This window comes from Pseudoselenomonas ruminantium, from assembly GCF_900142515.1.
Lineage (GTDB): Bacteria > Bacillota > Negativicutes > Selenomonadales > Selenomonadaceae > Selenomonas_A > Selenomonas_A ruminantium_D.
In genome coordinates, this window is record NZ_FRBC01000010.1 from 1 (window position 1) to 95,243 (window position 95,243).

Sequence of the window (95,243 nt, forward strand, 5' to 3'; positions counted from 1 at the left end):
TTTGGTTGTTCGTGGAATATGAGGAGTGGCCTGTTCTCTTTGACTTGAAGCGTGGCTTGCCAAAATGCTTCCTATTGTTCCAGAAATTGTTGTATGCCTTGTTCAGGTTCATCTGGGCATTGGCAAGAGCAAGGCTGTCAACCTCTTTCAGCCATGGGAATTCTTCCTTGTACTGTGCAGGGGTATTGTTCAGCTTCTTGCCAGTTTCCTTGTAATGGTCAAGGCGGTCTCCAAGCATTTTGTTATAGATGAATCTGGCACAGCCGAAGGTCTTGGCAAACATAATCTTCTGTTCAGTTGTTGGGTAGAGCCTGTATCGGTATGCCTTATTCACTATAATCACCTGCCTTGATTTTCTATGTATTTACGAATCGTCTCTATTGGAGCGCCACCTGTCGTCAGCAAACAATAGCTTCTTGACCAAAACATTTCCTTCCACAAATTACGCCTGACCTCTGGAAAATCTTTTTTGATTAGCCTAGAACTGGCACTCTTGTAAGCGTTGATGAATTTTGACATCTCTGTATTAGGATGAGCACGAAACATGATATGCACATGGTCTTGGTCATGGTTCCATTCTTCTAATGTGATGTTATAAGAAGAACCTATACGAACAAATATATCTTTTGCATATTGGCTCACCTGGTCGGAAAACACCTTACGGCGGTACTTTACTACTAGAACAAGATGATAATACAGCAAGAACACTGAATGGTTATTATTGTCTAATTCCATAGTATAATCAGCCCTTTCACTTCTACGACTGATTGTACCACAAAACTATCTACGGAGCAATCGTCTGGCTCAATTACTTACGTAAATTCGCCAGCCCCGCCTTCATCCCCCACCTAAGAGGTGGAGGCCTTCTGGCGTACTAGTTCTTCTACGCACATATCCAAAAACCTGCAAAAAAATAGCACCTTCGCACGAAGATGCTATCTGTCTTAACCCCCATTCCAACCTCAAATCAGGAGACAGGAGAATATACGACGAATATCGAATATATTTAAGGATATTTCATTTCAAGGAGGAATTTACTATGTTCAAAAAAATTGCCCTGGCAGTCCTTGCTGCTTTTTCGCTGACAATAGCTACCCCTGCAATGGCTACGGATTATCTTGGTAACCCCAAGTCCATGAAATTCCATTTCAGCACCTGCCGCACCATCAAACACCCGGAAAATTTTGTTCATTTCAACTCCCGCAGTGAAGCCGTTAATGCGGGCTATGCGGCCTGCAAGGTCTGTCATCCTTGATATTTGTTTTTTCCGTGCTCTATCCTCTTATGAAATCTTCTTCAGTTCTTCCTCCACCCACAGTTTATTATGATGTTCAGCTTCCTTCACCCGAATGGTCCCGTCACCGAACATGCTCTTGAATGCGGCCCAGTTATATATGCCCAAGGGGATATGTCCGCAAAATACGCACAGGGTCAGGAACAGCCCCACAATCAGGTGGGCCTTGTCTGCATAATAGGCAATCGCTTTTGGCACCAGCGGCAGGGCAAAGTACAAGATTGCCCCGCTGGCAATGATGATCAGCGTGCCAAAGAACACCAGTATGCCCATCATCTTCTGACCGGAATTCATCTTGCCCATAGGAGGCACATCAATCTCCTTGTTCAGCAGCATTTTCTGCGGGTAGCCGCCGCCCTTGGCCAACCAGATGATATCATCATTTTTCCAGGAGAAAAAAGCATCCCGCCAAAAGGCTGCCACCCGGTCTGAAGCCAGCAGGAAGAACAGCGTGCTGCCAATCATGAGAATCCAGGCACCTACGATATGTATCTGCATCGCCAGATGCATGCCCTCTGGCCCTAAAGGACGCAAAAAGAGGATTACGCCGGTGATTGCCGCCGGAATGAATCCCAGCACCAAACACCAATGGAACAGTCTGGAGGGCAGGGCATGTCTCAGGGCGACAGCATCTTCTGCAAACTTGCTCATCTTCTTCACCTCACTCACAATACCGTACGGTCATAATATCTCGTATGGAACAATTCTTCTGCCAGATGGCCCATGGGTTTGCCTGCCCACGTTTCATACATCTTCATCAAGCTCTTGTTGTTGTGGCTCTGGCGCACGGCCTGTTTCTCATCATCCTTATAAAGTCCTGCTGTGCGCATCCTTATGTATTTGTTCCGGTCTGCCACCAAGTCAGTTACGGCGAAAGCTCCAGTCCAGAGCATTGCGGCGGCGATACCCAGCATGCCGATAAACTCCCGCCGGGTAACCGTTATCGCCTTTTCCACATAATCGTACTTCATTGTGCTCCTCCTTTAATTCCATGGCATGATGGCCTTGAATCCGCTCGTCCATGAGGTGCCCATGGGGTTGATGGGCTGGCCGCCGCCATTGACGCAGCCGCCGGGGCAGTTCATGACCTCGATGAAATGGTAGGGGGATTTCCCCGCTTCAATCTCCTGGATAAGTGGTTCCACATTCTTCGTGCCGTGCACCACAGCCACCTTCAATTCGATTTCCCGACCGTCCTTGAGCTTTAAGGGAACCGCTGCGGATTTAACCGCCTCCAGACCTCTCACAGGCATGAAGTTCAGCTCCTGCAGCTCTTCCCCCGTGAGCACGAAATAGGCCGTGCGCAGGGCCGCTTCCATAACGCCGCCGGTGTTGCCGAAAATCGTGCCGGCACCGCTGTACTCAGCCAGCGGATTGTCGCTTTCCGTAATGGGCTCAACCTTTTTCAGGTCAATGTTGAGATCCTTCAGCAGCCGGGCCAGATCCCGGGTGGTAAGCACCACATCCGTATCCTGATAGGTTGCCGTGTGCCCCCGCTTCTTCCAGTAATCAGCCGCCGATGTGAATTCGGGGCGGGAAGCCTCGTATTTCTTGGCCGTACAGGGATAAACACCCACACAGTAGATATTCTCCGGCTCCGTATGCCAGACTTCCGTAGCTCCGTAAATCTTAGCCACGGGGCCAGCCATGCCCTGCGGGGATTTGGCCGAGGATAGGTGCTTGGTCAGCTTTGGATGGTAAAGTTCCATATAGCGCACCCATGCCGGACAGCAGGAAGTGAATTGGGGCAATGGCCCCAGTTCATGCTCGGACGGCTCACCCAGAACATACTTCTTGATTTTCTCCACCAGCTCGGTGCCCTCTTCCATAATGGTATTATCCGCCGCAAAGTTCACGTCCATGATCTTGAAGCCCGCCTGCTTGAGGGCGCCGTACATTTCCTCCGTCAGCAGCTTGCCCGGCTCAATGCCGAACTCCTCTCCCAAAGCCACCCGGACGGCAGGGGCGACGGTAGCCACCACCGTGGTCTCCTTGTCTGCCAGCTTCTTTTTGACAGCCGGCACCGCATCGGCCATGTCCTCGATAGCCCCAAAGGGACAATTCACCAGGCACTGGCCGCATTGCAGGCACTTTTCCCCATCAATCTCATGGGTTGCACCGTAAGCCCCGTTAATGGCATCCGTGGGGCAAAAGGATTTGCAGGAATCACACCCCTTGCAAATCTCTGGGTTGATCTTGATGATTCCCTGCAGCTCGTCTGCTCGATAAGTGCTCATATCATCTCTCCTCCTAAAATATAATACATCCCGCTATAAAATCTCCGCCTGATAGGCGGTAATTTCCCCATTCATCGTCAGACAAAATATTGTCAAACTAATCATACTATATTTATTTTTCACACACAACCCCCTAGGGGGATATGATTTTAGAATTTTCTCATTTATTATTTCATAATCAAAAGTTATCAGAAATATTATTTATTATTTCATAATTTTCTTTTATAAAAAGCAGGATACACCGAAAAAATGGAGAATCCTATTACATGTCGAAAGAGGAACACTCCTTCAACAAATCTTATACGCAGGCAAGGAGTGATGTATTTCTTTTTAGGAGGGATCATTATGGCAAACCAAAACGAAACAGAGACAACAAAGCCGCTCAGCGGCGGCGAATTGGCAGGCATGGCCCTGCTGGGAACCCTGGCCTTTCTCTTCACACCATTGGCCAGCCTGCTGAACAGGCACAAAAAAATCAGCATACTGACCATGGCATCTGTCGTGATTATGGCAAGCGTGTTTGGATGCACCTCCGTATTCATGCAGCTGCTGGTAGGCGCAACGATTCTGGCTGCAATAATGTGGGCCGTAGTAATCAGCTTTGCAGCCCTTTACGAACACGAGGATAAAGTCCATCACCATATATTTGCCCATGCCCACAAGTAAAAGCAAATAAACACGCAAGCGCCGTGCATCGTATGTATCGCGAATCATACGAATGCACGGCGCTTATATATTTGCATCAGACAAACGGGAAGTCCTATACATTCCACTAAATCAGTTGAGCCTTCTGAAATAGTTGCTGGAATGCATCGATTTGACTATATTATAAAGACAATCAAAGATACGCACAAGCTCCCCTGGGGGATAAAATTTATTTTCCATACATCTCAACAAAATTTAATTTAAATTTAATTGTACAATAATCTAGTTTTAATTTCATCAACCAAAGCCATGATAGATGTTTATTTTATAAATCAATTTCTAATAATTTGCTCATAATTTATTCAATGATTATAATGGTAAATGGAATAGTTCATCAATATCTTTGGGGAGGAATTTTCATGGAAACAGTAAACACAGCACAGCAACCGATACAGGTAGTCGTGGCAAAGTCGGAAAAAAGCATCGGCCTCGCCGTGGTCTTGACCGCTATCTTTGGACCGCTGGGGCTCTTTTATTCGTCCATTATTGGCGGTTTTGTGATGTTGGCCGTGTCCTTTGTAGTGGGCTTGATCACTTTAGGTTTTGGCCTTATCGTGACCTGGCCAACCTGCATCTTCTGGGCGTATATGGCTACCAAACGCTATAATGCAAAACTCGCCGCAGACTCCGTGGCCATGTAAATATTCTCAAGGACAGCCTGCGCATTAAGGAAAATCGTCCAGCAGTCAAAATGACCTGTCAAATATTGACAGGTCATTTTTTATGAAGGGAAAGATTCTGAGAATGTTTAATCTTAATTTAATCTTTCGTCATTATAATGATAGTGAGTCGTTATATAATATAAACCGTGATTCTATCAACAAAGAGGAACAGAAATGCAGGAAATAAAGAGGTTGGGGCGACTGGCTTTGAAATTGGTGGCCATAGTCCTTCTTGTGCTATTTATAAAAGAAATCGTGCTCTATCATACATATTTGGATCTCTCTCAAAGCTATCGGCAGGTAGACAATTATGAAGGCATTGTATTCAAGAATAACTACACAAAAACTGCTTATAAACGCTGCTTTTGGGGTATAAAAAAAACAGCGGATGCAATCGCTGATTTTGACCGACACGGAGATGGCGGTTATAATGGTGAAACCTATAAAAAATTAACCGCGGTCATCGACGATACCGGTCATTTAGGCACCTGGGCCTCCTCCCCTGATGGGACAAAAATAGTTTACAGCGAAGGCCATGTTATTGACGAATTGGAACCTACTTACATAAGATATGTTGACTTCAAAGTTTTAGATCTGCAAAGTAACTCCATAACGGTGATATTCACTGCCCCGGCCAAAGAAGCCTCTTTAGGATTGGAATGGCAGTAAAAAACAGCGACAGGTTCACATTGCAACCTGCCGCTACTTTTAAGTTAGCGTAAAGAAACAAGCTGTCATCTGCTTATTGACACATGTGTTATACTGAGTCGGTTCGGAATGCACCGTCACTTTCACATACGCGTACCAAGTCAATACAAAGAAGCTCATTCTATTTCAACTGTGCTGCCTGGTCACGGCGGAATTTTTCTGCTTTTCCATACGACCGTTTGGCTACTTCGTCCTTGGTGAACACATCCTCCATCTCCATCACTTCTTGGATTGCCGCTTTGCTGGCAGTATTTCTGCCAGTTCCTCATCGGGATGTACTAGGGACAGCAAACCAGAGAGAGTACGTGTATTTAATAAAACCAATCAAAATCTGGTGGCTGTAAACGTGGCTGTAAAACATCCCTCATAATACAACAAAAAAGCCCCATGAAAACCTCATGGAGCCTTTAATTTCAAGTGGTGCCGGCGATCGGACTTGAACCGATACGTTGTTGCCAACGGCAGATTTTGAGTCTGCTGCGTCTGCCAATTCCGCCACGCCGGCGTTAACAACTTATTCGTTGCTGACAAGAAATATATTATCAGATATGTATATACTTGTCAAACATTTTTTTATAAAATATCCTATTTTATATTTTCATCCTTGATCTGAGACCCCCACTATACAAAAACAGTTGAGCCCTTAGAATCCAATCAAGCATGGAACTCTAAAAAGGACATCAACTGTTTTGGATAGTATCCCACCTTTAACCATTATCATCTGCCAGAAAATCCAACAAAATCTCACGGTATTAAAACGGGGATCGTTTCGCGATTTTCTACCTTACCAAATTTCCTTCATCCAGCCACGATAATTTTCTTCCAGGAATTTGATCAGTACATCAAACATGCCATAGATCTCATCCCCCAACTGCGCGAAATTCTCTTCTTCTGTACCAGGTGTCAGCAGGCATACATCGAGAATCAAGGCACCTGACTGGTCAAAATAAAGTTTGAAGGGTTTGAACTTCATATTCTGTTCACTGATCAGACGCAGCACAGCCAGCTCGTTTTCTTCCGTGCGGGCTTGTGGGGAAATCTGCACTCGAATCATGGAGAACACGCTATCATCTAAAAGTACCAGCGTGGGCAATTGCTGACCTTCCACCACCACATGTGAACGATACACTACCGTATGTTGCGCATCATCGGCAATCTCCTCCACCTGAAATGCTTCGATTTTTTTCTCTTCCAGATATTTGCTGAAAACTTCGGCTTTGATATTCATAAAAAAACAGCTCCTTTGTTCTTGGATATATATCTATGATATATATTATTCCACAAAGAAACTGTTTTTCCTCTATACGAATTTACTTTACTAGTCTACTTTTACCTGCAGCCAGAGTTTTGTATAAAGCTTATCCAAAGCTTCGCCTAAATAGCTGTAGGATTCCTGGCCCTTATAGACCTCTTCCGGCGGGAAGGCAACCTCGACGTACTCGCCCAGATCTTCTTCTACCTCATCCCGCACCGTAGTATTCGGCGTGGAATAGCCCAGTTCCTCGAAGTTGGCCGCGGCAATATCGGTACGGCACATGAAGTCGATGAACTTATGCGCATTTTCCACGTGACGGGCATTCTTCGGAATCACCCAGCTGTCGATCCAGACATTCGTGCCTTCTTTCGGCGCAGGCTGGAAGCGAAGATTCGGATTGGACTTCATGAGCTTGATGGCTTCGCCGGAGAATATAACGCCCAGAGCCGCCTCACCGGAGCTCAGCTTGTCGCGGATATCATCCACGCCATAGGCCTGAACCAGAGGTTTCTGTTGAATCAGCAGATCGCGGGCTGCCTGCAGCTCCGCCTCATTGGTGGTATTCATGGAATAGCCCAGCATCCGCAGAGGGATCATGATGGCATCCCGGGCCGAATCCTGCATCAGGATATTATCCTTGTATTTCTCGTCCCAAAGGATTTTCCAACTATCCACAGGCTCCTGCACCATCTTCGTATTATACATGATGCCCACAGTGCCCCAGCAATAAGGAACACTGTATTTGCCTTCACGGTCAAACATCTTGGACTGTTCAAAGAAATCCTGACCGATATTCTTCCGCGCATTGGGCAGCTGGCTGAAATCCAACGGCTGCAACAGATCATTATGAATCAGCTTATTGATCATATAATCGGAAGGACAGAGCACATCATAGGCCTCAGCCCCTTCGGCAATGCGGGGATACATGCTTTCATTGGTGTCGTATTCATCGAGCACCACCTTGATTCCTGTTTCATCCTCAAACTGCTTGATGGCATCTTCACTGAGATAATCGCCCCAGCTATAGACATAGAGCACATCAGCGCCCTCGTCCTCCTCTTCGGCAAACATATCGCAGCCGGTCATCACGAAAGTCGACAATACCAGCAGTGTCAGCAACAGGGAACGCAGGTATTTATGTAAAAACTTCATGCTTCCTGCCCTCTTTTCTCCGCCTGCCGATAACGGTTGATCACCTTGTAGTTCAGCATCAGCAAGGCTGTAAACGCCAGCACACCACAGAAGAACAGGGTGGACAAGGCATACATTTCCGGATGCACGCCCAGTTTCAGCTCCGCATAGATTTCCGTGGTCAACGTCTCAATGCCTGCACCCTTTGTAAAGTAGGTCACGATGAAATCATCGGCACTCATGGCAAAGGACAGCAGGAACGCCGCGATGATGCCCGGCATCAGCTCCGGCAGGATGACCTTGCGGAATGCCTGAACAGGTGTCGCACCCAAATCCCGGGCTGCTTCATACCAGACATTGTCCATGGCCAGTACCTGCGGCAGGATGCAGAGCATCGCATAAGGCAGGCTGATGACGATATGGGCCAGCAGGATGGTATCATAACCAAGTTTCAGACCCAATCCCAAAAAGAGCAGCATCAGCGAAATGCCGGTAACGATATCGGCATTAAGCAGGGGGACATTGGCCAGCCCCCGCAGGAGCATCCGGCTCTGCCGCCCCATCTGCCGCATGCCCAGAGCTGTAATCAGCGCCAGGTTTGTCGCCAGCAAGGCCGAAGTCACGCCAATGGTTAGCGTGTTGGAAAAGGCATTGAGGATATCTTCGCTCTCCAGCAGCTTTTCATACCATTCCCAGGTAAAGCCCGTCCACTGCCCGCGATAGCGGCTGGCATTGAAAGATTGGGCAATCAGCACCACGATGGGTGCATAGAGGAACGCTACGATGATGCCGAGATAGGTGTTCTTGATTTTCTGCATTATGGCCTTGCTCCCTTCTTCGCCTGCTCGCCATTATCGTTAAAGGCTTCCAGCAGGATATTCAGGATGATGAAGACCATCAGCACCATGGACAGCGCACTGCCCAGCTGCCAGTCATAGGCCGCCGTAAATTCCTGTTCAATGATATTGCCGACCAGCAGTACCTTGTTGCCGCCCAGCAGGGCACTGATGACAAATGTCGTCAATGCCGGAATGAATACCATGGTGGAACCGCTGACAATGCCCGGCATAGACAGAGGCAGCAGCACCCGCCGCAAGGTCTGGTAATGATTGGCGCCCAGGTCCCGGGCTGCCTCGATGATGCTGGCGTCAATGCGGTTGATGGCCACATAGAGAGGCAGTACCATATAGGGCAGGAAATTATACACCATGCCGATGATGATGGCCAATGGCGTATTGATGATATGTACTTCCGGCAGTCCTATCGCCTGCAGGAACATATTGACGATACCATGCTTTTCCAGGATTGTCTGCCAGGCCATGGTAGTCAGCAGGGAGTTCATCCACAAGGGCAACAGGAACAGCACAAAGACCAGCAGACCCCGGCTTTTCTTGCGTTCCCGCAAAATCAGACACAAGGGATAGGCCAGCACCAGGCAGATAAACGTGCTGATCAAGGCCAACTCCACAGAAAGGCCCAGTGCCTTCAGGTATTCCCATTGCAGTACCGTCTGCAAATGCTCCAGGGTAAAACCGCCCGCCTCGGCCTTCAGCCCATTCCAGAGGACGAAGAACAGCGGCAGGACGATAAACAAGATGGACCACAGGCCAAAGGGCAGCGCCAGGAAGCGTTGGGTAGACAGACGCTCATTCATCGCTCACGGCCTCCTCGTCTTCCGACTCAGGTTTCGCCATGATCTGGATGTTGGATGCCGCCAATCTTATGCCGACCTCCTTGCCCTGCTCATGCCCCGTGATGGTCTGCACCAGCCATTCAAAGCCGCCGGCTTCGATGGTGATATCATAGACCGTGCCCTTGAAGATTACCTGCTTGATGCGTCCCGTGAACTGGCCTTCTGCCGGCGCACAGATCTGGATATCCTCCGGACGGATCTGCACGTCTACTGGTACATTCTCGCCAAAGCCCGTGTTGATGCAGGGGATGTCCTTGCCCAAAAGGTGCACGAGCTTGTCCCGCACCATGATGCCGTCAATGATATTGCTGTCACCGATAAAGTCGGCTACGAAGGCATTCTCCGGCTCATTATACACGTTCTCTGGCGTGCCAATCTGCTGAATCCAGCCCTGATTCATGACCACCACCGTGTCCGACATGGACAGGGCTTCTTCCTGATCATGGGTAACAAATACAAAGGTAATGCCCAGTTCTCGCTTGATCTTCACCAGTTCCCGCTGCATATTCTGCCGCAGCTTCAAGTCTAAAGCCGATAACGGCTCATCCAGGAGCAGTACCTTCGGCTCATTGACAATCGCCCGGGCAATAGCAATACGCTGCTGCTGGCCACCAGACATCTGGGTAACCCGGGCATGCTCATAGCCATCCAGATTCACCAGTTTCAGGGCATATTTTATCTTATCGCGAATGTAACTTGCACTCTTTCCCTTGAGTTTCAAACCAAAGGCGATATTTTCCGCCACGTCCATATGGGAGAACAGTGAATACTTCTGAAACACCGTATTGACCTGCCGCTTTTCCGGCTGAAGGTTGGTTATATCCTGACCGTCAAACCAGATCTTGCCACTGTCCGGTGTCTCAAAGCCGCCAATCAGGCGCAAGATTGTGGTCTTACCACAGCCCGACGGCCCCAAAAGGGTTACAAATTCATTCTCGTGAATCGTTAAATCCAGGTCTTCCAAGATTTTCCGACCATCATAGCTTTTGTTGACGCGTTCAAGACGCAAAAGTTCTTTTTCCATTCATCGTCCCTTTTCTTATTCTGTATTTGCGCAACAGGGCGCAGAAGCTGCTGGCATCCACCTCTTGTCCTGCCAACAGCTTGCGATAACCATCATAGCATATTTAATAAGAAAAATCTATAAAAAAAGCCCCCCTGACGGGGGCAACTCCTGCTAATATACCACTATCCCAATCGCATGATCCGTCAAACACGCATCACGCTTGATCAATCCCACTGAATCCCTGTTGGCGAAGATACTAATGCTATGCCATCTGCATTATTCTTTCCGCCGCCAGCAGCACCACTATCTTTTCCCATATAGTCCTTATATTTATAGGCACTATAATTTCCCCTCAAGGTAATCGAATCCCCTACAATCGTCCCGATGAATGTGCTTCTATCCGCATTCACAAGGATTCCGTTCTCTGTAAGGCTATACGGCGCATAGATCACACCCTTGAACGTGTGCCCGCCCAGCGCTAAATTGATATATGACCGATGATTATTGTCACCAGCAACGCAGATGATCAACGGACGGCCTGTATCCGCATTCAGATTTATATTGATCGTGCTTACACCCGCTTCTATGTATATGTATATGGGCTTGTCACTGTCCCCCAGGCTTTTGTCCACGTTAAGATTCCAACTGGGAATCCTGCCATCCGCATTGGATACGCGAACGATATCCTGATGGAACAAGGAATTGCTGGTACTTGCATTCTGATCCGTCGGCTTATTGGATGTCTCTTTCGTTTTTTGATCCATATAGTCGTAGAATGCCTTGAAATCATAATTATAATACTCTGCCTTGCTCCAATATCCGTCTTTCAACGTGCCATCGCTGGCAAACCCGGCTTTCTGGGATTCATCATCCTTCATCAGATCCCCGATATCATGGCTGAGATTATACTCCTGTCCCTTACTGGTAAAAAAACGATCCAGCTCACCATGCATGCTGTAGATAAGGGACTTATAACGATAACTAGGATTGTTTACGCCATCCCCTTTCGTATAGGCAATCCTGCCATCATATATGGTTCGGATGAGATCCTTCGCATCATGATCACGCCTATCTTTGGCCAATTTTTCCGGATGTTCTATTGCATTGACCGCATCAAACCGCTCTTTGAAAATAAACATATTATTGAATGCGCCGCCATTGCCTTCCCCATTTATTGCCGCCACACCAGTCACAGTTACGGCAAAAGTCCCATCACCATAAAAATGACGCAAAAAATATAAAGGTACTTTTTTTACCAGTTTCACCCGGTAATAAGTAAAATTCTCTTTTTTCCTGGCCTTAAATGTTTTTTCTGCCAGTTGTTCCAGCGGATCGAGATTATGGTATTCTCCCTGTATGTATTGTGCCGCCATCTTGTCCGCATTTGGATGTGCCCCTTCTGTTTCGTTCTTTTCCGCATATTTATGCGCTCCGGCTACGGCCGCTGCATCTGCAGCATTCTGCAGGCGGCTGTATTGAACATAGATATTCCCTATATCTACAGCTAACCCCACCCCCGTAATGATCAGGGGCAGCAGCAAGGCTGTGAATAATAAGATGGCGCCTTGCTGGCGCCATCTTATCGACATGTGGTTCCTGTATTTTGACATGACACGTCCTCCTGCCTGATTACATATTTTTCATCAAGAACAATATGGTGGGCACTAATGTTACGACAAACAGGGCGGGGAAAATGAAAATAACCAGCGGAAAGACTATTTTTACCGGCGCCCGCAAGGCCTTGGCTTTTACATATTGCCGGCGGCGCTCCCGAATATTATCGGCCTGATTCTTCAAGGTCTTGCTCATACTCGTTCCTAAGCGTTCAGCTTGAATGATGGACGTCATGAACAGGGCCACATCCTGCACCTCACAACGGCTTGCCAGATTTTTCATGGCCGTACGGCGCACCATGCCCATGCGGATATCCTCCTGCAGCCGCTTGCATTCACTGACCAGGGCGCCCCGCATGCGGGCCGTAATCTTGCTTAACGCCGCATCAAAGGAAAGGCCTGCCTGCACACTGACACACAATAAATCCAAAATTTCCGGCAGCTGCCGGGAAATTTCCTCCTGTCTTTTCTGTATCATGATATTCAGGCACACCACCGGCATCATCCCGCCCAAAAGGCCGCCCAGCAGAATGAACATCACCTTTTGAATCCAAAGATGATTGCTATCCCCCACCAGCAGGAACATAACGCCACACATGGACAAAACACCCAGCAAACAGATCAGCATAAATTGTGGTGCCGTACATTCATCGGCTTTTCCCGCCAGAACCAGACGCTTTTCCAGCAGCCCTCTCAGCTGCTCAGGCGCTAACCGGCTCATGGATTCCGCAATATGTGTGCCTGCCGGCTTCACCACACGCTCCATAAAGGGAATCTCATGCCGCTTTCGCTGTGCTTCTCTGTCCGGGGAAATATTTTCCGGTGAAAGATCCTGTTCCAACGCCAAAATCCGCTGCCGCACCGTGGTATGGGCCAGAACCGTCTTGCGAACAATAGCAAAAAGAAGCAAAAAAACCGTAAACGAAACCGCTACAGAGAATAATAAGATCAACATCAGAACATGCCCCTTCTATCATCCGGCTGGATTGCAAAAAAATCATCCGGCAATTCTACATCATTAACTTCAAATCTTTCCATGAAGCTTGGCTTCAGCCCAGTAGACAAGAAACGTCCGACAGGTTTTCCATTTTCATCATACCCCTGTTGCTGATAGCGGAAAATATCCTGCATGGTAATGGTATTTCCCTCCATATGCTGAATCTCTGTCACATGTGTGATTTTGCGGCTGCCATCCCGCATACGGGATTGTTGGATAACCAGATCAATAGCCGATGAGATCTGTTCTCTTATCGCTCGTACCGGCAATTCCAGCCCCGACATCAGCACCATGGTCTCCAAGCGGGACAGCGCATCCCGGGGACTGTTGGCATGTGCCGTGGTCAGTGAGCCATCATGCCCAGTATTCATGGCCTGCAGCATGTCCAAGGCCTCACCGGAGCGCACCTCACCCACGATGATCCGGTCTGGTCTCATACGCAGTGCATTGCGCACTAAATCACGGATAGAGATCTGCCCTTCCCCTTCGATATTCGCCGGTCTGGCCTCCAAGGTCACCACATGCTCCTGTTGCAGGCGCAATTCCGCCGCATCTTCAATCGTCACAATGCGTTCTTCTTCCGGAATAAAGGAAGAAATCACATTCAGTGTCGTTGTTTTACCAGAACCTGTGCCGCCGGATACAAGAATATTAATTCTGGCCTCGACACAAGCCCGTAAAAACTTCGCCATCTTTTCATCCAAAGTGCCATAGTCAATAAGGTTATCCACCGTCAATGGCTTTCTGGAAAATTTGCGGATCGTTATCGCCGGGCCAACCAGAGACAGCGGCGGAATGATGATATTCACGCGGCTGCCATCCTCCAGGCGGGCATCCACCAAGGGTGAGGATTCATCAATCCGGCGTCCCAAGGGCGTCAGGATGCGCTCTGCAATATTCATGATATGGGCATTATCATGAAACTGCACATCTGTACGTTCCAACTTTCCCCTGCGCTCTATGAATACTTTTTTCGGACCATTGACCATGATTTCCGTAATGCTGTCATCCTGCAGCAACGGCTCAATGGGGCCTAACCCCAGCATCTCATCCCGGATGTCGGCAATCAGCCGCGTTTTTTCCCCACGGGGAACAGCCAGCGTCTCCGAATCCAGGATACGCTGGCAATAGCGGGTAATGATTTCCTCTACTTTGTGCGGGTCCTGGTGGAGGCTCGACAGCATAGCCTGCTCAGCAGGCGCTATTTCATCAATAATGCGTTGATGAAGCCGATGTTTTACTTCCTGATAGGATTCCTCCGCTAAATCCTGTGTCTCCTCCTGGGCAGTAAATATCTTTACCTGCCGGTTTTGCCCGTTCTTACGCCCCAGACGTGTCAGCAAAGACATTCAATTCCCTCCCGCATTTGGCTTATATTCACTATACACTGTATAGGTTACCGTCATCTTCAATCCCTTATCATCAGCAAAACCAGCTAATTTTGCCAAGGATAAACCAGTTTCATCATTTAACCTTGCCTGCAAGGTGACCACTACATTCGGTTTTTTATACTCAATCCAGAAATCCTCTTGTTTCTGTGCATCCCATGTAAATATCGCAGCCGGCAGCTTGACATCCTTATATTGCTGCCGAATCTCTTTATAGTTATCTGTATATTGTTTTTCTTCCTTTACGATAGACGCCTCCCGCGCACTGCTGCGCGCCAGGCTGCTAAGGCTTAGATAATCAGCCATGATCATACCGGCATAGAAGATAAAGAAAAACATGAGGAAAAACAAAGGCAGAGTAATTGCAAACTCAACCATGGATTGTCCTCGCTGTAAGTTCTGCATACCCTGCCTCCATCAGTTTAACTCTTAGAGATCGTCATAGTATCTATACCATTTTTAACTTTTGAAAAAGCAGCAGTAATGGCATCGATCAAACCTGATTTAGCATTCGTGGTTACCGCAGCAACCACCACCACTACAAATGCCAGCAATACCGCATACTCCGTAAGGCCCTGTCCCTTTTCCCCAAGATAACGTGCCCGCAGATACTCCATGATTTCCAACATAATGAAATCCTCCTATAAATGATTTATTTATGAAATCTCCCAGAGAGATTTGCACACAATATTAAAATTTTATATCCACAATCTTCCGTATGAGTATATAGCCCACGATTTCCATAAACACCGCTGCAGCTATACAAATTTTACCAAGCGGCTCCTCAAACAAAGGCTGCAAATAGTCAGGACTAAGGATAGACATCAGCACCCCCACTACGAAAGGCAGGCATGCCAGTACGCCTCCGGATAACCGTCCCTGTGCCGTGATAGACAAAATCTCACGCTTCATCTTTATGCGTTCCTGAATGGTTTCACCAATGGTGTCCAGGATCTGTGCCAGATTCCCGCCCACCTGCCTTTGTATGACCACAGCAGTGATCACCAGTTCGAAATCAGGACTGTTGATTCTTTTTTGCATATTATCCAATGCCGTTTCCAGATCAATCCCGACATTCACCTCATTGACCACCTTCTGCACTTCCCGGCCGATAGGCGCATCCATCTCTCTGGCAATCAATTCAAATGCCTGCATAAAGCTAAAACCTGCCCGCAGGGCATTGGCGACCATAGTAAGCATATCACCCAATTGATTGGTAAAGGCTTTTTGCCGTCTTTTGATGCAGAGATCCAGGAACAACAGCCCCAGCAGCACACCGCCGGGCAATGCCAGCAGCGCCCACAGCGGCTCCAGGGTCACAGCCAGGGTAACGGCTGCACAAAGGCCGCCTAAGATGAGCAGCATGACCTCGTATTCCGAGCCCAGCAAGGGCCAGTCTGCCTGCTGCATCTTGAAATCCATGCGATTTCCACTGTGCTGTATTTTTTGCAGCCCAGCGGCCGCCCACTGAATAAAACTGCGGAAGCGGTCCCTGGCTGCCGCCTTTGCCTTCTGACCCCGCAGTTCCTGCTGACGCAGGCGCATGGCGGCACCAGAATAATATTCCATCCGGTTGACCAGCTCGGTATGCTGCCGCATCCTGATGCGGATAAGCACCAGCAGCAAGGCAAAAACCAACAACGTCACCATCAGGGCAATCACGATCCTCATACCCCAGCCCACCTTATCCTATGTTTCCGGCCAATAATATTGTCCGCCAAGCGATCAACCTGTCGGGACAAAGGACTGTCCGGACGGATATCCGTAGCCATCTTGCCCTTGTCGGCAGCATCCGAAACAATGGCATAATCATTGGGTATGATTTCCGTAACCGGATAGCCCAGCTTCTGCGAAAGTTCCAGCCTCGCCTGCGCATCACACGGTTCCACCCGGGTGAAGATAACCTTCGCACGATTCTCCATATCTTCCCAATCCCGAAAGATATGGAGTGCTCTCTTCATATGGTCAATTTCATATGCCCCATTGATCATGCTCACCAAAAAAGTGGTATTGGAAGCCTCGGCTGCGGCAATAGAAGTGGGATTGAACCCGGCCGGTACATCAATCAGAATATAGCGGAACAAACCGCGGCTCATCGCGATGAGATTTTCCAATTTGTCAATGGCTACCTTATCGATCATATTGGGCGTCCGCGTACCACAGAGCACACTGACATTGGGCGCCACTGGCATATAATAGGAGCTCAGGGATGCCGGCGACAAGAAACGGATGTCACGTACCGCCTCCACGATTGTGGTCTGTGCCGCCAGATTGAAGAACACCGCCATATCACCGAACTGCAGGTCCGCATCAATGATTCCTACCGGCTCACCTGATTTGCGGGCTAAAGACATGGCCAGATTCGCAATCAGGGTTGTCTTGCCGCTTTTGCCCTTCGGACTGAAAAACACCAGTATTTCAGCACTACCATCACTGCCCAGCCGAGAAAAAGCATCCACCGATTCCTGCAGTTCCACGCCAGAAAACGGCTTGATGATATAACCTTTAGCCCCGGCCTTGATACTGCCGCTGGCACTCTCTGCCTGCCACTTGTCCCCCATACAGAGGATCGATGCAGCCGGATAGACCTTCTTAAAGGCATCGACCAGCCCCATGCCGCCAGGCTGCTCAATATCCAGCAGGATAAGATTCGGATTGAATACCGCCCCCTGCCCCAGAGCATCACTGACATTCTGAAACTTAGCTGCCAGGGTAAAATTCGGGGTATCATCCACCACCTGGCAAAGCCGTTCCAACATCGAACGGTCCGACTCGGCCAACAAAACCCGATACTCCATGATCAGCCTCCTCTCAACCAAAAATCCGGGTCAGCCAGGATTCTGCCGCGCTCACATCCATATTTGCCGGCTCATCATAGACACGATTCGTATAACGAGCGACCAAATCCCGCAGTGCATCTCCCAGTTCCGTATGCCCGGAACGCAGGACCAGGGGCACCCCCTCCTTGATGGAGCGGCTGGCCGCCTGAAAGTCATTCGGCAAAATATGGTAGAACGGCTCTCCCAGCAATTTTTCCACATCATCAATACTGATGCGGGTCTTCGCATTGCTGCGATTCAGGATCAAGCGAATCTTGTTCTTGTCATAGTCCAATTTTTTCAGCGTATCCGCCCCGATTTTCATATTCTTGATTGTGGGAATGAAGTCTACAATCCCCAGAAAGCTGACAATCGTGGATAGATTCAGCAACGCAAGATTCAGTCTGCTGAACGTTGATGTGGTATCCACCAGCACATAGTCAAAAACATTCTGCAGCCGACGCACCATTTCCACGGCTTTATCCGCCTCGATATTATAGGCTTCTTCCAATCTCTCTGGTGCAGCCAGCACATAAAACACCACATTCTGATATTCGTAAGGCGTCAGATATTCCTCTGCCCGTACGGTGCTACCCTGCCGGTTCATCGCCTGCTGCAAATCATAAACGGTACGCTGCGGAAGGAGCTGAAGATAATTGCTCACATCTCCAAATTGCAGGTCAAAGTCCAGCAAGCAGACTTTCTTCCCCTGCCGCGCCAGTTCCGAAGCCATGTTCGTACTGATCAACGTCTTGCCCACAGCCGAAGCCGTACTGAAAAAAGTAATGACCACACCATGTATTTCCTGTGTAAATTCACCCATTTACCTAGATCTCCTCAATAGCTCTGACTGCTGTCTACAGGAATGATCTTATCGAGTGGACTGCTTTCCTCCGCCTGCACAGCAGGCGCATCTTTGCGCTGTTTCTTACTCTGCTTTTCCGGAATCGCTCCATTGAGATCGACGGATCTCATATCCCTGTACTCCCGGCGGCTGTCCTGGAATGCCTCTTCCATCTTCGGTGACATCTTCACCTCATCATGCTCATTGACCACCCGCGGTGTAATGAGAATCATGATCTCTGACTTCTGGCGGCTGGTATTATGATATTTGAACAATTCCCCCAAAACCGGAATGTCTCCCAGCACTGGCAGTTTCGAAAGCGTTTTGGTGTCTTCCGAATTCAAAAGGCCGCCGATTGCCATGGTCATCCCAGTAGGAATTGTCACCACAGTCTGTGCCGAACGCGTAGACAACCCCGGCATCCTGTAGCCATTCGCCGTGACGCTGTTTGTCCAGTCAAGACGGCTGACCTCAGCATTGAGGTTCGCTACGATATTCCCCTGCCGGTCTACAGTCGGATTGACGATATTCAGTGAAATACCATAAGGCTTGTATTCCACCGTGATATTATTCCCCAAACCGGATACCGACGGATACGGTATCTGTCCCCCCACGAGGATACCGGCTGACTTGCCACTCATCGTGGTGATATTGGGGCGCGATACGACCCTGGCCTTTCCTTGTTCCACCAGCAGCCTCAGCTGGGCATTGACCTTGGAAAAATGTGTAAAAAGCCAATTGCGGTTGTACCAATGGCTCCCGGCATCACGCTGTACGCCAAAGCTTTCCCCGCCATAAAACAAACCAGAATCGCCTAAGGTCACCCCGGTTCCCGTGGTATTGTTCTGAACTTCCGATGCATAGGTAACACCTAATTTCTTAGCCGCATCAGAATTGATCTCGATAACGAGAGCTTCCATATTTATTTGGTCAGGATTCTCCATATCCAAAAGATTAATAACCCGCGCACTGCTATCTACCTGCTCCTCTGTAACCACTTCCGTTTTTACTGCTCCCGAACCGCTGTTGCCTCCTAATTTCAAAAGGCTCTGTTTGCTCTTCGTGGGGTCCTCCCCCACATAAAGACAGGCAATCTTGAAGGCCAGATCCTTTTCGTACTGATTCCTGACCGTTCCGCGCAAGAGCACTCTGTCTTCGATCACTTGCACCGTTACATGCGGCAAATTGATGGCCATCTTTATTTTCGCAGCCAGAGATACGTTCTTCCGATCATTCGTATCATCATTGACATTAACGGTAAAGTCCTGCCGCATGCCATCAGCAGTCCAAACATTCACGGTGGTCGCTCCCTGGCCCAGGGCCACGATATTCAAAGCATGCGTGCCCAAATCCTGTATATCGGCAATCTTAGGGTTTCCCACCACAGCTTTTGTTATCGGGCTGTGTGTTCCCAAATAATAAGACTGATTAACCCCCAGCCATAGAGGCTGAGCAGCATAAGCAGGTGCAGGCGCTATAACCGCCGCCACTGCTGTCAATCCCAACACAATTTTTGTACCCCAATACACGTTATCTCTCCCCATTTTTCTGGACGCCACGAATAATCTCAAAATGCCCTCCCTGAGCCGCAGGCTGTGCCGCCTGCTTAGGAGGTCCTGCCGACGCAGGGGCCACAGCAGGCGCTGCAGCAGGTGCAGCGGCGGGAGAAGGTGCCGAAGCGCGAGGCTGGGGCGCAGCCGTGGACTGACGTTCGGCAGGAATCATGTAATCTGTATCAATAGAAAAAACATCTGCAGGTGCTACAGGACGCAACACCAGATAAATCGTCCCCTTTTGCGATGCCGTAGCCAACTTCAAGGCCTCGTCCAAGGGCAATGCCAAGGTTGCCGTGGCCATGGCATCACTGCTGCCCTTGATGGCACCATTCTCTTCACTTCTGTCATTACCTTCTGACTTATTGTTATCAGCCGCCTGGCTGCCTGTCTTGTTGATGGCCAGAAGCTGCACATTCTGCAGGAGGACTTCTCCCTTGAAGCCTGTCTCCCGGCTGCCTGAAACCAGCATTACGTCCACGAAATCACCTGGTTTAGCAAACCCCGATACACCGGTAATATCCGTAATGGCCACCGATACAGCCCGGCAATTTGGTGGAATTGTTCCCGTAAAACCTGCCATGCGCACATCTGCGTAGACTTTCTTCGTGGTCAGAAGGTCTCCCTTCTGAATGGCTACACTGGTGGGGCTGCCAGTAATTTCACTAACTTCGTGCACAGCTTCCGCCGGCACCACATCTGCCGGCATATCCACGACATTCAGCATGCTTTCTTTGATAACAGTACGCTCGGGAATGTCCTGTTTGGCTACTACCACCCTCACCATTTCCACCTGTTTGCTATCCTTTGCTGCCGTCTCCACGCTGGACAGCGAAAAATAGACCAACATCCCCAACAGACAACTGACCCCTGCGGCCAGCGACACCCACTGCTTGTAAGTGAGCTTAGATTCCAGCATCCACTTTTTCACGATCTGACCATCCCTATTTTGAATTGGTTTTTCTTATATTGCCAACTTACTTTAGTCTTAATTCCTCGATATTTTTAATCGTTTTCTTAATTTATTTTAATCTTCCTCTAATAAACACATAACACTATATCATATGTCCCCCCTGGCTAGTCAACCCCTTTTATCACAATTTGTAACAAAATTACATAAAAATACTACAATTTCCAGAAGAAGCCTCCCCTTCACAAAGGACTGCAGTCCCTATCATTGCAAATTCCTTGTATAACCAGTAAAATGATAGCGAGGTGATTGCAATATGATCATGATGAAAATAATTGTGGCTGTTATAGCCGCAGCCGCCGGTTCCTGGCTTGGCTCAAGATGGATTTCCTGCTTATACCTGCAAAGGCAGGAAATACTCAGTTTCCCCCACAAGATCCAGGACCAAAACCAATGCCGGCTGTATTTCCTGCCAGCATGTTTAGGCATCCCTTTTGCTTTTTACTTATTGTCAGCCAGCATAGAAATTCCCACGGCTTTCTTTCCCCTGTTCTATATCTATTTTCTTGTACTCTTCACCGTCACCGATTGGGAACAGCAGGTTATTTTCGACAACATGCTCATCCCATTTGCCCTTATGGGCATCGTTGCCGCCCTGAGCAGCGATGCCAGTCTCCTCAATCATCTGCTGGCTGCCTTGGGTGGTGGCTTTCTCTTCCTCTTCCTGGCCATCCTGACAAAAGGTGGAATCGGCGGCGGTGACATCAAACTCATCGCTGCTTTGGGGCTATGGCTCGGAACCAGCAGCCTGCTGATGGTAATTGCCACCGGCATCATCATGGGCGGTATCGCCGCTTTGTGCATGCTGCTATCCGGACACAAAAAAAGGACCGACACTTTTGCGTACGGTCCCTACTTTGCTATTGCAGCATTGTTGCTGCTGTTTCACTAAACAGATTGCTTATTTCTTGGTAATATCCTTGCCAAACCACTTTTCAGAAATCTTGGCCATGGTGCCATCAGCCTTCATTTCGTTGAGCACCTTCTGCACATCATCGCGCAGCTGCTGATTGTCCTTCGCAAAGCCAATACCAAAGGTGCTGACTTCACCTATTGCAACATCCACTGCTTCCAGGCTATCCGGATGCTTGCTCATATAATAGCGACCCACGATCTCATCGCCCACTACGGCGTCAATACGGCCATTTTCCAAGTCCATGAAGGCAGATACGAAATCCGAATACTTCTTGACTTCTTTTACCTTTTCCTTAAAGAAAGCACTGCCATCTATATATTCCTCTGCAGAGCTGGCACTCTGGGTACCAATGACTTTTCCTGCCATGGAAGCCTCGTCCTTGATATCCTTGGTGCCTTTTTTCACGAAAATAATCTGGCGGTTATCCATATACGGGTCGGAGAAAAGCATGTTTTCCTTGCGCTTTTCCGTGATATCCAAACCATTCCAAAGAATATCGACACGGCCGCTCTTGAGTTCTGCTTCCTTACTTGACCAGTCAATCGCCTTGAATTCAACTTCCCGTCCCAGCCGCTTGCTGGCTTCTTTGGCCAGATCGATATCGAAACCTACAATATTATTGCTTTCATCTTTAAAGCCCATCGGCGGGAAATTATCATCCAGACCTACCACGATCTTCTTTCCATTATCGCCCTTGCTGGTATCGCTGCCACAACCTGCCGCTACTACCGTTGTCATAATGGCCGCCAATCCCAACGCTAAAAGTTTCTTCCATTTCATAGTATCGAGCTCCTCTCTGTCCTTTATTACATTAAAGGATTAATACAATTTCAATTATAATGTAAAGTTGTAAAGGCTGTCAAGTAGATTTTCACTTGCCAAATACAAAATAATTAAAGGTATTTAACCAAAAAGCGCGAAATATATAAATAATAAATATATAAAATCGAACTACATCCCACGCAAGGAGGGGGTTATTTTGCGAGCTGTTTCGGTTGAAGATTTGAAACCAGGCATGATACTCGCCCGCACCATCGTCAATCCTGACATGGTCGTTGTTTTATCGGAAGATACACTTTTAACGAAAGCTCATATCACGCGGCTGACGTTTTTGAATATCCCCGTTGTCTATATCAAGGACGAGTATGAACTGAGCAAGAACTATCAAGCTGTATCCACCATTTTCAATCGCGGCAATGCCTTTGTCAAAGAATACGACAGCGTAGTACAGGAAGCCAAGCGTATTTTCACGGAGACCAGCAAGTCCGGCAATGTGCCCTTGAACGAAACCAAGGATATGGTAAAGGAAACCATCGCCCCGCTGGCCCGCAGCAGTGGTGCGATCGACTATCTTTACGAATTGAATCACAAAGCCAGCGATGTATACAACCACTCGCTGCGCGTATCCATCTTGGCTGGCGTCATCGCTAAATGGATGCATTTCAAGCGGGAAAAGACACGGGACATCATCCTGGCAGGATTCCTGCACGATATCGGCAAATGCAAATTTCCCCAGCGGCTCCTGGATAAAAACATCAATAACCTGCAAGGGGAAGATTACGAGGCGTACATCAAACATACTGTCGATGGGCAGCATATCCTGAACAACATTGACGGGCTGTCCGATGGCATAAAGATGGCCGCATTGCAGCATCATGAACGCACGGATGGAACCGGCTTTCCCTTTGGCAGTCGGGGCTCAGACATTCATGAATACGCCCGCATCATCATGATTGCCGATATTTACGATAACATCACCACGGAACGGGAAGGTTATATCAAGCAAACTCCGTTTGCCGCTATCGCCATTCTCACGGAAAATATGTTTGTTTCCCTGGATCCGGAAGTATGTGTCCCCGTATTGACGCATATCAAAGATGCCTTCCTGGGATCACGCATCACACTCAATAATGGTGAAAAGGGCATTATCGCTGCCTATCCTAATGACTATGCCGCACATCCTGTCGTAAGCCTGCAAAGCGGCGAGATCGTCAACCTCAACCATCATCCGGAACTGATGATCACAGAATACAATCCTAAATAGGCAAAGGAGCTGCGCAGGCAGCTCCTTTGCTTTGCCCCATTTGCCCTCTGTTCCATTCTGTAATATACTAAATACAGATTCAATACGGGGGTGATATTATGAGTGACTATGAAAAGAAAGGCTATCTCGTCAGCGATTTTCGCGTGTTCCGCTTGAAAGATGCCGCTTTGAAGCCCATTCCTTTTCATTATCACGATTTCCATAAGATAATCATGTTTCTGGGAGGCGCCGTAGATTATGTCATTGAGGGCAAAACCTATCATCTGGCCCCCCGTGATATCGTCTTTGTCACAGCCGGAGAAATCCATCGTCCAGTGTTCACAGATGAACTGAGCGATTATGAACGCATTGTCATCTATGTTGCACCAGAATTCCTGCAACGCTGGCAAAACCAGGATAACGAACACACCGACCTGGCTCAATGTTTCACCTACGCCCGCGAACATAGCAGTGTCATGCATCAGCCACCCGGCACCAGCCATGACCTCCTCTTTCATATGGACAAATTAGAAAAAACAGCCCACGGGCAGGGTTTTGCCAATGGGCTGTTTACGGAAATCATGTTCATTGAATTCATGATTCTCCTGAATCGTTCGCTCTACGAGCATGAACTCTCCGGTCTCAATAATGCCATTTACGACCCCAAGATCCAAGAAACCCTCAGTTATATCAACGCCCATCTGGCGGAAGAACTCTCTATCGATGAATTGGCGGCCCGAGCCTATATCAGCAAATTCTACCTGATGCGTAAGTTCAAAGCTGACACAGGCTATGGTATCCATCAGTATATACGCAGCAAACGGCTGTTACTGGCCCGCGATCTCTTAAAGACCGATATGCCTATCACCAGCATCTGTGAAGAAGTGGGGTTCGCAGATTACTCTACCTTTTCGCGAGCCTTCAAAGAGATGTTCAAATGTGCACCGCGGGATTACCGGAAACAATGATGACAAAACAAACGCCCGGCTGGACTATTGCCGTTCCTGATCTCTGACGCTCATCAAGCATATCAGAACGGAAAAGCAATATCCAGCCGGGCGTTTTATCTCAACGAACTGAGAAAACCAGCTTATTTATTGTCTGCAACGACCTTGCGTGCCACGTCAACTACATGGTCAACCGTAAAGCCGAATTTCTCGAACAGGATGCCAGCCGGTGCAGAAGCGCCGAATCCCTTCATGGAAACCGTAGCACCATCGAGGCCCACATACTTGCCCCAGCCAAAGTCGCTGAGCGCTTCTACTGCCACGCGGGCGCGGACTTTCTTCGGCAGAACACTTTCTTTGTAATCAGCACTCTGCTGCTCGAAAAGATCCATGCAAGGCATGGAAACAACGCGTACATCTACGCCTTCGCCAGCCAGCTTGGCCTGAGCTTCTACAGCCAGCGATACTTCGGAACCTGTAGCAATCAGGATACCATCCATGTTGGCAGCGTCCTTAGCTTCAGATACCACATAAGCACCCTTGAGTGCTTCCTTGGAGGAACCAGCCAGCTGCGGCAGGTTCTGACGCGTAAGCACCAGAGCCGTCGGCGTCCTTTCGCTGGTCACAGCCAGATACCAGCCAGCTGCCGTTTCCGTAGCATCAGCCGGACGGAAAACATTGACATTCGGCGTGGAACGCAGCATAGCCAGCTGTTCAATCGGCTCATGCGTCGGACCATCTTCACCGACACCGATGCTGTCATGCGTCAGAACATAGGTCACAGGCAGTCCCATCAGAGCTGCCAGACGAACCATCGGCTTCGTGTAATCGCTGAACACGAAGAACGTAGCAACATAATTACGCAGGCCGCCATGCAGGGTAATACCGTTAGCCATAGCTGCCATAGCCAGTTCGCGCACGCCGAAGTGCAGGTTGCGGCCGGCATAGTTATCCTTGGAGAAGTCGCCTGCATCCTTCATGTCCGTCTTATTGGACGGAGCCAGGTCAGCACTGCCGCCAAAGAGGTTCGGCAGGATGTCTTTCAGGCGATTGATCATCGTACCGGACAGAGCACGGGTTGCCTGTGCTTTATCTTCATAAGCCCAGAACTCTTCATTTTCCAGCAGAGCCTTAGCATCTACAGGAGCATGGAACTTATCCCACTTCGCCTTCATCTCCGGGAATTTCGCACAGTAATCTGCGAAGAGCTTATTCCAGGCAGCTTCTGCCTCAGCACCCTTTGCTGCCTTCTCCTGATAATGGTCGTACACATTCTGCGGAATGTTGAAGGTCTTTTCCGGTTCCGGCCAGCCCAGGTTTTCCTTGAGCGCCTTGACGTTATCCACACCCAACGGTTCCCCATGTGCACTGGCTTTGCCCTGTTTTGCAGGACAGCCATAACCAATCTGGGTCTTGACCGTAATAAAGGACGGATGCTCCTTGTCTGCTTTAGCTGCTTCGATAGCCTTGGCAATGGCCTCAAGATCATTGCCGTCTTCCACTGTCAGCGTCTGGAAGCCAAAAGCCTGCATACGTTTTTCTACATTTTCCGTAAAGGCAATATCCGTGCTGCCTTCGATAGAAATCTTGTTGGAATCATACAGGATGATGAGTTTGGAGAGACCGAGCGTACCAGCCAGGGAGAAGGCTTCGGAGGAAATGCCCTCCATCATGCAGCCGTCGCCGCCCAGAGCGAAAGTATAGTGGTCAACCACATCATAACCAGGCTTGTTGAACTCAGCAGCCAGATGTGCTTCAGCCATAGCCATACCTACGGCCATACCCATGCCAGCACCCAGCGGGCCCGTAGTTGCTTCAACGCCTACAGTATGACCATATTCGGGATGTCCCGGAGTCAGAGAACCATCCTGACGGAAGTTCTTCATATCATCCAGAGTCAGACCATAGCCAAAGAAATGGAGCAAGGAATAGAGCAGGGTAGATCCATGACCACCAGAAAGGATGAAGCGATCGCGGTTCGCCCACTTCGGATCCTTCGGATTGTGATTCATATGGTTAGCCCACAGTTCATAAGCCATTGCGGCACTGCCCAGCGGCAGGCCCGGATGACCGGAATTTGCCTTCTGGACAGCATCAGCAGCCAGAACGCGGATTGCGTTTACACAAGTCGTATCCATGTTACTCAATGTGTATCTCTCCTTACCTGTTACAAAGATTATTTATCACAAATATCATTCTACAAAAATTAACGGAAAATGTACAGTACCTTTGACCATTTTCCATTAATTTCTTTTATGATGTTTTAATAAACGATTATATATAATTACGTTTTCAAACAACGAAACTCAGAAGTTCCGCAAATCCGGGCGCAATTCCTGTGCCTTGCCCATATATACATGCTGGATCTCTGCCTGTTTCAGATCCGTATCAACCAGCAACAACACGCGGATGCAGCGCTCCATAGACTCATCTACTTCCGGGACAACAGAGTCAAATAAGGGAACCTTATCGAATCCCTCCATCTGCCGTGCACCAGTAGCCGGGAAACCAGCGGTCAGATCCTTGGTCGAACTGAAGATGCAGGCGCCAATGTCCTCCGGCTTCACCTTGTTGCGCCGCAAGATCTGGGATAGTAGCATTTTCGCCGCCTGCCAGATCTCTTCCTTCTTATTCTCCCCTACGACAATTGCTCCACGAATACCTCTCATTTGTCATTCCTCCTCATGCTCCCTTGGGCCATTCCCATTTATGGTTCTTTATGGATTTCCCAAATAATTCTCAAGCTAAGTATAAAAGCAATCAAATATCCCAAAAAACCTAACAGCGGTATCTCCATGATCTTGGGAGTCATCTGCGTCGTACAGATCGTGCTGGATCCCAAAAGCAAGGCCGCCACCAGCAGGGCCAGGATCACCTTGTTGATCATACGGTCAATATGGCGCAACGGTTCTTCCGACCCCGTTACATCCAGATTCACCTTTGTCTGGCCACTCATGGTCATCTTGAGGATATCCGAAATCTGTTCTGGCAATTGGGCTGACTTTTTCAGGAGCATCAAGCCCTCCTGCTTGGCCTTTTCCAATTCATCCTTCCAGTCAAAATTCTTTTTATAATCCACAGCAAGGCTGCGGGCAAAAATCTCAACAAAGCTGACCTTGGGACAGCACAGCCGCATGACTCCCTCTACGGTCAGTACGCCCCGGGCAAACATAGATAATCCCTGTGGACAGGTGATGTGGTGCACCCGCATGAGATTCATGATCTGCCTGGTCAGTACCCCCATCTGCAGCTCACTGAAGTCCAGGCTGCTGTATTGAGCCAGCATAGCATCAATATCCTGATAGAGTGCCGTATGATTGATTTTTCCCTTGACAATCCCCAGGGACAACACAGCCGACTTCATTTCAAAGGTATCATGATGGGCCAGCGAATATACCGCCTTGCGGATCGCTGCCCGGTCACGCGTGGAAAGACGTCCCATCATTCCCAAATCCAGCCACACAATGCGGCCATTGCGAATCCAGATATTACCAGGATGCGGATCGGCATGGAAAAAACCATCCTCGATGATCTGCCGCACATAGTTTTCACCCAGACGGCGCCCTAATGTATTGATATCATAGCCGCGTTCCCTAAGCTTTGCAAAATCATCAATACAAATGCCATCCACAAATTCCATCACCAGAATATGCTGCATCGAAAGATTACGATAGACTTTAGGACAGGTAACATAATCCACGTCCCGATTCAGATGCGTGAACTCTTCGATATGATCGGCTTCCATCAGGAAATCCATTTCCTGTTTGGCAATGGTCCACATCTCGTCCAAAACCATATTGAAATCAATGACATCCTGTGAACGGCTGACCACCTTCAACAAGGTCGCTGCCCGTTTCAGGAGCACGATATCCTTGCTCATGATCTCATAGATTCCCGGCCGCTGTACCTTGACCACCACTTTTTCACCAGTGGTAAGGACAGCCCGGTGAACCTGCGCAATACTGGCTGAACCGATTGCCTCTTCATCGATATAGGAAAAGACCTGATTCCAGCGCCGATTATATTCCTTCTCAATCACAGCCAAAATCGTCTTGAACGGCATGGGCTTTGCCTCAGACTGCAGCTTCATCAGTTCATCGCAGTATTCTGGTGGCAAAAAGTCGGGGCGCATACTCATGACTTGCCCCAATTTGACAAAAGTAGGGCCTAAGTCTTCCAGGATCTGCCGCAATTTTATCGGCGTTACGCCTCTGACCACATCCCGATTGCGGAGCACTGCCACCATTTCCTTCAAACGGTTGGCAGTACCGACATCTTCATTTTTTACTTTAAAGAACTGTCCCAGCATCGCACTGGCTCCTTTGGTTGTACGTCTTTTACTTGTTTTTGCCGTATTTCTCTGCCAACTGCTGTTTTACGGTTTCATTGGCCAGGAAGTCATCATAAGTAGTGACACGGTCAACCACGCCGTCCGGCGTAATATCAATGATACGGTTGGCAATGGTCTGCACGAACTCATGGTCATGGGAAACGAACAGAGCTGTCCCACCGAAGGAAATCAGGCCGTTATTGAGAGCTGTGATAGATTCCAGGTCCAGATGGTTGGTCGGCTCATCCATCAACAGGACGTTGGCACCAGAGAGCATCATCTTGGACAGCATGCAGCGCACGCGCTCACCACCGGACAGTACGGAAGCCTTCTTCAAGCTCTCCTCACCAGAGAACAGCATACGCCCCAGGAAACCGCGCACAAAGGTTTCATCCGGGTCCTTGGAATACTGGCGCAGCCAATCCACGAGGGACAGGGACACACCATCGAAATAAGCGGAGTTATCTGCCGGCAGGTAGCTCTGGGTCGTGGTCACCCCCCATTTGAAAGTACCTTCATCCGGCTCTTCCTCGCCCATGAGGATCTTGAAGAGCATGGTCTTGCCGATGCTGTTGGGGCCTACGAAAGCCACCTTGTCGCCGCGCTTCAACGTGAAGCTGACGTTCTTCAAGACCTGTTCGCCATCGACAGTCTTGGAGATGCCATCCACCTGCAACAGCTGGTCACCAGCCTCGCGGTCAGGCGTAAAGGCAATGTACGGATAACGGCGGGAAGACGGCTTGATGTCCTCCACCTTGATCTTATCGAGGAGTTTTTTGCGGCTCGTAGCCTGTTTGGACTTCGCCGCATTCGCTGCAAAGCGGGCAATGAAGTTCTGCAGTTCCTTAATCTTTTCCTCGGCCTTCTTGTTCTGCTCCTTCTGCAGCTGCAGGGCCAGCTGGCTGGACTGATACCAGAAGTCATAGTTGCCGGCGTAGAGCTGGATGGCACCGAAGTCCACATCGCAGATATAGGTGCAGACCTGATTGAGGAAGTGACGGTCATGGGATACGACAATAACCGTATTCTCGAAATTAGCCAGGAAGTCTTCGAGCCAATTGATGGATTCCACATCGAGATGGTTGGTCGGCTCGTCCAGCAGCAGGATATCGGGATTGCCGAACAGGGCCTGTGCCAGCAGGACACGCACCTTCTCTTTCGCCGTGAGGTCAGCCATCTTCATGGTATGCTCAGCTTCGGGAATGCCCAGGCCATTCAGCAGACGGGCAGCTTCAGATTCTGCGTCCCAGCCATTGAGTTCGGCAAATTCAGCTTCCAGTTCGGAAGCCTTCATACCATCTTCCTCCGAGAAATCCGGCTTGGCATAGAGAGCATCCTTCTCGTCCATGATTTCCACCAGACGCTTATGCCCCATGATAACCGTGCGCAACACCTCATAATCATCATAAGCATAGTGGTCCTGCTGCAGCACAGCCAGACGCTCACCCGGCGTAATCTCAATGTTACCGCCGGTCGGCTCGATCTCACCGGACAAAAGCTTCAAGAAAGTGGATTTACCAGCACCATTAGCGCCAATGATACCATAGCAATTCCCCGGCGTAAATTTCAGGTTCACATCCTTGTAAAGGACTCTCTTACCAAACTGCAAACTCACATTGTTAGTCGTAATCATAAATCAAACAAATCCTCCATCTATTTTATCGGGACAACATATCCCTAAACATACTCATAATGCTCTGACCGTAGGAATTCCCAGGCACAGCCCATCTGCCATTCAAATCTGCCCAGCTGGACAAAGTCTGCGTCCCATAGGTGCTGCGCACCAGTGCATAACGCGGATCGACAACAGGTTCCGATGGCTGGCGCGTAGATGCGTAGGCCAGCAGATGCTGGATCTGCGCCCTCACCCCCAGCTGTGCGGAGCTGAAATATGCCCCTTTCACATTCGCGCTGGTTGTCCCCAGACCACAATAATTATTCTGATCCGGCGTTACCGTGCCACCATAACGGAAAAATCCCGTCTCCTTCAAAGCCTGGGCAAAGGCCACATCCGGACGAATTCCCTCACGTGCGCCTTCCTCATAATAATAAGCCACCAGTTCCTTCGGTGATACGGAAATATTCGGATTGGGATTGACACTCAACAGATATCTTACGCATTGTTCCTGACTAGCCAGCGCTGTGCCAATAATCGAATCATCATAAACGGATACCGTCTGCGGCACCTTGAACATATTGGCAGTCTTGCGCTCTACCGGTGTCTGCAGAATGGCATCCACACGGTTTTCCAGGCTCTGTGCTCCCCGCTCCACGGTACGGGAGCTTCCCCCCATATTCAGAGAATGGTTTGTATCCACCTTTGTCTCCATCTCTGGTTTCGCTGCCAAATGGCGCGCTTCCCCACTGGGGGACATCACCATCGTCAGGCCGCCTATGAGCAAGCCCGCCATAACAATCCTCGCATAACGGTCAAAAAACACCAATCGTACACTCCTTAATTCTCAATTCAATGTTCCATAAATAAAATACAGCACAAAAATGCCACCCAGCAACCAAAACAGGCCAGCGATCTGCCTGACTCTGCCGATTGCGCTCATAAACAGCACATAACCGAAGATAGCCGCTCCCACAGTAGTGGCTAAATTCCCCGTCAAAGGCAGCAACAGGACCAGTATCATGACAGTCAGGAGTTCTGCCCGCTTGACCGCCTCATCCTCTGCCAAAGGACATTGTTGCAAAGCTGTCAACAAGAGGCTGACACCACAGCCCGTCAAAACCGGTACCAACAAAGCGGGAAAATCCGCCAGCGCCGCTATCACAGGCTCGAAAAACAAAGCTGACGCAAGAACTGCTGCCGCTATGACCGCAGCCCGCCGCTTATCTACTGCCTCGTCCTTGACCGCTGATACCGGTGAAACAACCAGGGGCGGAACTCCGCATAGCGCAGCAACACTCCCCATGGCAAACAGGAAGCTAACCCCTTTCCGGATTTTCGCCGCATCTTCCCAAGCGGCCCAAACCGCACCATGGATTGCACTCAGCATCACCAGCAAGCTCAGGACCGTCACCCAGAAAAAAACAGCATCACCAGCAACGGGCCAGGCTAACTGTCCTGCCACCTTGTCCAAGCCCTCCGGCAGCAGACAAGGAGCCTCTGGAATCACCCAAAAGCCTTCCACAAAAGTAATCAGCCCGGTTGCCATCATACCGGTAAATAAAGCCCCCTGCCATTTGCCCGCCAGCAGAACCAATGTAAGTAAGATCCCTGCAAGACTCCAATACATCAAAGGGTCTGCCGCATCTCCCAGCATAGTGACCTGCCAAGGAGAGGTAATGACCACACGTCCCATTTTCAAGCCTAAAGCGATCAGGAATACAGCCAAGGCCAATTTCAAGCCCCAAAGCCAGAAATCCGGCAGCCCTTTCTTGAAAGCGCCAGGCCAGCAGAACCAAAGCCCCCCGCCCAACAAAGACGCAGAAAAAGAGATTGCCAGCATTCCCCGCCAGCCTAAGCCATGGGAAACAGCCGCTATAAATACCAGATAGCCGGTCACCGTCAGGGAAGGCACAAGTACAATGCCATGGCCACGCCATGCCGCCAACAGCATTCCTGCCAACGCCAACAACACACAGGCTGTAAATCCTGCCGCAAAATCCATACCAGCCAGCTGCAACATACTGGCCACCGCCACAAAAGTTGCCAGCGACGCCATCGCCATGGTCACCCCAGCGAAAAGATCCCGGCGAAAATCCATAAGCGGCCCACCTTCCACACAGTATATCAATTCTATTTTACCACAGGAATAGAAAAATTGACAGGTCAACTGTGCGTTTTTCCTGTCAATTACTATTTTATATCTTAATGGCCTGTTTACATGTCAAAGCGTCCGTTCAATCATCGCGCCGCCCACTAATATATCACCGTCATAAAATACCACAAACTGGCCAGGCGTCACCGCTCTTTGCGGCTCAGCGAATTCCACACGCAGCAATCCGTCATCCTGCATGGACAGCTTTGCCTGTGCCTCCCGTTTACCATAGCGGATCTTGGCTCCAAATTCCATACCCTCCTTGAACTCATCAATGGACACCCAGTTGGCACCACTGGCCAACAATCCCTGAGCATAGACCTGCTTGTTACTTCCTACCACGACTTCCTTGCGCTTCATATCCAGCTTGTGCACATAGAGTGGTTCTGGAGCTGCGATTCCCAGACCTTTACGCTGCCCGATGGTGTAAAGAGGCACCCCCTCATGCCGTCCCAACACGTCGCCAGCATCATTGACGATATTGCCTTTATGCAGGCATTCTGGTTTATGCTTGCGCAAGAAAGCCTTGTAATCATCATGGGGTACAAAGCAGATTTCCTGGCTCTCTGCCTTATGGGCCACCGGCAAATCGATCTTCTCAGCCAATTCCCGCACATGCTCCTTGGTCATATCGCCGAGCGGCAACAAGATATGCTTCAATATCGAACGGGGCAGGCGATGCAAGGCATAGGACTGATCCTTATGCTCATCCAAGCCTTTTCTTATCACATAACTGCCATCAGCCAGCTGGCTAACGCGGGCATAGTGGCCTGTAGCCAGGAAATCTGCACCGAGTTCCCTGGCCTTATCCAGCAGCAGGCCGAATTTCATCGAAGGATTGCACATGACGCAAGGATTCGGTGTACGCCCCCTGGCATATTCGTTCAGGAAATAATCAATGACATTCTTCTGAAACTCCTGCCGGAAGTCCGCCACATAATGTCGGATGCCCAATGCGTCTGCTACCTTCCTGGCATCCCGCACACTGTCCGGTTCCTCGCCAGCGGCCACATCAACGGTCTCACTGCGGCCTTCTTCTGTCAAAAGCATCGTTATCCCCAACACTTCATAGCCTTGTTCCAAAAGCAATGCCGCCGTCAGGGAACTGTCCACGCCGCCGCTCATGGCTACGGCTGCTATCTTCTTCTCCACTATCTATCCACCTCTTAAAACCTATAAAGTCACTATGTTTTTTTTTACTGCCTACTACCATATCATATTTTTCGTCCTGGCTCAACACTTTTCTGACCGGTCAAACCATGTTAAACTAAGGACAAGAATCGAAACGGAGGCCAGCGTATGGAAATCACCGGTATCATCGCCGAATACAACCCATTTCACAATGGGCATCTCTATCAAATAAACCAGATCAGGCAGCATCGCGATTCCCTGATTGTCGCGGTAATCAGTGGCAGTTTCACCCAACGGGGGGAGGCCGCTATTCTGGACAAATGGCAGCGGGCACAGTGTGCCGTTGAAAGTGGCTGCGACCTTGTCCTGGAACTGCCCTTTGCCTTTGCCTGCCGCAGTGCCCAGGACTTTGCCCAGGGCGGAGCAGCACTTCTGGCACGGCTGGGCATTGTCAGCCAGCTGGCCTTTGGCGCAGAAAGCGACAATCTTGCCCAGCTTCAGGCAATTGCCAGCCAGCTGGACGACAAGGATTTCCAAAAGCAGCTTCATCAGCAGATTGCCAACGGGCTGTCCTATGCCCAGGCCATCAGTGCAGTGCTAGGCAATGACGAAAATACCGCTACACTGATCCGGCAGCCCAATAATATCCTGGCCATTGAATACCTGCGCAGCCTGAACCGGCTGCCCACCTCCATCAAGCCCCTGCTTATTCCCCGACAAGGAGCCGGTTACCACGAGCCGGATATCCATGGCCCGCTGGCCAGTGCGACCGCCATCCGGCAAGCCTTATATCAGGAAACAGTTGCAGATCTAGCCAGTGTCCTGCCAGCAGCCACTTATCAGGCAACCCGCCAGCTTTCAGCCAGCCAGCTTCCTGATATGAACCGGCTTTATCTGCCTTTGCAGACCAAACTCCTGACCAGCTCATTCTCCAGCCTGCAAAATATCTACGGCATCAACGAAGGCCTTGAGAACCGCATTCTTGACATGGCCCAAAAGGCATCGGACTGGCAGAAACTCATAAAGGCTGTCACCACCAAGCGTTACCCTGCCAGCCGCATTGCCCGAACCCTGCTCTACCTGCTGCTGGACATAGACAAGGGCAGCATGGCGCTGTTTGACCAGGCAGGACCTCTCTATGCCCGTTTATTGGCAGCCAGCTCCCAGGGGAAAAAACTGTTGAAAGATATCAAGCAGCAAAGCTCCATTCCCCTAATCACCAAAACCAGCCAATACCTGAATACAAACAAACGGCGCGGGGCAAAAGCTGACCTCACGCCGTTCGAACAAATGTTAAGTTTGGACACCATTGCCACAGAACTGCGCAATCTGACTTGTCAGACCGCTGCCGATCGCAATGACTTCCAACAATCGCCTGTATTCAGCAATAGATAGCTACAGCCTGCGGGATGGTCTCAATCGTCAGTGGCAACATTGGCCCTTCCTCACCATCGAGGTCGCTGGGCAGCTCGCCTTCAGTCTCGATGCGGAAATCCTTAGCCTGCAAATGCAGCACGCCATCCTTTTCATTGACCGGATGACCGGCCACCAGATCTGCGGTGATTGCCATAAGTTTATGGACACCGCATTTTTTGATGGCCAAAAGATCGAGCTTGCCATCCTCTACGGAAATGCCTGTGGCCACATTCTTCATGCTGCCTACCACGGCACTGTTGATGACGACGAACAAAAAGGCCTCCAGCTCATGTTTGACGCCATCAGCCGTAATGACCAAAGGCACCGAGCGGAACTTGGGAATCTCGCCTAACCCCTTCAGATAATAGGCCATCTTACCCAACGAATTCTTCAGCCGCCGGTCGACCTCGTGAGCAATGCAGGCCATCATGCCAGCGCTGGCCACATTGATGAAATACTGATTCCCGACCTTGCCCACATCCATACGGCGGCAGGAACCGGCGGCAATCTTATCAAAATAGGCTTCCATATCCTCATTGATCTTGAGGTATGTCGCAAAATCATTGGAAGTGCCGCTGCCGATAATCCCCATGGGCAGATCAAGCTTATGTTTCACCAGCAGGTTGACGCACTCATGCACAGTGCCGTCACCGCCTGCCGCCAGGACACCATCAGGCTTGACCTCACGCAGGAAATCCACGAAATCCTCATTGCCCTCTTTTTTCGTCCGATAAAAAAGCAACAGAATGCCCCGCTTCTGGAAGGCTTCTACCATCCAGTCCAGCTTATTCTTGAAGGCTGCATGGCCCGAAACCGGGTTATAGAACAGCACCAGCTTTTTCAATGTTTACGCCTCCTGTTTTCCTTCCGCCTTGAATACGCCAATCTTGCGCAGGAACTTGATACCCACACGGCCAATCATTGGCATGCGCTGCAGATCATCCTCTTTCAAACCGCCAATCACGAGCATCACCGCGATATACACGGCACAGCCGAAAATGACTGCGCCAAAGGTCGAGATGGCACCAATCTGCCACCAGGCCATGGTAAAGTCATAGAAGAAATACACCGCTGCCGCCATGACCACTGCCGCTACAATGGTTTTCAAAAGCTGCGGGATCTCCATGCGATAGCCAATGAACTTATAGATGAAAATCAGATTGATGATGGCAGCTACACCCATATCCGCCGCCGTTGCCCAGGCTGCACCCATGATGCCCAGCCAAGGGATTGCCGTAAGTTCCCAGTTCAGGATGACTTTGGCTACTGCCGCCAGTATCATATTCACCATGGGGATGGTCGGATGACCCAGGCCCTGCAGGATACCCGTGGATACCTGATGCAGCCCCAGCAGGATGATGCTCACAGCCGAAATCATCACGGCTGGCCCAGCCCCCGGTGCATTGTAGATCAGAGAGGCAATCGGCGTTGCCAGCACAAAGACAATGACAAAAGCCGGGAAGCAGACAAAGTTGGAAATACGCACAGAAGCCGCCGTCTGATTATAGACACGCTTCATATCCTTGAGCGCCCGGGCTTCGGAAATAGCCGGCACAATGCTCATGGCCATGGACGCCGTGATGATACAGGAAAGATTCACGAGCGGCACCGCCATACCAGTCAGATAACCGAAAAGCTCCGTGGCTTCATTGACACTGTATCCCGCCACCTCCAAGCGCTGCGGCACAATCATCAGATCGAGGTTCGATACCACCGGCAGCATGATGCTGGCAGCCGATACCGGCAACGAAAGCTTGAAAATACGGGAGATGATTGACCAGGCAGACTCCGCTTCCGTCCCCGGCAGCGGCTGCAGGTCATGACCATAATCCCGCTCAATGTCCTTGTCCAGCTTCCAATGGAAGTAAACAAGCACCATCAGGCCTGTCACCGCACCGGCCAAAGCACCTAAAGACGCACCGGCAGATGCGTAATCAAGTCCCCAGGGCAGGAGCAGTTCTGCCAGCAGGATCATCGTGATGACGCGGAAGATCTGTTCCACGATCTGCGAGACCGCCGTCGGCGTCATGCGCTGCCAGCCCTGCAGATAACCGCGGGAACTGGCCAGAAGCGTTACGAAGAACACCGTTGGCGCCAGTACCACAATGGATTTATAAGCACGGGCATCCCGGACAAACTGCCAGTCAATGAGCCAGTCTGCCGCAAAATAAGTCATGAAAGAAAAGAACAGGCCCGTCACCAGCATTAAAGCCATGGATATATGGAACACCCGCTTGGCGCCATAGATATCCTTCAAAGCCACCCGCTCCGCCGTGATGATGGAAATAGCCACCGGCACACCAGCCTGAGATACCGTCATGGCGAAGAAATAGATGGGAAACGCCATCTGATAAAGACCAATACCTTCGCCGCCCAGGATACGGGATACAAAAATCCAGTTCAGTGAACCGATGACCTTGACCACAAACCCGGCAACCGTCAGGATAAACGTTCCCTTCAGGAAAGATTCTCCCTTACTGGATTTATTTTCATTTGTTACTTCCTTCTTACTAATGAGAAACACCGCCTATATTACATGGACATAGCCTTGCTACCCCCATAATGATCTGCCGTACTGTCTGTATAAACAGAAAAAAGCACGCAACGTATGAATTATACCACACATTGCGTGCCTTATCCATGCTAAATCAGTGAAAAATTAAGCGTGAGCCAATTCATCATTGTCGTCATACACCGGAGTCTGTGCGCTCCCCATGATTTCACTGAGGTCAAACCGCGGAGCCTTGCCTTCACCCAGCGTACGAACCTTGCCTGCCACCTCTGCATCAGCTACAAACGGACGGCACTCATAAAGGCTCACTTCCATGCCAGCCGTTTCCGGCACATAAAAGCCCAGACGATCCGCCACCGTCTTGAAAGCATAGAAACGCTCAGCCAGATCACACCATTCAAGATTTTTCATATAAAATGTCTCCTTTTCTAATCCCAAAACCTTACAGTAAATTATATTCAGCCTCTCACCTTCATCCCTCAAAGTGAGATGTTTGTAATCATAACAGTTTTCTATTGTATTGTCAAACCCTCGAAATTTGCCTTAAACTATGCTAAACTAGCATAGAAAGACATTAACGAGGTGACAGCCATGCATTACTTTTTTATGCTCCTGATAGCTATCTTATCCATTATTTTTCTGCTGGAAATGTATCATAGTGTGCAGCGTTCCAATATCAACAGCCACCTGATTGAAACCTATCGGAACGATCTGCATAACCAAAAGCTCATTGACGATATCTATGACTATTGCCAAAAGGATTGGAAGCTGCGCCGCATTATCAAGAAATACAATCTGACGGTTGATGATATCGAAAAAATATATCAAAAGCTCCTGCTCTGGGGAAATTTTCATAAAGGACGCCGTTTTGTCCCCATCACGGCTTTCCTTTATGTATGCACTTTAGAATACCTCGGCCAGCATAAGAACGAGGATGCCAAAGCTCTCACCATGAAATGCATGAACTATCTGCATATCTGATATGTATACATGAATATTCACTGACAGGATAATGATTTTGTGCTAGACTGATTGTAAGCGAATATTCGGATTTTTCACCCATAAGACAAGGAGGTCTTAGCCATGATGGTAAGCAATTCCGTGATGTCCACGAACATCGTGAACATTATCGGAACGCATCAGAGCAAGCTGGCCAGGCATATGCAGCATCTGGCCACAGGTATGAGGGCCACCTGTGATAACGACCCTTCCGGGTGGGCCATCGGTCAGCGCATGGACGTGCGGATACGTGGCATTGACCAGGCCTGCCGCAATGCTCAATTTTCCCAAAGCATGTTGAAAACAGCCGAAGGCGGTATCAGCTCCACCATCGACCTGCTGCGCAATCTCAAGGAAAAGGCGATTGAAGCCGCCAGCGATACCTGCACGGATAGCGACCGCCGCACGATCCAGAAGTTATTCGACCAGTATGGTGACCAGATCGACGACAATGCCAATATTACCTTCAACGGGAAGCTCCTCCTGGATGGTTCCCTGAATTCCCCTGCCCTGGACACGGCTCAAGTACTGACCAACAAAAGCCTGGCTGCAGATACCACCGCCAGCACAAAGCTGACGGATCTTCTGCGGCGGGACGGTGACAGCCTGAACATACTGGCCACAGATACCGTAAATCTTTCCTATGTGAAGGATGGCCATACATATTATGGAAGTTACAGTGCCGGTACGACCACACTCGCCGATATGCTGGCGGAGTTCAACAACATCGATGGGACGATTTTTGCCTCCGGTGCCCTGCAGGATACCAGCCTTATCGGCACCGATTCTGCCGGCAATACGATCTATACAAGTGATAATGAAAACGCCATTTCCTTCACGGCAGCTGCCACCGGGCTGGATGGTGCCATTTCCGGCCTTACCGTCAGCGTTACGGACAAGGACGGACAGATAAAAAAGGCCGCCACTACAGCCCTGAATGATTTCCACGAAAGCATCGAGCCCCGGAACAAACAGTCCGGCGGTCTTTTTTACACCGCCACCAGTGCCGATGCCAACCGCGGTATGACCAGTGCCATCGGCGATATGCGCGGCTACAGCCTGGGTGTGGTCAGCAAAGACGGCAAAGGACTGGATGTAAGCACACAGAAAAGTGCTAATGCCGCGCTATCTGCCCTGGACAGGGCTTTGGAGCGGGCACTTGACCAGCAGACCACCATCGGTGCCATGTCCATGCGGTTGGAATACACCATCAGCAACCTGACCACAGAAAGCGAGAACCTTACCGCCGCCATGTCCACCATTACCGATACGGATATGGCCAGAGAGATGACGAAATTCACCAAGGAAAACATCCTTCTGCAGGCAGCGCAGGCCATGCTGGCCCAAAACAATCATCAGGCCGGCTGGTTCCTGAGCCTGCTGCAAAGCTGATACAGCCTGCACGCTAAAAAGCAGTGGAAAAGTCACGTTGTGACTTTTCCACTGCTTTTCTATTGGTTATTGGCTTTATTTCACTACGATATTGACGAGCTTCTTCGGCACACAGATGACCTTCACGATGGTCTTGCCCTCGGTGAGTTCCTTAGCGCGGGGCAGTTCCTTGACAGCCTCTTCCATGGCTGCTCTGTCGATGTCAGCCGGCAGGGTGATGCGGTCTCTTACCTTGCCGTTGATCTGCAGCACGATTTCGATTTCCGCCAGCTTCGTGGCCTCTTCCTCGTACTTGGGCCACTGCTGCTGATGCACGCTGCCCTCGCCAAAGAGGTTGCTCCAGAGCTCTTCTGTGATATGCGGAGCAAAGGGAGCCAGCATCTTAATCAGGGCGCCAGCGAATTCGCGGGCCAGGCCAACATTGAGTTCCTTATCCTGGAACGCATAAGCGGCATTGACCAGTTCCATGATGGAAGAAATCGCCGTGTTGAACATGAAGCGGTCGCGGATATCTTCCGTAACCTTCTTGATGGTCACATGGAGCACGCGGCGCAGTTCCTTTTCGTCCTTGGTCAGCGCGGATACATCATATTCATCCTGGCCAGCCTTGACCATATCTTCGAAGTGGTCGAGGATACGCCATACGCGGCCCAGGAAGCGGAACGCACCTTCCACGCCCTGATCGCTCCATTCCAGGTCACGATCCACAGGAGCCGCAAACAGGATGAAGAGGCGGGCCGTATCAGCACCGTACTTGGCAATGATCTCTTCCGGCGAAACCACGTTGCCCTTGGACTTACTCATCTTGGAGCCGTCTTTGAGCACCATTCCCTGCGTCAGCAGGTTAGAGAAAGGTTCATCAAAGTCCACAAGGCCGGCATCATGGAGCACCTTGGTGAAGAAGCGGGAATACAGGAGATGCAATATGGCATGCTCGATACCGCCGATGTACTGGTCAACAGGAGCCCAGTAGTTCACCTTGTCCTTGGCAAAGGGTGCCTGGTCGTTCTTCGGGTCGGTGTAGCGCAGGTAATACCAGGAGGAGCAGATAAAGGTATCCATGGTATCCGTTTCCCGCTTGGCATCAGCGCCGCACTGCGGGCACTTGCAGTTGACGAATTCCTCGCTCGTGGCCAGCGGCGACAGAGCGCCGCTGTCAAAGGAAACATCCTCCGGCAGGCGTACCGGCAGGTCCTTTTCCGGTACAAGCACTTCGCCGCAGTGCGGGCAGTGGATTACCGGAATCGGCGCGCCCCAATAACGCTGACGGGAAATCAGCCAGTCACGCAGGCGGTAGTTGACCTTACGCTTGCCAAAGCCCTGAGCTTCGGCTTCATCAATGATGCCACTCATGGCCTTGTGGATTTCCATGCCCGTGAACTTGCCGGAGTTTACAAGCACGCCGTCCTTATCCGTATAAGCAGCGTCCATTTCCTCCAGCTTGAGTTCTTTGTCCTTGGGCTGCAGGGTCAGGATGATGGGCAGGTCATACTTCTTGGCAAACATCCAGTCGCGCTGGTCGCCGGAAGGCACGCCCATAACGGCACCCGTGCCGTAATCAGCCAGCACGTAGTTAGTCACCCAGAGCTGGGCCTTGTTGCCGTTGAACGGATTGATAGCGTAAACGCCCGTGAAGATACCTTCCTTCTCGGATTCGCTGGAAGTACGCTCCATTTCGGACTGATTGCGTACCTTATCGCAGAAGGCCTTGATTTCTGCAGCCTTCGGGTTATTCTCGCAGATTTTCTCCACCAGCGGGTTTTCGGCAGCCAGAGCCACGAAGGTAATGCCGTAAGCCGTGTCAGGACGGGTGGTGTAAACGGAAAGCTTTTCCTCCATTCCTTCTACAGGCATCTCGAATTCCAGACCTTCGCTGCGGCCAATCCAGTTGTCCTGCATGGTCTTGACGCGTTCCGGCCAGCCCTTGAGCTTATCGAGGTCCTTCAAGAGCACATCGGCATAATCCGTGATCTTCAGGAACCACTGGGACAGGTCCTTCTTCTGGACTTCAGAGTCACAGCGCCAGCACTTGCCGTCGATAACCTGCTCATTGGCCAAAACCGTACCGCAGGTGTCGCACCAGTTAACAGAAGCCTTTTTCTTGTAAGCCAGTCCTTTTTTGTAGAAGAGCTCGAAGAGCCACTGCGTCCACTTGTAGTATTCCGGAGTGCACGTGATAGCCTCGCGATCCCAATCGTAGGACAGGCCCATGGAACGCTGCTGGCGCTTCATGTTCTCGATATTGGAGAACGTCCAGTCAGCGGGTTTTACATTATGTTTGATGGCAGCGTTCTCTGCCGGCATGCCAAAGGAGTCAAAGCCCATGGGATGAAGCACATTGAAGCCCTCCATGGTCTTGTAGCGGGCCATCACATCACCGATGGAGTAGTTGCGGACATGCCCCATATGCAGATTGCCCGAAGGATACGGAAACATCTCCAGCGCGTAATACTTCGGACGGTTCTCGTCCATTTCCGTCTTAAAGGCAGAATCGGCTTCCCATTTATCCTGCCATTTCTTTTCTATCTCCTGTGGTGAATACTTATCCAAGCTAATCTCCTCCTGTTTTGTTTCACAATTAGATGTATTATACCCTACATCGGACGAAATCGCAACCTTTGTTACACTTGTCCACTCTCAATTTCCCTTTGTCTTTCCTGCTCTTCCAGCCATTTGCTGCGGGCATCCTGATAGCTCTCACAGGCCAGGGTAAAGCCCTTGCCGGACACCTCCGATGTATCGGACACGATCATGAAGGCCTGCGGGTCATAATGATCCACGATAGCCTTGACCCGGCTGACCTGCGTCAGACGCACCACGATGAACAGAACGTCCTTATGCTCCCGGGCAAATCCGCCCTTGCCCTCAAGATAGGTCACACCGCGATGGACATTTTCCATGATTTCCTGACAGATCTGTTCTGCTGCCGGAGACACGATGAAAATCGACTTTTCCCGATTGAGACCAGCCGCCACACGATTGGTAAGCTCTGCCGTCACATAGATGGATACCAGTGTATAAAGCGCTTCATCAATGTTGAACATCCAGGCCGAAGCCATGACAATGATGAAGTTCATCACGAAGATACAGGTTCCCATATCCAGGGAATAGAACTTCTTGGCCACGGCTCCCAACACATCCAGACCGCCAGTATTGGCGTTGGCCCGGAAAATGATGCCAAAGCCGATGCCCGCCATGACACCGCCGAAGATGGCATTGAGCATGCCATCCTGGGTGATGTTCCAATCCACCATAAAATGCGTGGCATCGAGAATCAGCGACAGCACCACCGTACCCACAATGGTATCCCAGGCATAGAGCCGGCCAAACACTCGATAAGCCAGGTACAGGATAGGCAGGTTGTAGACGATATTCTGCATACCTACAGGCAGACCCGTCAGATAATAGATAATCAAGGCCACACCACTGATGCCGCCAGTCAGCAGATGGGCAGGGATAATAAAGAGGTTGAACCCCAAACAGACAATCAGTGCCCCCAGCGTGATCTGCAGGTAGCGCAGGGCCTGTTTCGTAAACTCATTCCGCAACATACATTCATTCCTAAAACTTTTTTATTCAGATTATCGTAAAGAAATCCCGCGATTCCTGATCCGCGATAACTTCCATATCGTACTCAGCCAGTTCTTCTGCCAGCCGTTTGCGCAGGACTTCCACCACCGGGAATTCCGTGGCAAAATGGCCGGCATCAATCACATGCATGCCAAGTTCCACGGCCATCTGAGCTTCGTGATACTTCACATCCCCGGTTACATAGACATCAGCCCCCATAAAGGACGCCTTCTGGATGAATTCAGCACCACTGCCGCTGCAAAGGGCCACCTTGCGCACCGGACGCGCCCCGGCATTGACCAGCCGCACATGTTCAGTTGGCAGGGCCTCCCTGACCTGACGGGCAAAGTCTTCCACAGCCATCGGCGCGGGCAGGCTGCCCATACGCCCCAGACTTTCCACCGTGCCATCTGCCTCCTGGGAGGTAATCACAAAGGTGGATAGCCTGCCCAGACCAATTTTCGCCGCCAGTACATCATTGACGCCACCCACGGCAATATCCAGATTGGTATGAGCCGCCGCCACGGCGATATCATGCTTCAGCAGCTGCTGAAGTCTCGCCCCCAGTGGCAAATCCGTGCGAATTTTCTTGAGTCCCTTGAAAATCAAGGGATGATGCGCCACAATCATATCCGCACCTTCGCGGACAGCCTGCTTTACCACATCATCACTGACATCCAGGCACACGAGGATCTTGCGGATATCCTGATTGAAACCGCCGACCAGCAGTCCCGGATTATCCCAGTCCTCCGCCAGCCGTTTGGGAGCAATGCGCTCCAACGCGTCCATCACTACCTGACACTTTACCATGTTAGCCGTTCCTCCAAAGCCTTGACACGCCGCTTGATCACACCATACCGGCGGTCGCCCTTCGCCCGCTCGCTCTTTTCCATGCCGCTCAGGATACGGCGCTGCTGGAACAGCAAGGCTTCGATATGATGCCTGAGCAAAGGCGGTTTCTTCTTCCACAGTTTCGGACCGACCAGCAGGTCAAGCCCCGAAGGTTTCTTGCGGGCACCCTTCTCTGCCTTGAGGATCTCATAGATGCGGCCATCGTCAATGACGAGGTTCTCATCCACGATATGCCATGCATGATCATAAAGCCATTCCCGCAGTTCCGGTGCACCATTCATAGGCTGAAGCACCAAGGTTGTCAGCTTCTCTGTAACTTCCGGTTGGGCTTCCAGGATGGTATTCATCAAAATGCCGCCCATGCCGGCAATGCAGACCGTATCCACTTCACCGGGCTGCAGTACGGCCAAGCCGTCACCAATGCGCACGGAAATAACGTCTTCACCAATGGCGTGTTCATGGACGGTACGCTTAGCCGCCTCATATGGTCCCCGGTTCAGATCTCCGGCCACCACAAAATCCGATTTGCCCTGCTCAATAAGGGCTACAGCCAGATAGCCATGGTCCGTGCCGATATCAGCCACACGGCTCTTTTCCGGCACAAAATCAGCCAATGCCTGTAATCTGTCATCTAAATGCATAAGGATGCCTCCCTTCCAATAAGAAAAGGGTGTAACAAATCGTTACACCCTTGTATATTCATGGCTCCCCGAGCGGGACTCGAACCTGCGACATATGGATTAACAGTCCACCGTTCTACCGACTGAACTATCGGGGAATGTACATTGATGCTCACGCATCAGTAGGTTTATTATAGTGGACAGTCACTCTAATGTCAAGGGAAAAATCCCCACCTATCAATCCAGGAAGTCCTTGAGCTTGCGGCTGCGGCTCGGATGGCGCAGCTTGCGCAGGGCCTTGGCTTCAATCTGACGGATACGCTCACGGGTAACCCCGAAGCTCTGCCCCACTTCTTCCAGTGTCCGTGCCCGGCCATCATCAAGGCCGAAACGCAGGCGCAGGACTTTTTCCTCACGCGGCGTCAAGGTATCGAGCACTTCTTCGAGCTGCTCCTTGAGGAGCATGAAAGAAGCCGCATCAGCCGGTGCCGGTGCATCCTGGTCCTCGATGAAATCGCCCAGATGGGAGTCTTCCTCTTCGCCGATTGGCGTTTCCAAAGATACAGGCTCCTGAGCAATCTTCATGATTTCCCGCACGCGTTCCACGCTGATATCCATTTCCTTGGCAATCTCTTCCGGCGACGGTTCGCGTCCGAGCTGCTGCAGGAGCTGGCGGGATACGCGAATCAGCTTGTTGATGGTCTCGACCATATGCACCGGAATGCGGATGGTACGCGCCTGATCCGCAATAGCGCGGGTAATGGCCTGACGAATCCACCAGGTCGCATAGGTACTGAACTTATACCCCTTGGTATAGTCAAACTTCTCAACTGCTTTGATAAGACCTAAGTTGCCCTCCTGAATCAGATCCAGGAACAGCATACCACGGCCCACATAGCGCTTGGCGATGCTGACGACCAGACGCAGGTTGGCTTCAGCCAGGCGCTTCTGGGCAATCTCATCGCCCTCCTGCATGCGCTTGGCCAGTGCCACTTCTTCATCAGCCGTAAGCAGGGGCACACGGCCGATTTCCTTCAGGTACATGCGCACAGGATCATCAATGCTGATGCCCTCGGGTACGGAAAGGTCAATCTCGACTTCTTCCGCATCCTTGTCGTCAATATCAATATCATCATCCCCTACATCCGTGGTAGAGGAATCATCCACAATCTCGATACCCTGCTGGCTGAAGGTATCATACATGCGGTCGATTTCGTCAGGGGTCAGGTCTTCCTGCTGGAGAGCTTCTACGAGTTCTCCATAAGTCAATGTACCACCGTTTTTATTTCCTTTAGACAACAGATTTTCCACAATCTGCGAACTGTGGTTCTTACTGCCAGCCTCAGCCTGTGCGACACCCTTCTTTTTCGCTTCAGCCATTCAGCATACCCCTTTCCACGACCTTAATCTTCCATACGATTTCACTCAAGTTGCAATTCTTCCATTTCGGTTTTGATTTGCTGGGCCTTATTGAGTTCCTCAATATAGCCCGTATCCCCGGCCTGGGATAATTCCATGGCCTTTTGGGAATGTTTGATATAGCACAAGTTCAGATATGCCTTGCGCAACACACCAACTGCCTTGGTATAGGCATCGGTTTCACTGAGGACGCCCAAGTCCTCCACCATGGCTCGCGACAACTCGGCCACGGCTTCCTCGCTTAACTTGTCAGCGACCTCAATATCATTAGTTTTCTGCCCTTGGGCGGCTAAATCCTGCAAATAAAGAAAAATTTCCCGCTGGGCATTGTCGCCAATCGACTCCAATGGCACCATCGCGGCCAAATGCTGCAGGATGCCGCTGTCCTGCCAGGCCAGGCGGATAGCAATGCGCCCCGCCCGCTGCAGGGCCGTATCCGTGCGCCGGCTGGCCTGCCGGATAGGTACACGGGGAGCTTCCGCCTCCGATAGCGGCAATGGCTGATGGCTGAACCTGCGCAGTTCATCCCGCACAATGCCCTCATCCAGAAGCAGCGCCTGCGCCAGGCGCTTGATATACTCCCCGAGCAGTGCCGGTTCCCGGATACCGGTCAGCACCGGCAGCATGGCATGGAGTGCCTTTACCTTGCCCTCCAAAGTATCATAAGCAAAATGTTTCAACACGTATTGCAGGCGGTATTCCACCAGTGGCAAAGCCTTCTTGACGAGCTCCTGAAAAGCCGGTGCCCCGTGCTTGCGGATATACTCATCGGGATCTTTGCCATCCGGCACCACGATGACCTTCACATCCGCGCCTGTGCCCTGCACGATGGACAGGGCACGGATTGTTGCCTTCTGCCCGGCCTCATCACTATCGTAGCAGAAACAGATAGCCGGCGCATAGCGCATCAGCAGCTTGCAATGTTCCGGCGTGAATGCCGTCCCCAAAGAAGCCACCACATTCTTCACTCCGGCGCTGAAAACAGCGATGGCATCCATATAGCCTTCCACCACGATGGCAAAACCGGCATTCTGGATGGCCCGATGCGCCCGGTCCAGCCCAAAGAGGATGCGCCGCTTATTGAAGATCACCGTTTCCGGTGTGTTCAGATACTTGGGCGTACTGTCATCTAATACGCGGCCGCCAAAGCCGACCACCCGTCCCCGTTCATCGGCAATGGGAATCATGACACGGTTGCGGAACCGGTCATATACACCTTCACCATTCTTACGCTCTGCGGCCAGCCCCCCTGCGAGCAAATATTCCTGCTTCACTCCACGCTTCAAAAAGGCGGTGGACAACTTATCCCAGGCATTAGGGGCAAACCCCAGTTTGAATTCTTCAATGGTTTCCGCAGAAATAGCACGGCCTTCAAAATAAGCCTTCCCCGGCTCACCCAACCTTGTCATGGTCAGGCAGTTATGAAAAAAGTCCCGCGCCATCTCATTGACCTTGCGCAAATCTGCAATTTCCTTTTCCCGGGCCAGTTCCCGCGGCGACTTCTGCCTTTGCGGCAGCGGTATGCCGAGCTTTTCTGCCTGCAGCTTAATAGCTTCAAAATAAGAGATGTTTTCAATGAGTGATAAGAACTTGAATACATTCCCTCCGGCATGGCAGCCAAAGCAATAGAAAAAGCCCTTGTCCGGAACCACAGAAAAAGAAGGGGTCTTCTCACCGTGAAAGGGACAGCAGCCCCAATAACGGTTTCCCTTGCGCTTCAAGGGAACATAACTCTGCACAACCTGCAGGAGGTCTGATTGAGCATTCACTTGCTCAACAAACTCATCCATTTCCTCTCTGTGCATAAAAACCCCTCTTCTGATTAAACCATGGTAATTTGCAAGATACTCGTATACAATTCGCTATTTTTTAGCAATATCCTTCTTTTTTTCGAAAATTTTCTGCGTTTACTATAACATTTTTTGCATACAGTTCTTTTACATTATAGTATTCTACCCACTTTGTCAATATCCTTTTTTATTTTTTTCCACCGTTCTGCCCATGGGCGGCATAAAAATCTCCTCGAACAAAGCCACGGCATAACTGTCCGTGAGCCCTGCCACATAGTCCGTGACAATCTGCTGCCGCCCCCAGCGGGCTTCACGCTGGATAAACTCCGGCGGCAGCTGGCTCGTATGGTGCAGGAAATAATGATATAGTTCCCTGAGCACGAAGGAAGCCTGTTCCCTCTCCCGGGAAAGCCGATTGGAATGATAGATGTGCTCGAACATGAAATTCCGGAATACATCCATCGTCTGCTTGATGACCGGCGACTGCAAGATCTCACCAGTGCCCTGGGAGGTCATGATCATATCCGCCACCATGCTCGTAATCATCCGGGAAGTGTCCGGCCCCAATTTCGCGTAGATCTCTGCCGGCAGATCGCCGGGCTTCAGCAGCCCCGCCCGCAGGCTGTCATCATAATCGTGGCAGAGATAGGCAATGCGGTCTGCTGTGCGCACGATACGGCCTTCCAGCGTCTTGGGCAAATGCCTGCCCGTATGATTTACTATACCGTCCTTGACCTCGAAGGTCAGATTAAGGCCCTGGCCGCTCCGTTCCAGATACTCCACCACCCGCAGGCTCTGCTCGTTGTGGGTGAAATGGCCAGTGAGTTCAGCCATAACAGATTCCCCTGCATGACCAAAAGGCGTATGGCCCACATCATGGCCTAAAGCGATGGCCTCGGCCAAATCCTCATTGAGCTGCAAGCCTCGGGCAATGGTGCGGGAAATCTGTGCTACTTCGAGGCTGTGCGTCATGCGGGTGCGGTAATGGTCTCCGGCCACGATATAGACCTGCGTCTTATGCTTCAGGCGGCGAAAACACTTGGAATGGAGGATCCTGTCCCTGTCCCGCTGGAATTTGGTGCGGAAATCACATTCCTCCATGGGGTATTTGCGCCTTGCTTCCCGGCTCTTGGCCGCCAGAGGCGACAAAATCCTGTATTCCTGTTCCTCCGTACGTTCCCTGATTTTCATTTCTGTCACCTCCGTAATTTGCTGAAATTCTCATTCAATATTATACACGAATCTGCGTAAATGAAAAGCGGAGGTATCCCTCCGCCTTGTATGCACGGCTTTGTCAGCCGATATAGGTCACTTCATTGCCTCTGATATTCACGATGTTACGGTTGGGCAGGCCATCCGGCATATCCGGATAGCCAAGGCTCAGCGAAGCGAACACCCACTCATCCTCAGCCAGGCCCAGCTCATGGAGATAAGCCAGCAGCACCGGATTATCCTGCAGCCAGCGCAACTGATTGATCCAGCAAGCGCCCAAGTCCAAAGCATTGGCTGCCAGCAGCATGTTTTCCATAGCCGCACAGGCATCAGCCATATTGTTGCCATAATCCTTCTTATTGGCCACGACAATCAGCACGGGGGCATTGTACTTGAAAACATAATTGCCCTTCTTGGAAAGCTTGATTGCCCCGCCAATATTAGCTTCATTCTCCGGCGTAATCTCCATTTTAGCAAATTCGGCCTGCACCAGCTCCACTAATCTATCCAGTACAGCAGCATCGCGAATCACCAGAAAGTGATTCGTATTCTTGCTCTTGCCGCTAGGGGCCCGTCGGCCTGCCTCGATAACCTTTGCCAACAGCTCATCCGCTACCATTTCTGGTTTGAACTTACGGGTACTGTGCCGGGTAGCAATTACATGCAATGTGTCTTTTTCCATGAGAATCTCCTATTCCGGGAACTTACGGACATTGTAAGCTTCCTTGATCTTGACCGCCAATTCTTCCAGGGTAATGCCGCCGGTGGATTCCACAGCCGCCAGCACAGCGCCTTCCACCAGAGGACAATCCAGCATCATGACCTTCTTATCCTCCATATCCTCCACCACGATTTCCGTGGTCATCACGGCACTGCCCATATCCATCAGCACGGCCACGCCGTCTTCCGAATACACTTCTTCCACAGCCGCACTGATCCTGGCATAGCTTGTCCCCAGCTCCCCATCTTCCAGACCGCCGGCCGCAGCCAGAGGCGCATCCGGTGCCATCATCCTGGCGATTTCCACAACCCCTGCTGCCAATTTTTCACTATGTGATACGATTACTATCCCGACCAAATTTCTCCCCCCACCGAGAAAACCAAATTACTTGCTAAAAAGGTCTATAGACATTTTACCATTTCTTCGAGCATATATAAAGAGGATGTTGCACCCGGGTCCTGATGGCCGAGACTGCGTTCCCCCAAATAGCTTGCCCGTCCCTTGGTGGCGATGATGGTCTTGGTGTATTCCACACCCTCTTTGGCTGCGGCCACGGCTTTTTCCAATGCCTCCTTGAGCTCCGCACCGCCATCTACTGCTTCCGCTAAAGCCTTATAGGCCGGGCAGAGAGCATCGAGCATGGTCTTTTCCCCCATCTCGGACTTGCCCCGCATCTTGATGCCTCCAATAGCAGCTTCCATCGCAGCGGCAAAGTCAGCGGCACTGGCCTCATTCTTGCCCTTCAGCACATTACCAGCCTTCATGAAAGCCGTACCATAAAGAGGCCCTGAGGCACCGCCCACATGGGAAACCAGCTGCATGCCCACACCTTTAAGCATTGCACCGATATCACTATTTTCCCATTCCGGCAGTTTTTCCAGCACGGCTTTAAAGCCCCGCTCCAGATTGATGCCATGGTCACCGTCACCGATCTCATTGTCCAATTGCGTCAAAAAGTCTTTTTCTGCTTCCATCCGTGCGGCAATGGCACGGATGATCCCTGCCGCTTTTGCTGTGTCTAACATAATATCTCTCCTCTTAACGTTTCCAAGCGGGGGTATCTGCCTTGGCATCATACAGAGCCTTCATCTCATCATCAAGGCGCAGCAGCGTCAGGGAGAAGCCCGCCATCTCAATGGAAGTCATATAATTGCCCACCATGGTGTCATAGACCTTGATGCCCTGTTCCTTGAGATAATCCTGTACGAAATTGTTGATGATATAGAGTTCCATCAAAGGCGTTGCGCCCATGCCGTTAACCAACACCACGACTTCCTGGTTCTTATAATCAATATCGGCCAAGATCTTGTCGAGCAGTTTTTTGGCCGTTTCATCTGCCGTGCTGAGCCGTTCCCGAGTTGTACCCGGCTCACCATGGATACCAATACCAATTTCCACTTCGTCCTCAGCCAATTCAAAGCCTGGCTTGCCAGCTGCAGGCACCGTGCAGGGTGAGATTGCCATCCCCATCGTGCGAACATTGGCAATCACCTTTTCGGCTACAGCCTTAACCTCTGCAAGACTGGCGCCTGCTTCGGCTTTGGCTCCAGCAATCTTGTGTACCAGCACAGTACCAGCTACACCGCGGCGTCCCGTAGTATAAAGGCTGTCCTTGACCGCCACATCATCATTGACCACCACATAATCGGCCTCGATGTCCTCATCTTTTGCCATATCGATGGCCATCTCAAAATTCATCACGTCACCGGTGTAATTCTTGACAATGCAGAGCACGCCTTTGTCCGCAGCTACTGCCTGTATCCCGGCCAGGATCTTATCCGGCGTCGGTGAAGTAAAGACTGCTCCGGCCACGGCTGCATCCAGCATTCCTTCGCCCACGAAGCCACCATGTGCCGGCTCATGGCCGCTGCCGCCGCCACTGACCAGCGCCACCTTGCCTTCCTTTTTCTGTGCCCGTACAACAATGTTGCCTTCTTCTAATTTCTTCAGCTTCTGGGGGGCTGATTTCACCAGACCGAGAATCATCTGTTCCTCTACTGACTCTACACCGTTGATCAGTTTCTTCATTATCTATATCCTCCCTTAGGGCAACCGCCCTCTCTATACGCAATAACAGACAGTTCCCCTCCAGAAACTGTCTGTCTGGTATGCTTATTTGATAACCATTACGGGAATCGGTGACTCCTCAATGACCTTCTGGCTCACACTGCCAATCAATGCGCCCTTGAAAAGTCCGAGGCCACGGCTGCCCATGATGATCATATCACTATGCTCCTGCGCAGCCACACGGATGATAGCCTTGTGGATACTGCCGGTCTCCACATGCTTGGCCGCCCGCAAGTCCTCGGGAATCTTCTCCCAGATACGGTCAAAGACTATATGACTGGGAATGTCCTTGTTGATGTTGCTGGACACATAGACAAAATCCAAATCGGCTTTGCATTTCTCTGCGAGAAAAATAGCCTCATCCACCGCTTTGCAGCCATTAACCGAACCGTCAACAGGCACGAGGATCTTTTGAATCTTCCCCATACTAAAACCTCCCCTGAGTTTATTCATCACTTTGTTTACTATTTCGCTCCTATCCAGTATAAATCCTGCAAAATCCCCCGAGAAAATCCATGCTCCACTGACTTTTTCGCCCCCTGTAAATTTTTTTGCATATTTTTTTAAAAAAGTGCTTGACACATGTATCGATTATCCGTATAATATTTCTTGTGATTGCGGGATGTGGCACAGTTTGGTAGCGCGCTTCGTTCGGGACGAAGAGGCCGCAGGTTCGAATCCTGTCATCCCGACCATTGAGAGGTCAAGCCAGTAACTTCGGTTACTGGCTTTTTTGCTATCTTTCAGCATATATATTGACATTGTGAGCCGGTTACATAAAATTGGTCGATTAACTGTTATAATAAGGACAACAAGAAAAAACTTAGCATATTTCCAGGAGGAATATATTATGGCAACAACCGTTATTACCAAAGATAATTTCCAAAGCGAAGTACTGGATCAGCCCGGCACGGTACTCATTGACTTCTGGGCAGAATGGTGTGGCCCCTGCCGGATGCTCTCCCCCATCATTGACGAAGTGGCAGCAGGAAATCCTGCCGTAAAAGTCGGCAAGGTCAATGTGGATGAACAGCAGGAACTGGCCGCCCAGTTCGGCATCATGAGCATCCCCACCCTGCTCGTGTTCAAAAACGGCCAGAAAGTCAACGAATCCTTAGGACTTATTCCCAAGGAACAGGTAGAAAAACTTATCGGCTAAAAGATAAAGATAACATATTCCTTAACAGCAAAAATCCCGCTGACATCCAATGCCAGCGGGATTTTTTATAAATTACAGTTTGTTGGATAGTTCGTGCCAAAGATACCTCGTTCATACGCCGTCAGGGGTTCACGGGGGAGTGCTTTTTCTGTTTCCGCTAAACGACCCTCCCTGCAAGGTTAGAGCTACTTAGTTAGATGCGCCGGGCAGGCCAGCGGCGCGTCTTTCAGCGTGCTCTTTAGCTGCTGCTTGTGTCGGGCCGGTCTTCGCCATCGCTCAGACAGTCGCTCCCACAGAAAAAGCACTCCCCCGTTCGCCCCAAGGCACGATTTTTGTCATTGGCACGAACCGTTTCTCCCGTAACAAGCACATCGATGTGTTTGCAGCTTTCAGCCGGAACATAGCAGTATACACCAACGTAACTTTGGGTGGAGGTGGGGATGCTTTTTCGCCGACGGAACGACTGTCCGAACGAAGTGAGGACTGGCCCGCAAACAGCATGTACTGGAAGCTTCGTTGATAGACGCGCCGCCGGCCTGCCCGGCGCAGGTTACTGGAAGTTGCGTACTTTTGCTGGCGGGTCATTTAGTGGAGCGGCGAAAAAGTATTCCCACCTCCGCCCCGATGTTTTGTGACAAATTGTGTTCAGGCGCGCACCAACAAACCGCAACTTGTATGTGCATGCCTTTTATTTTCCGGCCAATTGCTTCATCGCATCCCTATCGATGATTTTGATGCAGCCCCGGGAGTTCTTTATCAGGCCTTCCTGATTGAAATACTTCACCAGGCGGCTGACCACTTCCCTGGCCGTGCCCATAAAGCGGGCAATCTGCTCATGGGTCAGATGGATTTCCGCTGAACCATTTTTCTCGCTTTCTTCCAATAAGAAGATGGCGAGCCTGCGGTCAGCTGAGAAGAACAATACCTGCTGCATCTTCCAGAGCATATCGGACAAACGGCGGGTGGCCATCTGATAGCCGTAACAACGCACCTGAATATTACCATCGGATAATTTGCGGAAGGCCGGTGATTTGATCAGCAAAGCTTCCGTATCTTCCTCGGCATCTACATAAACCTCAAAGGTCAGCGAATCCAACACACAAGGTGCAGACAAGATACCCACATCATCGGCAAAAAGCCGGTAAAGCGTGACCTCCCGTCCATCCTCAGACATGGTATAGACACGCAGCTGACCTTTTTTCAGCAGATGCACACCAATGCAATCCAAAGCTCCCTGATGGACATGGGTCCCCTTGGGATAATGTACGATTTTGGAACCGGCAGTCAATATCTCTTTTTCCGTCGCCGACAAATGCGGCCAAAAATCAAAGTGACGGATAAATAAATCCATAAATTCTGAAGACAAAACAATCCCCTCCCCCATCATTCAGGTAAAAAAAGTGCCCCCATGAAGGAGGCAACTTTTTGCTGTGTTCTTCTCAATCCCAATATCCTTAGCGGAAGAGCTGGCTTACAGAGCGATGGCTCTGGATGCGCATGATCACATCACCGATAGCATCAGCCAGAGACAACGTCACGAACTTGTCGGACTGCTTCTCCGGCGGCAGCGGAATCGTGTTGGTGATGACCAGCTTTTCAATGCAGGAGTCATTGATGCGCTGCACAGCCGGATCACTCAGGATAGCATGGGAGCAGGAAGCGAAGACGCGCTTTGCACCCTGTTTTTCAAGAGCCTTGGCACCTTCACAGAGAGAACCAGCCGTATCGACGATATCGTCGATGATGATAGCCGTCTTGCCCTTCACATCGCCAATCAGGTTCATGACCTCAGCGCAGCCCGGTTTCGGACGACGTTTTTCGATGATGGCAATGGGAGCATGGAGATGGTCAGCCAGCACACGGGCACGAGTTACACCGCCCAGGTCCGGGGAAACCACGACTACATCTTCCAGCTTCTGGGAGCGGAAATAGTTGGCAATAGTCGGAGCTGCTGCCAGATGATCCACAGGGATATCGAAGAAGCCCTGGATCTGACCAGCATGGAGGTCTACGGTTACAACGCGGGTTACGCCAGCGGTAGTCATGAGATTTGCTACCAGTTTTGCAGAAATCGGCTCACGGCCGCGAGTCTTGCGGTCCTGACGAGCGTAAGCATAGTAGGGAACAACTGCCGTTACGCTATGGGCGGAAGCGCGCTTGCAGGCATCTGCCATAATCAAGAGTTCCATCAGGTTGTCATTTACCGGATAGGAAGTCGGCTGAATGATGAAGATGTCCTTGCCGCGAATGCTTTCGCTGATCATTACCTGAGTCTCACCATTGTTGAAATGACCGACATATGCATCGCAAAGATTCACGCCGATATGATCAGCAATCTCTTTTGCCAGCTGCGGATTAGCGTTACCGGTCAGGATGCATAAGTTTCCAGTGTCTAAAGCCATTTTGTAAAAGTCCTCCAAATCTTTCTTTTCCTAAAAGTTAACACATCTTGGGGAAGTGACACATGTCACTTTCTATCTACAACAGTATAGCACTGTTTGTATTTTACATAAAGTCCTTATTTATGATTGTTTAGGAAATTATTTATAAATCATTTGCGCTTGTCAGCCCAGCCCTCGATATTCGTCTGGCGGGCACGGGCGATAGCCAGGTTATTGCTGGGTACCTTCTTGGTGATGGTGGAACCGGCACCGATATATGCGCCATCCTCTACTTCCACTGGTGCAACGAGGTTGGAGTTGCAGCCCACGAAGGCATCATTGCCGATTTTCGTGCGGAACTTAGTCTTGCCATCGTAGTTGACCGTAATCGTACCGCAGCCCATGTTGACACCGGAACCCATGTCCGTATCGCCGATATAGGACAGATGCGGCAGTTTGGAACCTTCGCCAATCACGGAATTCTTGACTTCCACGAAGTTGCCCATCTTGACACCAGCCATCAGATGGGAATCCGGACGGATATGGTTGAACTGGCCGAGAATCACGCCATCATCAATCACGCAGTCATGGTAATAGCCGAACTGGCCCATGACCTTGTTGCCCATCTTGACATCCTGCAGGCGAACGCAGGGGCCCACTTCACAATCCTCACCGATCACGGTATTGCCTTCAATCCAGGTCTGAGGATAGATGACCGTATCGCGGCCAATTCTGACATCACAGTCCACATAAGTGGTATCAGGATCCATGATGGTCACGCCTTCAGCCATGAGTTCTTCATTCTTGCGGCGGCGCAGGATTTTCTCTGCTCCGGAAAGCTGCAGACGGGAGTTGATGCCCAGCGTGGATTCATAATCGTCAGCAGCTACAGCCCAGATCTTTTCGCCCTGTTTCTGGAGGATTTCCAGCACATCCGGCAGATAGTATTCGCCCTGGGCATTGTCGTTGGTAACCTGCTTGAGGGAGTCAAAGAGTGCACGGGCATCAAAGCAGTAGATACCGGAGTTGACTTCCTTGACTTCGCGTTCCGCTTCCGTAGCATCCTTGTGCTCCACAATCTTGAGCACGCTGCCGTCTTCGGCACGGATGATGCGGCCGTACCCCGTAGCATCCGGCATGATGGCCGTGAGCACCGTAGCCTTGGCCTGCGCTTCCACATGGGACTCATAGAGTTTCTTGAGCAGGTCGCCCGTCAAAAGCGGCGTATCCCCGCAGAGCACCATGACCGTGCCCTGCTCGTCTTTCAGCAAATCTGCGGTCTGAAGCACAGCATGGCCCGTGCCCAGCTGTTCCTTCTGCTCAGCAAATTCCGCCTGTGCGCCCAGCGCTTCGCGGACAGCCTCGCCACCGAAACCAGTGACAACGATATTGCGCTTGGCACCGGCTGCCTTGGCGGCATCGATGACATGCTGCACCATGGACTTGCCGGCTGCCTTATGCAGGACCTTCGGGAGCTTGGATTTCATGCGGGTGCCCTTGCCAGCGGCAAGGATTACAGTTACTAAATCTGACATTTTCTATGTCTCCTTAAATTTATTTCTTGCTTTTCTTTTCTGCTGTTTTCTTTTTCTCCATGTCTTCCATGGCCTTCAGCAGGGTTTTTTCCGAATTTTCCATATGGAGTTCCGCCGCCTTGCTGGCTGCCTTGCGGTCGCCGTTGGCGATGGCCTCCACAATCTTCTTATGCTCTTCCAGCGTCTCTTCCAAACGGCCTGGATAGGACATGGATAAGGTGCGGAAACGTGTCAATTGGTCGCGCAGATTCGAGATGATCCCCACTAGGCGCTCATTGCGGGCAGCATGATACATGGTATCATGGAACTCGATATCGGTCTCCACGATTTTCTCAATGTTGCCCTCTTTGATATAGCCGCCAATAATCACCAACAGACGCTGCAGATGCTCCAGCTCATCATCCGTGATATGATCCGCCGCCAACCCATTGGACAGGGATTCCAACGCCGTGCGAATCTCAAAGATCTCATTGATATCGCGGATGGACATGCTGGCCACATAGGTGCCCCGGCGGGGCATCATCACCACATAGCCCTCCAATTCCAACTTGCGGATGGCTTCCCGCACAGGCGTGCGACTGACCCCCAGTTCCTCAGCCAGCTGGATTTCCATAATGCGCTCGCCAGGCTTCAATATGCCATTGCGAATGGCTTCCCGCAGGGATTCGCACACAACTTCCCGCAAAGGCTGGTAACTGTCAAGTTTAATCGGAGCTAATCTGTTCTTCATATAGGCCTACCTCTTTTGTAAAATCATGCTTTCATGCGGTTCATCTGAAACGTACGCGTGACAAAGACATCGGCATTGGTTTCCCGACGCAGGACATTGGCGATTTCCTCTGCCTGTTCCCGGCTGCGGGCCAGCCCAAAGACAGTCGGGCCGCTGCCGGACATCATGCTGGCCATAGCGCCGTGCTCCAGCATCATCTCTTTGTATTCCGCAATCACATCATACTTTTTAATAGTAACACTTTCCAGCACATTACACAATAACCCCGCCACGGCTTTTCGATTCTTATGGGCTATGGCGCGCTGGATGGCCTCATTATCCGGATGCCGCTCTGCCCCCTGCTCATCATAGTTCTGATAAGCCCAGGCCGTGGATACGGAAATGCGGGGCTTGGCCAGCACTACCCAGGTCTCCGGCATATCAGCAAGACGCGTGAGCAACTCGCCGCGCCCTGTGGCCAGCATGGTACCACCCATGATGCAGAAAGGAATATCCGAGCCCAGCTGTGCACCGAGTTCACAGAGTTTCTGCTGCGAAAGGCCGAGGTCATAAAGCTCATTCATGCCCTTGAGCACAGCTGCCGCATCGGCACTGCCGCCAGCAAGACCCGCAGCCACAGGGATGCGCTTGATCAGGTCAATGCGCACACCATCTGTCAGCTTGAATTCTTCCTGCATCAACGCCGCCGCCCGCCAAGCCAGATTCTTCTCATCGGCCTTGAGCCAGGGAACATTTATAGTCAGTTCAATGCCCGTTTCGATTTTCTCCAAAGACAGCGTATCATGCAAGCCAATGGTTTGCATGACCATGGCCACCTCATGGAATCCATCCTCGCGCTTGCCTAAAATATCCAGCGTCAGATTGATCTTGGCATTCGCCTCAACTGTTACCATCGTTCACTCTCCATCTTACGCCTCAGGCTTCCTGCAGGAAAGCCATATAGCCCTTCTTCACTTCGTATACGTCAATCTTGCTGGTAACCTCCCAGGGTGCATGCATGCTCATAACCCCTACACCGCTGTCGATTACCTGCATGCCATAAAGGCTCATGATATAAGCGATGGTGCCGCCACCGCCTAAATCCACCTTACCGAGCTCAGCCAGCTGATAATGCACATTGTGCTTATCCATCATGGCGCGCAGCTCACCCAGATATTCGGCGTTGGCATCATTGGAGCCGGATTTGCCCCGGGCACCGGTGAACTTGTTGAACACCATGCCCTTGCCGAGGTACGCCACATTCTTCTTGTCATAAGCGCTGGCATAGAGGGCATCATAAGCACTGGATACATCCGAAGACAGCATCTTGCAGTTGGCCAGCAGACGGCGCAGCCCCAGTTCGCTATAAGCACCGCAGGCATTCATGACCTCTGCCACGGTGTTTTCAAAGAAGCGGGACTGCATGCCCGTAGCGCCTACGCTGCCGATTTCCTCCTTGTCCACCAGCAGGCAGCAAGCCGTGCGCTTGACGTCCTTCATCTCCAACATCGCCCGCAGGGAAGTATAGGAGCAGACACGGTCATCCTGACCATAAGCCAGGATCATACTGCGGTCAAATCCCAGTTCCCGGGCCTTGCCAGCCGGAACCAACACCAATTCGGCCGACTGGAAATCGGCCTCTTCCCAGCCATATTTATCTTTGATAAGCTGCAGGACACCTGCCTTGACGCTTTCCTTATCATCCTTTTTCAGCGGATAGTTACCCACGAGGATATCGAGGCTTTCCCCTTCGATAACCTTGGCGGCGTTCTTCTTCATCTGCTCCTGCGAAAGGTGGATGAGCAAATCTGTCACGCAGAATACTGGGTCATTCTCATCCTCGCCGATGCAGATCTCCACCACGGTGCCATCCTTCTTGGCCACCACACCATGCAGCGCCAGAGGCAGGGTTACCCACTGATACTTCTTGATACCGCCATAGTAATGGGTATCCAGATAAGCAAGGCCGCCATCTTCATACAGCGGGTTCTGCTTGACATCCAGACGGCAGGTATCGATATGAGCGCCCAGGATATTCATGCCCTGTTCCAAAGGCTCCGTGCCGATATTGAAGAGTACGATGGCCTTCTCCATATTCACGGCATAGACCTTGGCACCCGCCGCAAGCTGTTCGCCGCTCTTGATGATATCCGCCAGATTGCGGTAACCGGCAGCTTCCGCCTGTTTGATCGCCTCTTTGACGCTTTCCCGCTCCGTCTTGCAGTTGGTCAGAAATTCCCGATAGCCCTTGTTGAGTTCTTCCAGTTCCTGCTTTTCCGCATCACTGTACTGGCTCCAGATGGAGTCCTTCTTTTCTTCGCTCATCTATATGCCTCCTATTCAGCCTCCCCCTGAGGGGGAGGCTTTCATTATGCTAATAAGTATTGCTCGATAATCTCGATAAAGTCTTCTCTGTTCTCGGCATGATTGAATTTGTCCCTGAGGATTGCCCCATGGGTGATGCCCCTTGTGTACCAGGTTGCATGCTTGCGCATCTCTCTTGGCCCAATATAGTCACCCTTGTATTTCAGGAGCAGATCCAGATGACGGATGATGACCTCCGCCCGCTCCTGCATGGAGGGCTGAGGCAGGATTTCGCCGGTCCGGAGGTAATGCGTCAGCCGCTTGAAGATCCAGGGATTTCCCTGCGCCCCACGGCCAATCATCACACCATCCGCGCCCGTGACTTCCAGGATCTTCTTCAGGTCCTGACAAGTGCGCACATCGCCATTGGCGATAACTGGCACTTTGACGGCCTGCTTGACTTCCGCGATGATATTCCAGTCCGCCTGTCCGCTGTAAAACTGCTCCCGTGTACGGCCATGGACAGCAATGGCATCCACGCCTGCAGCTTCTGCAATCTTCGCGATTTCCAGAACATTGACGTGCTCATCATCCCAGCCCTTACGCATCTTGACCGTCACAGGCATCTTCACGGCTTTGCGGATGGCCGACAAGATCTCATACACCTTGTCCGGGGCCAGCATCAAAGCTGAGCCCTCACCATTCTTGACGATTTTCGGTGCGGGGCAGCCCATATTGAAGTCGAGGATATCCGCCGTGCCCAGTTTCTCCACATATCGTGCCGCCTCAGCCGCCATATCCGGCGAATTGGCAAACAGCTGCATGGCCAGAGGGCGCTCGCCCGGCTCCGACTCCAGCATGGTCAAAGTGCGTTCATTGCGGTAATGGATGCCCTGACAGCTGACCATTTCCGCATAACAGAGCGGACAGCCCATATCATGGGCAATGATGCGGTAAGCCGTATCCGTAACGCCAGCCATCGGTGCCAAGAACACCGGCGCATCAAAGGTAAAATTTCCGATTTTCATGGTCATGCTCAGGCGTTCCTCTCCGCATTATCCCGCTTGTCGGCATTGCGCTCATAGAGAGCCTGCAAGCCTGTCAGCGTCAGGAAATGGTCAACCTTGTCAATGGTAGCCGACTCCTTGGCAATCATGCGGGCAAGGCCGCCCGTCGCGATGACCTTCATATCCTTGCCGTATTCAGCCTTGATGCGGCGCACGATTTCGTCGATCTGCCCCACATAACCGAAGATGATGCCAGCCTGCATGCCCTGGATGGTGTTACGGCAGATGATCTGTTTAGGCGGCACCAGTTCGATACGAGGCAGCTGTGCCGCTGTCTGGAACAGAGCATCGGCGCTCGTGCCGATACCAGGAGCAATCACACCGCCCATGAAATCTCCTTCATCGCCTACCACATCATAAGTGGTAGCCGTACCGATATCGATGACAATCAGCGGGCCGCCATACTGTTCATAAGCCCCCACCACATTGACGATACGGTCTGCACCGATGGCGCGGGGATTCTCATAATGAAGCTTGATGCCCGTCTTGATACCAGGCCCCACCACCAAGGGTTTCAGATGGAAGTAACGCTCGCACATCTTGACCAGTGGTACCACCAACGGCGGTACTACAGACGAAATGATGATGGCATGGATGTCACTCATGCTGATGCCCTGATAGCGGAACAGATCATTCATCAGCATGCCGTATTCATCCCCGGTCTTCTGGCGATCCGTGGAAATACGCCAATGCTTCATCAATTTCTTGCCTTCATAGGTTCCCATGACAATATTGGTATTGCCAATATCCAAAACTAATAACAAAGGATTATCCTCCTAATATAATTACCATTTACCATTTTGGGGACGGATGGACACATCCCCGGCCAATACACGCTGGCGGCCTTTTTCCGTATCCACCAGCAGGGCGCCGTCTGCATCGATATCCACAGCCTTGCCGGTATAGACCTCACCATCCCGCACACCGATGACCTTGACTTTCTGCCCCAATGTGATGCTGTACTGACGCCATTCCTCCAACACCGGCGCAAAGCCATCGCACTGCACCCTGGCATATAAGTCATCCATGGCCCGGAGCACAGCCTGGAAGAACTTCACCCGTGGAAGTCTCTCCCCCTTCATGATGCTCAGGGATGTGGCCACATCGCGGATATCTTCCGGGAACTCTGCCGCATCGATATTCACATTGATGCCTGTGCCAATGACGATATAATTGATGCCATCCATCTCGGCACTCATTTCCGTCAGGATACCCACCAGCTTCTTATTGTCATAAAGCAGGTCATTGGGCCATTTGATGCCCGGTTTGAGGCCAAATTCCGTCATGGCACGGGCCACAGCTACCGCCGCCATCAGCGTGCATTTGGGTGCTTCCTGCGGCAGGAACTTCGGCCTGAGGATCACCGAAAACCAGATGCCCTTGCCCTTCGGTGAAAAGAATTTGCGCTCCAAACGCCCCTTGCCACCGGTCTGACATTCAGCCACCACCACTGTACCTTCCACAGCTCCCTCACGGGCCAGCCGCTTGGCCTCATTATTGGTAGAGTCAATTTCCTCATGGCAGATGATGTTTCGCCCGATCACCTGCGTGCCCAGGCCGTGATTGATCTCTCCAGCCAGCAGGGCATCCGGGGCCACCCGCAGGCTATAGCCACTGCGGGCATGGCTTTCAATCTCATAGCCCTGGGAGCGCATTTCCTTGATATGCTTCCAGACTGCCGTCCGGGAAACTCCCAGCCGGTCCGCGATTTCTTCACCGGATATATATGTATCTCCTGCATTGCGCAGGATTTCCAAAATCTTATTACGCATGCCAGCCCCCTTGGAAAAATTTACACTTATTCATTATACTGCTAGAACTGCCGTTTCGCTACAAAGCAAGCTGAAAAATTTTTTCTCATGCAGCTTACATCATCGTAATCGGATCGATATCAATCGCCACATCAGTCCGTACATGAAACTTCTGCTTGCGCAGGAATTCCTGCACAGCCGGCATATTTGCCGTTTTGATCAATACCACATAACGGTAGATCCCTCGCAAACAGGCAATAACTGCCGGAGACGGCCCAATGATCTGCTGCTGTCTATCTTCCCGGAAATATTCCTGAAAGATCTTCACCAGACCTCTGGCATTTGCCTTGGCCATATCTTCCCTCTCATGCTGAAACAACAGCTTCACGATCCGGCTATAAGGTGGATAAAACAACCCTTGCCGCAAATGCATCTCCTGCTCATAAAAACTCTCATAATCCTGCTTTATGCCACAGGTCACCGCATAATGTTCCGGGTTATAAGTCTGAATCACCACATGCCCTTGATTTTCGTGACGTCCAGCCCTCCCTGCTGTCTGTGTTATCAACATAAAACACCGTTCCGCAGCCCGGAAATCCGGCAGGTTCAAGCTGGAATCCGCACTGATGATCCCCACCGCCGTAACATTGGGAATATCATGCCCTTTGGCCACCATCTGTGTTCCCAGCAAAATATCATATTCGTGACGGCGAAACCTGTCCAAGATCTGCTGATGCGCAAACTTCCGGTTCGTAGTATCTCTATCCATACGAATGACCCGGGCCGAAGGCACCAGCTGATGCAATTCCTGCTCCAGTTTCTCTGTGCCAGAACCGAAATACTTGATGTAGCGGCTGCCACACTTAGGACAAACATCCGGCACTTGTTCTGTCACATCACAATGATGGCAGGAAAGATGTCCATCCTTATGGTAGACCAAGGGCAATCCACAAAGTTTGCATTTGATTACTTCCCCGCAAGAGCGGCACATGACAAAGGTAGAAAATCCCCGGCGGTTCAACATGATGATGATCTGTTGTCCGCGGCTCATCGTTTCTTCAATCAGGTGACGCAATGCTTGTGAAAGGATATGACGGTTGCCCATGCGCAATTCCTGGCGCATGTCTACACACCGGACAAGTGGCAGCGGCATATTGCCAATGCGCTTGGGCATCGAAAGCAAGGTCAGCTCCCCCTGCTTCGCCCGGTAATAGCTTTCCAGTGAAGGCGTCGCACTCCCCAATAATAATACCGCCTGATGAATCCTAGCCAATTCTTCAGCCACCACCCGCGCATGATAACGTGGCGACTCATCCTGCTTATAAGACATGTCCTGCTCCTCATCCATGATGATCAAGCCAATATCATTCAAGGGCGTAAAGAGCGCTGACCGGGCACCGATCACGATTCCCGCCTCTCCCTGGCGCACCCGCACCACAGCATCATTGCGTTCTGCCAACGACAATTGGCTATGGATCACGACAATATCTTCCGGGAAATACGTTTTGAAAGCCGTCACCACCTGACCGGTCAAGGCTATTTCCGGCACCAGGACCACCACTTGCCGTCCCCAAGCCCGTGCTTTCTGCGTCAGTTCGATATAAACCTGCGTCTTGCCGCTCCCCGTAACACCTTTAAGCAAGAAACCATGATATTTTTCCTCTTTCAACGAAGATTCCATAGCTGAAAGCACCGTCTGCTGGTCATCTGTCAATATGATATCCTGCCTGGCTGTGCTTTCAATCTCGCCATAACTATCCCGCAACACTCGCCGCTGGCCGATCCTTACCAATCCCGCAGCGGCCAGATTATTTATGGTAGCCACAGCAACCTTCTGCGCCTTCAGAGCCACAAAATCTATCTGTCCCGCGTCGGCAGCAGTCAATAAATCCAGCAAACGCCGCTGGGCTTTCTTCCGTTTGAATCCTTCCAATAATTCCGGTGTGACTTCAGTCAATAATTGCACATACTTTTCATAGCGGGCCTTCTCCCGTTTACCAGCCTGATATTCTTTAGCAATCACCCCATACTGGTTGAGTTTGTCCAGGATCTGCGGCAATTCATCCTTGTACGCCGGTAATTTTTTGCCGAGATCCAGCTTCGACTGACTGCCGCCAGCGGACAGGCAGTCATAGACAGTCCGATAGGCAGGCACTGACAGCAATAAATGATTGCATTGCTCAGGCACCGCCTGATAGGCCACGGTTATCTTGATGCCACTTTTCCCAGGCATAAAAAGCCGCATCATCTCAGCCAAAGAGCACAGATAAAAATCCGCCAGCCATTGTGCTACCTGCATCATCCGCTCTGAAAACCAGGGCTCCTCATCTATCGCAGCTTCAACAGGTTTGAGCTTGGCGCTCATCTCTCCCAGATCGGCCGCAGATTTTTCCGCCACTGCCACAATAAAGCCTTCCACCTTGCGCCCGCCAAAGGGCACAAAAACACGCCAACCTGCCTTCAGGTAAGAAAGCTCTGCTGGCACGCTGTAGGTATAAGCCTTGGCAATGCTCTTCACCGGAATATTTACAAAGACACTGGCTGTCAACATGAGTACCTAACCACCGTTCACAAAAATTTCCTTATTAACATAACATTTTTTGCTAAGACAAGCAATATTTTCGTGCTATACTAGAGGAGAATGATTTTTCGTCTAGGAGGAATTTTCTTTGCAATTCACGAAATCGCTAAAAGTGGTAAAACTAGGCGCCCTATTGGCAATTGTTTTGCTTTTTGTCATCATCCACCTGCTCAATCCAGCATTCCTGCCTCATATGTGCGGACTGCTGGCCAGAGGAGATATTCTGGAGACTGCCGATTACATTGCCTCCTTTGGCTCCGGCGCTGTAGTCTTCAGTTTTCTGCTAACCTTATTTGTCAATGCTTTAGGATTCCCACCAGCCATCATTTTTTCCACAGCAAACACACTGATTTTCGGAATTGGCTGGGGCATTTTCCTTTCGGTAGTGGCTGAAACAGTCGGTGTGGCCATCAGTTTCATCCTGTTGCGCTTTTTCTTCCGCGAAGCAGCAGAAAAAATCATCAGCCGCAACAAAACATTGGCTAATATCGACAAATACAGTGGCAGCCGCGGTTTCGTGGTCATGCTGATTGCCCGTATGGTGCCCTATCTGCCTTCCATCATGTTAAATGCCATCGGCGCCTTATCTGCCATGCGCTTCCGGGATTATGTGATTGCTTCTTTTGTGGGTAAGTTTCCTTCCACAGGCATCGAAGCCATTATCGGCCATGATGCCATCACCGCGCAAGAAGATCCCACCCGCATGATCATAGTCATCATCTTTGCAGTCATCCTGATTGTCGGTGCCTGGCTCTATGAACGTCATGAACAGAGAAAGAAGTGATTCGCCATGCAACTGTCACGCCGTAATTTTCTGATTTTGTCCGGGAAGATCATTCTCCTGCTTGGTCTTGGCGGATTTTTCCCCCGCTTGGCCGCCGCTGCTTCCGGGACGCTGCCCATCGAAGCTCTACGGCAGCTCATAACCAGCGACCCTCGTACCTCCCGTACCATCATGTGGCAAAGCAAGACTCCATTGGACGAGTGCCGCCTGCAATATCAGGCAGGCAATGCTCCTATGGAAAGTCTGCCTGTCAGCTGCAATAGCCTCAATGAGGACCGGGTAACCAATTACTATTACACCGCCTGGCTCAAGGACCTCATCCCTGCCACCACCTACCGCTACCGCATCTGGCAGGGCAATATTTCCACAGATTGGCACGAATTTTCAACAGCTCCGGCAGACATTACAGATTTTTCCGCACTGATCTTCTGCGATTCCCAATGCGGCCATACTTATGACAGTTGGGGCAATGCTTTCCGCACTGCATGGCAGCGACATGCTGATGCTCATTTTTTTGCCATCGTGGGCGATCTTGTCGATAATGGCCAGCAAGAGTGGCAATGGCAGCATTTTTTTGCAGCCATCCAGGGCATTCTGCCCCAGCATCTATTTGTACCGGTAATGGGGAATCATGAATGCTACAGCCTGATTTGGAAATTTTGCCGTCCCCGCCGCTATGAGCTCAGTTACAATCTGCCTGCTAACGGCTCACCAGAACTGCAAAATTACTTCTACTCCTACGATTACGGTCCGGTGCATTTCATCGTTCTGAACACGCAAATGCTCGAACTCAAGGATATCCATCCGGACATTTTGGACAAACAAAAAGCCTGGCTGCGCCAGGATGCCAAAAACCACCATGCCAAATGGCAGGTGGTACTGATGCACAAAGACATATTGGCCTATGATGAATATCAGGAAGTCTCCAAGACCATGATGAGCATCAGCGATGCAGGCCACGCTTTCATGCCCATTTTCGACGAGTTGGGCATTGATCTGGTATTGACAGGGCATATGCATACCTATCGTAATCGAGGGCATATCCGTCATCTCGAACCAGCAGACAAAGGCCCCGTTTATATCATGAGTGGTCCTATTGGCAATCAGCAATATACCGTTCCTGCTGACAAAAAATTTGACCGGTCAGCAATCTATCAGCCCACTCCGGAAAATTATCTGCTGCTCAGGGCCAGCAATGAAAAACTCTCCGTTACCTGTTATACCGTAAACGGAGAATTCGTGGAAACCTATGAAATCAGCAAATAAGGTACTGTTGCACGAGTGAGGAATCACTTATGCACAGCCCCCTTAGCTTTTACCATGGCAAAGGCTCCTATTCATATCTAAATCCTACACCTAATCCCGAGGCGTTCCAGCCCCGGGATTATCTTTTTTTCAGGGACAACAAAAGAGACTGCTGCACGTAAATATCACATGCAACAGCCCCTTTCAGTATATCCAACTGTCAGTTATCGGCGATAAGTTGCTTGCCTGGCTTGATGACCAGCCAGCAGGCGACTACGATGAGACCGAATAGAGCTGTGATGGAAAATGCGTTGTTCCAGCCGTATGTCTCGACGAGGAATGCCGTGACAATCGGGGCGAGGACACCGCCGATATTGCCCCAGAGGTTGATCCATCCGGAGACAGAGCCACTGAAGCGGCCGCCAAGCGACATGACCGATGACCAAGTAGCACTCATACAAAAACCGAGGGAGCCGAGAGCCAGCGTCATCCAGAAGATAGCAGCTTCGACGGAAGCCATGCGGGATGCTGCGTAAAGCCCTACGGAAGTGACTGCGATGCCAAAGATAGCGGTGACCGTGCGCATTGTGTACTGGCGTTCACTGTTCTTGCCCACAGCCAGGCGGTCGGAAAACCAGCCGGCGAAGAAGACCATAAAGGTTAAGGCAATCCAGGGGACAGAGGTCCAAAAGCCCATGGTTTTGAGGCTCAGTCCATATACTTCGGTGAGGAACATGGGCAGCCAGGAAAGAAAAACATACATGATGTAATCGACGACGAAGAACTGAAGACCGACAGCCCAGAACCGATGGTTTAGCAGAAGTTCCTTCCACGGAGCTACGGCTTTTTCGGTTTGGTCGCTGCGCGCTTCGTTGATGTAGTTGATTTCTTCTTCGCTTACATAAGGACAGTCTTCCGGGGTATCCCGGGTGTAATGATGCCAGGCATAGGCAACGACGATGCCGAGGATACCAAAGATTATAAAGACGCCCTGCCAGCCGAGCCACCCCATCAGAGCGACAGTCAGCAGCGGGCCGACAACCGGACCAAAAAAGGTGCCGCCGAGGATAGAGGAACTGGCTTTGCCTTTTTCGGCATGGTTGAACCACTTATAGCAGGCTGCGCCGAGTGAAGGGAATACCGGTCCCTCGCCGAGGCCGAAGGCCAGGCGAACGGCAGCAAAGCTGAATTTTCCATGCGCCAGAGCAGTCAGAGCGGTAAAGATTGACCACCAGAGAATGGCAAATGTACCGGTTTTGCGAAGACCGAAGCGATCTGCCAAAATGCCTCCGGGAACCTGCATCAGCGCATACCCACCGAAGAAACAGGTTTGGATAAGTCCCATATCGATTTTGGTGAAACCGAATTCCTGCATGATGACCGGTGTGGCGACAGAAAGGTTTACGCGATCCATGTAGGCGACAAAACTGACTAGAAAGATCAAGCTGGCGACTTTCCAGCGATAGTTTGTACTGGCAGATGCATTGGCACTGCTTATGGTGTTTTCCAGATTCATAAAGACTCCCCACTTTCTATATACATCTGTCTTTAAATAAAAGACAATAAGATAACCATTGCTAAAACTCATTGTAAACATGTAAAGGCTATGTGACTTATTATACTGTATACAAAAATTCTGTCAAGGGGAAATTCCTTACTAACTGGGCAAGGAATGTTTTTCAAGAACAACAAAAGGGCTGCTGCACGTAAATATTACGTGCAACAGCCCCTTTATTCAAAACATATCTTTCTTCCAAAGGGCATAGGCTCCAGCAATGCTGATACCAAAGGCAATGACCATCACATACATGAAGCCCAGTGTGTCTCCTTCAAAAGGCACTGGTACGTTCATACCGAAGAAACTCGACACCACTGTAGGGATAGCGATGATAATGGTCATAGCGGCCAAGAACTTCATCACGAGGTTCTGGTTATTGGCAATGATAGAAGTGAATGTATCAGCCATACGCGCAAGGATCTTGCTATACATCTCTACCATTTCCTTGGCCTGCTTATTCTCGATGATGACATCCTCCAGCAGATCCTCATCTTCCTCATAGGCTTTGAGTAGAGGCGTCAAGGCCGGATTATTGCGCATGCGCAGCAGCTTATCGAGCACAGCACCATTGGAACGGATAGCCGCATTGAAGTACGTCAGGCCCTTCTGCAATTCCAGCAGGCGCAAAATCTCGCTGTTTTTCATATCATGGCGCAACTGGTTCTCGATATCATCCGAGAGTTTACTGATCTGACGCAAGTAACGCAGATAGAAAGTCGCTGATTTATAAAGGATCTGGAACAGGAAACGCGTCTTTTTGTAAGTACGGAAAAGTTTGGCCGTACGCTCATTGAATTCGGCCATGACGGGCGTCTCTTCGAGGCAAACCGTGATGATATAATCCTCGCTGATGATAATAGCCAACGGCAGGGCATCATAGCTGTCATTGCCCCGGTTCACCGCCACATTGGTCAATACCATGACGGAATCATCTTCGATATCCGTATGGGAACGTTCCTCATCATCCAGTGCGGAACGCAAAAAATCAGGATCAACTTCCGTCAGATTGCTGACCACTTTCAGCTCATAAGGCGTAGGGTCAACAATATTGATCCAGGCCCCCTTCTCCAGTGTTTTCAGGGTCAGCTCCTGCAAAGGACCACTCTCCAGGGATTTGTATATCTTTAGCATGATATCTCCTCTCTATTATGGAGTCCCCTGCCAGGCCTGCTATCTTATGGGGTTACAGGATAATGGCACCGGGTCTCCCTGTTGTTGAAGTACATCGTTTTGGTTTTGCCGTATCAGGGTGATCGTCCATTATCCTCACCATCCTTTCATCAAAAAATTTCCACACCGTATTATAACGCAATTGTTCAGATTTTGCCATAGGCAAAATATACAAAACAGCGTTTCAGCGGACTCGTTCCGCCATAACACAAATATGACCGATCAGATCTGACCGGTCATATTCCTTTTCCCTTTATAATTTAAATTTATTGATCGCTGTTTGCATATCCGAAGCCAAATTTGCCAAGGACTGCGATGCCGCTGCAATCTCTTCGTTAGAAGCAGACTGTTCCTCAGTAGCTGCCGAAATGGAAGATGTGTGATCAGCAGTCTTGCGGCTGACACTGTCAATAGAATCCACAGCTTCTACGATATTACCAGCACCAGCAGACACCGAATTCACCGAAGTGCTGATTTCATCGATCTGCGTCTTTATGCCATTGACCTGACCCATGATATCCTGGAACTGGATGCCTACATCCCGAATGGCCTTGGTTCCCAGTTCTACTTCTGCCTTGCCTTCTTCCATCGCCCTTACAGCCTGTGCTGTATCGTTTTGGATTGTAAGGATACGGGCCTTGATCTGCTCAGCCGATTCCTGCGATTCTGCCGCCAGCTTACGGACTTCATCCGCTACTACGGCAAAACCACGTCCATGCTCACCAGCCCGTGCCGCCTCGATAGCCGCATTGAGTGCCAACAGGTTCGTCTGATCGGCAATAGAGGAAATCGCCTCTACGATCTGGCCAATCTGCTGGGAACTTTCCCCCAGCGTACGCACTACATCAGCGGAGTTCATGACGCTTGTCTCAATATGCGTCATCTTGGTAGTAGCATCATTCATCAGATGCTCACCCTGTTTAGCTGCATCGGATGTAGTCAGTGCCGCTTCTGAAACCTTCCTCGTCTTTTCAGTCATAGCCGTGATATCGATAAAGACGCTGTCCACGTTCTTCTTGGCACCATCAATATCAACCAACTGTTTGTCCATTCCCGCCGATACTTCACCAATGGTTTCTGCCACATGCACCGCTGCTTCTGCTGACTGCTGGGCATTAGCCGTGAGCTCTTCTGAAGCTGCAGCCACCTGTTCCGACGTTGCTGCCATCTTACCGATAAGGTCATGAAGATTTTGCTGCATCTTATTGAAGGCATTCGTCATCGAGCCGATTTCATCGTTGGTCGTAACCGCCAAATGCGGCACCCGCAGATTGCCATCGGCCAGCTGGGCAGCCTGTCCTTCCAAAGCCACGATCGGCTGAATGATCCGGGCTGCAAAAGTAAGGCACATGCCGACCACCAGCAGGAAACCGATCACGATCAGCACACCATAGATCATCCGCAGACGATGGATTGGCGCAAAGACAAAGTCCGTCGGAACTGCCATAGCAATAATCCAGCCAGTGGTCGGAACCGTCGTATATGCACAAAGCTGCTCTTCTCCTTCAGCATTTTCATAGGTAAAATAGCCATTGCCACTCTGGAACATGGAATCCAGTTTCTCACCTATGCCCTTGATTTCCCGTGCTTCAGACATAGGCTGTTCCTTGCCGGAAGTAGCCAGCAGTTTGCCGGTTTTTTCGATGATATAGCCAATTCCCTGTTCACGGTATTTGATTTTCTGCACTTGTTCTTTCAACACAGTAAGGGTGATATCGCCACAGATTGCACCACGGAACTGTTTATTCTCCCCATAGAAAGGAGCAACTGCCGACACGACAAGATCCCCCGTACTCTTGCTGGTATAGACCTCCGTATAAACCGTCTTGCCAGCAGCACGGGCCTGTGCATACCAGGGACGCTTGCGCGGATCGGTCTTCCCCGTTTCATCCGGGCTGTTATAAGGCAGGAACATGCCATCCTCATCACCTCGGGTCATCTCCTGATAGTCCTTGTCCGAAGATGCAACACCAAGCAGGGATTTCATTTCCTCATTCTCAAAGTCCAGCTCACTCTTTTCCACATCCGTCATCAAATTTGCCTGAGCCGTTACGGCATTGGCTTTTTCTTTCAGCCAGCCATCCACCACTTCCCGCTCAGTATTAACGTTGGCCACAATCTCTCCGTTTACCGACTCAGACAGATTGTCATAGGCCGTGAAGTAACCTGTAGCCGAGACTATAATCAGGATAATGCCTACGATTCCTGCCAGCACAATAAACTTTTGTTTGATTCCCATAATTTCACTCCCTTAGTAATTTTTCCTGACATCCAATATCAACTGACCGCCGTGAAAAGATACCATTTGAATCAATTATTTCTACACATGGGCAAAATTTTCCTGCCTCAATGACAGTCTTGCAAAATATTTTTTGCTTGCGTTCTATTATGAAAAATGCTATACTTAATGAACATATTTGGGGATGTAATGGTTTCGACGGGGTATTGAAGCCACGAGGTTCGCAGGCCAATGGTTACGAAGCCTAACTCTTAACCGCTAAATGTAATTGACGAATTCGATTACGCATACGCTGCCTAAGCCTTGCGCTTAGCAGCCCCCTCGGTATCACTAGCTGCGGGCAGGGCTGAGGGTTTCAAATAAGCGCAGCAGTTTTGCCTCTTTTCGCAAAAGAGGCTGGTGGAGGACTCTGAATCTCAGAGTTGCGCTTCTATGATGCTGGCATCCTCCAGCTATTGCGATAATGCCTTGTGATGTGGATGTATTTCGGACAGGAGTTCGATTCTCCTCATCTCCACCATGATAAAAATTCAGGCGCTGACCGGTCTTTTGACGGTCAGCGCCTTTTTATGTACATCAATGCACACATATTTCCATGATTGATTACCCTATTCCTTTTTCATCCCAATGCCACGTCCAAGGTCATCATCAGGGTAAAGCCCAAGGCAAATGTCAGCACGCCGATATCGCTGTGTTCACCTGCTGACATTTCCGGGATGAGTTCTTCCACCACCACGTAAATCATGGCACCGGCGGCAAAGGCCAAAAGATATGGCAGGATGGGCAGGACATAGGTTGCAGCCAAGATAGTCAGGATTGCGCCGATTGGCTCCACGATTCCCGATAGCATACCGCTGATAAAGGATTTATGCTTGCTCATGCCCTCCGCCCGCAGAGGCAGGGAGATGATGGCGCCTTCGGGGAAGTTCTGGATGGCGATACCGATGGAAAGCGCCAAAGCCCCACTCAATGTGATATCCGCATTGCCCGCCAGCCAGCCGGCAAAGACCACACCTACCGCCATGCCTTCAGGGATGTTATGGAGTGTTACGGCCAGCACCAGCATGGCAGTCTTGGGCAGACTGCATTTCGGCCCTTCCGCTTCATGCGCATCCATATGCAGATGCGGAATCAGATGATCCAATGTTAGCAGGAACAGCGTCCCGACCCAGAAGCCCACCACAGCTGGCACAAACGCAAACTTGCCCATAGCGGCACTGCCTTCCATCGCAGGAATCAAAAGACTCCATATGGAAGCCGCCACCATGACGCCAGAGGCAAAACCGGTCAAGCCCTTTCGCACGCTGGTCTTTAATTCTTTCTTGAGTATATAGACGCAGGCGGCGCCCAAAGTGGTTCCCAAAAAGGGAATCAACAGCCCCTGCATGATTTCAATCGATAGCATATAAATCCCCCTTAGTCCGCTGCCTCCATAGGCACAAAGCTGCCGGTCTGCAACAGATAGAGATAGGTCTTATCCACCTTCCGCCCTAAGATTGCCTCCACAGCACTGCGGTACAGGTCCAGCTGGATCCGGTAACGCTGCCGGATACGATCCGGATCGGTCATCTTGTCAGTCTTGTAGTCAATCAAGATCAGCTCTCCCTCGGCAGTTTCCATAAGCAGGTCAATCACGCCTTGCGTGAATACCAGTTCCTCTTCTTCCTGTACTTCGGGATAAAAGTCCCTGGCCTTGAGCATCCGGCTGAATGGCAGTTCGCGATAAAGCTGGCGGGCAGTTTTCACCTGCGCTCCCAATGGTGAGTCAAAGAACCCCTGTATGCCCTTGATATAAATCACCCTGCCCGCGCCTTCAGGCAGGATGCCCTTGGCTTCCAGCGTTTCTACCTGCTTTTTGATGCCCTGATAGCTCACATCACCATGGAAATCCAGCCTTTGCATGACAGCGTGCATGATGGTGCCCCGTTCCATGGGCGAAAGTTTTTTCTCCTGCTCCTGCATGAAGCGAGGGCGTGGCCATTCAGTTTCCAGCTCAGACTGAGGCTGAAGCTGCACTGGCGTTGCGGCGGACACCGCCTCCAATTCATCTTCCTCATTGACCACGATCAGCTGCCGGGCCACAGGTAGTTCCTCATCCCGTTCCTGACTTGCGGCAAAGCGGCGTTTGATTTCCGTTACCGTCAATTTGGCGGGGACATGCGTGAGCCCTTTCTCGTCATATCGCCAGCCCAGCATATGTTCCACCTGTTCCTGCTTGGGCGACGCCGGCATCGGCTCCAGACGGCTGACAGCTTGCAGCAGTTCGTCAGCGGCATCTTCTTCGTTTTTATCGGCCATTATTTCCTGTGCTGGATAGAGGTTCACCTTGATTCGGGCCTCTGGCTCGATCCTTTTCTCTAACCCGGCCACCACATCTTCTAAACCAGCCTCCTTGCGCAAAGGTGCCCCGTCAGTGTGCCGGCTAAGCGCAGGCAATATCCAGTCAAGATAACTGCTGGCTCCCGTAATGACATCCGTTGGCAGCTGCATTGCCGGACTGGAAGCATATTGACAGTACCGATAAAATCTTTTCGTCAGATCCTTCCCTTTTACCACACCAGTCAAAATCAATTTTTCTCTTGCTCTGGTCATGGCCACATAAAGGATACGCATTTCCTCAGCCTTGGATTCTGAGCGGATTTTGGCAGCAACAGCCTTCCAAGGCAAAGATTTATAGATCTGCCGCCCGACCTGTGACCGCTGGGCGATTTTGATGCCAATTCCCAAGTCCTTATGCATCAGGAAGGAACTGTTCAAGTCCTTGAAGTTAAAGCCTTTGGCCGTATCCGCCACAATGACCACGGGAAACTCCAGCCCCTTGCTATGGTGGATGGTCATGATTTGCACCACATTCTCGCTGGCTCCCAGCGTTCTGGCCACAGACAAATCCGTCTCCCGCTTCTGCAGATTCTCAATAAAGCGCAGGAAGCGGAAAAGCCCCCGATAGTTGGTGCGTTCAAAATCCGCAGCCCTGTCCACCAGCATGCGCAGATTAGCCTGCCGCAGCAGGCCCCCCTTGAGTCCGCCGGTATAATCGTAGTAGCCCGTTTCCCGATACAGCAGCCAGAGCAGCTCTGGCACGCTATGGCTGACAGCGAACTTCCGCCAGCGGGCCAATTCTTCCTGAAAGGCCGCTGCGCGGGCAGCCAGTTCTTGCGGAAGTTTGCTTTCCAAAGAAAAGCTGGCCAATAAGCCATCATAGAGGTCGCCTGTCTCAGAAGCCAGACGAATCTGCGTGAGTTCCTCCATCGAAAAGCCGCCAATCGGCGAAGCCAATACCGCAGCTAAGGGAATGTCCTGCCGCACATTGTCGATGACCTGCAGCAGAGCCAGCATCAGACGGACTTCGGCCGCCTCGAAATAGCCGCCATCCACATTGGCATACGCCGGAATGCTGTTCTTCCGCAAAGTTTCCAACAGGATGTTGGCTTTGCCGCTCACTGCCCGCAATAACACCACAATATCCCGATAAGCAAGCAAACGGTAGTTCTTCTTTTCCTTATCATAGACGAACGGGCTATCCTCCATCAACTCAGCGATTCGCTGGGCAATATACTGCGCCTCCAGCTTGAAGCCCTGCAGATCTTCCTCGCCTTCTTCCTCTGCTTCCGGGTCCACGGAGGCTTTTTCCTGTTCCTTGGTATCTTCCTGCTTCTGCAGGATCAGATCAAGCTCCAGCGGCCCTTCCAGTGTATGCTCATGCTCTGTATACTCCTCAGAACCAGGGTAAAGCTTGCTGCGCTCGTCATAGTCGATTTCTGCCGCTTCCCTTGTCATGATCTGATCGAATATATAATTTATCGGATGCAAAACTTCCTCCCGGCTGCGGAAGTTTTTTTTCATGGTAATCAGCTGATTTACGTCCTCTTCCCGCGGATTCTCCGGGAATCTGTCATACTTAGCCAAAAAAAGTGTCGGGTCCGCCAGACGGAAACGATAGATACTCTGCTTCACATCCCCCACGATAAAGCGATTGTCTTCCCGTGCAATGAGATTGAGGATGGTTTCCTGTACTCCATTGGTGTCCTGATACTCGTCCACCATAATGGATTTGTATTTTTCCTGCAGGCTCCTGGCAGCCTCACTGGGAATGATCGTTCCATCCTCGTCATGGACACAGAGAATCTCCAATGCATAATGTTCCAAATCGTTGAAGTCCAGGACATTGCGCTCCTTTTTCGCCGCCTGCAAAGCCTTGCCAAAATCCAGCACCAACTGCGCATAGACTGCCACAGCCCGCTGATTGGCCCGCATTGTTTTCTCCAGCTGCGCCGCCGTCTGTCCCATATAATAGTCGGCCACTCTTTTCAAGGCCTTCTTGACCTCATCCCGATGATTGCTGAACTGTTCCCGCACCTCAGGATAGATGGTTTTCAGATCGTTATAAGCCTTGCCCCGCATGACCTTCCAAGAGAATTTGCTCACCTGCCGGACCAGTTCATCCCATTTTTCCATGCTGGGATCATCTTCCATCACATGGAAGGCCTCCCGGATATCATTAAGACCTGCCAAGTCCTGCTGTATCAGCTCTTCATACGGAGCCCAGGCAGCAGCCAATTGCGCATCTCCAGCGCATCTGACCAGCGCCGCCAATTCCTCATATTGACGGATCACAGCCATAAGTCCAATCTTGATAGCCGGAATGATTCCTCCCAGCCACAGGGAATCAGCCAGCGTCTCCACATCACGATCCCGCTGATTGGTCAGCCATTTTTCGGGAAAAGGCTGGCTCTGGGCAAAGTTATGCAATTTCAAGACAGCCTTTTGGACTTCCTCGTCAGCTTTTTCATCGCCATAATCGTCCATAAAAGAGACAAACGACTCCCAAGCAGGCAGGTCTTCAGCCGCTAAAGGACGTTCATATTTTTCCTCCAGCAGCGCTTCCAAAACATCCTGCTTCAGCAGTACCATTTCCTGTTCATTAGCCAGCCTGAATTTCGGGTCCACATCGATGGCATCAATATGCTGACGGATTACCCGCTGACAAAACGCATGAAAGGTACTGATATCGGCCCCCGTCAGCAAAACCATCTGCCGGTTCAGGTGTTTGACCAGTTTGCTGTTCATGGGATCTACATTATCCAGAGCCTTTGCCAGTGCTCCCTCAATACGCTCCCGCATCTCTGCTGCTGCCGCATTGGTGAACGTCACGACCAGCAATTCCTCCACACTCAGCGTTCCTTCAACCAACTGACGGATAATACGTTCTACCAGCACCCGGGTTTTACCAGAACCGGCAGCGGCAGCCACCAGTATATTCTTATCCCGAACTTCAATAGCTTTCTTCTGGTCCTCGGTAAATGACATCAGCTAAATCCTCTCTTCCAATCTTTTCCGCCATCAGGCGTTCCATTTCTTCTTCAGCAAAATTGCCCACATCACGATAGGCAAAACCTTCAATGTCCGGCTCAAAGCCGCAAAGCACCCGATAGCTGCAATAAGTACAGGCGGTGCGGTCACCATTTCGATAAGGTTTTATCTGAATATTGCCTGCCAGGATAGCCTTGCCTGTATCCCGCAAGATATAATCCACATATCCCAGCATCAGCTCAAATTCCTTTGCCGTGCGGATATAATGGTTCTTCTGGCTGTTTTTGTCCAAAGAACCATCTTTATTGAGCTTTGGCTTTATATGTTCCATAGTCGCATCGATGCTGCGAAGGACGTCCATATCTGCCAATACCCAGCCCGGCATCGCCAACTGGCTTTTTATCTTTTGCGCCAGTTTTTCTTCACTGAGCGCCTTATCGCTAACGATTGTGGGATTTTTCAACAGGGAATAAAGGATTCCCGCCGGCAGCCGCTCCCTGTCCTGCTGTTTCAAGAGTTCCTGCCCCACCAGCATATAAACCAGCAGCTGCAGTTTCAGACCATAATACACTTCAAAGAGATTGATGGCTGCCTGCCCCGTCTTATAGTCCAGGATCAGGAAATAATTGTTGGTCTGATGCACATCCAAACGGTCAATCTGCCCCTTCAGCGTCAAGGAAAAGCCATTGCCCAGGGGCAGCGGGGTCAGCTGCACCTTATCTGCCTTATGGCCAAATCCTTCCTCAAAATAGGCTGGCTGGAATTCGGAAACCGCGGCCCAGGCAGACAGATGATTGACTGCCTGCAAGGCCGTAGTCTCCATACGCCGCTTGTAGTGACGATAATCCGGACGGCTCAGCAGTATCTCGCTTTGCAAGCGAGGCGCAATGGTTTCCACCAGCTCATGGCAGATATCTCCCCGGCGCTTCTCGGGTACATCCTGCCAGCGATGGTCATAATCTCGGCTGACCATTTCTCCGTATTCCCGGATCACCTCATGCAACAGCTGCCCCAGATCCATCTGCCGGAACTCATAGCTATGACGTTCCTGCAGTTTCAACCCATACTTCACAAAATGACTGAAGGGGCACTGGCGAAACTTCTCAAACTGCGTGACACTACCCCGCAGGAACTTTCCCTTCAGATAGATGGCCTGTGCCAGTTCCGAAGGAATTTCGCCTACAGGAGCTTTTGGGGCCAAACCGGCCAGCGCCAGTTTCATCGGCCGCTGCAAGTCCGGCTGTTTCAAAGCCCAGTTATACACATCCTGCCAGAATTCCTCCATCCGGCCTTCATCCCGCTGACCGCGCAAAGCATTGGCAAGACCAGACACCGCCGGAACCGGAGCCGATAACTGCAACAGGTCATCGCGCCTCAATGTTTCCACGGGAATGGAAATAAACTCAATCTGCGGGAAACAATGCCACAATTTCCCGACCAAAGATGCAGGCTGCAGGCCATTGCCCTCCGCATCGGCCAGTGCATAAGAAATCCAAAGATATTCGCTGGCCTCATTGAACCCTCGGTAGAGCAGGAACCGCTCGCCAAAGCTGCGCTCCTGGCTGCCCCGGGATATTACCGGCTTTTTTCCGTCCTCAGCAGGCATTTTTTCCAAGGCATCAGCCAGATGCAGCCTGTCTGCATCGGTGAACATCCCCGCTTCACCAATGCGCCGGGGCATGGCGCCCGCATTGGCCCCCAGGATATAGATGGCCCGGCTGCCGGCCATGCTGTTCTGATCCAGAGAAGATACGGTCACATAGTCCAGTCCCGGTGGGATCAGGGACAGGCTCACGGCATCCAGGCCGTCCCCGAGCACCGCCGCAAAGTCACTGAGGCTCATCTTTTCCTGACCGCTTATTTCCACCAGCTGGTCGAAAAATTCCATGATATCTTCCCAAATCTGCCTGTGTTCCGCACTGTCTGCCATCCTGCCTTCAGCTTCAGCCACTTCCTGCCATTTTGCCAGATGGGCAGGCACTTCCAGCGCCACCAGGAAATCATAAAGTGCCGTGACCCGGCTGGTCACATCCTCCGCCTGCCGGATTGACTGGTCAAACACACACAGCGCTTCCACCGCCTGCCGCCGCAAACCGTCAATAAGCTGCAACCGTGCCTGCGTTTCTTCGTCTACCTCCGCCTCTTCTGTATCCAATGCGTAACGACGGTGCCAACGCCAATCCTCTGTCTGCAGCCACCGCTTGCGCCCCCGGATACCAAATTCCAGTACATAGTTTTCGAGTTTATCCACATCATCCCGCACCAGTGGAAAAAAGCCCGTGCGCAGACAGCGGAAGATATTCTCGTAATTCCAGCCCCTCTGTACGACTTCCAACGCCGACCGCAGCAGTTCTGCCAAAGGATGGTGGATACTCTGCCGCTTACCATCCTGGAAAAACGGAATCCCGTAATCCTGAAAGACCAGCGGCAGGACACCATCATAATCCTCAGCATTGCGGATAAGCACACCGATTTCCCGATAACGATAGCCTTTCTCCCGCACTAAGCGCAGGATATCTGCCGCTGCCGTCTCCACCTCGATACGGCGATTAGCCGCTTCCACCAGACGCAGACTCTCTGATTTCTCCTGCATTGCTTCTGCCTGACCGAACAACGTTCGCTCCAGCCAGCCCAAAGCAGGATTTTTAGCTCGCTGATTTACTGTCAGCAACTTCACCGGCTGCCAAAAAACAACCTTATTGGATACCAGTTCCTGCAACATGCGGCAGATATTCTCCATGGTGCGATAAGGACGGTTGAAAAGCCCCGTTTCATTGGTATTTTCCGGCAGCTGGAAATCAATCCTGCCATCAGGCAGGTGTTCCCCCATCAGGGGCAGGGTGATATGAACTTTCGCTGCACTGGACAATATGGCCGCCAACACATTCATTTCCTGTGGATTGAAGAATACGAAGCCGTCAATCCAGACTTCAGCCCCCTGCATAAGTTCTGCCTGTGGAATCTTATCGGCCAGGATGTTCATCAGATCTTCCGCATCATTGGTACGGCCAGCCATGGCCGCGGCAAACTCATCGGCCAAAGTGCTCAGCTCCCGTACCTTGCCGGAAAGCCGCTCCTGCCCTGTCCCCACCATATCCGCCGCCTGCCGCAGGGTATCGGTGGACAAACGATAGCTCTTAATCTCCTTGATGGCATCGGACAGGGTTTCCGTAAAGCCCCGCTGCCGAGCCGCCCGGGCAAAGACAGTCAAGTCCTTATCCTTCTGATGCTGCAAGAGCAGCTTCTGCAGCAAGAGCCGTCGCCCCACATCACTGATGCGGGGGATATCGCCGCCCCCTGTTTCCAGCAGGATCTGACGGGCAAAGCGCCGGAACCCGAACACATAGGCACGGAAAAAACCTTGCCCCGTCTTTGCCATCATAGTGGCCAGTTCCCGCTCGGTCTTATAGGTCATATGCTCCGGCAAGAGCAGAATGAGTGCCGGCCCTAAAGGGCGTTTGGTCATTTCTTCCTGCATGTCTGCCAGACAGGTATGTGTCTTGCCCGTGCCGCTGCGGCCGATGATAAAGTCTAAAGTTGCTGTCATATCCATCCCTCATACAAAAGCCTTCCCCATTGGGGAAGGCTTTTTAATTCACATAAATGTAAATGGTGTAGTTACTCTGTGCAATGTCCGCCCACAATCGCATACATCCGTTTCCAGCATAACTGCCTGACCGGTTCGATAGCGAATCAGCGGTATGGCTTCTGCCGCCAACGTGGTCACCACCAATTCCCCCATCTGATGAGGCTCGGTCACCACCTGATCGCTATGGAAAGCCACAATCTCCGGATAGAAGTAATCCTCCTGAATATGGTAGCCCTTATGGGCTTCACATTGATAGAGCATGCTGGCCGTCCCCAACTCCGCCGGTTCATAGAGATTATAGACCGTGGCATGAGTACGGTCGGCAATATGCCGCTGCATGGCATTCTGCAATCCCTGCTGATTCAGGCAAAGGACACGCGTCAATGGATAGTCCGCAATATTCTTGCCCGTGGCCTGCAGCTGGATAATCAACTGCATGATCAGCTGGGGAGAACTCACGATGGTGTCCATACTGATGAGTTCCATCATACGCAACCACTGACGGTAATCCGTGCCCATAGCCACAACCGTAGCACCAAGCATCTCCAGCGCATACTGGATATCCATGATACGGCTATCGGACATATCCCCTTGCAAAGCAACCACCGAAGTCTGATTGATACCCGTGGCCACTAGAGAACGCGTCAGCATCTCCACATTATGTCCCACATCGCCTGCCGTGTAGAACTTTGTCACCTCACCATTTTCCTGCTGCACCACACTGAAGCGGATAATCCCCGATAAAGGCATGGTCAGCATATCCAGCGAATCAACTTGAAACAGCTCATTAGCTGTCAGGAAAGGAAGCCTTCTGATATCCTCAAGACTTTTGATATCGCCTGCCGACACTCCTGCCTTGGCAAACTTCTGCTGGTAGAAGAAACTCTTTTCCTCTGCCCATTTCAGCTGCTTCTGCAGACGTTCTAACTGCAAGGCTTGCAGGCTTTCCCTATCTAGTTGTTCTATCTGTTGATTCGCGTACATGACTTAGCTCCGATCTTTTCTTAATAAATGGCGACTCTCTTATGCCAAAGGCTTTTGATAGAAGAACGGCTGGAAACTGGTATAGCCTAATTTACGGAAGTTCAGGATGGCCTCAGTAGCACCGACAAAGAGGATGCCACCAGGCTTCAGTGCCTTGAAGAAGTTCGCATAGAGCTGGTCTTTGGCCTCCTCCGTGAAATAAATAACCACATTGCGGCAAAGAATCAGGTCAAAACCATTTTCGAAGGGGTCCTTCAGCAGGTTATGCCGTTTGAACTCGATGCAGCTCTTTATGTCCTGACTGACCGCGTATTTATCTCCTTCAACAGTCGTAAAATACTTATTCAGGCGCTCCGGCTTCATAGCCTTGATTTCATCTTTGTTATAGACACCGCGCTTTGCCTTGGCCAGGATTTCGATATCCAGATCCGATGCCAGGATGCGGTGGCGGGTATTCGGTGTCATCTCCTTCATGATAATGGCCAGCGAATAAGGTTCTGCCCCGATGGAACAGCCCGCACTCCAGATATTGAGCTTGGACGAACGCTTCAGCAAATCCGGAATGACATCCGTCTCCAGCTTGCCAAACTTCTCTGGCGTACGGAAGAACTCTGACACGTTGATGGTCAGATACTCGATGAATGCGGCAAAATCATCTTTATTCTTGGCCGCATTGTCAAAATACGCCACATAGGAATCCATATTGGCTCTGGTCACCAGATTGCCGATACGCCTCTTCATCTGCGGTTCTTTATATAAATCGAGGTCAATTTCCGTCTTGGCCTTCAATTTTCTCTTAAACTCTGCCCAATCCTTTTCATCCATCATCTTTGGTCCCTCCCAATCTCCTCTGGTCTGCTTACAATAAACCAATCCTGTTTACTCTATGTACTATTCCCTTTCCATCCAAAAAAATCCTGCCTTTTCCCGCAAGACCGCGAAAATAATTTCACATTCTTTCAATATTTTACCATAAATAAAGCCTGCTGGCACCTTTTTTTGGCAGCCAGCAGGCTTTCATTCTCAAAATATATATCCAATCACTCGATATCAAACACCGTGCGGTTCTCATCTTCCGTCTGTTTCGGCAGGACGATATGCAGGATACCATTCTCAAAGGCCACATTGACGGATTTCTTGTCAATGCCATCAATATAGAACGTGCGCTCGAAATCGCCGCTCTTGCGTTCCCGGCAGAGATACTTGATGCTGGCATCCGCAGCTTCTGCCCGCTGGGCCTTGATGCGCAGATAATTGTCATCATCATAGGACACCGTGATCTGTTCCTTGTAGAAGCCCGGCAATTCCGCAAAAAGCTCATAGGCCGCATCCGTCTCAATCACGTCCACCTTGAAGGAAGACAAGGCCCCGCTGACTTTGCCCAGCGGATTCAGCGACTGCTCGGCAGCATAGCTCAACACCTTCTCCAAAACATCATAACCACGCTCCGCATTTTCCCGGAGATGAAATGGTACTGCTCTGAACATAAGAACCCCTCCCACAGATAAAATGGAAAACTTGCTTCGATATGTCCTATTATACTATAATATTCAGAATATTACAAGCGTCCTGCCAGTTTGTCCAAAAACGCCCTTGCCGTATCTTCTGACACCTGCGCTTCCTTGTCGTGAGCCTTCACATCTTCCAGCAGCTGGTGAAATTCTGCCTGCTGCTTCTCACCAGCCATAACCCGGATGCCCAGCATATCCGCCTGCAGTATACGCTGGAATTGCGCCAATTGCGGTTGGCATTCCTGCAAAACATTGGCTGGAAGCTCCTGCTGCAGCTTCACGACAGACTGCTCCAGCTTTTCCAGTTCTGCCAGCAATTTTTTCCCGGCTGCCTTGTCCGCCCCCTGCCAATAAGCATCCATCAGCTGCCGCGTGGCCAGACCGTCCTCCGGCCCAATCACCGCCCAACTCACCACCATATGCTGGCTATGTTCGGCAAAAGCCTCCATATCCGGTGCCAGCTTGCCGTATTGCGCCTTGATGGCTTTCTGCCAGGATCTGACCGCATCGTATTTCGCCGGATTCAGGGCATAATCAGCGCCAGTGGCCAGCGAGATCTTCGAAAGCTCTGCATGTTTCATAGGATTATAGAAGATAGCGGGAATAGCGGATTTTACCGGCATCTTCTCGATGGGCCCCAAGGCCAGCTTGCTTTCCAGGTAATCGCTGACGGGATAGTTCCACCAGATGCCCAACTGACGTCCATAGAGTTCGTTGGCCCTGGCATAATCCTCATCGGTCAGTCCATCAGGCACCACTTTTTCCCCCGTGTAGAGCACGAGGATATCCTTGTCCAGCGTACTGGCAAAATCGCGCGTGTACTCTTTTACCTGTCCATCGGCTTCCATATCGAGCCGAAAATATTCCGTGGGCACCGTAATCAAGGGTGATACATCTTTATGTTTGGCGATGAAGTTCGCATTGAGCCAATTCAGGAACTCGGCCTGTCCCTTGGCGTCTTTGTTCTTGATATCGTCATAGAAGATGGCAAAATCCCGCACGCCCAGCTCGTACATGGCCGTGAGTTTCTGTTCCATGGCAACCTTATCTGCTTCTCCCTGCGGGCCGTCAAAATGGATATCCAGCCCCGGCGAAATGGCAAAGATAAACTTTACCTGCTGTTTTTTCGCTTCAGCTATAAGGGCCTGCATCTCCACCAGCTTATCAGTAGGATAGGGTTCCCGCCATTTGGCCCGATGGTAAGGATCGTCCTTGGGCGCATAGATATAGGCATTGAGCTTATGCTCATGGCAGAACTTCAGCATATCCAGCCGGTCACCCTGAGACCAGGGCGTGCCATAGAACCCCTCCACGATTCCTCGCAGAGGGATGGCTGGAGCACTGGAAGCCGGCAGATTGCCGCCAAGGGAAACGGCCAGCAAAACCACCAGCCCCAGCAGGTATTTCCATTTGCCTTGTACGATTCTCATGTTAATGCCTCCTTAAAGTTTGAAGATGATCTGTCGCTTATGGAAGAAACTAGCCACGGGCAGCCAGAGCAGCACCCAAATCAGCGCCACCGCCAGAATGCTCAGCGGGGCCCCCAGCACGCCCAACAGGGTATGTTCCCAAAGCCAGGGATAGATGGCGGTATCCTGTACCTTTACATACCAAAGCAGCAACAACACCCTATCCGGTACAATAAAGAAAAACAGCGGATTCGTTCCGAAAAGCCTGCAGGGCGTAAAAAGCCATTCCATAAAGTCCGGGAACAGGCTCAACGCCATCTGCAACAAGCCCAGCCCCCACATGAAACCACCGCTGGTAAAGAGCACGTACGGTGCCGTCCACAGCTGTTTGCTGATGATGTCCATATAGCTCCAGGCACCGCCCAATATCAGCAACAACGTACCGCTGACCAGCAGCATCAGCACCCGTTCAAATATCGGCGCACTTTCCATGGTCAGCTGCCGCCCAGCCAGCATCCCCCATAGGAAGGAAGCCGTAGCCGCAATCGTGCCATAAAGTCCCTCCGGGTCAAAAGACTTTCCCAGATAACAGTGCGCCGCCCCTGGGAAAATCCCGTCGATCAGCATGCTGATGTTATTGTCAGGACTGAAGGGATTGGTGGTGTCATAGAGATGAAAACAAGTCGATGACAGGGCCAGCAGCAACAACGCCATGATGGCAATATGCTTTTCACTGCGTAGCCACCAGGTAATGACCATGCCAAAGAAATACACCAGTCCCAACCGCTGAAGCACCCCCATAATGCGGCCATGCTCCATAATATCACGCATCAGAGAACCACCTGCCTCGGGGGAAAACCAATGCTGCAAGAGCAGGGGAAACTGGTTCAGGACAAGCCCGATCAGGAACAGCAGAGCCGAGCGCTTCAGAATCATGCTGAATTTCTCCCCAAAACTGTCCTCCCGATGTTTGCCAAACCACAGAGAGGCTGACACACCCATGATGAAGACAAAGCCCGGAAAGGCTAAATCCGCAATCGTCAGCCCCGCCCAGGGAGCATGCAGCAACAGCGGATAAGCCTGTTCAAAATTGGGCAGAGAATTGACCAGCAGCATAATCGCTATTGTCAATCCCCGAAAAATATCGATGGCGGCCAAGCGCCGGTTATTCTTGAATTCGATTAACATATCTGCCTCTATTCTAAACTAAGCCTTTACACGAAATCTAACCGATCCTGCGCCTTGCAGGCTCGACTCGCTAAGATTTCATAGTCTTAAAAGTACCATCTGCATAAAAGCAGGGCGGCATAGCCGTCCCTGCTTCTATATCATACCCTATAATCATACTTTTTGTAAAGGGAAGCGATCTTGCGTTTTACTTGTCCAAGTCCTCAATGGCCTGCGCCGCTCCCATGATGCCGATGACAGCATGTTCAAAGGTCAGACCGCCCTGCAGGTAAACGTTGTAAGGTGCCCGCATAGGACCATCGGCGCTGAACTCAATGGATGCCCCCTGCACAAAAGTACCTGCCGCCATGATGATCTGGTCCGCATAACCCGGCATATCCCAAGGCTCCGGTGCTGCATAGGAATCTACCGGAGAATACTTCTGAATACCACCGCAGAAAGCGATGAGCTTTTCTGCCGTGCCGAGTTCGATGGCCTGGATGATATCGCCGCGCACATCCGTGGGCAGCGGCAAAGTCTTGTAACCTAAGCGGGCAAACATGCCGGCGGCAAAGATAGCGCCCTTGATGGCCTGAGCCACCACATGCGGTGCCAGGAACAGGCCCTGGAACAGCAGGCGGTTGTTGGAAAGGCTGGCGCCCAGCTCGTCGCCCATGCCCGGTGCCGTCAGACGGTAGGAAGACAGTTCCACCAAATCATTGCGGCCAGCGATATAACCACCAGTAGGTGCAATACCGCCACCAGGATTCTTGATGAGGGAACCAGCCATGATGTCAGCGCCTACCTGCGTAGGTTCCAGCGTATCCACGAATTCGCCGTAACAGTTATCCACAAAGCAGATGCAGTCCGGCTTGATACGGTGAACTTCCGCGCAGATGGCCTCGATATCCTCGATGGACAGCGGATTGCGCATGCTATAGCCGCGGGAACGCTGAATCTCCACCATCTTGGTTTTGGAAGTGATGACGTTCTGGATGCCTGCCATATCGACCTTGCCGTCAATCATGGGCAATTCATTATAGAGCACACCGAATTCCTTGAGCGAACCGGGGCTCGGATTGTCATAGCCAATAACCGTCTGCATGGTGTCGTAGGGCTTGCCCGTCAGGGATACCAGCTCGTCACCAGGGCGCAGGATGCCGAACAGCACCGTCGCCAAAGCATGGGTGCCAGACACGAACTGCGTGCGCACCAAGGCCCGCTCCGCGCCAAAGATCTTGGCATAGAGTTCTTCGAGCTTGCCCCGGCCGATATCATCATAGGCATAACCGGAAGTCGTGTTGAAATGGGCATCGGATACCTTGCACTCGCGCATGGCATCCAAAACCTTCAGCGTGTTTTCCTCGGCAATGCCGTCCACACGGGCAAAGAGCTCGCGGGACTGCGCCAGCACTTCCTGTTTCAAGTCAACGATTTTTTGAGAAAAAGCCAAAACGATTACTCCTTTAGTTCATATTGTACGAAATTATCTTTTTCCGACAGAGGCAGACGCACTTCTACTTTCGTGCCCGCCTCCTCATAAGCCGTCTCCACCACGGCATTGAGCTTATGCAGCTTCGTGACTGCCGCTCCCTCAGCATAGGGAATCAACAGCGTCATGCGCACCTGGCTTTCCTGGAAAAAGCCCTCGATGCGCCGCTGCAAGGCATCGAGATTCTCCCCGGTCATGGCCGAGATAAAGACACCGTCACGGCCGCGCAGCAACTGCTCCCGGATATGGGGATTATCCAGCTGATCCGCCTTGTTGAAGACATAGAGCACGGGCTTGTTATCCGCCTCTAATTCCTTGAGCACCGAAACCACCGCTTCAATCTGGGCTTCGAGATTCTCATTGCTGCAATCCACCACATGCAGCAGCAGATCTGCCTCCTGCACTTCTTCCAGCGTGGCCCGGAAAGCCTTGACCAGCGTATGGGGCAGCTTCTGGATGAAGCCAACCGTGTCTGTTAAAAGTATATCCTGCTTTTCCGGCAACTGCAAGTGCCGGGTGGTCGGGTCCAGCGTGGCAAAGAGCTTATCCTCAGCAAAGACCTCCGAACCGGTCAGCTTATTCAGCAGCGTGGATTTCCCCGCATTGGTATAGCCCACCAGCGCCACCAACGGAATCTGCGATTCCTTACGTCGCTTGCGGTGCAGGGTGCGGCTTTTCTTCATGCCCTCAATCTGCTCTTCGATGTCGTGTATCTTGCTGTAGATGCGCCGCCGGTCCACTTCGAGCTTCGTTTCACCGGGCCCACGGGTACCGATGCCACCGCCCAGACGGGAAAGCGCCAGCCCCTGACCGCTGAGACGTGGCAGATTGTAGCGCAGCTGCGCAAGCTCCACCTGCAGCTTGCCTTCGCGGGAGTGGGCTCTCTGGGCGAAGATATCGAGAATCAGCGCCGTGCGGTCAATGACCTTGACACCGAGCATGCGTTCTAAATTATGCTGCTGGGATGGCGTGAGTTCATCATCGAGAATCAACAGCGTTGCTTCGAGGTTCTGAATCTCCATGGCCAGGTCATTGACCTTGCCCTTGCCCAGGAAGAACGCCGCATCGGGCTTTTCCTTGCGCTGGGTGAACGCAGCCACTACTTTTGCCCCGGCGGTATCGGCCAGCCGTTCCAGTTCTGCCATGGATTCTTCGATGGGCCAGCTGCTGCCAGGACGCTCCACGCCGGCCAATATTGCCCGTTCTACCTCGTCTTCCGTGGACTTCGTGCTCTGGGCCGCCAGTTTCTTGTTGACCACGGTCACCAGCATGTTCAGGTTGATCTGCGCGAGCACCTTGTCCTCTGCCGGACCGTACTGCGTCAGCAGCTGCGTGCCGTCCTCGCTCATCTCCCCGGCAAAGAAGGCCAGGCAGCCGATAATCTTGCCGTCCCTGCGGCCAATGGCCGCCATGCAGTCAAAGCGCAGACGGCGCAAGGATGACAAATCAGGCGCACTAAGCCGCACATCCCCGCTCGGATGGGTATGGATGCAGCGGATACCCGACAGGCGCAGATCCGAGCGCGTTTTCTGCTTGAATTCCGGCAGGTCCACCGTCGCCGTATCCCCTAAGGACACCTGTACAACCTTTCCCTGACGGTTCAGATACACCGCAGCTTCCCGGTCCGTATCCTCGGTGATGGCGAGCATCTCTTCATTCAATTCTCTGGTGGAAATCTGCCCAATCGGCACCTTTAGCTCATAGAGAGCCTTCAATTTCTCCAGCACATAGGTTTTGATATTGGCTAAATCGCCATTTACTTGCATAGTTTCGCTCCTGTCAGCCGCGGTTCACGATATTGCCGATATGTTTGAGCATGATGGAGAGCGTCCCATCCTCATTGTTATGGAACTCCATGAACTCCGTATTGTCGAAGTACTCGGAGGGAATCGTCAGTTCGATGCCCGTATCCGTCTTGAGCTTATGCTTGCACATCTTCTTGATGGTCGCTTCCTGATCCATCTTCACAGGTTCCGTGAAGCCAGCTTCCTTGATGGCATTGTCAAAATCCGCCTGCATGGAAGGATTCTCCTTGAAGATTTCCTTGCCCGCCTCGACCAGATCCAGTTCGTCGGTCGTCTGCATATTTTCTGTCACATAGCTCTTGACCGCCGCTTCCGTGGCCACCTTGTCCTGCCCATAGGCTTCGGCCACCTTGGCCGCCGTCTTACTGAGGTTCTTGATTGCTTCCTTCGGCGAAGGTGTCAGGCTGCATTCGAGCAGGATTTCCGGGAACACCAGGATGCTGTTGCCATCGATTGTGTACTTTTTCGCCGTGACCGAAACTTCCTTCGTCTCGGCGTCGATAAAGGCAAACTCCTCCATCTTCTGGGACAGGTTGGGCATGATGGAATAATGGTTGATGATTTCATTCTTGATACCCGCATCCGTCTGATTCACCTGATGGGTGTAGCCGATATGGCTGCTCGCCTTGAAAATCACAATCTGCCGCCGGTCGTCAATGCGCACATCTGCCACAATCACATCACTGGACGCCATCTCTTCCGCATGGACAAAAGCATCCTCCAATTTCTTGGCCAATTCCTTGGAAAAGGGCACAAAGCTCATTTCCCCGCTCAGATATTCCTTGACCAGCTGAGCACAATGACTGTCATCATAGAACGTTCCCGGCTTGGCATCCTGACTGCTCCAGGCTTTTTCGATATGCTTGTGCAGGAATGTCTCAATGCTGTCCTGTACCGTGAGTTCTTCATCCGAATACACCGTCATGCCGGAGTTGAAATCCAAAATATGCAAGATTGCTTTATCAATTACTATCATAGTGTACCTCATCCTTCTGTTCTTCCGCCCATTGCCTTACCTGCTGCAAGCGGGCCGGCATGCGGGTGCGCAGTTTCTCCTCCAGCTCCCGCAGGTCATTCGAGTCAAAATCGTAATTTACATCGGGGATATTCCAGATTCGGGCCTCGGCAAAAAACTCATCCCGGTAGATATTATAGTAAACCGTAAAACTGCTCTCGAGTGCAAAATTCACATAATCAATGACAATATACGAGCCATTATTGATTTTCACCGGTTCAGCCGGCTTGATAAAGAGCTCGAAACCCTCATTTTCTACCGGCAGTTCCCTGCCATACTGCCAATCCGGCAGATTCTTGTCCACCACGATGCTGCTGAGGGTGGCCGGATTGAACTCGGCCATATCCATCAGGAGTTGTTCAAACTGACTATTCAGCAATTCCTCAAACACGGAAAGCTTGCCCGTGATAAACTCAATCCGGGCAAATTCAATCAGGCCAATCTTCAGCCGCACCTTGTACTCACGGGTTTCCTCATGAAAGTAAACGATGGCTCTTTTATGCCAATCCTCATTGACATAAGCATAGAGGTCATACTTATTCTTGCCAATGACCGTTTCCCGGTGAAGCTTGAAACCGTGCCACTCCTCGGGCAGGTTTTTCATATATTCCCAGCCAGCCGTCTCCTCTTTTATTTTTGCAATGGTATCTTCCTTCATTAGATGAACCTTTCCTGCAAGAGCATACAAGAAAAGCTCCCAGGCAAAGCCTAAGAGCTTGTGATTTCAAATGGTGACCCACCACGGAATCGAACCGTGAACCTACTGATTAAGAGTCAGTTGCTCTGCCAGTTGAGCTAGTGAGTCATGCGCCTTGTTCTCAAGGACATGTAATATATTAACACCATCATCCGGCTTCGTCAAGCACTTTTTGAAAAAAATTTCATTTTGCCCGCTCCGCATATTGCAGGCTGGCAATTCCCTTCTGTACCTGCCGTTCCGCTTCTTTATCACCGGCATCATAGATAAAGGTGAAAATCCAGCCCAGATTCTTCCGGGCAATCGTCACCACCTCAATTTCCACATCCTGTCCGTTCTGCTGGCCGGTAAAATGAAATTTTCGCAGCGGAATATGATTGATGACGGCAGTCTCCTGATGCGTCATGCCCACATTCTCTACATCATAATTCCCCATTATCTTCAGGACACGTTTCTGCGGCCCTTCCTGCATATATCTGTCCCGGTCTTCCTGCAGATACAAGCTCTCGCTATGCAGATCCACGAACATATCGTCACAGTCAGCCTGACATACCGTATAGCCTTCATCGGACTCGGACAGCGGTTCCAGGCGCACCGGCAGCTCAATCCGCAGTTCCTGCTTTTCCGAAGCAATGAAACTGCTTGTTTTCCAAAAGCAATCGATATCCTGCAATGCCCCATTCTCACTCAGCAGCCATAAACACCCCATCAAAACAGCAGCAATAAAATAAAAACGCATCATAGAAACAACCCCTCGCAGATTTGATCAGATCATTCAACTATACTGAGATCATGGCAGGAACAAGCGATTTCCTTGGCCAAAGATTTCAACTTCCGATTGCCATACGAAAAGGAAATCGTCCCCCAGACCATATGCCCGCTGACACCTGTCAGGAACATGCAATTATACATGCGTTCCAACAAAGCATCATGGATATACTCAAAATATGCTAACTGCTGATAGCGGCCTTCTATGATATCTGCTTCATAAACATATACCCCTGCTGCCATCTTGGGTAAAATAAACTGACACAGTTCCATCTGTCTGGCCATAATCTCTTCATCCAAAGTATCTTCTGCCTTCATCATGCTGAATGAAAACTGTCCAGCCTCATCCGTCAGCAGCAGCTGCCCTGGCTGACTCCCCGGCTGATAGATTTCTCGCACAGAATCTGGCATAAGCTCAAAGGATACCGGCAATCTTAACGAGAATCGATCATCATAAAACAATCGCTCACAGAAACGATATTCCCTGCCACGAAAAGTAAACTCATAATCTTCATCATAAATGGATAAATCCGTCATCAGTGGCCTCCTCATTTCATCTCTGCCCATAATTCATCGTCAAATCGGCAGTTTACGGTCCGTATTTGTTGGAATGTACAATCCCAGGCCTCCACGCCCGGCCAGTCACAATCCGTAAACGTTACCTTTACAAACGAACACATTTCGAAAAACAAAGGATAAACATCTCCAAAATCCCGCTTGCAGTTCTGCCTGCTGCTCAATGCAATATCGATTTATCTCTAATAACAATTCCTCTTCCAGCGGGAAATACCGTTTTTTATAATAATCATTCAATGTAAAATGCTTCCGCTCGTATATCACCCAATGATAATGCTTCCATACTCTCTCCCTCACTGCAATGAAACTGTTGCCATCGATTTTTCTACCAGTTTCTGCATAGCAGTATCATCATTTCTATAAACATATACAATTGTCCATGATTCTTTTCCCGAATCCATCCCCAAACATTCAATCTTACGCCGACCATTGTCTTCTGCCTGGATTTCAGCATATGTCATTTCTTTCCCATTTATTATTCTGGTTTCTATTTTTTGTAAAGCCGGATGCATCTTTTCATAATTAACAAAATCAGCCATAAACGTCTGCAGGTTGAAGTTAATCTTGCTTTTCGCATCAAAAAATCTGCAATGATCTACACTAACAAATATATTATCATTTTCATATCTGTGCCATTCCGCATTTCGAACAATATCATCTGACTCAAAATCACCATTATCATTCAACTCAAACGGAAGATCCAAGGATAATTTCCGCCCACTATTTTGTGTTATAGTTATAGTTTTCCAGCAATCCTTATTATCATAATTTCCACCATGTAATTCCGAGTTTCCAGTACAACCACTTACAGTACCAGTAAAAAATACCAATGCGACGACCAAAAGTTTTTTCCATATTCTCCTCATATTAACTACCACTCCTCTAATCCTGTTTATCACGAACGCTAATACTTGCTCCATATTTACCTTTGCTTTTTTCGGCCGAAAGCTTTGCTTTTCCCGCTTCAAAAGTTGCTTCAACTTTATCTTCCAAAAGATGTTTCGATGCCTCTAGTTCCCCTTTATCCTTTGCCGATAGTGTTTCTTTACCCGCAAGCATTGATGCGTAATCTTCATTCCTCATCACCTCCGATTGCAACGGTATCCGCTCCCATGCCAATCTCATTTGCATCCATATGAATATTGGAAGCCCCCACCTGCAGGGTAATCTTATCATCAGCTTTTACCAAAACCCCTTCTTTCCCATATAATCGCAAACCTCCAGCCCAATTTTCGGCTCATAGAAGCCGACACGATCCCGAAGCCTTGCAAAATCCCCTGCTGTCATCACCTGCGAATATTCCTGCATTGGAATCCCCATTGGCATTATGGGATTTACGATATCCTCGTCCGGACGCAACTCAAACCAAACCTGCTCTAACACAGCCGCTCCTTTCTCTTCAAGCCCTCTATCCCGAAGCCCGACAAAAAGAGGCATCGTACCAAAGAAAATCTCCATGGCACAGTGCCCCCATTGTTTTTTCTCTACCTATTACAAATGATACTCTCTTTCAATTAGAGCAGGATTACATTTTCATTAAAGCTTGATTAAAATATAATCTAAATCCATTTAAGTAACTCCCAATTAGAATTCATATCTATAACAACAGCCAACATGATGACAATCCACAAAACAACTAATACATTCCTGACTCTGCTTTTTATCAGATTTTCAACAGAAGAGGTTATTTCACCTTGATACGAAGAGTACTTTTTATGCGATTTAACAGGTACTCTCAATCCTTCTTCGGACATAATTCGCCGAATTACCTTTTCGGAAAGGATAATTCCCTCACGGCGAAGGAGTCCATAAATACGACGATATCCATAGCATTGTCGGTTCTTAAAGAATATTTTCCGAATTTTCTCTTTTAAA

87 protein-coding genes, 4 tRNA genes and 1 other RNA gene are annotated in these 95,243 nt (G+C 50.6%); 15 read left to right on the top strand and 77 right to left on the bottom strand.

Translation table 11 applies throughout. From position 1 onward, the window contains the following. The coding region (locus tag BUB68_RS06380) for an RNA-guided endonuclease InsQ/TnpB family protein (protein ID WP_256625805.1) at nt 1-334 on the bottom strand (334 nt) is incomplete at its 3' end. Nucleotides 335-339: 5 nt separating this feature from the next. Next, nucleotides 340-735, bottom strand: a complete 396-nt coding sequence (gene tnpA / locus BUB68_RS06385) for an IS200/IS605 family transposase (protein ID WP_073089232.1) — start codon at nt 733-735, stop codon at nt 340-342. Between the two features lie 304 nt (nt 736-1,039). Between tnpA and BUB68_RS06390 the strand changes: the two genes are divergently transcribed. Next, nucleotides 1,040-1,255 (top strand): Ada metal-binding domain-containing protein, encoded by a 216-nt coding sequence (locus tag BUB68_RS06390; RefSeq protein WP_073089234.1) that lies wholly within the window; start codon nt 1,040-1,042, stop codon nt 1,253-1,255. Nucleotides 1,256-1,282: 27 nt separating this feature from the next. Here the strand turns inward: BUB68_RS06390 and BUB68_RS06395 are convergent, their stop codons facing one another. From BUB68_RS06395 to BUB68_RS06405, 3 genes are read right to left on the bottom strand one after another with little or no spacing between them, the layout of a single operon-like run. Beyond that, nucleotides 1,283-1,945, bottom strand: coding sequence for a cytochrome b/b6 domain-containing protein (locus BUB68_RS06395; RefSeq protein ID WP_073089236.1), 663 nt, complete (start codon nt 1,943-1,945; stop codon nt 1,283-1,285). A 14-nt stretch (nt 1,946-1,959) separates the two neighbouring features. Beyond that, on the bottom strand, nt 1,960-2,265 hold the full coding sequence (locus tag BUB68_RS06400; protein WP_073089238.1) for an iron hydrogenase small subunit: 306 nt from the start codon (nt 2,263-2,265) through the stop codon (nt 1,960-1,962). Between the two features lie 12 nt (nt 2,266-2,277). Beyond that, nucleotides 2,278-3,531, bottom strand: a complete 1,254-nt coding sequence (locus tag BUB68_RS06405; protein WP_073089240.1) for a [FeFe] hydrogenase, group A — start codon at nt 3,529-3,531, stop codon at nt 2,278-2,280. Between the two features lie 345 nt (nt 3,532-3,876). Here BUB68_RS06405 and BUB68_RS06410 point away from each other — a divergent pair, with 345 nt between their 5' ends. The 3 genes from BUB68_RS06410 (at nt 3,877) to BUB68_RS06420 (ending at nt 5,567) form a co-directional block, all read left to right on the top strand. Continuing rightward, complete coding sequence (locus tag BUB68_RS06410) at nt 3,877-4,197, top strand: hypothetical protein (protein ID WP_073089242.1); 321 nt, start codon at nt 3,877-3,879, stop codon at nt 4,195-4,197. Nucleotides 4,198-4,595: 398 nt separating this feature from the next. Then, entirely contained in the window at nt 4,596-4,877 is a 282-nt protein-coding gene (locus BUB68_RS06415; RefSeq protein WP_073089245.1) for a hypothetical protein, read from the top strand. 195 nt (nt 4,878-5,072) lie between these two features. Then, nucleotides 5,073-5,567 (top strand): hypothetical protein, encoded by a 495-nt coding sequence (locus BUB68_RS06420; protein WP_073089247.1) that lies wholly within the window; start codon nt 5,073-5,075, stop codon nt 5,565-5,567. A gap of 457 nt (nt 5,568-6,024) precedes the next feature. Here BUB68_RS06420 and BUB68_RS06425 read toward each other — a convergent pair. The 16 genes from BUB68_RS06425 to cpaB form a co-directional block, all read right to left on the bottom strand. Next, a tRNA-Leu gene (locus BUB68_RS06425) sits at nt 6,025-6,111 on the bottom strand. A 279-nt stretch (nt 6,112-6,390) separates the two neighbouring features. Next, nucleotides 6,391-6,834, bottom strand: a complete 444-nt coding sequence (locus tag BUB68_RS06430; protein ID WP_073089250.1) for a hypothetical protein — start codon at nt 6,832-6,834, stop codon at nt 6,391-6,393. A gap of 90 nt (nt 6,835-6,924) precedes the next feature. Then, nucleotides 6,925-8,013: an ABC transporter substrate-binding protein gene (locus tag BUB68_RS06435; RefSeq protein WP_073089252.1), complete on the bottom strand. Its 1,089-nt coding sequence runs from the start codon at nt 8,011-8,013 to the stop codon at nt 6,925-6,927. Further along, nucleotides 8,010-8,810 (bottom strand): ABC transporter permease, encoded by an 801-nt coding sequence (locus BUB68_RS06440; protein ID WP_073089254.1) that lies wholly within the window; start codon nt 8,808-8,810, stop codon nt 8,010-8,012. The genes BUB68_RS06435 and BUB68_RS06440 overlap by 4 nt, the downstream gene beginning before the upstream one ends. Then, on the bottom strand, nt 8,810-9,646 hold the full coding sequence (locus BUB68_RS06445; protein ID WP_073089256.1) for an ABC transporter permease: 837 nt from the start codon (nt 9,644-9,646) through the stop codon (nt 8,810-8,812). The genes BUB68_RS06440 and BUB68_RS06445 overlap by 1 nt, the downstream gene beginning before the upstream one ends. Further along, nucleotides 9,639-10,709, bottom strand: a complete 1,071-nt coding sequence (locus BUB68_RS06450; RefSeq protein WP_073089259.1) for an ABC transporter ATP-binding protein — start codon at nt 10,707-10,709, stop codon at nt 9,639-9,641. Before BUB68_RS06450 ends, BUB68_RS06445 begins: the two co-directional genes overlap by 8 nt. Before the next feature lie 206 nt (nt 10,710-10,915). Continuing rightward, a complete protein-coding gene (locus tag BUB68_RS06455) occupies nt 10,916-12,301 on the bottom strand; it encodes a pilus assembly protein TadG-related protein (protein WP_081371891.1) in 1,386 nt (461 codons plus the stop codon). 19 nt (nt 12,302-12,320) lie between these two features. After that, entirely contained in the window at nt 12,321-13,259 is a 939-nt protein-coding gene (locus BUB68_RS06460) for a type II secretion system F family protein (RefSeq protein WP_081371892.1), read from the bottom strand. Then, complete coding sequence (locus tag BUB68_RS06465; protein WP_073089264.1) at nt 13,259-14,650, bottom strand: TadA family conjugal transfer-associated ATPase; 1,392 nt, start codon at nt 14,648-14,650, stop codon at nt 13,259-13,261. Before BUB68_RS06465 ends, BUB68_RS06460 begins: the two co-directional genes overlap by 1 nt. Further along, nucleotides 14,651-15,094 carry a TadE/TadG family type IV pilus assembly protein gene (locus BUB68_RS06470; protein ID WP_073089266.1) on the bottom strand — a complete coding sequence of 148 codons (444 nt, stop codon included), beginning with the start codon at nt 15,092-15,094 and terminating at the stop codon, nt 14,651-14,653. 17 nt (nt 15,095-15,111) lie between these two features. Beyond that, nucleotides 15,112-15,318 (bottom strand): hypothetical protein, encoded by a 207-nt coding sequence (locus BUB68_RS06475; protein WP_073089268.1) that lies wholly within the window; start codon nt 15,316-15,318, stop codon nt 15,112-15,114. 61 nt (nt 15,319-15,379) lie between these two features. Beyond that, on the bottom strand, nt 15,380-16,360 hold the full coding sequence (locus tag BUB68_RS06480; RefSeq protein WP_073089271.1) for a type II secretion system F family protein: 981 nt from the start codon (nt 16,358-16,360) through the stop codon (nt 15,380-15,382). After that, nucleotides 16,357-17,487, bottom strand: coding sequence for a CpaE/TadZ family protein (locus BUB68_RS06485; RefSeq protein WP_178139478.1), 1,131 nt, complete (start codon nt 17,485-17,487; stop codon nt 16,357-16,359). The genes BUB68_RS06480 and BUB68_RS06485 overlap by 4 nt, the downstream gene beginning before the upstream one ends. A 13-nt stretch (nt 17,488-17,500) precedes the next feature. Then, the gene (locus BUB68_RS06490; RefSeq protein ID WP_073089273.1) at nt 17,501-18,331 is read right to left on the bottom strand and encodes a CpaE/TadZ family protein; all 831 of its coding nucleotides are present in this window, start codon (nt 18,329-18,331) and stop codon (nt 17,501-17,503) included. Between the two features lie 14 nt (nt 18,332-18,345). Then, entirely contained in the window at nt 18,346-19,860 is a 1,515-nt protein-coding gene (locus tag BUB68_RS06495; protein WP_256625806.1) for a type II and III secretion system protein family protein, read from the bottom strand. A 22-nt stretch (nt 19,861-19,882) separates the two neighbouring features. After that, nucleotides 19,883-20,836 (bottom strand): Flp pilus assembly protein CpaB, encoded by a 954-nt coding sequence (gene cpaB / locus BUB68_RS06500; RefSeq protein WP_073089278.1) that lies wholly within the window; start codon nt 20,834-20,836, stop codon nt 19,883-19,885. A gap of 295 nt (nt 20,837-21,131) precedes the next feature. Between cpaB and BUB68_RS06505 the strand changes: the two genes are divergently transcribed. Then, complete coding sequence (locus BUB68_RS06505) at nt 21,132-21,767, top strand: prepilin peptidase (RefSeq protein WP_256625807.1); 636 nt, start codon at nt 21,132-21,134, stop codon at nt 21,765-21,767. A 9-nt stretch (nt 21,768-21,776) separates the two neighbouring features. Here the strand turns inward: BUB68_RS06505 and BUB68_RS06510 are convergent, their stop codons facing one another. Next, entirely contained in the window at nt 21,777-22,571 is a 795-nt protein-coding gene (locus tag BUB68_RS06510; protein WP_073089280.1) for an amino acid ABC transporter substrate-binding protein, read from the bottom strand. A gap of 199 nt (nt 22,572-22,770) precedes the next feature. Between BUB68_RS06510 and BUB68_RS06515 the strand changes: the two genes are divergently transcribed. Together BUB68_RS06515 and BUB68_RS06520 are read left to right on the top strand one after the other, a co-directional pair. Beyond that, entirely contained in the window at nt 22,771-23,835 is a 1,065-nt protein-coding gene (locus BUB68_RS06515; RefSeq protein WP_256625808.1) for an HD-GYP domain-containing protein, read from the top strand. Between the two features lie 98 nt (nt 23,836-23,933). Beyond that, on the top strand, nt 23,934-24,782 hold the full coding sequence (locus BUB68_RS06520; protein WP_073089283.1) for an AraC family transcriptional regulator: 849 nt from the start codon (nt 23,934-23,936) through the stop codon (nt 24,780-24,782). A 122-nt stretch (nt 24,783-24,904) separates the two neighbouring features. Here the strand turns inward: BUB68_RS06520 and tkt are convergent, their stop codons facing one another. From tkt to mnmA, 7 genes are all read right to left on the bottom strand, one after another. Beyond that, on the bottom strand, nt 24,905-26,899 hold the full coding sequence (tkt, locus tag BUB68_RS06525; protein ID WP_371914849.1) for a transketolase: 1,995 nt from the start codon (nt 26,897-26,899) through the stop codon (nt 24,905-24,907). A gap of 168 nt (nt 26,900-27,067) precedes the next feature. Further along, a complete protein-coding gene (gene aroH / locus BUB68_RS06530) occupies nt 27,068-27,430 on the bottom strand; it encodes a chorismate mutase (protein ID WP_073089288.1) in 363 nt (120 codons plus the stop codon). A 38-nt stretch (nt 27,431-27,468) separates the two neighbouring features. Then, a complete protein-coding gene (locus BUB68_RS06535; protein ID WP_073089290.1) occupies nt 27,469-29,070 on the bottom strand; it encodes an ABC1 kinase family protein in 1,602 nt (533 codons plus the stop codon). 28 nt (nt 29,071-29,098) lie between these two features. Next, a complete protein-coding gene (locus BUB68_RS06540) occupies nt 29,099-30,724 on the bottom strand; it encodes an ABC-F family ATP-binding cassette domain-containing protein (RefSeq protein ID WP_073089292.1) in 1,626 nt (541 codons plus the stop codon). A 25-nt stretch (nt 30,725-30,749) separates the two neighbouring features. Then, entirely contained in the window at nt 30,750-31,502 is a 753-nt protein-coding gene (locus BUB68_RS06545; protein ID WP_073089397.1) for a glucosaminidase domain-containing protein, read from the bottom strand. 1,271 nt (nt 31,503-32,773) lie between these two features. Next, nucleotides 32,774-32,827, bottom strand: a complete 54-nt coding sequence (locus BUB68_RS15790; protein WP_081371894.1) for a KxYKxGKxW signal peptide domain-containing protein — start codon at nt 32,825-32,827, stop codon at nt 32,774-32,776. Nucleotides 32,828-32,930: 103 nt separating this feature from the next. Next, nucleotides 32,931-34,013 (bottom strand): tRNA 2-thiouridine(34) synthase MnmA, encoded by a 1,083-nt coding sequence (gene mnmA / locus BUB68_RS06555; RefSeq protein ID WP_256625809.1) that lies wholly within the window; start codon nt 34,011-34,013, stop codon nt 32,931-32,933. Between the two features lie 147 nt (nt 34,014-34,160). On the opposite strand from mnmA, the gene BUB68_RS06560 reads away from it, so the two are divergent. Continuing rightward, entirely contained in the window at nt 34,161-35,387 is a 1,227-nt protein-coding gene (locus BUB68_RS06560; RefSeq protein ID WP_073089296.1) for a nucleotidyltransferase, read from the top strand. Here the strand turns inward: BUB68_RS06560 and BUB68_RS06565 are convergent. From BUB68_RS06565 to BUB68_RS06575, 3 genes are all read right to left on the bottom strand, one after another. After that, nucleotides 35,374-36,252 carry a diacylglycerol/lipid kinase family protein gene (locus tag BUB68_RS06565; RefSeq protein ID WP_073089298.1) on the bottom strand — a complete coding sequence of 293 codons (879 nt, stop codon included), beginning with the start codon at nt 36,250-36,252 and terminating at the stop codon, nt 35,374-35,376. The genes BUB68_RS06560 and BUB68_RS06565 overlap by 14 nt on opposite strands. Nucleotides 36,253-36,255: 3 nt before the next feature. Continuing rightward, nucleotides 36,256-37,932, bottom strand: coding sequence for a putative polysaccharide biosynthesis protein (locus BUB68_RS06570; RefSeq protein ID WP_073089301.1), 1,677 nt, complete (start codon nt 37,930-37,932; stop codon nt 36,256-36,258). A 135-nt stretch (nt 37,933-38,067) separates the two neighbouring features. After that, complete coding sequence (locus BUB68_RS06575; protein ID WP_073089303.1) at nt 38,068-38,331, bottom strand: hypothetical protein; 264 nt, start codon at nt 38,329-38,331, stop codon at nt 38,068-38,070. A 180-nt stretch (nt 38,332-38,511) separates the two neighbouring features. On the opposite strand from BUB68_RS06575, the gene BUB68_RS06580 reads away from it, so the two are divergent. Together BUB68_RS06580 and BUB68_RS06585 are read left to right on the top strand one after the other, a co-directional pair. Then, nucleotides 38,512-38,901 carry a hypothetical protein gene (locus BUB68_RS06580; protein WP_073089305.1) on the top strand — a complete coding sequence of 130 codons (390 nt, stop codon included), beginning with the start codon at nt 38,512-38,514 and terminating at the stop codon, nt 38,899-38,901. 102 nt (nt 38,902-39,003) lie between these two features. After that, entirely contained in the window at nt 39,004-40,311 is a 1,308-nt protein-coding gene (locus BUB68_RS06585; protein WP_073089308.1) for a flagellin N-terminal helical domain-containing protein, read from the top strand. 75 nt (nt 40,312-40,386) lie between these two features. Here BUB68_RS06585 and leuS read toward each other — a convergent pair whose 3' ends face one another. The 13 genes from leuS to BUB68_RS06650 all read right to left on the bottom strand — a co-directional run bounded on the left by leuS (nt 40,387) and on the right by BUB68_RS06650 (nt 52,988). After that, nucleotides 40,387-42,861, bottom strand: a complete 2,475-nt coding sequence (gene leuS / locus BUB68_RS06590; protein ID WP_073089310.1) for a leucine--tRNA ligase — start codon at nt 42,859-42,861, stop codon at nt 40,387-40,389. Nucleotides 42,862-42,932: 71 nt separating this feature from the next. Beyond that, nucleotides 42,933-43,862: a YitT family protein gene (locus BUB68_RS06595; RefSeq protein WP_073089312.1), complete on the bottom strand. Its 930-nt coding sequence runs from the start codon at nt 43,860-43,862 to the stop codon at nt 42,933-42,935. A gap of 25 nt (nt 43,863-43,887) precedes the next feature. Then, entirely contained in the window at nt 43,888-44,691 is an 804-nt protein-coding gene (locus tag BUB68_RS06600; protein ID WP_073089314.1) for a Nif3-like dinuclear metal center hexameric protein, read from the bottom strand. Further along, a complete protein-coding gene (locus BUB68_RS06605) occupies nt 44,685-45,374 on the bottom strand; it encodes a tRNA (adenine(22)-N(1))-methyltransferase (protein ID WP_073089316.1) in 690 nt (229 codons plus the stop codon). The genes BUB68_RS06600 and BUB68_RS06605 overlap by 7 nt, the downstream gene beginning before the upstream one ends. A 61-nt stretch (nt 45,375-45,435) precedes the next feature. After that, nucleotides 45,436-45,511 (bottom strand) — tRNA-Asn (locus BUB68_RS06610). A 79-nt stretch (nt 45,512-45,590) separates the two neighbouring features. Next, nucleotides 45,591-46,733, bottom strand: a complete 1,143-nt coding sequence (gene rpoD / locus BUB68_RS06615; RefSeq protein ID WP_073089319.1) for an RNA polymerase sigma factor RpoD — start codon at nt 46,731-46,733, stop codon at nt 45,591-45,593. 41 nt (nt 46,734-46,774) lie between these two features. Beyond that, nucleotides 46,775-48,577 carry a DNA primase gene (dnaG, locus tag BUB68_RS06620; RefSeq protein WP_073089321.1) on the bottom strand — a complete coding sequence of 601 codons (1,803 nt, stop codon included), beginning with the start codon at nt 48,575-48,577 and terminating at the stop codon, nt 46,775-46,777. Between the two features lie 159 nt (nt 48,578-48,736). After that, nucleotides 48,737-49,753, bottom strand: coding sequence for a deoxyguanosinetriphosphate triphosphohydrolase (locus BUB68_RS06625; RefSeq protein WP_073089324.1), 1,017 nt, complete (start codon nt 49,751-49,753; stop codon nt 48,737-48,739). Nucleotides 49,754-49,856: 103 nt separating this feature from the next. After that, nucleotides 49,857-50,456 carry a nitroreductase gene (locus BUB68_RS06630; RefSeq protein ID WP_073089326.1) on the bottom strand — a complete coding sequence of 200 codons (600 nt, stop codon included), beginning with the start codon at nt 50,454-50,456 and terminating at the stop codon, nt 49,857-49,859. 9 nt (nt 50,457-50,465) lie between these two features. Further along, nucleotides 50,466-50,852, bottom strand: a complete 387-nt coding sequence (gene dhaM, locus BUB68_RS06635; RefSeq protein ID WP_073089327.1) for a dihydroxyacetone kinase phosphoryl donor subunit DhaM — start codon at nt 50,850-50,852, stop codon at nt 50,466-50,468. Between the two features lie 44 nt (nt 50,853-50,896). After that, nucleotides 50,897-51,520 (bottom strand): dihydroxyacetone kinase subunit DhaL, encoded by a 624-nt coding sequence (dhaL, locus tag BUB68_RS06640; protein WP_073089329.1) that lies wholly within the window; start codon nt 51,518-51,520, stop codon nt 50,897-50,899. Between the two features lie 13 nt (nt 51,521-51,533). Beyond that, nucleotides 51,534-52,523, bottom strand: a complete 990-nt coding sequence (dhaK, locus tag BUB68_RS06645) for a dihydroxyacetone kinase subunit DhaK (RefSeq protein ID WP_073089332.1) — start codon at nt 52,521-52,523, stop codon at nt 51,534-51,536. An 84-nt stretch (nt 52,524-52,607) separates the two neighbouring features. Then, nucleotides 52,608-52,988 carry a universal stress protein gene (locus BUB68_RS06650; protein ID WP_014425027.1) on the bottom strand — a complete coding sequence of 127 codons (381 nt, stop codon included), beginning with the start codon at nt 52,986-52,988 and terminating at the stop codon, nt 52,608-52,610. A gap of 192 nt (nt 52,989-53,180) precedes the next feature. Between BUB68_RS06650 and BUB68_RS06655 the strand changes: the two genes are divergently transcribed. After that, nucleotides 53,181-53,257, top strand: a tRNA-Pro gene (locus BUB68_RS06655). A 155-nt stretch (nt 53,258-53,412) separates the two neighbouring features. After that, nucleotides 53,413-53,721: a thioredoxin gene (trxA, locus tag BUB68_RS06660; protein ID WP_073089334.1), complete on the top strand. Its 309-nt coding sequence runs from the start codon at nt 53,413-53,415 to the stop codon at nt 53,719-53,721. 688 nt (nt 53,722-54,409) lie between these two features. Here trxA and BUB68_RS06665 read toward each other — a convergent pair. From BUB68_RS06665 to priA, 10 genes are all read right to left on the bottom strand, one after another. Next, the gene (locus BUB68_RS06665; RefSeq protein WP_143188104.1) at nt 54,410-55,087 is read right to left on the bottom strand and encodes a Crp/Fnr family transcriptional regulator; all 678 of its coding nucleotides are present in this window, start codon (nt 55,085-55,087) and stop codon (nt 54,410-54,412) included. Between the two features lie 88 nt (nt 55,088-55,175). Next, the gene (locus BUB68_RS06670) at nt 55,176-56,123 is read right to left on the bottom strand and encodes a ribose-phosphate diphosphokinase (protein ID WP_073089336.1); all 948 of its coding nucleotides are present in this window, start codon (nt 56,121-56,123) and stop codon (nt 55,176-55,178) included. 149 nt (nt 56,124-56,272) lie between these two features. Further along, complete coding sequence (gene glmU, locus BUB68_RS06675; protein ID WP_073089338.1) at nt 56,273-57,637, bottom strand: bifunctional UDP-N-acetylglucosamine diphosphorylase/glucosamine-1-phosphate N-acetyltransferase GlmU; 1,365 nt, start codon at nt 57,635-57,637, stop codon at nt 56,273-56,275. Nucleotides 57,638-57,656: 19 nt separating this feature from the next. Then, the gene (locus BUB68_RS06680; protein ID WP_073089340.1) at nt 57,657-58,367 is read right to left on the bottom strand and encodes a GntR family transcriptional regulator; all 711 of its coding nucleotides are present in this window, start codon (nt 58,365-58,367) and stop codon (nt 57,657-57,659) included. Between the two features lie 23 nt (nt 58,368-58,390). After that, a complete protein-coding gene (gene ispE, locus BUB68_RS06685) occupies nt 58,391-59,260 on the bottom strand; it encodes a 4-(cytidine 5'-diphospho)-2-C-methyl-D-erythritol kinase (protein WP_073089342.1) in 870 nt (289 codons plus the stop codon). 22 nt (nt 59,261-59,282) lie between these two features. Beyond that, nucleotides 59,283-60,671 carry an aminopeptidase gene (locus BUB68_RS06690; RefSeq protein WP_073089344.1) on the bottom strand — a complete coding sequence of 463 codons (1,389 nt, stop codon included), beginning with the start codon at nt 60,669-60,671 and terminating at the stop codon, nt 59,283-59,285. 44 nt (nt 60,672-60,715) lie between these two features. Continuing rightward, nucleotides 60,716-61,678: a tRNA dihydrouridine synthase DusB gene (dusB, locus tag BUB68_RS06695; RefSeq protein WP_073089405.1), complete on the bottom strand. Its 963-nt coding sequence runs from the start codon at nt 61,676-61,678 to the stop codon at nt 60,716-60,718. Nucleotides 61,679-61,686: 8 nt separating this feature from the next. Beyond that, on the bottom strand, nt 61,687-62,481 hold the full coding sequence (locus BUB68_RS06700) for a type III pantothenate kinase (protein ID WP_073089347.1): 795 nt from the start codon (nt 62,479-62,481) through the stop codon (nt 61,687-61,689). A 21-nt stretch (nt 62,482-62,502) separates the two neighbouring features. Continuing rightward, complete coding sequence (locus tag BUB68_RS06705) at nt 62,503-63,489, bottom strand: biotin--[acetyl-CoA-carboxylase] ligase (RefSeq protein WP_073089349.1); 987 nt, start codon at nt 63,487-63,489, stop codon at nt 62,503-62,505. Between the two features lie 94 nt (nt 63,490-63,583). Next, nucleotides 63,584-66,019, bottom strand: a complete 2,436-nt coding sequence (gene priA / locus BUB68_RS06710; protein ID WP_073089351.1) for a primosomal protein N' — start codon at nt 66,017-66,019, stop codon at nt 63,584-63,586. Between the two features lie 118 nt (nt 66,020-66,137). Here priA and BUB68_RS06715 point away from each other — a divergent pair, with 118 nt between their 5' ends. After that, entirely contained in the window at nt 66,138-66,833 is a 696-nt protein-coding gene (locus BUB68_RS06715; RefSeq protein ID WP_073089353.1) for a TVP38/TMEM64 family protein, read from the top strand. Nucleotides 66,834-66,839: 6 nt separating this feature from the next. After that, nucleotides 66,840-68,099, top strand: coding sequence for a purple acid phosphatase family protein (locus BUB68_RS06720; protein ID WP_081371893.1), 1,260 nt, complete (start codon nt 66,840-66,842; stop codon nt 68,097-68,099). A gap of 199 nt (nt 68,100-68,298) precedes the next feature. Here BUB68_RS06720 and BUB68_RS06725 read toward each other — a convergent pair whose 3' ends face one another. The 3 genes from BUB68_RS06725 to BUB68_RS06735 form a co-directional block, all read right to left on the bottom strand. Beyond that, complete coding sequence (locus tag BUB68_RS06725; protein WP_073089355.1) at nt 68,299-69,594, bottom strand: MFS transporter; 1,296 nt, start codon at nt 69,592-69,594, stop codon at nt 68,299-68,301. Between the two features lie 219 nt (nt 69,595-69,813). Continuing rightward, nucleotides 69,814-70,767: a magnesium transporter CorA family protein gene (locus tag BUB68_RS06730; RefSeq protein WP_073089357.1), complete on the bottom strand. Its 954-nt coding sequence runs from the start codon at nt 70,765-70,767 to the stop codon at nt 69,814-69,816. A 292-nt stretch (nt 70,768-71,059) separates the two neighbouring features. Next, nucleotides 71,060-73,045: a methyl-accepting chemotaxis protein gene (locus tag BUB68_RS06735; RefSeq protein WP_073089359.1), complete on the bottom strand. Its 1,986-nt coding sequence runs from the start codon at nt 73,043-73,045 to the stop codon at nt 71,060-71,062. A gap of 180 nt (nt 73,046-73,225) precedes the next feature. Between BUB68_RS06735 and ssrA the strand changes: the two genes are divergently transcribed. Next, nucleotides 73,226-73,565, top strand: a transfer-messenger RNA (tmRNA) gene (gene ssrA / locus BUB68_RS06740). A gap of 99 nt (nt 73,566-73,664) precedes the next feature. On the opposite strand, the gene BUB68_RS06745 is transcribed toward ssrA, so the two are convergent. The 19 genes from BUB68_RS06745 to BUB68_RS06835 form a co-directional block, all read right to left on the bottom strand. Further along, complete coding sequence (locus tag BUB68_RS06745) at nt 73,665-74,450, bottom strand: ZIP family metal transporter (RefSeq protein ID WP_073089361.1); 786 nt, start codon at nt 74,448-74,450, stop codon at nt 73,665-73,667. 11 nt (nt 74,451-74,461) lie between these two features. Then, a complete protein-coding gene (gene addA / locus BUB68_RS06750) occupies nt 74,462-78,352 on the bottom strand; it encodes a helicase-exonuclease AddAB subunit AddA (RefSeq protein ID WP_073089363.1) in 3,891 nt (1,296 codons plus the stop codon). Beyond that, nucleotides 78,318-81,902 carry a helicase-exonuclease AddAB subunit AddB gene (addB, locus tag BUB68_RS06755; RefSeq protein WP_073089366.1) on the bottom strand — a complete coding sequence of 1,195 codons (3,585 nt, stop codon included), beginning with the start codon at nt 81,900-81,902 and terminating at the stop codon, nt 78,318-78,320. The genes addA and addB overlap by 35 nt, the downstream gene beginning before the upstream one ends. Before the next feature lie 48 nt (nt 81,903-81,950). Continuing rightward, nucleotides 81,951-82,928: a phenylacetate--CoA ligase family protein gene (locus BUB68_RS06760; RefSeq protein ID WP_073089369.1), complete on the bottom strand. Its 978-nt coding sequence runs from the start codon at nt 82,926-82,928 to the stop codon at nt 81,951-81,953. Nucleotides 82,929-82,967: 39 nt separating this feature from the next. Then, a complete protein-coding gene (locus tag BUB68_RS06765; protein WP_073089371.1) occupies nt 82,968-83,756 on the bottom strand; it encodes a CheR family methyltransferase in 789 nt (262 codons plus the stop codon). A 212-nt stretch (nt 83,757-83,968) separates the two neighbouring features. Next, nucleotides 83,969-84,415 carry an Hsp20 family protein gene (locus tag BUB68_RS06770; protein ID WP_073089372.1) on the bottom strand — a complete coding sequence of 149 codons (447 nt, stop codon included), beginning with the start codon at nt 84,413-84,415 and terminating at the stop codon, nt 83,969-83,971. A 71-nt stretch (nt 84,416-84,486) separates the two neighbouring features. Beyond that, nucleotides 84,487-85,869: a protein O-GlcNAcase gene (locus tag BUB68_RS06775; protein WP_073089373.1), complete on the bottom strand. Its 1,383-nt coding sequence runs from the start codon at nt 85,867-85,869 to the stop codon at nt 84,487-84,489. Between the two features lie 12 nt (nt 85,870-85,881). Beyond that, entirely contained in the window at nt 85,882-87,036 is a 1,155-nt protein-coding gene (locus BUB68_RS06780) for an acyltransferase family protein (protein WP_073089374.1), read from the bottom strand. Between the two features lie 187 nt (nt 87,037-87,223). Further along, on the bottom strand, nt 87,224-88,468 hold the full coding sequence (locus BUB68_RS06785) for a methionine gamma-lyase family protein (protein ID WP_073089375.1): 1,245 nt from the start codon (nt 88,466-88,468) through the stop codon (nt 87,224-87,226). Nucleotides 88,469-88,473: 5 nt separating this feature from the next. Continuing rightward, complete coding sequence (gene hflX / locus BUB68_RS06790; protein ID WP_073089376.1) at nt 88,474-90,273, bottom strand: GTPase HflX; 1,800 nt, start codon at nt 90,271-90,273, stop codon at nt 88,474-88,476. A 13-nt stretch (nt 90,274-90,286) separates the two neighbouring features. Further along, nucleotides 90,287-91,288, bottom strand: a complete 1,002-nt coding sequence (locus tag BUB68_RS06795) for a nucleoid-associated protein (RefSeq protein ID WP_073089377.1) — start codon at nt 91,286-91,288, stop codon at nt 90,287-90,289. Next, the gene (locus tag BUB68_RS06800; RefSeq protein WP_073089378.1) at nt 91,275-91,985 is read right to left on the bottom strand and encodes a hypothetical protein; all 711 of its coding nucleotides are present in this window, start codon (nt 91,983-91,985) and stop codon (nt 91,275-91,277) included. The genes BUB68_RS06795 and BUB68_RS06800 overlap by 14 nt, the downstream gene beginning before the upstream one ends. Nucleotides 91,986-92,056: 71 nt before the next feature. Further along, a tRNA-Lys gene (locus BUB68_RS06805) sits at nt 92,057-92,132 on the bottom strand. A gap of 76 nt (nt 92,133-92,208) precedes the next feature. Then, nucleotides 92,209-92,766 (bottom strand): hypothetical protein, encoded by a 558-nt coding sequence (locus tag BUB68_RS06810; protein WP_014423992.1) that lies wholly within the window; start codon nt 92,764-92,766, stop codon nt 92,209-92,211. A 29-nt stretch (nt 92,767-92,795) separates the two neighbouring features. Next, nucleotides 92,796-93,329 (bottom strand): hypothetical protein, encoded by a 534-nt coding sequence (locus BUB68_RS06815; protein WP_073089380.1) that lies wholly within the window; start codon nt 93,327-93,329, stop codon nt 92,796-92,798. A 332-nt stretch (nt 93,330-93,661) separates the two neighbouring features. Beyond that, nucleotides 93,662-94,234: a hypothetical protein gene (locus tag BUB68_RS06820; RefSeq protein WP_073089382.1), complete on the bottom strand. Its 573-nt coding sequence runs from the start codon at nt 94,232-94,234 to the stop codon at nt 93,662-93,664. A gap of 16 nt (nt 94,235-94,250) precedes the next feature. After that, nucleotides 94,251-94,451 carry a hypothetical protein gene (locus BUB68_RS06825; RefSeq protein WP_073089384.1) on the bottom strand — a complete coding sequence of 67 codons (201 nt, stop codon included), beginning with the start codon at nt 94,449-94,451 and terminating at the stop codon, nt 94,251-94,253. Nucleotides 94,452-94,550: 99 nt separating this feature from the next. After that, complete coding sequence (locus BUB68_RS06830; RefSeq protein ID WP_073089387.1) at nt 94,551-94,826, bottom strand: hypothetical protein; 276 nt, start codon at nt 94,824-94,826, stop codon at nt 94,551-94,553. A 101-nt stretch (nt 94,827-94,927) separates the two neighbouring features. Further along, on the bottom strand, nt 94,928-95,243 hold a 316-nt coding region (locus BUB68_RS06835), incomplete at its 5' end, for an IS3 family transposase (RefSeq protein WP_143188105.1).

Bases quoted from the DNA above. Each gene is read 5' to 3' on its own strand.
- dnaG (WP_073089321.1), bottom strand. From the start codon at position 48,577: ATGCACAGAGAGGAAATGGATGAGTTTGTTGAGCAAGTGAATGCTCAA.
- BUB68_RS06775 (WP_073089373.1), bottom strand. From the start codon at position 85,869: ATGAGAATCGTACAAGGCAAATGGAAATACCTGCTGGGGCTGGTGGTT.
- rpoD (WP_073089319.1), bottom strand. From the start codon at position 46,733: ATGGCTGAAGCGAAAAAGAAGGGTGTCGCACAGGCTGAGGCTGGCAGT.
- aroH (WP_073089288.1), bottom strand. From the start codon at position 27,430: ATGAGAGGTATTCGTGGAGCAATTGTCGTAGGGGAGAATAAGAAGGAA.
- BUB68_RS06720 (WP_081371893.1), top strand. From the start codon at position 66,840: ATGCAACTGTCACGCCGTAATTTTCTGATTTTGTCCGGGAAGATCATT.
- dhaL (WP_073089329.1), bottom strand. From the start codon at position 51,520: ATGTTAGACACAGCAAAAGCGGCAGGGATCATCCGTGCCATTGCCGCA.
- BUB68_RS06765 (WP_073089371.1), bottom strand. From the start codon at position 83,756: ATGATGGATGAAAAGGATTGGGCAGAGTTTAAGAGAAAATTGAAGGCC.
- BUB68_RS06800 (WP_073089378.1), bottom strand. From the start codon at position 91,985: ATGAAGGAAGATACCATTGCAAAAATAAAAGAGGAGACGGCTGGCTGG.
- BUB68_RS06395 (WP_073089236.1), bottom strand. From the start codon at position 1,945: ATGAGCAAGTTTGCAGAAGATGCTGTCGCCCTGAGACATGCCCTGCCC.
- BUB68_RS06545 (WP_073089397.1), bottom strand. From the start codon at position 31,502: ATGGCGGGCTTGCTCATAGGCGGCCTGACGATGGTGATGTCCCCCAGT.
- BUB68_RS06460 (WP_081371892.1), bottom strand. From the start codon at position 13,259: ATGTTGATCTTATTATTCTCTGTAGCGGTTTCGTTTACGGTTTTTTTG.
- BUB68_RS06440 (WP_073089254.1), bottom strand. From the start codon at position 8,810: ATGCAGAAAATCAAGAACACCTATCTCGGCATCATCGTAGCGTTCCTC.
- BUB68_RS06705 (WP_073089349.1), bottom strand. From the start codon at position 63,489: ATGCGTAATAAGATTTTGGAAATCCTGCGCAATGCAGGAGATACATAT.
- BUB68_RS06580 (WP_073089305.1), top strand. From the start codon at position 38,512: ATGCATTACTTTTTTATGCTCCTGATAGCTATCTTATCCATTATTTTT.
- hflX (WP_073089376.1), bottom strand. From the start codon at position 90,273: ATGCAAGTAAATGGCGATTTAGCCAATATCAAAACCTATGTGCTGGAG.
- BUB68_RS06430 (WP_073089250.1), bottom strand. From the start codon at position 6,834: ATGAATATCAAAGCCGAAGTTTTCAGCAAATATCTGGAAGAGAAAAAA.
- BUB68_RS06510 (WP_073089280.1), bottom strand. From the start codon at position 22,571: ATGAAATGGAAGAAACTTTTAGCGTTGGGATTGGCGGCCATTATGACA.
- addB (WP_073089366.1), bottom strand. From the start codon at position 81,902: ATGACAGCAACTTTAGACTTTATCATCGGCCGCAGCGGCACGGGCAAG.
- BUB68_RS06670 (WP_073089336.1), bottom strand. From the start codon at position 56,123: ATGGCTTTAGACACTGGAAACTTATGCATCCTGACCGGTAACGCTAAT.
- BUB68_RS06575 (WP_073089303.1), bottom strand. From the start codon at position 38,331: ATGAAAAATCTTGAATGGTGTGATCTGGCTGAGCGTTTCTATGCTTTC.
- BUB68_RS06405 (WP_073089240.1), bottom strand. From the start codon at position 3,531: ATGAGCACTTATCGAGCAGACGAGCTGCAGGGAATCATCAAGATCAAC.
- BUB68_RS06420 (WP_073089247.1), top strand. From the start codon at position 5,073: ATGCAGGAAATAAAGAGGTTGGGGCGACTGGCTTTGAAATTGGTGGCC.
- BUB68_RS06650 (WP_014425027.1), bottom strand. From the start codon at position 52,988: ATGGGGAAGATTCAAAAGATCCTCGTGCCTGTTGACGGTTCGGTTAAT.
- BUB68_RS06465 (WP_073089264.1), bottom strand. From the start codon at position 14,650: ATGTCTTTGCTGACACGTCTGGGGCGTAAGAACGGGCAAAACCGGCAG.
- dusB (WP_073089405.1), bottom strand. From the start codon at position 61,678: ATGAAAATCGGAAATTTTACCTTTGATGCGCCGGTGTTCTTGGCACCG.
- BUB68_RS06400 (WP_073089238.1), bottom strand. From the start codon at position 2,265: ATGAAGTACGATTATGTGGAAAAGGCGATAACGGTTACCCGGCGGGAG.
- BUB68_RS06770 (WP_073089372.1), bottom strand. From the start codon at position 84,415: ATGTTCAGAGCAGTACCATTTCATCTCCGGGAAAATGCGGAGCGTGGT.
- BUB68_RS06535 (WP_073089290.1), bottom strand. From the start codon at position 29,070: ATGCTGGGACAGTTCTTTAAAGTAAAAAATGAAGATGTCGGTACTGCC.
- BUB68_RS06600 (WP_073089314.1), bottom strand. From the start codon at position 44,691: ATGGTAAAGTGTCAGGTAGTGATGGACGCGTTGGAGCGCATTGCTCCC.
- BUB68_RS06470 (WP_073089266.1), bottom strand. From the start codon at position 15,094: ATGCAGAACTTACAGCGAGGACAATCCATGGTTGAGTTTGCAATTACT.
- BUB68_RS06560 (WP_073089296.1), top strand. From the start codon at position 34,161: ATGGAAATCACCGGTATCATCGCCGAATACAACCCATTTCACAATGGG.
- dhaK (WP_073089332.1), bottom strand. From the start codon at position 52,523: ATGAAGAAACTGATCAACGGTGTAGAGTCAGTAGAGGAACAGATGATT.
- tnpA (WP_073089232.1), bottom strand. From the start codon at position 735: ATGGAATTAGACAATAATAACCATTCAGTGTTCTTGCTGTATTATCAT.
- BUB68_RS06450 (WP_073089259.1), bottom strand. From the start codon at position 10,709: ATGGAAAAAGAACTTTTGCGTCTTGAACGCGTCAACAAAAGCTATGAT.
- BUB68_RS06540 (WP_073089292.1), bottom strand. From the start codon at position 30,724: ATGATTACGACTAACAATGTGAGTTTGCAGTTTGGTAAGAGAGTCCTT.
- BUB68_RS06760 (WP_073089369.1), bottom strand. From the start codon at position 82,928: ATGTACGCGAATCAACAGATAGAACAACTAGATAGGGAAAGCCTGCAA.
- BUB68_RS06520 (WP_073089283.1), top strand. From the start codon at position 23,934: ATGAGTGACTATGAAAAGAAAGGCTATCTCGTCAGCGATTTTCGCGTG.
- BUB68_RS06415 (WP_073089245.1), top strand. From the start codon at position 4,596: ATGGAAACAGTAAACACAGCACAGCAACCGATACAGGTAGTCGTGGCA.
- priA (WP_073089351.1), bottom strand. From the start codon at position 66,019: ATGTTGACAGCCAGTGTCTTTGTAAATATTCCGGTGAAGAGCATTGCC.
- BUB68_RS06745 (WP_073089361.1), bottom strand. From the start codon at position 74,450: ATGCTATCGATTGAAATCATGCAGGGGCTGTTGATTCCCTTTTTGGGA.
- BUB68_RS06390 (WP_073089234.1), top strand. From the start codon at position 1,040: ATGTTCAAAAAAATTGCCCTGGCAGTCCTTGCTGCTTTTTCGCTGACA.
- BUB68_RS06690 (WP_073089344.1), bottom strand. From the start codon at position 60,671: ATGAGCGAAGAAAAGAAGGACTCCATCTGGAGCCAGTACAGTGATGCG.
- BUB68_RS06585 (WP_073089308.1), top strand. From the start codon at position 39,004: ATGATGGTAAGCAATTCCGTGATGTCCACGAACATCGTGAACATTATC.
- BUB68_RS06455 (WP_081371891.1), bottom strand. From the start codon at position 12,301: ATGTCAAAATACAGGAACCACATGTCGATAAGATGGCGCCAGCAAGGC.
- BUB68_RS06490 (WP_073089273.1), bottom strand. From the start codon at position 18,331: ATGGGTGAATTTACACAGGAAATACATGGTGTGGTCATTACTTTTTTC.
- BUB68_RS06815 (WP_073089380.1), bottom strand. From the start codon at position 93,329: ATGACGGATTTATCCATTTATGATGAAGATTATGAGTTTACTTTTCGT.
- BUB68_RS06810 (WP_014423992.1), bottom strand. From the start codon at position 92,766: ATGATGCGTTTTTATTTTATTGCTGCTGTTTTGATGGGGTGTTTATGG.
- BUB68_RS06680 (WP_073089340.1), bottom strand. From the start codon at position 58,367: ATGAAGAACAGATTAGCTCCGATTAAACTTGACAGTTACCAGCCTTTG.
- tkt (WP_371914849.1), bottom strand. From the start codon at position 26,899: ATGGATACGACTTGTGTAAACGCAATCCGCGTTCTGGCTGCTGATGCT.
- BUB68_RS06735 (WP_073089359.1), bottom strand. From the start codon at position 73,045: ATGGGAATCAAACAAAAGTTTATTGTGCTGGCAGGAATCGTAGGCATT.
- BUB68_RS06820 (WP_073089382.1), bottom strand. From the start codon at position 94,234: ATGAGGAGAATATGGAAAAAACTTTTGGTCGTCGCATTGGTATTTTTT.
- BUB68_RS06795 (WP_073089377.1), bottom strand. From the start codon at position 91,288: ATGATAGTAATTGATAAAGCAATCTTGCATATTTTGGATTTCAACTCC.
- BUB68_RS06505 (WP_256625807.1), top strand. From the start codon at position 21,132: ATGATCATGATGAAAATAATTGTGGCTGTTATAGCCGCAGCCGCCGGT.
- BUB68_RS06830 (WP_073089387.1), bottom strand. From the start codon at position 94,826: ATGGAGATTTTCTTTGGTACGATGCCTCTTTTTGTCGGGCTTCGGGAT.
- BUB68_RS06630 (WP_073089326.1), bottom strand. From the start codon at position 50,456: ATGGAAAAAGACACATTGCATGTAATTGCTACCCGGCACAGTACCCGT.
- BUB68_RS06825 (WP_073089384.1), bottom strand. From the start codon at position 94,451: ATGAGGAATGAAGATTACGCATCAATGCTTGCGGGTAAAGAAACACTA.
- BUB68_RS06780 (WP_073089374.1), bottom strand. From the start codon at position 87,036: ATGTTAATCGAATTCAAGAATAACCGGCGCTTGGCCGCCATCGATATT.
- BUB68_RS06410 (WP_073089242.1), top strand. From the start codon at position 3,877: ATGGCAAACCAAAACGAAACAGAGACAACAAAGCCGCTCAGCGGCGGC.
- addA (WP_073089363.1), bottom strand. From the start codon at position 78,352: ATGTCATTTACCGAGGACCAGAAGAAAGCTATTGAAGTTCGGGATAAG.
- ispE (WP_073089342.1), bottom strand. From the start codon at position 59,260: ATGGTAACAGTTGAGGCGAATGCCAAGATCAATCTGACGCTGGATATT.
- BUB68_RS06485 (WP_178139478.1), bottom strand. From the start codon at position 17,487: ATGGAGTATCGGGTTTTGTTGGCCGAGTCGGACCGTTCGATGTTGGAA.
- glmU (WP_073089338.1), bottom strand. From the start codon at position 57,637: ATGTCAGATTTAGTAACTGTAATCCTTGCCGCTGGCAAGGGCACCCGC.
- BUB68_RS06605 (WP_073089316.1), bottom strand. From the start codon at position 45,374: ATGCATTTAGATGACAGATTACAGGCATTGGCTGATTTTGTGCCGGAA.
- BUB68_RS06475 (WP_073089268.1), bottom strand. From the start codon at position 15,318: ATGTTGGAAATCATGGAGTATCTGCGGGCACGTTATCTTGGGGAAAAG.
- BUB68_RS06480 (WP_073089271.1), bottom strand. From the start codon at position 16,360: ATGAGGATCGTGATTGCCCTGATGGTGACGTTGTTGGTTTTTGCCTTG.
- BUB68_RS06730 (WP_073089357.1), bottom strand. From the start codon at position 70,767: ATGCTAAAGATATACAAATCCCTGGAGAGTGGTCCTTTGCAGGAGCTG.
- BUB68_RS06625 (WP_073089324.1), bottom strand. From the start codon at position 49,753: ATGAAAATCAGGGAACGTACGGAGGAACAGGAATACAGGATTTTGTCG.
- BUB68_RS06445 (WP_073089256.1), bottom strand. From the start codon at position 9,646: ATGAATGAGCGTCTGTCTACCCAACGCTTCCTGGCGCTGCCCTTTGGC.
- BUB68_RS06595 (WP_073089312.1), bottom strand. From the start codon at position 43,862: ATGTTGCGGAATGAGTTTACGAAACAGGCCCTGCGCTACCTGCAGATC.
- trxA (WP_073089334.1), top strand. From the start codon at position 53,413: ATGGCAACAACCGTTATTACCAAAGATAATTTCCAAAGCGAAGTACTG.
- BUB68_RS06435 (WP_073089252.1), bottom strand. From the start codon at position 8,013: ATGAAGTTTTTACATAAATACCTGCGTTCCCTGTTGCTGACACTGCTG.
- BUB68_RS06725 (WP_073089355.1), bottom strand. From the start codon at position 69,594: ATGAATCTGGAAAACACCATAAGCAGTGCCAATGCATCTGCCAGTACA.